The sequence below is a fragment of the Flavobacterium anhuiense genome, assembly GCF_001705175.1.
GTDB classification, from domain to species: domain Bacteria; phylum Bacteroidota; class Bacteroidia; order Flavobacteriales; family Flavobacteriaceae; genus Flavobacterium; species Flavobacterium anhuiense.
Genome location: NZ_CP016907.1, coordinates 4498373 through 4613715 on the forward strand (window position 1 = coordinate 4498373; position 115343 = coordinate 4613715).

The 115343-nt window shown below is 36.8% G+C and carries 83 protein-coding genes, 1 tRNA gene and 2 pseudogenes (1 of these 86 cut by a window edge); 47 read left to right on the plus strand and 39 right to left on the minus strand.

Translation table 11 applies throughout. From position 1 onward, the window contains the following. The 3 genes from recG to BB050_RS19005 all read left to right on the plus strand — a co-directional run. On the plus strand, positions 1–1259 hold the 3' portion of the coding sequence (gene recG, locus BB050_RS18995) for an ATP-dependent DNA helicase RecG (protein ID WP_066034691.1). Its footprint begins 850 nt before the window's first position; only the last 1259 of its 2109 coding nucleotides appear in the window; its start codon lies beyond the left edge, outside the window; its stop codon occupies positions 1257–1259. A gap of 134 nt (positions 1260–1393) precedes the next feature. Continuing rightward, positions 1394–3571: a T9SS type B sorting domain-containing protein gene (locus tag BB050_RS19000; protein WP_066034692.1), complete on the plus strand. Its 2178-nt coding sequence runs from the start codon at positions 1394–1396 to the stop codon at positions 3569–3571. Next, a complete protein-coding gene (locus tag BB050_RS19005) occupies positions 3564–4490 on the plus strand; it encodes a PorP/SprF family type IX secretion system membrane protein (protein ID WP_066034693.1) in 927 nt (308 codons plus the stop codon). The genes BB050_RS19000 and BB050_RS19005 overlap by 8 nt, the downstream gene beginning before the upstream one ends. Positions 4491–4621: 131 nt before the next feature. Here BB050_RS19005 and BB050_RS19010 read toward each other — a convergent pair whose 3' ends face one another. The 4 genes from BB050_RS19010 to BB050_RS19025 form a co-directional block, all read right to left on the minus strand. Continuing rightward, positions 4622–5227 (minus strand): PAS domain-containing protein, encoded by a 606-nt coding sequence (locus BB050_RS19010; protein WP_066034694.1) that lies wholly within the window; start codon positions 5225–5227, stop codon positions 4622–4624. Positions 5228–5289: 62 nt separating this feature from the next. Then, a complete protein-coding gene (locus BB050_RS19015; protein ID WP_008463993.1) occupies positions 5290–5634 on the minus strand; it encodes a hypothetical protein in 345 nt (114 codons plus the stop codon). A gap of 49 nt (positions 5635–5683) precedes the next feature. Continuing rightward, a complete protein-coding gene (locus tag BB050_RS19020; protein WP_066034695.1) occupies positions 5684–6538 on the minus strand; it encodes a histidine kinase in 855 nt (284 codons plus the stop codon). A gap of 32 nt (positions 6539–6570) precedes the next feature. Continuing rightward, positions 6571–7170 (minus strand): TlpA family protein disulfide reductase, encoded by a 600-nt coding sequence (locus tag BB050_RS19025; RefSeq protein WP_066034696.1) that lies wholly within the window; start codon positions 7168–7170, stop codon positions 6571–6573. A 473-nt stretch (positions 7171–7643) separates the two neighbouring features. Between BB050_RS19025 and BB050_RS19030 the strand changes: the two genes are divergently transcribed. The 5 genes from BB050_RS19030 (at position 7644) to BB050_RS19050 (ending at position 15385) form a co-directional block, all read left to right on the plus strand. Further along, positions 7644–8702, plus strand: a complete 1059-nt coding sequence (locus tag BB050_RS19030) for an efflux RND transporter periplasmic adaptor subunit (RefSeq protein WP_066034697.1) — start codon at positions 7644–7646, stop codon at positions 8700–8702. A gap of 119 nt (positions 8703–8821) precedes the next feature. Next, positions 8822–11920: an efflux RND transporter permease subunit gene (locus BB050_RS19035; RefSeq protein WP_066034698.1), complete on the plus strand. Its 3099-nt coding sequence runs from the start codon at positions 8822–8824 to the stop codon at positions 11918–11920. 36 nt (positions 11921–11956) lie between these two features. Beyond that, positions 11957–13267, plus strand: coding sequence for a TolC family protein (locus BB050_RS19040; RefSeq protein WP_008463984.1), 1311 nt, complete (start codon positions 11957–11959; stop codon positions 13265–13267). A 249-nt stretch (positions 13268–13516) separates the two neighbouring features. Continuing rightward, positions 13517–14380 carry a bestrophin family protein gene (locus tag BB050_RS19045; RefSeq protein WP_066034699.1) on the plus strand — a complete coding sequence of 288 codons (864 nt, stop codon included), beginning with the start codon at positions 13517–13519 and terminating at the stop codon, positions 14378–14380. 72 nt (positions 14381–14452) lie between these two features. Further along, on the plus strand, positions 14453–15385 hold the full coding sequence (locus tag BB050_RS19050) for an AraC family transcriptional regulator (RefSeq protein ID WP_066034700.1): 933 nt from the start codon (positions 14453–14455) through the stop codon (positions 15383–15385). Positions 15386–15470: 85 nt separating this feature from the next. Here the strand turns inward: BB050_RS19050 and BB050_RS19055 are convergent, their stop codons facing one another. Then, positions 15471–15845, minus strand: coding sequence for a DUF779 domain-containing protein (locus BB050_RS19055; protein WP_066034701.1), 375 nt, complete (start codon positions 15843–15845; stop codon positions 15471–15473). 225 nt (positions 15846–16070) lie between these two features. Beyond that, positions 16071–17576: an aldehyde dehydrogenase family protein gene (locus BB050_RS19060; RefSeq protein ID WP_066035225.1), complete on the minus strand. Its 1506-nt coding sequence runs from the start codon at positions 17574–17576 to the stop codon at positions 16071–16073. 274 nt (positions 17577–17850) lie between these two features. Here BB050_RS19060 and pheT point away from each other — a divergent pair, with 274 nt between their 5' ends. Beyond that, the gene (gene pheT / locus BB050_RS19065) at positions 17851–20271 is read left to right on the plus strand and encodes a phenylalanine--tRNA ligase subunit beta (RefSeq protein ID WP_066034702.1); all 2421 of its coding nucleotides are present in this window, start codon (positions 17851–17853) and stop codon (positions 20269–20271) included. Between the two features lie 180 nt (positions 20272–20451). On the opposite strand, the gene BB050_RS19070 is transcribed toward pheT, so the two are convergent. Continuing rightward, the gene (locus BB050_RS19070; RefSeq protein WP_066034703.1) at positions 20452–21273 is read right to left on the minus strand and encodes an N-acetylmuramidase domain-containing protein; all 822 of its coding nucleotides are present in this window, start codon (positions 21271–21273) and stop codon (positions 20452–20454) included. 438 nt (positions 21274–21711) lie between these two features. Here BB050_RS19070 and BB050_RS19075 point away from each other — a divergent pair, with 438 nt between their 5' ends. The 4 genes from BB050_RS19075 to BB050_RS19090 all read left to right on the plus strand — a co-directional run bounded on the left by BB050_RS19075 (position 21712) and on the right by BB050_RS19090 (position 24190). Then, positions 21712–22140 (plus strand): hypothetical protein, encoded by a 429-nt coding sequence (locus BB050_RS19075; protein ID WP_066034704.1) that lies wholly within the window; start codon positions 21712–21714, stop codon positions 22138–22140. Positions 22141–22147: 7 nt separating this feature from the next. Beyond that, a complete protein-coding gene (locus BB050_RS19080; RefSeq protein WP_066034705.1) occupies positions 22148–22795 on the plus strand; it encodes a hypothetical protein in 648 nt (215 codons plus the stop codon). An 86-nt stretch (positions 22796–22881) separates the two neighbouring features. After that, entirely contained in the window at positions 22882–23550 is a 669-nt protein-coding gene (locus BB050_RS19085; protein ID WP_236940366.1) for a sensor histidine kinase, read from the plus strand. Further along, positions 23540–24190: a response regulator transcription factor gene (locus BB050_RS19090; protein ID WP_008463961.1), complete on the plus strand. Its 651-nt coding sequence runs from the start codon at positions 23540–23542 to the stop codon at positions 24188–24190. The genes BB050_RS19085 and BB050_RS19090 overlap by 11 nt, the downstream gene beginning before the upstream one ends. Here BB050_RS19090 and BB050_RS19095 read toward each other — a convergent pair. Further along, positions 24187–24699 carry an adenine phosphoribosyltransferase gene (locus BB050_RS19095; protein WP_066034707.1) on the minus strand — a complete coding sequence of 171 codons (513 nt, stop codon included), beginning with the start codon at positions 24697–24699 and terminating at the stop codon, positions 24187–24189. The two genes, BB050_RS19090 and BB050_RS19095, sit on opposite strands and share 4 nt — an antisense overlap. A 114-nt stretch (positions 24700–24813) precedes the next feature. Between BB050_RS19095 and BB050_RS19100 the strand changes: the two genes are divergently transcribed. Next, positions 24814–24887 (plus strand) — tRNA-Arg (locus BB050_RS19100). Positions 24888–25109: 222 nt separating this feature from the next. Here BB050_RS19100 and BB050_RS19105 read toward each other — a convergent pair. Both BB050_RS19105 and BB050_RS19110 read right to left on the minus strand, forming a co-directional pair. Beyond that, entirely contained in the window at positions 25110–27614 is a 2505-nt protein-coding gene (locus tag BB050_RS19105) for a S8 family peptidase (protein WP_066034708.1), read from the minus strand. Positions 27615–27623: 9 nt separating this feature from the next. Next, complete coding sequence (locus tag BB050_RS19110) at positions 27624–28577, minus strand: AAA family ATPase (protein ID WP_066034709.1); 954 nt, start codon at positions 28575–28577, stop codon at positions 27624–27626. Between the two features lie 238 nt (positions 28578–28815). On the opposite strand from BB050_RS19110, the gene BB050_RS19115 reads away from it, so the two are divergent. Beyond that, positions 28816–31638, plus strand: a complete 2823-nt coding sequence (locus BB050_RS19115; protein WP_066034710.1) for a hypothetical protein — start codon at positions 28816–28818, stop codon at positions 31636–31638. Further along, on the plus strand, positions 31639–32673 hold the full coding sequence (locus tag BB050_RS19120; protein WP_066034711.1) for a hypothetical protein: 1035 nt from the start codon (positions 31639–31641) through the stop codon (positions 32671–32673). Between the two features lie 907 nt (positions 32674–33580). Here the strand turns inward: BB050_RS19120 and BB050_RS19125 are convergent. Beyond that, entirely contained in the window at positions 33581–35050 is a 1470-nt protein-coding gene (locus BB050_RS19125; protein WP_066034712.1) for a M28 family metallopeptidase, read from the minus strand. Between the two features lie 341 nt (positions 35051–35391). Between BB050_RS19125 and BB050_RS19130 the strand changes: the two genes are divergently transcribed. The 7 genes from BB050_RS19130 to BB050_RS19160 all read left to right on the plus strand — a co-directional run bounded on the left by BB050_RS19130 (position 35392) and on the right by BB050_RS19160 (position 48317). Continuing rightward, complete coding sequence (locus tag BB050_RS19130; RefSeq protein ID WP_066034713.1) at positions 35392–35979, plus strand: RNA polymerase sigma factor; 588 nt, start codon at positions 35392–35394, stop codon at positions 35977–35979. A 213-nt stretch (positions 35980–36192) separates the two neighbouring features. After that, on the plus strand, positions 36193–37242 hold the full coding sequence (locus tag BB050_RS19135; RefSeq protein ID WP_066034714.1) for a FecR family protein: 1050 nt from the start codon (positions 36193–36195) through the stop codon (positions 37240–37242). Positions 37243–37429: 187 nt separating this feature from the next. Beyond that, positions 37430–40822 (plus strand): TonB-dependent receptor, encoded by a 3393-nt coding sequence (locus BB050_RS19140; protein WP_083219874.1) that lies wholly within the window; start codon positions 37430–37432, stop codon positions 40820–40822. Between the two features lie 12 nt (positions 40823–40834). Further along, positions 40835–42202, plus strand: a complete 1368-nt coding sequence (locus BB050_RS19145) for a RagB/SusD family nutrient uptake outer membrane protein (RefSeq protein WP_066034715.1) — start codon at positions 40835–40837, stop codon at positions 42200–42202. Between the two features lie 61 nt (positions 42203–42263). Then, positions 42264–43214 (plus strand): ABC transporter ATP-binding protein, encoded by a 951-nt coding sequence (locus tag BB050_RS19150; protein ID WP_066034716.1) that lies wholly within the window; start codon positions 42264–42266, stop codon positions 43212–43214. Between the two features lie 15 nt (positions 43215–43229). Next, positions 43230–45491 carry a Gldg family protein gene (locus BB050_RS19155; RefSeq protein ID WP_066034717.1) on the plus strand — a complete coding sequence of 754 codons (2262 nt, stop codon included), beginning with the start codon at positions 43230–43232 and terminating at the stop codon, positions 45489–45491. 12 nt (positions 45492–45503) lie between these two features. After that, on the plus strand, positions 45504–48317 hold the full coding sequence (locus BB050_RS19160) for a M16 family metallopeptidase (RefSeq protein ID WP_066034718.1): 2814 nt from the start codon (positions 45504–45506) through the stop codon (positions 48315–48317). 949 nt (positions 48318–49266) lie between these two features. On the opposite strand, the gene BB050_RS19165 is transcribed toward BB050_RS19160, so the two are convergent. Next, a complete protein-coding gene (locus tag BB050_RS19165; RefSeq protein ID WP_066034719.1) occupies positions 49267–50364 on the minus strand; it encodes a tetratricopeptide repeat protein in 1098 nt (365 codons plus the stop codon). A gap of 497 nt (positions 50365–50861) precedes the next feature. On the opposite strand from BB050_RS19165, the gene BB050_RS19170 reads away from it, so the two are divergent. Further along, positions 50862–51647: a hypothetical protein gene (locus BB050_RS19170; RefSeq protein WP_066034720.1), complete on the plus strand. Its 786-nt coding sequence runs from the start codon at positions 50862–50864 to the stop codon at positions 51645–51647. 194 nt (positions 51648–51841) lie between these two features. On the opposite strand, the gene BB050_RS19175 is transcribed toward BB050_RS19170, so the two are convergent. Next, entirely contained in the window at positions 51842–52291 is a 450-nt protein-coding gene (locus tag BB050_RS19175; RefSeq protein ID WP_066034721.1) for a response regulator, read from the minus strand. 1002 nt (positions 52292–53293) lie between these two features. Here BB050_RS19175 and BB050_RS19190 point away from each other — a divergent pair. From BB050_RS19190 to BB050_RS21680, 6 genes are all read left to right on the plus strand, one after another. Continuing rightward, entirely contained in the window at positions 53294–53692 is a 399-nt protein-coding gene (locus BB050_RS19190; RefSeq protein WP_066035227.1) for a hypothetical protein, read from the plus strand. An 11-nt stretch (positions 53693–53703) separates the two neighbouring features. Next, the gene (locus BB050_RS19195; protein ID WP_066034724.1) at positions 53704–54393 is read left to right on the plus strand and encodes a VIT1/CCC1 transporter family protein; all 690 of its coding nucleotides are present in this window, start codon (positions 53704–53706) and stop codon (positions 54391–54393) included. A 111-nt stretch (positions 54394–54504) separates the two neighbouring features. Then, positions 54505–54939 carry a thioredoxin family protein gene (locus tag BB050_RS19200; RefSeq protein ID WP_066034725.1) on the plus strand — a complete coding sequence of 145 codons (435 nt, stop codon included), beginning with the start codon at positions 54505–54507 and terminating at the stop codon, positions 54937–54939. Next, a complete protein-coding gene (locus tag BB050_RS19205) occupies positions 54923–55873 on the plus strand; it encodes an FAD:protein FMN transferase (protein WP_236940367.1) in 951 nt (316 codons plus the stop codon). The genes BB050_RS19200 and BB050_RS19205 overlap by 17 nt, the downstream gene beginning before the upstream one ends. A 26-nt stretch (positions 55874–55899) precedes the next feature. Then, entirely contained in the window at positions 55900–56103 is a 204-nt protein-coding gene (locus BB050_RS19210; RefSeq protein ID WP_119793783.1) for a DUF4266 domain-containing protein, read from the plus strand. A gap of 16 nt (positions 56104–56119) precedes the next feature. Beyond that, the gene (locus tag BB050_RS21680; protein WP_083219876.1) at positions 56120–57304 is read left to right on the plus strand and encodes a DUF3570 domain-containing protein; all 1185 of its coding nucleotides are present in this window, start codon (positions 56120–56122) and stop codon (positions 57302–57304) included. A gap of 501 nt (positions 57305–57805) precedes the next feature. Here the strand turns inward: BB050_RS21680 and BB050_RS19220 are convergent. From BB050_RS19220 to BB050_RS21685, 4 genes are all read right to left on the minus strand, one after another. Next, on the minus strand, positions 57806–58186 hold the full coding sequence (locus BB050_RS19220) for a response regulator (RefSeq protein WP_066034729.1): 381 nt from the start codon (positions 58184–58186) through the stop codon (positions 57806–57808). Positions 58187–58472: 286 nt separating this feature from the next. After that, positions 58473–59777 (minus strand): glutamyl-tRNA reductase, encoded by a 1305-nt coding sequence (hemA, locus tag BB050_RS19225; RefSeq protein WP_066034730.1) that lies wholly within the window; start codon positions 59775–59777, stop codon positions 58473–58475. A gap of 274 nt (positions 59778–60051) precedes the next feature. Beyond that, the gene (locus tag BB050_RS19230; protein WP_066034731.1) at positions 60052–60639 is read right to left on the minus strand and encodes a globin family protein; all 588 of its coding nucleotides are present in this window, start codon (positions 60637–60639) and stop codon (positions 60052–60054) included. An 18-nt stretch (positions 60640–60657) separates the two neighbouring features. Next, positions 60658–61092, minus strand: coding sequence for a hypothetical protein (locus tag BB050_RS21685; RefSeq protein WP_083219877.1), 435 nt, complete (start codon positions 61090–61092; stop codon positions 60658–60660). A 333-nt stretch (positions 61093–61425) separates the two neighbouring features. Between BB050_RS21685 and BB050_RS19240 the strand changes: the two genes are divergently transcribed. Continuing rightward, the gene (locus BB050_RS19240; protein ID WP_066034733.1) at positions 61426–61794 is read left to right on the plus strand and encodes a hypothetical protein; all 369 of its coding nucleotides are present in this window, start codon (positions 61426–61428) and stop codon (positions 61792–61794) included. Between the two features lie 157 nt (positions 61795–61951). On the opposite strand, the gene BB050_RS19245 is transcribed toward BB050_RS19240, so the two are convergent. Then, positions 61952–62353 (minus strand): hypothetical protein, encoded by a 402-nt coding sequence (locus tag BB050_RS19245; protein WP_066034734.1) that lies wholly within the window; start codon positions 62351–62353, stop codon positions 61952–61954. Positions 62354–62717: 364 nt separating this feature from the next. On the opposite strand from BB050_RS19245, the gene BB050_RS19250 reads away from it, so the two are divergent. Together BB050_RS19250 and nhaA are read left to right on the plus strand one after the other, a co-directional pair. Next, positions 62718–63791 (plus strand): succinylglutamate desuccinylase/aspartoacylase family protein, encoded by a 1074-nt coding sequence (locus BB050_RS19250; protein ID WP_123907007.1) that lies wholly within the window; start codon positions 62718–62720, stop codon positions 63789–63791. Positions 63792–63890: 99 nt separating this feature from the next. Beyond that, positions 63891–65072: a Na+/H+ antiporter NhaA gene (gene nhaA / locus BB050_RS19255; protein ID WP_066034736.1), complete on the plus strand. Its 1182-nt coding sequence runs from the start codon at positions 63891–63893 to the stop codon at positions 65070–65072. Positions 65073–65230: 158 nt separating this feature from the next. Here nhaA and BB050_RS19260 read toward each other — a convergent pair whose 3' ends face one another. Then, positions 65231–66544, minus strand: coding sequence for a DUF389 domain-containing protein (locus BB050_RS19260; RefSeq protein WP_066035228.1), 1314 nt, complete (start codon positions 66542–66544; stop codon positions 65231–65233). Positions 66545–67028: 484 nt separating this feature from the next. Between BB050_RS19260 and BB050_RS19265 the strand changes: the two genes are divergently transcribed. From BB050_RS19265 to BB050_RS19305, 8 genes are all read left to right on the plus strand, one after another. Further along, positions 67029–68801 carry a chloride channel protein gene (locus BB050_RS19265; protein WP_066035229.1) on the plus strand — a complete coding sequence of 591 codons (1773 nt, stop codon included), beginning with the start codon at positions 67029–67031 and terminating at the stop codon, positions 68799–68801. A 202-nt stretch (positions 68802–69003) separates the two neighbouring features. Then, complete coding sequence (locus BB050_RS19270) at positions 69004–69393, plus strand: hypothetical protein (protein WP_066034737.1); 390 nt, start codon at positions 69004–69006, stop codon at positions 69391–69393. 161 nt (positions 69394–69554) lie between these two features. Further along, a complete protein-coding gene (locus BB050_RS19275) occupies positions 69555–70637 on the plus strand; it encodes an efflux RND transporter periplasmic adaptor subunit (RefSeq protein ID WP_066035230.1) in 1083 nt (360 codons plus the stop codon). A gap of 21 nt (positions 70638–70658) precedes the next feature. Then, positions 70659–73865: an efflux RND transporter permease subunit gene (locus tag BB050_RS19280; RefSeq protein ID WP_066034738.1), complete on the plus strand. Its 3207-nt coding sequence runs from the start codon at positions 70659–70661 to the stop codon at positions 73863–73865. Further along, positions 73855–75291 carry a TolC family protein gene (locus BB050_RS19285; RefSeq protein ID WP_066035231.1) on the plus strand — a complete coding sequence of 479 codons (1437 nt, stop codon included), beginning with the start codon at positions 73855–73857 and terminating at the stop codon, positions 75289–75291. The genes BB050_RS19280 and BB050_RS19285 overlap by 11 nt, the downstream gene beginning before the upstream one ends. Before the next feature lie 1405 nt (positions 75292–76696). Then, positions 76697–77638 carry a manganese catalase family protein gene (locus BB050_RS19295; RefSeq protein ID WP_066034740.1) on the plus strand — a complete coding sequence of 314 codons (942 nt, stop codon included), beginning with the start codon at positions 76697–76699 and terminating at the stop codon, positions 77636–77638. 936 nt (positions 77639–78574) lie between these two features. Beyond that, the gene (locus tag BB050_RS19300; RefSeq protein WP_026729722.1) at positions 78575–79150 is read left to right on the plus strand and encodes a Crp/Fnr family transcriptional regulator; all 576 of its coding nucleotides are present in this window, start codon (positions 78575–78577) and stop codon (positions 79148–79150) included. A 68-nt stretch (positions 79151–79218) separates the two neighbouring features. Continuing rightward, positions 79219–79671 (plus strand): carboxymuconolactone decarboxylase family protein, encoded by a 453-nt coding sequence (locus BB050_RS19305; RefSeq protein ID WP_066034741.1) that lies wholly within the window; start codon positions 79219–79221, stop codon positions 79669–79671. A 690-nt stretch (positions 79672–80361) separates the two neighbouring features. Here BB050_RS19305 and BB050_RS19310 read toward each other — a convergent pair. Both BB050_RS19310 and BB050_RS19315 read right to left on the minus strand, forming a co-directional pair. Beyond that, positions 80362–81468: a S41 family peptidase gene (locus BB050_RS19310; RefSeq protein WP_066034742.1), complete on the minus strand. Its 1107-nt coding sequence runs from the start codon at positions 81466–81468 to the stop codon at positions 80362–80364. A 717-nt stretch (positions 81469–82185) separates the two neighbouring features. Beyond that, positions 82186–82533, minus strand: a complete 348-nt coding sequence (locus tag BB050_RS19315) for a winged helix-turn-helix transcriptional regulator (RefSeq protein WP_066034743.1) — start codon at positions 82531–82533, stop codon at positions 82186–82188. 104 nt (positions 82534–82637) lie between these two features. Here BB050_RS19315 and BB050_RS19320 point away from each other — a divergent pair, with 104 nt between their 5' ends. The 6 genes from BB050_RS19320 to arsB all read left to right on the plus strand — a co-directional run bounded on the left by BB050_RS19320 (position 82638) and on the right by arsB (position 87047). After that, positions 82638–83381, plus strand: a complete 744-nt coding sequence (locus tag BB050_RS19320; protein WP_066034744.1) for an SDR family oxidoreductase — start codon at positions 82638–82640, stop codon at positions 83379–83381. 595 nt (positions 83382–83976) lie between these two features. Further along, entirely contained in the window at positions 83977–84309 is a 333-nt protein-coding gene (locus BB050_RS19325) for an ArsR/SmtB family transcription factor (protein ID WP_066034745.1), read from the plus strand. A gap of 10 nt (positions 84310–84319) precedes the next feature. Then, on the plus strand, positions 84320–84805 hold the full coding sequence (locus BB050_RS19330) for a GNAT family N-acetyltransferase (RefSeq protein WP_066035232.1): 486 nt from the start codon (positions 84320–84322) through the stop codon (positions 84803–84805). A 33-nt stretch (positions 84806–84838) separates the two neighbouring features. After that, on the plus strand, positions 84839–85312 hold the full coding sequence (locus tag BB050_RS19335; RefSeq protein WP_066034746.1) for a DUF6428 family protein: 474 nt from the start codon (positions 84839–84841) through the stop codon (positions 85310–85312). 42 nt (positions 85313–85354) lie between these two features. Further along, positions 85355–85969, plus strand: a complete 615-nt coding sequence (locus BB050_RS19340; protein ID WP_066034747.1) for an arsenate-mycothiol transferase ArsC — start codon at positions 85355–85357, stop codon at positions 85967–85969. Position 85970: 1 nt separating this feature from the next. After that, positions 85971–87047, plus strand: coding sequence for an ACR3 family arsenite efflux transporter (arsB, locus tag BB050_RS19345; protein ID WP_066034748.1), 1077 nt, complete (start codon positions 85971–85973; stop codon positions 87045–87047). Between the two features lie 42 nt (positions 87048–87089). Here arsB and BB050_RS19350 read toward each other — a convergent pair. From BB050_RS19350 to BB050_RS19430, 18 genes and pseudogenes are all read right to left on the minus strand, one after another. After that, positions 87090–88755: pseudogene (locus tag BB050_RS19350) on the minus strand (OmpA family protein); the annotation flags it as partial. A 185-nt stretch (positions 88756–88940) separates the two neighbouring features. Then, on the minus strand, positions 88941–92165 hold the full coding sequence (locus BB050_RS19355) for a serine hydrolase (protein ID WP_083219878.1): 3225 nt from the start codon (positions 92163–92165) through the stop codon (positions 88941–88943). Between the two features lie 92 nt (positions 92166–92257). Then, entirely contained in the window at positions 92258–92431 is a 174-nt protein-coding gene (locus BB050_RS21925) for a hypothetical protein (RefSeq protein ID WP_164085597.1), read from the minus strand. A 534-nt stretch (positions 92432–92965) separates the two neighbouring features. Beyond that, positions 92966–94093, minus strand: a complete 1128-nt coding sequence (locus BB050_RS19365) for a serine hydrolase (RefSeq protein ID WP_066034751.1) — start codon at positions 94091–94093, stop codon at positions 92966–92968. A 30-nt stretch (positions 94094–94123) separates the two neighbouring features. Continuing rightward, positions 94124–94930, minus strand: a complete 807-nt coding sequence (locus BB050_RS19370; RefSeq protein WP_236940446.1) for a substrate-binding domain-containing protein — start codon at positions 94928–94930, stop codon at positions 94124–94126. A gap of 108 nt (positions 94931–95038) precedes the next feature. Beyond that, positions 95039–95143 (minus strand): annotated as a pseudogene (locus BB050_RS22115) (LacI family DNA-binding transcriptional regulator); the annotation flags it as partial. 218 nt (positions 95144–95361) lie between these two features. Continuing rightward, positions 95362–96624, minus strand: coding sequence for an MFS transporter (locus BB050_RS19375; RefSeq protein WP_066034753.1), 1263 nt, complete (start codon positions 96622–96624; stop codon positions 95362–95364). A 45-nt stretch (positions 96625–96669) separates the two neighbouring features. After that, positions 96670–98055 (minus strand): sugar porter family MFS transporter, encoded by a 1386-nt coding sequence (locus BB050_RS19380; protein ID WP_066034754.1) that lies wholly within the window; start codon positions 98053–98055, stop codon positions 96670–96672. 39 nt (positions 98056–98094) lie between these two features. Continuing rightward, positions 98095–99195, minus strand: a complete 1101-nt coding sequence (locus BB050_RS19385; RefSeq protein WP_066034755.1) for a DUF4434 domain-containing protein — start codon at positions 99193–99195, stop codon at positions 98095–98097. A 33-nt stretch (positions 99196–99228) separates the two neighbouring features. Beyond that, the gene (locus BB050_RS19390; RefSeq protein ID WP_066034756.1) at positions 99229–100110 is read right to left on the minus strand and encodes a hypothetical protein; all 882 of its coding nucleotides are present in this window, start codon (positions 100108–100110) and stop codon (positions 99229–99231) included. 14 nt (positions 100111–100124) lie between these two features. Then, a complete protein-coding gene (locus BB050_RS19395; RefSeq protein ID WP_066034757.1) occupies positions 100125–102446 on the minus strand; it encodes a glycoside hydrolase family 20 protein in 2322 nt (773 codons plus the stop codon). 100 nt (positions 102447–102546) lie between these two features. Continuing rightward, positions 102547–104790, minus strand: a complete 2244-nt coding sequence (locus tag BB050_RS19400; protein WP_083219880.1) for a GH92 family glycosyl hydrolase — start codon at positions 104788–104790, stop codon at positions 102547–102549. Positions 104791–104792: 2 nt separating this feature from the next. Then, complete coding sequence (locus BB050_RS19405) at positions 104793–106022, minus strand: hypothetical protein (RefSeq protein ID WP_123907008.1); 1230 nt, start codon at positions 106020–106022, stop codon at positions 104793–104795. A 75-nt stretch (positions 106023–106097) separates the two neighbouring features. After that, positions 106098–107228 carry a glycoside hydrolase family 10-like protein gene (locus BB050_RS19410; RefSeq protein ID WP_066034760.1) on the minus strand — a complete coding sequence of 377 codons (1131 nt, stop codon included), beginning with the start codon at positions 107226–107228 and terminating at the stop codon, positions 106098–106100. A 54-nt stretch (positions 107229–107282) separates the two neighbouring features. After that, positions 107283–109124 carry a hypothetical protein gene (locus BB050_RS19415; protein WP_123907009.1) on the minus strand — a complete coding sequence of 614 codons (1842 nt, stop codon included), beginning with the start codon at positions 109122–109124 and terminating at the stop codon, positions 107283–107285. Positions 109125–109216: 92 nt separating this feature from the next. Continuing rightward, positions 109217–111061 carry a RagB/SusD family nutrient uptake outer membrane protein gene (locus tag BB050_RS19420; protein WP_066034762.1) on the minus strand — a complete coding sequence of 615 codons (1845 nt, stop codon included), beginning with the start codon at positions 111059–111061 and terminating at the stop codon, positions 109217–109219. A gap of 4 nt (positions 111062–111065) precedes the next feature. Then, on the minus strand, positions 111066–114086 hold the full coding sequence (locus tag BB050_RS19425) for a SusC/RagA family TonB-linked outer membrane protein (RefSeq protein WP_066034763.1): 3021 nt from the start codon (positions 114084–114086) through the stop codon (positions 111066–111068). A gap of 33 nt (positions 114087–114119) precedes the next feature. Beyond that, positions 114120–115322, minus strand: a complete 1203-nt coding sequence (locus BB050_RS19430) for a n-acyl-d-glucosamine 2-epimerase (protein ID WP_066034764.1) — start codon at positions 115320–115322, stop codon at positions 114120–114122. Positions 115323–115343: the final 21 nt, after the last annotated feature.

Genomic DNA, 115343 nt, shown 5'->3' on the forward strand with positions numbered 1-115343 from the left:
GGACTGATATGGGAAGTAACGCCCAAATGAATCGTTTACTTCAAGGTGACGTAGGTTCTGGAAAAACGATTGTGGCTTTTATGAGCATGCTTTTGGCTATCGACAATGGTTTTCAGGCTTGTTTGATGGCGCCGACAGAAATCTTGGCCAATCAGCATTTTTTGGGTTTGTCGGAATTTGCTAAAACATTAAATATCAATATTCGAATATTAACGGGTTCTACAAAAAACTCTGAAAGAAAAATTATTCATGACGAACTGGAAAGCGGAGAACTTAAAATTCTGATTGGAACACATGCTCTGTTAGAAGATAAAGTACAGTTTCAGAATTTAGGTTTGGCCGTGATTGATGAACAGCATCGTTTTGGTGTGGAGCAAAGATCGAAGTTGTGGAAGAAAAATGATATTCCTCCACATGTTTTGGTTATGACCGCCACTCCTATTCCGAGAACATTGGCAATGAGCTTATATGGTGATTTGGATATTTCGGTTATTGACGAATTACCGCCAGGAAGGAAACCAATTAAAACTGTACATCGATACGATACGAATCGCTTGAAAGTTTGGAAATTTCTTCGAGACGAAATTGCAAAAGGAAGACAGATTTATATCGTGTATCCGCTGATTCAGGAATCTGAAAAAATGGATTATAAAGATTTGATGGATGGTTACGAAAGCATTTCTCGTGATTTTCCATTGCCTCAATACTCTATTTCGATACTTCACGGAAAAATGAAGCCTGCAGATAAAGATGCAGAAATGAAGCGTTTCTCTGAAGGAAAAACCAATATTATGGTTGCTACAACCGTAATTGAAGTTGGTGTAAACGTGCCAAACGCCAGTGTAATGATTATAGAAAGTGCCGAAAGGTTTGGACTTTCGCAATTGCACCAGCTGCGCGGACGTGTCGGTCGTGGTGCGGAGCAAAGTTATTGCATCTTAATGACTGGCCATAAATTAAGTTCTGACAGTAAAACCAGAATGGAAACTATGGTGCAGACCAATGACGGCTTTGAAATTGCAGAAGTGGACTTAAAACTTCGTGGTCCAGGCGACATGATGGGAACACAGCAAAGCGGTGTATTAAATCTACAGATCGCGGATATTGTCAAGGATAGAGAAATTCTTTCTTTAGCTCGAAATTATGCCATGAAAATCCTAAAAGAAGATTCCGCTCTTCAAAAACCTGAGCATGCTGTTTTAAGAAACATCTTCATTGAGTTAACTAAGAAAAAGAATATTTGGAATTATATTAGTTAATCTTCCTTTTTATAAAAGATTTTTTTTTGTTTTTCATATTTTTTAACTTTTTGCTTAAAAAGATCATTTTTTTATTCCAAAATCTTACATTTGCTAAATTCCAAAAAGCAATTTTTTAATCAATACTACAATGAATGGTAAAAAATTACTATTTTTTATTTCTATTTTTCATCGCAAACCTTATAAATGCACAATCAGGTTGCTTTAATTCTGATTTTTCAAATGCAGACTTTGAAGGTTGGAGAGCTTCGTATGGTCCAAGAAGTAATCCAAATTTAAATAAGGGAGCTAATTTTAGCCATCATTTTATAACTAACACCGAGGTAGTAGATAGTGTTGCAACTTCGTGTGGCGGAGAATTGTTTATGGTTCCCCCTGGAGAAACACATGCTGCAAGGCTCGGTAATAATAGAGGCGGTACTGAAGCTGACAGATTAATTTACGATGTAGATGTTGTAACACCAGATAATAACTTGTTTATTTACAAATATGCAGTGGTGCTTCAGGATGGTGGACATGATAAAGAATCTCAACCTAATTTTAGCGTAAGGATTCTAAATGCACAAGGAAATGAAATTGATCCTTATTGCGGAGTATATAATGTAAGTTCAGGCGAACCTAACCAAAATGCAAATGTATGCGGTGATATTTACTGGACCCAATGGAATACTGTAGGTATTAATCTATCTAATTATCTTGGTCAAAAAATAGCGATCGAATTTACTACTAGAGATTGTAGTTTTGTACAGCATTTTGGATATGCGTACATTTCTGCAAAATGTAGCAAACTTAAAATTAATGTTGCTGTTTGTGATGGCGGAAATAACTTCACTTTGACCGCTCCTTCTGGTTTTATTGGATATTCATGGACTTACAATGGGCAAGTGGTCGGAACTCCTACTCAAAGTATAACACTACCATTAGCAGATTATCCTCCTGGTGCGACTTTCGAGTGTTTATTGACTTCATATAATAATGGCAACAAATGCGAATCTATAATTCAAGCAACATTAGCAAATCCGACTGTAATAACTCCTAGATTTTCTGCTTCCATTCCGTGTAAAACTGATCACACTACTTATAGCCCTATTACTTTCCAAAACAACACTTCTATTGTCAATGGAACAATTAACAAATGGGAATGGAACTTTGGCGACGGAACAACTTCTAATCTAAAAAATCCAAGTCATATTTTTGAAAATTCAGGTGATTACACTGTTTCTTTAACAGCCTATTCAGATGGAGGTTGTTCATCATCAATTTCAAAACCAATACACATCGAAACAAATCCTATTGCTAAACCTGCGATTCCAGAAATACAAACTTTCTGCCATTATCCAACCCCAACTTTAGCGAGCCTTGAGACAAATGGATTAACAGTGAAATGGTTTGATTCTCTTTTATCAACTGATGAAGTTAGTGAAATTACGAAAGTAATTTCCAACAGAGAAATTTATGCAGCTACCTATAAAGATGGTTGTTTAGGCCCTAGAACTAAAGTTTCAATAATACTAAATGCTTTAGGACCTCCAATTGGGAATTCAATACAAGAGTTTTGCTTAAGTTCTGCTCCTACTATTGCTAATTTTCAAATTAAAGGGCTTTCTGTAAGTTGGTACGATGCTCAAGATGGAGGGAATATTCTTAGTCCGGATACACCATTGCAAAACAACGTCATCTATTACTCTTCTGACTATGACAAAGCAACGGGTTGCTCAAGTTCACGATGGGGAGTCACTGCAATTTTAAAAGAAGGCACTGCTGTAATTTCTCCGGATTTTACTCAAGAATTTTGTTTAAAACAAGAATCAACATGGAGAATTAAAGATTTAAATCATTATAGCTCCTCAGTAAGATACTATAGCAGTATAAATAGTACCAATCAACTTTCTCACAATACCGAACTTGAAGATGGAACAACATATTTTGCCGCAATTATTGATTCCGAAACTAAATGTGAAAGCAACGTACGTACCGCAATTACTGTTAATATTGAACCTTGCGATGTCAACATTTATAATCTGATTACTCTTAATGATAATACATCAAATGATTATTTAAAAATTGAGTTTATTGAACTGTTTCCAAATAATTCAATTCAGATTTATAATAGATTTGGACAGCTAGTATATAAAATGTCAGGATATGGAATCGATCAAAATTATTTCTATGGCCGTGCAAATGCAGGAGAAATTTTCATGAGGGATGAAAAACTACCTACGGGAAATTATTTTTACATTTTAAATTACAAACGAAAAGACCAAACTGAGGCTACAAAAAAAGGTTTTTTATATATACACAATAATGGATAGAACTTTTACTAAGACTTTATTTTTTTTTATAATCGTTATATTTTCAATTCATAATATTCGCGCGCAGAATGATGCAAAATTATCTATCTTTAATTATAATCCATTATTTTACAATCCTGCCTTTGCAGGTTCTGCCGATGGTCTAAATATTGTTGGAATGTATTCCAGTCAGTGGGTTGGCTTCGATGGCGCACCAAAAACACAATATTTATCTGCGGACACAAAATCTTTGCAAAAAATTGGATATGGCTTGAGTCTGTATCATGATGTAATTGGAGCAAAACGTGAATATAATCTTGAAGGCAACTTTGCATATTACATTAAACTCAATAGAAAATACAAACTGGTTTTGGGTGTCAAATCTGGAATAAACTCTTACAACGTCAACAGAAACAATCTAGACATTTATGAACCAGGAGAAGAAATAAGTAATTTTAATCAAGAAAACAAAACCTCCCCTATTTTTGGTGCAGGTGCAAATTTCTATTCTGATAAATTTTTTATCGGGATTTCGAGCCCAAACTTATTGCAATCTACTTATAGCAACTCTTCAGGAACAACACTTTCCAATAGAAAAAATTACTATTATACAAATTTTGGATATCAATTCGAACTAAGACGTGATATCACATTAACTCCAGCTCTTTTAGCCCGCGTAACTCCTGGAGCACCAATTAGCATCTTAACTTCATTAAATTACAGTTATTTAAACAAATATTTGGCTTCTGTGAATTTTGATTACAATGCTAGTGCAGGAATCTTTTTAGGGATTCAGCTTATTGATGATCTAAAAGTTGGATATGCTTATGACATTTCTACAACAAAATTTAGCAATTACAACAACGGCTCACACACCTTTTTTCTAAGCTATACGCTTCTTAATGAAAATGCCGAAAAATGTACTTGTCATCTGTACTAATAATGATAAAAATAAAGAACTTCATTGCATCAGATTTGAACATTTTAATTTTTATTGAGGGGTTCATATTTGCTGGGGGAACAAATTTAAAGTCCAATGTCTTTAGCTGACACAATGAAGTATATAGTTCATTATTTCTTTTTAACATCACTCTTTTTTTCAAAAAGACCGCTAAATATGCCTTTGCTTATTTTGTTTTTATCATCTTTTCCAGTTGCAATCAAATGATCGATATATTCCATGTAGGTTTTCTTTCTTTCTTCAAGAAAACCCACCAAATACTCCTCTGAAGCGTGCATGCCACTCGTTTCTTCAATCTGCAAAAGTTTCTTGTACAAAGGCTCTATAAATTTTACAATGATATCGTTCGGAACCGATTTTCGGGTACAAAAGAAACCTACAATTTCACCATCGGTATCTGCTACGATTTTAAAATCGGTTACAACCCAGTAATAACGTCCCGTTTTGGCCATGTTCTTTATGATAACATGAATGTTTTCGCTGGATTTGATACTATCCCATAAGAATTTAAAAATAACCTTAGGCATATCTGGATGGCGAATTATATTATGTGGCTGGCCGACAAGTTCAAATTCATCGTAACCAGAAACATCTATAAAGTCTTCATTCGCGTATAAAATGGTTCCCTTTTTGTCAGTTTTACTAAGCAGTACTTTATTCTTATTCCAGTCCACTTCTCTATCAGAAGGTGTAGGACGGTGCAATCTGGTATCCATAAATTTTACATTTAAATTAATTTACAATTCAGTAAGTATAAAATGAATCCTTTAAACCATTTTCAATTTGACTCGATCTCCAAGACAAGGAGAATATTTCTGATTTTGCGAAAAACGGTTTCAAGTTCATTTTCAAGCCATTCAGGAATCTCATTATCAACCGCAAGATTAAGCTGGCGAATATCGTTCACGATCTGAATCAGCTTTTTATACTGAAAATCGAGATCATAAACATGAGAGCTAGTTTGGTAATTTTTAAAAATCTCTCTTACCTCTATTTCAAAATCAGATTGAATTTTAATTTTTTCGATCGAATCTAATGTTATGCTTTCATTCAAAAAATCTTCAATTATTTTTTTAAGATTATGCAGTGTAGGCACTGCAGTTGGTAAATCATACTTAAACATACAATTGGTTTAAAAAATATTAGTATTGTTTTGGGGCTTGGCTCGAGTTCTAATTCCTGCTGTTTGTCGATTTTACGTGGATATCATTAACTAAATCATCTATTTTTTTTGCGCTTTCTCTCATCATTTCAAGATAACTCAGTAATTTATCATTATCTGTATGTCCTTTCGAAACATCAATAAGCTTTAAAACAGAATTTACAGGCAACTTTAAATCTAAAGTTGTTCTATGAATAAAATCATTATAATCTTTTGTAGCAGACATTGAACTGTATTTCGCCGAAGCCAATTTCATGTTTTCTAACTCGTATTCGTCTGAAATTTTCGAAATGTGATTTTCGCTATGTTCTTTAAAATAATACGCCCAGTAACCGTTCATAAAAAATACAACAGCAGCCAAAACGGTATGGATAATCAAAGTTTCAAGATCAAAATTTACCTGAGAAAAGTAAACCTGAAATCCGTTAGCATCATTATAAATATAGTTTTGAAGATAAGCTAATCCAGCGTGATGTAGAACAACAAGTAAAGTAAGCGGAATTTGAAGTTTCCAGTTCTGATAAATAATCAAGATTGTACTTGCTATAAATACAGTGAAATGCATTTCGAACATACCATGCATCTGATAGATATATTGTGCCATAAAAATAGCTAAGACAACTGATAAAACATACTGGTAAAATTTAGAGTTTTTCATAAAAAATTTTGCCGAGTAGTACAACAAAAGATTTAGCGTTCCAACACCAACGCCAATTTCAAAAGTATCGTATTTAAAAGACAGTCCGATACCCAGCAGAAAATATACTGCAAGTACATAATTGATAATTGTATCTGATTTTTGTGTCATTGTAGACATAAAACTGTGCAGATAGTCTTGTTCGTTTAAGCTGGCTTTTGTTTTCATAGTTATTAGTTTTAGGTTTTTGGAAAAAATAGTTATTTAGTACATTTAGGTAATGAGCATCCGTAAGCTCTAAGAGCTAAGGCGTTAAAAGACGGATTTCCTTTTCTGCTAAGGAGCGAATCGATCGCCATTTGGGCATAATTGCTTCGAGTATCCGTACAATATCTGGTTTTATTGTAATTGCCTCTATAATACAAATTATGCGACTGATCTAGCAAAACAGCCTGAGGTGTTGAAATAACGCCACATTTTTCAGCAATTGATTCTTCAAAGTAAACAGGAATCTCAGCGTCAAACTTTTGCTGAATTTCATCAATAGTAAATTTTTTCTGTTTGTTCAACACAACAATTTTAAAATTGATCTGATCTCCATATTTTTTTATCAAATCACTCACATGTGGCACATTGAACCGAGAACATGGACATTCGGGGTTAAAGAAATGTATAAAGATGGGTTTATTATCAAATGCACAGCAGGGACCAAGTTCTATATTAGATCCTATCGCAATAGCCTTATAATTCTTTGGAATAGGAGTTGGAAGGCTGTACTTAAACTCGTTCTGCCAAAACAGATAGCCAATTGAAAGAAGTAAAAATGTAAACCATAAACCGAGAAGTAATTTTTTCCTCATAAATTATTTTTTTTATTATTAACAACAAAGCATAAACACTTGTTAATATAATTATTCATTATATATAATCAAAAACCAAAAAAAACAACTTCTGCATACATATTTTAACACAAAACACAAACGCAACCGTTAGTCTTTATGTTAAATTTTTTCATTTTGTTTAACATATCAATGTTACAAATAAAATCGATAAACTGCAAAAAAAATCAGACAAATTGCGCAAAATTTCTTCCGATGTAGAGACAGCCTGCCTTTGGACCGCATAACAAAACATACTTTTGACGAAGTTTCATTTATTTTTTCAAAAAAAAAATAATCTTTAATTAAACCTTTTACCCCGTATCTAGTCTAAATGCAAACCTTTGTACATACAAATGTTAAATAAAAGCTAACAGCTTCCGATTTCACATCAAAAAGTTAAATTTGTAAGCTTACCAAAACACATACCTAAAATCTATATTTACCTCAAGTTTATGAAATTAAAACACCTCATTTACACGCTTTTAATCATTACAATTGGAGGCTTTATTACCTACAGAATTATATCTAACAAGGGAAAAAATGAAGACTCAAAAAAGTTTAATGATAAAAAATCTCCAACAACTGTTAATGGAATCGTAATAAAAACGGCCACTTTTGACAATAATTTAGCATTATCAGGATCTATTGAAGCTAATGAACAAGTAGAAATTCATAGTGAGGTTTCAGGAATTGTTGAAGGAATATTTTTTAATGAAGGCACCAACGTTACTAAAGGACAGGTACTTTTAAAAGTAAATGATATTGAGTTAAAAGCGCAATTAAGACAAGCTTTAACCCGAGAAGATTTGGCCGCTGAAAACGCAAGAAGAGCAAAATTACTGTTGCAGAAAGAAGCCATCAGCCAAGAAGAAGCTGATGTTGCAAAAGCTGACCTTGCTTCTGCCCAAGCCCAATCTCAATTAATACGAGCACAAATTTCTAAAACATCTGTTAGAGCGCCATTTTCAGGGAAAATTGGTTTACGAAACATCTCTCCAGGAACTTATATCACTCCTACTGTTTTGGTGGCAAAACTGGTAAATACCAGCAAATTGAAAATTACTTTTTCAATTCCTGAAAAATATGCTGCAGAAGTAAAGTCAGGATCAGTAATCGATTTTAAAGTTTCTGGATCAGACAAAACGTATAATGCAAAAATTTATGCTATTGAACCAGAAGTAGCCGTAGCAACGCGTACACTTCAAATTCGTGCCCTTGCTGATAATGTTGACGGAAAACTTTTTCCTGGAACTTTTGCAGATATCAAATTGCCTTTAAATATCATTAAAGATGCCATAGTTGTTCCTTCTCAAGCAATTGTACCTATTCAGGACGGTAAAAAAGTATATGTCGCCAATAATGGCCAAGCAAAAGAAGTAATGGTTGACGCAACGACAAGAACAGATTCTTCAATTTTAATTTTAGCAGGATTAAAACCTGGAGATACTTTGATCACAAGCGGTGTTATGTCATTAAAAGACGAAGCTCCAATTAAGGTTAAAGTAAAATAGTTCTAAAGCCAAAAGTCTTAAAGTCAAAAGTCGCAAGACTTGAATATAGATTAAAGATAATAGCGATTTAACAATAAATCAGAAATCTAAAGTCTGAAATCTAAAATCCAAAATTACAAATGAGTTTATCAACTACAAGTATTAGAAGACCTGTTTTAACCATAGTACTGAATCTATTAATTATATTATTCGGTTTTATTGGTTATACTTTTTTAGGTGTTCGAGAATTCCCTTCTATTGACCCTGCACAGGTATCCATTCGTACCAATTATACGGGTGCCAATGCCGATATTATTGAATCGCAAATTACAGAACCTCTTGAAAAAGCTGTAAATGCAATTGACGGAATTAGAAATATTACGTCCTCAAGTAACCAAGGAAGCAGCAATATCACAATTGAATTTAATCTGGATAAAGATTTAGAAGAAGCCGCAAACGACGTTCGTGACAAAGTTTCGCAAGCCATTAGAAATCTTCCACAAGATATTGATGCTCCGCCAGTGGTATCGAAAGCAGATGCTGATAGCGACGCTATTATTTCGATGACCGTTCAGAGTGACTCAAGAAACTCTTTAGAATTAAGCGATTATGCAGAAAATGTTATTTCGCAACGTTTAGAAACAATTCCGGGAGTGAGTGGCGTGCAGATCTGGGGACAGAAACGTTACGCGATGCGTTTATGGATTGACCCTGCAAAACTTACCGCTTATGGCTGTACAGTAGCCGATGTGCGTACAGCTTTGAATGCGCAAAATGTTGAACTTCCATCAGGTAAATTAACGGGTAATAACACTGAACTTACTGTAAAAACAATTGGAAATCTTTCTAAAGCAGAAGAATTCAACAACATCATCATTAGAACTGACGGAGATAAAATTGTCCGATTAAGTGATATTGGAGGAGCAGAATTAGGTCCCGAAAATATCGAAACCAAATTAAGCCAGTCTGGTTTACCAATGATTGGTTTGGCAATTGTACCGATGCCAGGTGCAAACTACTTGGATATTTCGAAAGAGTTTTATAAAAAATATGAAGCCTTAAAAAAGGATCTTCCAAAGGATATCAAATTAAACATTGCTCTTGACAATACGATTTTCGTAAAGAAATCAGTATTAGAAGTTGCCGAAACATTGGGAATTTCTGTAATATTGGTAATCATTATCATCTATTTATTCTTTAGAGACTGGGCTATTGCTTTTAGACCTTTAATTGATATTCCGGTTTCGTTAATTGCTACATTCTTCATAATGTGGTTATTTGGATTCTCAATTAACGTATTAACTTTATTAGCAATTGTTTTAGCAACAGGTCTGGTTGTAGATGATGGTATTGTGGTAACCGAAAATATCTTCAAAAAAGTAGAAGAAGGAATGTCCCCAATTGAAGCAGCGATTAAAGGTTCTAACGAAATTTTTTATGCTGTAATTTCGATTTCGGTAACATTGGCTGCTGTATTTTTACCTGTAATTTTTTTAGAAGGTTTCGTAGGAAGGCTCTTTAGGGAATTTGGAGTGGTAATTGGTGCTGCTGTATTGATTTCAGCATTCGTTTCTCTTACTTTAACACCAATGTTAAACGCCTATTTAATGAAAGGCGGAGAACAGAAAAAATCGAAGTTTTATATTAAAACAGAACCATTTTTTGAAAAAATGAACAGCAGTTATGCTGAAGCGCTTTCAAAATTTATGGAAAAAAAATGGATCAGCTTCCCTATTCTTATTGCTTGTTTCGGATTGATTTATTTATTCTTTACTATTCTTCCGAAAGAAACAGCACCTTATGATGACAGAAGCTCTGTAACCATGCGTATGACTACTCCAGAAGGATCTTCATACGAATATACAGACCGTTTTATGCAGGAAATTTCAAAGCTAGTTGACGATTCGATTCCTGAGAAAAAAGTAAGCTTGGTTATTACCGCGCCTGGTTTTGGAGCTTCGGCAACTAACACGGGTTTTATTAGGCTTTCATTAAAAGAACCAGACGAAAGAACGGTTACTCAAAAAGAAATTGCAGATAAGTTAACAAAATGGACCAAACAATATCCTGATGCTAAAACGGCAGTAATCCAACAGCCTACAATTGCTGTTAACAGACGTGGAGGATTACCGATTCAATACATAATTCAGGCTCCTAATTTTGACAAACTGCGAGAAAAAATTCCTCTTTTTATGAATGAGGTAAACAAAAGCGATGTATTTTCGACGACAGACGTAAACCTGAAATTTAACAAACCTGAAATTAATGTTACTATTGACCGCGCAAAAGCAGAAAGTTTAGGAATTTCTATTCTTGATATTGCGCAAACTTTACAGCTTTCTTTAAGCGGACAGCGTTTTGGCTATTTCATTAAAAACGGAAAGCAATATCAGGTAATTGGTCAGTTTGATCAAAAAGACAGATCCAAACCTTTGGATTTGACTTCTATGTTTGTAAAAAACAAAAACGGCGAACTGATTCAGATGGATAACGTTGTAAAAGTATACGAACAAAGTAATCCGCCACAATTGTATCACAATAATAGATATATGTCTGCAACCGTTTCTGCTGGTTTAGCACCAGGAAAAAGTATGGGAGACGGAATTGAGGAAATGGACCGAATCAAAGCTAAAGTTTTAGATGAAAGTTTCACTACAGATTTAGCCGGGGAATCACGAGATTTCGTAGAAAGTAGCTCTAATACTTCTTTCGCATTCGGATTGGCTTTATTATTAATCTTTTTAATTCTAGCAGCACAATTTGAAAGTTTTATAGATCCGTTTATTATCATCCTGACGGTTCCTATGGCCGTTGCTGGAGCGCTATTCTCATTGTGGCTATTCAATCAGACATGGAATATTTTCAGCCAGATTGGTACGGTAATGTTGATTGGTCTGGTAACCAAAAACGGTATTTTGATTGTAGAATTTGCCAATCAGTTACGAGAACAAGGAAAGCCTAAATTAGAAGCTATTTTAGAAGCTTCAGAAGCACGTTTACGTCCAATTTTAATGACCAGTTTAGCCATTGCTTTAGGAGCACTTCCTATTGCATTGTCTCTTGGAGCTGCATCAACCAGCAGAATTGGTATGGGGGTTGTGATTGTGGGAGGAACTATTTTTTCATTGGCTTTAACGCTTTTTGTAATTCCTGCCATTTATTTAATGTGGTCTAAAGCTAGAAAACATTATCCTGAATTTGACCATATTGACGAATACGAAAGAGAAAGCATTAAATAGAAACCAAAACGCAATTTTTGGTTAAAGAAAACAAATATGAATATCAAAAAAACATACTGTACGGTACTTATTCTATTCTTTTGCTTTATTCAGGCAAAGGCACAGGAAGTTCTTACTATTGAACAAGCTATGACTATAGCTTTGGAAAATAATTTTGAAATTAAAATTGCTAAAAACAATTCCAAAATAAACGAAACAAACGTTACAATTGGAAATGCAGGAATGCTGCCAACAGCAACGGCAAACATTACAGATAACAATAGCATTACCAACTCTACACAAGTACGACAAGACGGTACATCTACCTCATTGGATAACGCCAAAAACAATAGTTTAAATTATGGTGTCAGTATAGGTTGGACTGTTTTTGACGGAATGAAAATGTTTGCCAAACTAGATCAGCTGAAAGAGCTTCAAAAATTGGGTGACGCAGAATTAAAAAGAACTATTTTAGTCAAAATTGCACAGGTAAATTCGGCTTATTATGATTTAGTGCAAATGCAGCAACAATTGGCGGCACTAGACACTACAATAGTAATTTCGAATCAGCGCTTAACTTTAGCAAAAAATCGCTTTAGTATCGGGAAAGCTTCAAAGCTGGAAGTTTTAAATGCTCAAGTTGATTTAAATTCAGATCAGGTTGCTTTGCTTAGACAAAAAGAAGCTTATGCCAATGGCAAAATCTTGCTGAATCAGCATTTAGCACGCGATCCAAAGATTGATTTCAAAGTTACAGATGAAGTCAAAGTAGACAACAAATTAGTATTGGCCGATTTGATGGATTTGGCCCAAAAACAAAATCCAGGTTTAGAGGCGCAAATTATCAATAAACGTATCGCCGAATTACAGCTCAAACAAGTAAAAGCAGACCGATACCCTACTTTAAGATTAACTTCAGGATACAACTTTTCTGAAAGTCAGTCTAGTTTGGGTTTTACCAGCGAAACGTCTTCAAGAGGTTTGAACTACGGTTTTAATGCTTCGATGAATATTTTTGACGGTTTTAATCAGCATCGCAACGAGAAAGTAGCCAAACTGCAGATTGAAAATTCTCAACTTGCAATCGAACAGCAGAATACGCTTTTGAATACGCAATTGAGCACTGCATTTCAAACGTATTTGACAAACTTAGAACTAATTGATTTAGAAGAAAATAATGAGAATATTGCTAGGCAGAATCTAGAAATCACGCTAGACAAATTTAAAATCGGTACCATTACAACACTTGATTTTAGAACTGCCCAGCTAAATTATGTCAATGCAAAAGTGCGTTACAGTAACGCACAATACGAAGCAAAATTATCTGAAATTGCTCTTAAAGAATTAGCAGGAAATATTAATTTTTAGCTTTCCTGATTAAAAAACCAAATACGATCTGCTAAATCTACTAAATCTCCGCGTTATTTTTTTCTCGCAGATTAGCAGATCTAGCAGATTTTTTTTTATTACCAAGAATCTCGAATTTCTAAAAGACTTATTTTTTGTATAAGTACATGAGTAAATTTCTGTGTCTATTCTAAATGAGCTAAAATATTTTCTTCCTTTTTACGTTCAAAAGTTGATTTTTAATTTAAATTTGTTTCAAAACCTACTTCAATGATTACATACAATACCAAAGACTGGTTTACATTTATTTTTCATTTTCATAAATCGGATACCGTTAGAAAACTATTTACGATTATGATTGCAATTGGAATATATGCTGCAATAATATGTTATCTTGAACTTCATTATTTTAAAGTAACTAAAAATGATTATATTCATAATATTCCAATTATGCATGGAATGTTAGGGTTTGTCATTTCGCTTTTGCTTGTTTTTAGAACCAATACCGCTTATGACAGATGGTGGGAAGGCCGCAAACTCTGGGGCGGACTTGTAAATAATAGCAGAAATCTTGCTATTAAGCTTTCGGCAATTTTAAAAGATGAAAATGATAGAAAGTTTTTCAGAAAATATATTCCCATGTATGCCGATATTCTTAATCAGCATTTAAAAGATGAAGACACCAGCAAACAGCTTTTTGAAGATGTTGATCTGGAAATTGACCATCACAAACACAAACCAAATCAGCTGAAAAGAATCATGTATCACAAAATCAACGATTTGTACGATGCAGGAAAAATATCTGGAGAACAACTTATTACTTTAAACGACGAATTAGTTGCTTTTACAGATATCTGCGGGGCATGCGAGCGTATCAAAAACACGCCTATTCCCTATTCTTACAGCGCTTTTATCAAGAAATTCATCTTCTTTTACACCATGACGCTACCTTTTGGATATTCTGTAAGTTTGGGGTATTTGGTAGCTCCTGTCGTAGTTTTTATATTTTATGTTTTGGCGAGTTTAGAGCTAATTGCAGAAGAGATTGAAGACCCATTTGGGAATGATGAAAATGATCTTCCTACAAGAAAAATATCCGAAAACATCAAAAAAAATGTTGAAGAACTGATTTAATAAAACGTTAAAGGTGCTCTTTATATTTTTATTTTCATTAAATTTAAGGTTTTCACCCAAAAATTAAATTTAATGAACAATCAACGATTTTTAGTCAATCCGCTTCAATTATCGCAAGAGAAATCATTAAAAACTCTTGTAGAAAACAGAACGATTTACAACCTTAATAATTGTGAATTAAATCTATTCGAAACCTACGAATCGACTCAAAAAGTCCCATTAAAATTTAATGATTTGGTGGTTACCAGTATGCTGAGAGGCAAAAAAATCATGCATCTTTTTGATGATCCTGAATTTGTTTATCTTCCAGGTGAAACGGTTATTGTTCCTTCAAATGTAGAAATGAAAATTGATTTTCCTGAGGCTTCAAAAAACAATCCTACACAATGTTTGGCATTAGCGATTGATCAGGATAAAATTGTTGAAATATTAAACTTCTTAAATGAACAATATCCGAAAGAAGGAACCAATATGTATTGGCAGTTGAATTACCAAAACTACTTCTTTTACAACAATGTAGAAATGGCGGCAACAATTAACAAACTCATAAAAGAATGTATGAGCACTTCAGTTGCGAAAGATATTTTTGCAGATTTAACTTTAAAAGAATTATTGATTAGAATTATTCAAACTCAAACGGTAAAATCTATAGACGAAGGAAAATTTTTGGACGCAAACAATCCCATAAAAGAAGTTACAGAATATATCAAACAGAATCTGAAAGAAAATATAAGCTTAAAATCTCTGAGCGAAAAAGCCTGCATGAGCACTACCTCTTTCTATCGTTTCTTTAAACGCGAACTCGGAATGAGTCCGATTGAATATATTTTGAATGAGAAAATAAAATGTGCTAAAAATCTTTTGAAGAATCCAACCCTTCAAATTAACGAAGTCTGTTATTTAGCCGGCTTTGAAGATGCCAATTATTTTATAAGATTATTTAAAAAATACGAAGGAATTACGCCAAAACAGTATCAGTTACTTTATATTAATCAAAGGTGCTAAGGCGCTAAGGTTCTAAGCTACTAAGATTCTAAGATTCTAAGTTTTTTTATCGGAGACTGAAAACTGTGACTGAGACTTAAAACTTTTACTCAATCCTTGTAACCGGCTCTAGATTTAACTCTTCTTCTGGAGTGAAAATTCTGTATTCAATTTGAAAGGTTTTCTTTAATGGAGTTTCTAATGAAAAACCACCGACTCCGAATGCATCAATTACCGTTAGAGTAAAATGCGCATGTTTCCAGTATTCAAATAAATCTTTATCTACCCAAAATTCGGCGCCTTCAACTGTACCAATGCAAACATCCCCTGTTCGCTGATAATAACCGCCTTTCTCGAAACACTGCGGCTGCGTGCCTTCACAGCATCCTCCTGCCTGATAAAACATTAGGTCGCCATGTTTTTCTTTTAAAACTTTAATCAGTTCTATCGCTTTTTCTGTGGCATCAATTCGTTTAATCATCGTTTTATCTACTAAAATTTAAAAGCAGCAAACTCTATAAAGAAATTTACTGCTTAACATAACCAACTATTTGTATTTACTTACATTCAAACTGTAATTTGATTGTATTGGATATTTGCAAATCAAAATTGCCTGGAGGAAGTTTGCTTAATGCCATTAAATTTTCATTTAACGCCCCATGCATGTCGCCAACCTAAATACTCCAGGATTTTGATTATCTTTTTCTTAGAAGAATCCTAATTTCTTTTTATCATAAGAAATCAGCATGTTTTTGGTCTGACGATATTGGCTTAGCATCATTTTATGATTTTCGCGACCAATTCCAGATTGTTTGTAACCTCCAAACGGAGCACCCGCAGGATAAGAATGGTATTGATTAATCCAGACACGACCAGACTGAATTGCTCTCGGAACCTGATAAATTTCGTGTGCATCACGTGTCCAAACTCCTGCACCTAATCCATACATGGTATCATTGGCAATTTCGATAGCTTCTTCGGTAGTTTTGAAAGTGGTAACAGCTAAAACAGGTCCGAAAATCTCTTCTTGGAAAATCCTCATTTTGTTATGGCCTTTAAACAATGTTGGCTTAATATAATAACCGCCTTCCAGTTCGCCTCCTAATTTATTTTCATCACCTCCTGTTAGCACTTCTGCTCCTTCTTCTTTTCCTAATTTGATATAAGACATGATTTTTTCTTTCTGAACAATTGAAGTCTGAGCTCCAATCATAGTTGATTTATCCAACGGATTTCCAGCTATAATAGCTTCAGTTCTTTCAATCACTTTTTTAATGAACTTGTCATAAATGTCTTCGTGAATTAATAATCTAGAAGGACAAGTACAAATTTCTCCCTGATTTAAAGCAAATAACACAGCACCTTCTACGGCTTTGTCAAAGAAATCATCATCGTGATCTGCTACCGAAGGGAAGAAAATATTTGGAGATTTACCACCCAATTCTAAAGTTACCGGAATAATGTTTTCTGTTGCATACTGCATCACCAAACGTCCTGTAGTGGTAGAACCTGTAAATGCTGCTTTTGATACTTTTTTATTGGTTACTAACGGACGTCCTAATTCAGCTCCAAATCCGTTTACAATATTTAAAACTCCAGGAGGAAGAATGTCGCCAATTAATTCCATCAAAACCATAATAGAAATTGGCGTGCTTTCAGCTGGTTTTAAGACGATTGTATTTCCTGCTGCAAGTGCTGGAGCAATTTTCCAAACTGCCATTAAAATCGGGAAATTCCACGGAATAATCTGCGCGACAACACCAAGAGGTTCGCTTAACGCAATAGAAACCGTTTGCGAATCTAGTTCTGAAATAGCACTTTCTTCTGCACGAATTACGCCCGCAAAATATCTAAAATGGTCAATTGCCAACGGAATATCAGCAGCAAGAGTTTCACGGATTGGTTTTCCATTATCTACCGTTTCAACTGCTGCAATATATTCTAAATTGTCTTCAATTTTCTGTGCAATCTTATTCAATAAAATACTTCTTTCCGTTACAGAAGTTTTTCCCCAAGTCTTAAATGCTTCATAAGCAGTATCTACAGCTAATTCTAGATCTTCTTTTCCAGAATGTGCTGCTTTTGTAAATACTTTTCCATCGATAGGAGAAACTACATCAAAGTATTCTCCTGTAATTGGCGCGGTAAATTTTCCACCAATATAGTTATCGTATTTTGCCTTAAATTCAGGTCTTTTTACTGCAGTACTCATAATATTCTTTTTTTGATTTACTCCAAATTTAGTTTCATAAAAAGAAACAGAATAGCACTTTTCATTCATCTTGTAGCACAAAAATTACACATTCAGTTTTTTTAGTGTTTTATAATAATCATTTAATAAAATTTTAGCCTATAAATTGCTAAATAATTATTAGGCAGCATTTTTCGGTCAATTAAAAACAACTAGAAAAAACTACTCAATTTTTTCCTACTCCAGCACGCAATCCTTATATTTGTAACCTCATACAAAGAATTAAAGAACTACAATGAAAATATCTTACAACTGGTTAAAACAATTTATTAAAACAGATTGGACATCTGAGCAGACTTCTGAATTACTAACAGATTTAGGTTTAGAAGTTGAAGTTGTCGAAAAATATGAATCTATTAAAGGAGGCTTGGCAGGCGTTGTTGTTGGACACGTTTTGACATGCGAAAAACATCCTGATGCGGATAGATTGAAAGTCACTACAGTTAATATTGGTTTAGAAGCTCCTGTACAAATTGTATGTGGCGCTGCAAACGTGGCTGCAGGACAAAAAGTGCCAGTTGCTACCATTGGAACCGTTTTATATGATAAAGAAGGTGCAGAATTTACCATTAAAAAAGGAAAAATCCGCGGACAGGAAAGTCACGGAATGATCTGTGCTGAAGATGAATTAGGCTTAGGAACTAGCCATGACGGAATTATGGTTTTGGCTGAAGATTTAGTTCCAGGAACTCCTGCGTCTGAAGTTTTCCAAATTGCAAATGATGAAGTTTTTGAAATCGGATTGACGCCAAACCGTGCCGATGCGATGAGCCATTTTGGAACTGCTCGTGATTTGAGAGCTGGAATGTTACAGCGTGGTGTAAACGTAGAATTGATTACGCCTTCTGTAAGCAATTTTAGAGTGGACATGCGTACGCTAAAAATCGACGTAAACGTTGAGGACAATCATTTAGCTCCAAGATATTGCGGTGTAACTATCTCTGGAATTTCTGTTCACGAATCTCCAAGCTGGTTACAAGACCGTTTAAAAGCTATCGGATTAACGCCAAAAAATAATATTGTTGACGTTACTAATTATGTTTTACACGAATTAGGACAGCCTTTACATGCTTTTGACGCTGCAAAAATCAACGGAAAAATAATTGTAAAAACAGTTGAAGAGGGAACTAAATTTGTAACTCTTGACGATGTTGAAAGAACGCTTCACAAAGAAGATTTAATGATTTGCGACGAAAAAGGTCCGCTATGTATTGCTGGGGTATTTGGAGGTAAAAAATCTGGAGTTTCTGAAGGAACAACCTCTATTTTCTTAGAAAGTGCTTATTTTGATCCAGTAAGCATTCGTAAAACGGCAAAAAGGCATCAATTGAGCACAGATGCTTCTTTCAGATTTGAAAGAGGTATTGACCCAACGATTACAGAATATGCATTGAAACGTGCAGCACTTTTAATTCAAGAAGTAGCTGGCGGAAAAATCACTTCTGATGTTGTGGAAGTGTATCCTAAAAAAGTGGAAGATTTCTCTGTTTTATTGAATTTCAGCCATGTTTCTAAAATCATCGGACAAGAAATTCCAAAAGATACCATCAAAAAAATCTTGGTTTCTTTAGACATAAAAGTAAACAGCGTTTCTGATACCGGTTTAGGTTTAACTATTCCTGCATATCGTGTAGACGTTCAGCGTGAAATTGACGTAATCGAAGAAATTCTGAGAGTTTACGGTTATAACAACATTAATTTCTCTAAGAAATTTAATGCTACGGTAGCCAATTCGCCAAGAACAGAAGATTATAAAGTACAAAACGTAATTGCTTCTCAATTGAATTCTCAAGGCTTCCACGAAATGATGGCCAATTCGTTGACAACTGCCTCTTACGCCAAATTATCTGCTTCATTAAAAGAAGAACATAATGTATCAATGCTGAATCCGTTGAGCAGTGATTTAGCGACACTTCGCCAGTCTTTATTATTTTCTGGTTTAGAAGCGGTTTCATACAACATTAATAGAAAAAATTCGGATTTAAAATTATTTGAATTCGGAAAAACTTATCATAAGTATTTAAACGGATACGAAGAGCACAAACACCTTTCTTTACTGATTTCCGGAAACAGAAACAAAGAAAGCTGGACAAATCCGCAGAAAACAACAGATTTCTTCTTGTTGAAAGGATATGTAAAAGCAATCTTATCACGTTTGGGAATTGAAAAAATTTCAAATGCGCCAGTTCAATCTGATGTTTATTCTGAAGGAACTGCGATTACTTACAACAATGATATTTTGGTTGAAATGGGTGTTATTAAAAAGCCTATTTTGAAGCATTTTGGCATCAAGCAAGATGTTTACTATGCAGATTTCAACTGGGATTTAGTTCTAAAAATAATTACAGGAAAAATTAAGTATTCTGAGATCCCTAAATACCCAGAAGTTCGTAGAGATTTGGCTTTATTAATTGACCAAAACACTACTTATGAAAGCATTTTCAACTTAGCAAAACAAACTGAGAAAGCGCTTTTAAAAGACATTAATTTATTTGATGTTTATCAAGGAGACAAATTGCCAGAAGGAAAAAAATCTTACGCCTTGAGTTTTACTATTCAAGACAACACGAAAACCTTAACTGACGCTCAGATCGATAAAATTATGTCTAAATTACAGCAGACATTTGAAACTGAACTTGGTGCGAGTTTAAGATAAAATCTCGTTATATTAATATACAAACCCGACTCGTTTTTAAAAGAACTAGTCGGGTTTTGTTTTTTGTTTCAAGTTTCAAGTTTCAGGTTTCAAGTGATATACTTTGAGTATAGTTTTACCGCAAAGAACGCTAAGATTTACGCAAAGTTTCGCAAAGGCTAAATTTTTAATTTTTAATTCTCACGTATATTTATGATACGCTTTAATCAGCTTTTCATCATATTTATTGGTTTTATAGGCTGGTCCGTTGTATTTTAAAGCAAACGATGCCCAATTCTTATTTCGCAGCAATCCAATCAAATTATTCTTTTCAAGAAATCGTCCGAAGGCTTTTAGATGCTCTCCTTCGTTCTGATTCATTTTATCTACAAATTCATCTATATTACTATATCCGATAGAGACCGCATTAAAGCCCATAATTTGAAAAAGTCCCCAAGAAGCTGAACAATTTGCCGCATCGGCTATTTTTTTGTCTGAGCCGAGCTTTTTTGCCTTTTCTAAGCGTACATATTCTGCTGTTCCACCAACATAATACTTCTTAGTATATTTTTCGAATAAAATGTCCTGTGTATTGGCATTCACATACGTTTTCGGATCGATATTTCTTTTCTTCAATTCATTCCAAAAAACATGTCCTTCAAACAAAATCTTCGGACGTCCGTCAATTAAAAAACCTTTTCCATTGCTTTCAACTTCGTTTACCGCTTTTACAACTGCCAGTTCTAATTTAAACTGATTCGAAAAATCAATTAAATCCTGCTCAGACAATAATTTATTGTTTGTCTGAAAACCATTCTTACTTTTTTCCAAAAGTGTCGACCACGTTTTAAGTCCTACTACTCCATCAACCACAAGATTGTTTTTTAACTGAAAATCTTTGATTGCATTATCTGTTTCTTTTCCGAAATAATCGGAAACAATTACACTGTATTTTAATTTTGCCAAAAGCTCGTTTAAGTAATAAACTTCGGGAGATTTTGTTCCTGCTTTAATAGTTCTCATTAGGTTTGTTTTTGGTGAAAATTGATGTTTGAAGAAATAAAAACATCTTTTTACAGTTGACGTACTGTAAAATAAGAGCAGTATTGTTCGTGATACTTTTATGGAAACTGAACAATATAAGGGTCGAGAATTGAGATATAGATTGCAAAACAGCCAACTAAACTCAGAACTAATATCGGTTGCAATATGTTCTCAAAAAACAAGCACTAACAGCCAACATTTTTGAATGCCTGTTTTATCTCAAAACTGGCGATGTAAAATTATATTTTTACAAAATACTAAACAACAACACTTTAACCCGATTTTTTAAATAATTTTACCTAAACAAAAAAGGGTATATTTCCCCTTGCCGGAATTTTCTGTTTCAGATAATTTTGCCCTGTAAACAACTCAAAAATCTGTTAACTAAACATTTAAACCAATTAACAATAAAAAACTATGAAAAATCCACCCGCACAGCCTAGCCAATTAATTACAAAAGAATTTGCTAGACAATTAAATTCAAATTACAACAATAAAAGAGCTTCTCTTGTTGCTGGGAAAGAAGAAAAAGAAGATGCCAATGCTATTTGGTATTCTTTAGAAGAATTGGAAAACTATATTCATTATATAAAAACTAACGGCGCAAAAGACGGCTACAATGTTGACGGAATCCGTTTTTATTTTGGAGTTTATCCCGATGATGAAAAGCATGGAGAAAAAGCAGGTTTAACTACCTTGTTTTTAGTTCCTACAGGCAAAAAGACAGAAAACAATACACAAGTTCAAAGTTTTGCTTTAATGAAAGAAGCTGCGTCTTCAGACATAGAAAGCCTAGATCCAATGAATTACGGAAACATCGGAAGACCGCCAAGCTTAATTTACTAAAAAAAATATGTTCGAATTTTTAAGATCTTATATCATTTATATGGCTTTATTGTCAGGAACGATTGGTTTGTTTGCACTGCCAAAACTTCCTAGCAATAAAGCTAAATTTTTAGTACTTTTAATCTGGTTTTCTATCGTAATCGAAATTATAGGCTATTATTTCACCGAATGGACAGGTTTGCTGAATTTTTACGTTTATAATTTCTACATGCTTGCCAGCCTTTCTGCCTATATTTTACTTCTAAGAGCCTTATTGACTAAAAAAGATCATAGAATTTCGGCTATTCTTTTTTTAATTCTATTTATTGTTTCTTTCTTTTTAAATATTTTATATTTCAAAGAAGACATAAACCGTTCTTATACCTATAGTTTTGCAATTGGTGTATTAGTAGTTTTAATATTATCCTGTCTGTACCTGATCGAGATATTCAATTCAGAAAAAATATTGAATTTTAAAAAATCGGTTTTTTTCTGGTATATACTCGGCATACTTGTTTTTCATGTTCCTTTTACCCCCTTTATGCTGGCTATCAATTGGTTTCTAATCAAGCAGGACGATTCTATCTTTAGTTTGGTTTTGTTTATTTTAAATTTTCTGGCGCATAGCTGCTTTATAATTGGATTTATATGGAGCGAAAAGAAATACAACTATTAGTTATTTCCCTGGGTATTGTTTTCTTTACCCTAATCGTTATTTTGCTTGTAATTTTCTTCTATTTTTTAAAGAAAAAAAATAAGTTTTTGGTAGAAAAAATGGAAGCCGATTTGTATTTCCAATCTGAATTGGTGAAAACAAGAATTGAAATAAAAGATCAGACTTTATCTGAAATCAGCAAAGAACTGCATGATAATATTGGACAAATTATTTCGGTTGCTATTATGCAGCTGAATATCTGCATTAACAGCAAAGATGTCCAAATCAACGAACTTAAAGATTTAAAAACTCTTCTAGCGAAATCTTTAGACGAACTAAGAATTCTTTCGAGAATTATAAACAAAGACAACTTACTTCAAAACAACTTTCTCGAAGCCATTCAGCAGGATTTAGAGAGAATTAAAAAGCTCAAAAAGATTAAATTCAATTTTAAGCAAATTGGAGCAATTCCTACAATAAATAAAGAGCACGAACTCATTATTTACCGAATTTTCCAAGAAGCGCTTCACAACAGCTTAAAACATTCCAGAAGCGATTTATTTGACGTTCATATCGAAACCACTGATTCTCTTTTTATATTAAAACTAAAAGACTTTGGAATTGGTTATGACCTAGAAAAGTCAAATTCAGGAATCGGACTAAACAATATGAAATTAAGAGCCAAGCTTATTGGCGCAGAATTAATTCTAAATTCAGACAGCACCGGAACCAGTGTTACTATCGAATATCCTTTAACCCAAGACCATGAAGACTAACCTTAAAAGAAAATTAATAATTGTAGACGATCATTTGCTTTTTTCCCAGTCACTTGAACTACTGATTAAAAGTTTTGGCGATTATGAAGTTATAGAACGTTTTGAAAACGGAAAAGTTTTTATAGACTATCTGGAAGAAAATAATTCTACTGAAATCGATCTTATTTTATTGGATGTTAATATGCCAGTTCTTGATGGATTAAGTACTATGCAATGGCTTAAAGACAATAGGCCTGACCTAAAAGTAATTGCTTTGTCTGTTAATGATGACGAAGAAATTATAATCAAAATGATTACAAACGGAGCAAAAGGCTATCTGCTAAAAGATACCTCGCCTGAAATTTTTAAAGAAGCAATTGAATGTGTCATCGAAAAGGGTTTCTATTTTACCGAGCTTGTTTCTGGAATGCTGATTAATAAAGTCAACAGTGATAACAAAAAGATCTGTTTAAAAGAAAAAGAGATTGTTTTTATCAAACATGCGTGTACCGAAATGACGTATAAAGAAATCGCATCAGAAATGTGTCTAAGCCCCAAAACCATTGACGGCTATAGAGAATCGCTTTTTGATAAATTGGAAATAAAAACCCGAATCGGACTAGTGCTTTATGCTATTAAGCATAAAATTGTTTTTGTTTAATATGTCAACGCTGCAAAAACAGGGTATGCCGCAATTTTTTCTCTTCCGTTAAGAAAAGTCAGTTCCATCAAGAAATTGCATTGCACGATTTCGCCTCCTAGTTTTTCAACTAATTCGCAAACTGCTTTTGCGGTTCCTCCAGTTGCCAATACATCGTCATGTATTAAAACTCGGTCGCCTTTTTTTATGGCATCGGTATGCATTTCAAGACTGTCAGTTCCATATTCTAATTCATAAGAAGCTGAAATGGTATCAAACGGAAGTTTTTTGGGTTTCCTTACGGGAACAAATCCAGCATTTAATTCTTGAGCAAGCAGCATTCCGAAGAAGAAACCACGTGATTCTGCACCAACAACCTTGTCTATTTTTTGATTTTCTAAAGAGTTCACCAAAATTCTTAAGCAATTTGTTCGCGCTTCAGGGTCAATTAGCAAAGGAGTTATATCTTTAAACAAAATTCCTTCTTTTGGAAATCCCTGAATATCACGTATATAATTTTCAATCTTCATTTTTTTTTATTTTTCTGTTATTTTTCGCTTGTATATCTCACTTTTATGTCTATCTTTGCACCCGCAATAAGCAATCAACAAAGCTACAAAAAAATAGCTAATTGATAACAAAAAGGCCTCGTGGCGCAACTGAATAGCGCATCTGATTACGGCTCAGAAGGTTACAGGTTTGAATCCTGTCGAGGTCACTCAGCCAGATGGCGCCAATTGAAGACAATTGGCGCCATTTTTTAATATACCCCTATAATAAATGAGTTTTACTAGTTTTTGATGTATTTATCTTTTTTCAATCATATTGAAATAAAGTGGAAAATAACCTTTGTTATTTATTAATTAGTTTTAGAATTAAAAGACGACAAAAGGAAAATATAGCTCCAGATGCAACAGAGCCTAAATTCTTTTTAAATCATTTATATCTTGACAAGATTCTCCAGGGTTATTCTTGTTGCAATAGGGGTATAAATATCCTGTGTATTTTCAGGGGTCTCAATCGAGACTATTAGGGAATATCTAATAGTGCTGTTATACTTTGCCTGTCGTTTGAGTTGTTTCCACCAGCCTGAAGCTTGAGGATAGATAGCCAGCTTGTTGCAAGAAGCTATTTCCGCAGCAGTTCCGGTCCAATAATTACTGTGTATTGATCCCTTGAAAACATTATCTGCCCCTAGCGCCCATCTTTCACTGCCTTTTTCTTTTTCCATAGTTGCAGAGTCAAGTGATTCCTTAGGATCCATACCTAGCTCAGTTTTAAGAGTATCTTGATTGATTTTGTTGGTACGCAGCTTAAAATTGTCAAAGTCCTCCCCTGGATTAATGAGTACAAAACGAAGCGCAGTTGACTGATAGGAGTATTTTGTCGAATAACCTTTATCCCCCGGATTGGGTTCAATAAAATAAGAAAGAGTTATTCTAAGTGTTGTGGCGGCGTCCCCTAAATTTTCTAGAATTTCTTTTGGCCATGGAAATTCATAATAATGAATGTCTTTTGTTTTTATATTACTGCCTGTTTTTTCATAAGGCTGCAGTACTTCTTCAGAAATAAAAGTAAGATAATTGGATTGGCAACTTAATGCTCTTTGCAAATTAGGTACACCATAGCCATAAATCCTCAACATTTCCAGAGCTTCAGAGCTTTTTTTTCCGGCTTCAAATCCAAACTGGTCATACATGGCCTGGGTCCATCGTGCCGAATGGATCAGCAATGCCCTGCAGGTTTCAGGCCACGCATCAGGATAGGAATCCCTTAGTTTTGCCAAAAAATTAGACGCTAGCGCTGTAGCGGAACTGGTGGCATTAATAGTAGTGAAATTATTGGTTACCGCATTACGTGAGGTGGTTAGCATTTCAAGGTCATCATGCTGGGCAACGTTGGCATTGGCCAATCCTTCAATATTCCCCCCCTCAAATACGACATCGGGCTTGATGGGCCATGAATTTTCCCATGAAATTGAGGTTCTGCTGAAAGGAGAAAGTTCTGAGTGGCCCGCCAGAGTTGGCCTGTCAGGAAAAATCTTTTCTGTAAAGGCTCCTATTCCTATAGAGTTCCAAGATTGCGCAGGGCTTTCCACTGCCAGATTCAGATTACTTTGGGGATAATTTTTCCAATCCTCCTCTTCCCTTACATTGCCTACACTTACGACAAATATTTTTTTATCCTCAGGGTCATCTCCAAAAATAATATTATCAAGAACCGCTGACCATGTGGAAGGCTTACCAAAATCATTTTGGTACTCACTTGTAACAGCCATGCAATAAATCCTTCTGTAATGAGGATTTACAATCTGTACAGTGCTGATGGCATCCGACATTACGAATGGATACTGGTAAAAATGATTCCCGTTAACCGGAAGTATCTTTACGGATTCAATCTGATGGTTGACATAATTCGCATAAGGGTTTTCTAAAAAGGAATTTAGATTGCCATATCCTACTACTCCCGCCATCATTGTACCATGTCCATTATTATCGGTAATTCCCCAGGAGGCATCAGCAGCATGCCTGTCTTTATCGGCTAAAATGGGTTGCAATAGCTTGTGGCCGTTATTGATACCGCTATCGAGAATTGTTACAAAATTATTATCATTTGTAAAATCAGTATTTTGAAGTGCATCTGTTATCCAGTCTTCTCTTGCAACTGTGATCTCATTAAGCCAAAAGCTGTTAGGCTCCTCTGCTTTTCTTATTTCAGCAATCAGTGGAAATGATTTTATAAGTTCGACTAACTGTATATAATTTGCCCTTACAATAACAATCGTTCTCTGCGGAAAAGTAAAAAACTGGCCAGTTGATTCGATTCCAAATATCTTATTTACCCTACCTAATGTGGTAAGCATTTTTTCTGGAGACACTTCCTCCGTGTCAAGCCAAAGCTCACACCATACTTGTTGATCCCTTGGCAGAAATTCAACAGAACTGCTCCAAAGATTTTCTATTGTAGCTCTTCGTACGCTATCAATAGTATCTATAAGTGCCTGATTTTTGGGTTTTCCCGTATCCTCTCCCTTATATCTAAAATTTTTTGTAAGATATTCCTCAACATTTTTAACAAGACCTCCAATCTTATCCTCGGGAATGAAAATTGTGGCAATTTGCTCATGAGTTTCACTGTCACGCTTCACATTCAAAAGCTTTGCTCCTTTGGAGTCAAGAGATTCCAATTTAAGATTATCATTTGCCGAGCTCTTGAAAGTAAGATACTCCCCTTCTGCACTTGGCAGTTCTTTTTCTTTTCTATCTGCGCTTTCAAAGATATGCTGATCCCAGATCTCATTTATGGCTGAGAGAAGATTGTTTCCGTGATTTGCACGATCACGCTCTGGAAGAGCTTTACTTGAATTGCCTTTTTGGGTAGTGGTAAATTTTTGAGATGTAAAGACATCTTTTACAAACAGGTGTGGTTTATGGTCATCACTCATGGGCAGGAATTAAAGATTGAAATTTATCTTTCTGTCTTTTATCATCTCAATGAGGAGTTTTTGTGTTACTGTATTTTTGTCGGTAAGGATGATTTCTTTCAGGGCATCATGACAGGCATTGGTTATTTCTGCATGGCTGAGTCCCGAGGCAGCTGCAATAACATTCTCTAATGAGAAATTGCCAAGGTATTTGCTTAATTTTAATTTAATGAGTTCTTCTATATCATTCTTATCCGGTAAGTTATAGTTGATTATATCATCAAATCTTCTAAAAAGTGCAGAATCTAAGATGCGAATATTGTTGGTAGCTCCAAATATAATGCTCTCAGAGGAATCCTGCTCGATGAATTGAAGGAAAGAATTTAGCACTCTTCGCATTTCTCCAACCTCATTGTCTCTTCCTCTCTCAGCGCCGATGGCATCAAATTCGTCAAAAAGATAAACGCCTCGATTGGAAATCATCATATCAAAAATCTGGCGTAATTTTGATGCAGTTTCGCCCATATACTTAGTCATAAGCTTATCCATCATAATTACATACAGTGGAATTTTTAATTCCCCTGAAATTGCAGACGCAGTGGCCGTCTTTCCAGTACCTGGAAGCCCGGACAAAAGTATTTTTCTTCTATTCTGAAGACCAAATTTTTGGATTTTATCACGTTGTTTGTACTCTTTGATTATTCTTTGCAATTTACCATTGACATCATTGGAAAGTATTAGTTCGCTCAGCTTATTTTCTGGATAGTATACCAGAACTAAGTCACTCAAATCGGGGTTGATCCTAATTACTTTAAATCCGTCAGTCTTTGATCTGTCAACAAGGGCCTTAATATCTTTTGCAATGGTAAGATGTCCCTGCCTTGCCTCATGGGCAGCTAACTGCAGAGCAATGGAAGTAAATCTCTCATTGTCATTTTTATAGTGAGATTGTAAAAGTGATTTTATTTGTTCAGCTGTTGCCATGAAACAAATGTAATAAAAAATTATACTTTACTGTTACTTATAGCACTATCTTCTTTAAAATTTCAACTAGCCTGAAAAATTCATTAAACTGAATATATTCTAGCTGTTACCAAAGTCAAACAAAAAAGACTGTATAAGCAGAATTATCTGAAAAATAAGTAATAGTAAGACAAGAAAAAAAAATAAAAATAAAGTATCTTGCTAGGAAAAAATTGCTTTGCATTACTAATAATAGGTTATGAAATTTTTAAACTCATTTTCGGCAGAAACCAAATTAAATTCCTTAAGCATTCGTATTGCGAGTTTAGCCCACGGAAATAATGCTTATAAATCTTATGTCGATCAAAAGATTATAGGGGACAATCTCAAATATAACCTCTCGCTTATAATTAGTAAGATCATTTTGAACCTTCAATATACCGACAGGACTAAAAGTACTTTTATTGCTATAATCGAAAAATATAATCAAACCAATAAAACTGCCTTAACCTATGAAGATTTTGAGAAGTCCCATTTGATAAGAACCAGCATGGGGGATATAGTTTTGCCATCTGTTGTACGTTATTTTTTTTGGAATATAGATGATGAAAAAAGCAATGGAAAAGGAATTAAAACCCCTAAACAATTTTATGATCTGATTGCCTGCCTAAGAATCTATTATGACAAATGTTTTAAAAATGTCTCACTTAGTATTGATGCAAAAAAATTTAAAGGTATTGTTGAGGGAAACTCAAATAAAAAGCTAACCATCAAATACTTTATTCAAAGAGGCCTTTTGTTCCAAAAAGATGCAGCAACATTTTCATGGAAAAGCAGCGAACTACTCCGCCATCTCAGAAATGAAATTGCGTCAACACTTTGGATTCTGCTTAAGGAAAATGATCCTGACTATAGGGAAAAATATTTCAAGTTGCTCATAATGACCGGCGTTTGGGCAGACAATCTAAATCGGTTTCTTACACCGCAAGACGGTAAAGAGCTCCGCGACTTGGCTCTGAATATTTTACAAACTGAACGTGATTTCGAAAAATCAGAAACTGAATTCACAAAAATATGGTTTGATAGCGAGAGTTATAGAGGAAAGAAAATAGGACAAAAGATACCAGCAGTTCACTTCAATTATGATAGTGTGCACAATTTTGTAGAAAGTACTTCTTTGTTGGGGCGATTCTTCCAAGAAATTAACGATCATCAGAAGACCAGAAGCTACTCCAGTCTTCTTTTGCAAATCATTATGGATTTTGACAAGCATCCTAAACCATACGAAAATGCCCTTAGATTATTGACAGATATGGAAAAACCTGCTCTTATTTGGACATTTTATAGCGAAATCCCGCGTGCTTTTCCAATGTTAATTCCTTACCTTTTGACACACCAGGATTTAGCGGCTTTAGCTTTCTCACTTATAGACAAGATTGAATTGGACCCGGAACTATTGGAGAACTCCTACAAACATGATGACAGGACTAAAGCTGTATGGGATGCCAAAAATCATTTATGGCTCGAAATGTTTGATATGATGCTTGAACACTACTCAGCTTTACATTCAATAGACCAAAAACAGGCAGAAGTACTTTCAATAATTATGAAAGATTGCTCCAACAAACTTTTCGCTAATAATACTACAGGTACAAATGAAGCAATAGTACATTCTATGTATCGTGTAAGATATGAGAAAGCATTGGGAAAACTCTCTTCAAAAAGAATAACATCATTCCGCAGTTATCCACAACCGTTAGTTTTACCCAGGATGATGTTTTATATAATTCCGCAGATGAGGCAATTTTTCATTATTGAACTGGGAGAAACTATACAGACACAGTCTCCATATGTATGTTTCAAATCTGGCGTATTTGATTTATGCATTGAGCTTGTAAGATTAATGAACAGCCGCGTTTCCGAAATTGAAATCAAGGCAGAACAAACAGCTATCTTGGAGGAGTCATCCAAAGATTTAATTAAAGCTTTATATGCTCATTTGACATGGTTCTATACAGCTAAGGAAATCGAAAGACAAGATTTCGATCAGCCGGAAACTGTTAAAATCACAGCCCATCGTCAGGACAATCCGTTTGCTTTTGAAATAATTGATTGGGGCTATCTTTTTCTGCAATTTGAGAAGCAAGACCTGCTTGATTTGTTTAAAGAAAATTTTGAAAATGCATTAACGTTAAATCCTCAAAAGGAATATTATGAGGATGAAAATCGCGAAGAAAAAATTAAAATAAGGATTTTCTTAACTTCAGTGACCATCGCCTACATGGCCATTAATAACAAAAAAAATCAATTTGAACTCGAAGGTCTTCCTGTTAGTGAAGTCCTTAGGAAATTAAAAGAATACATAAATGTATATTTTCTACGCTTTAGCACCAACGATATTGCAAATGGCAGGATTGATGTATTAGATGACACATTTATTTTCTTCAAATATAATCAGTACCAACATGATCTTCACGACCTGCTTCATCAATCGTTAAATCATTTTGAAGCTAGCGAAAGAGAAGATTTCATCAAGCAACTTTATCGTAATAGCGTTGAGTTAGGAAAAATGCTTTCCGCAATAAATAGCATAGAGTCAAATCATACTCGTACTATTATCTCGGAATTGATAGACAATATCAATATAGATAATTTTATTGATAGCCGTAGAACGGTTACAGAATATGAAAATGCATTAATTGAAGCAATAAATTCCGATACCCATTGGGAATTAGCAAAGCCCCTCATAGAAAAGATAAAGGTTCATTTTGAAAAGAAAAGGCATCTCCCTGCGGAAACAGAAAAATTCATCTTTAGAATTAATCTGCTACTCGCCTTCAAAGAAAAAGATTTTGCGGAATTATGCAAACTGGAGATTCCTAAAAACAAATATGCGATCCACCCTGTAGATAAGAACTTACAACTGGAGAAGAAATTTTACCAAGCCCTGTTCAAGCTTTATAATGACAAAGATTATGATAATGCCGCAGCTTTGTTTAGGGGACTTCTCTCAGAAGATCCCAAAAACGTTACTTATGCCTATTACCTCTATCATGCCGAAACATTAAAATCCATAAAGTAAATGAATATACAATCATTAAATAAAGCCAACAAAGAATGGGAGGATTTCTTAAAAAGTCTTTCCGATGAGGAAAAAAGTGCTCTTCAAAAAATAGATGAACAAATATCAAGTACCAATATATATCATTTTGTAGCCAACAAAGATGCTTCAAGATTTGACCAGACCTTAAATACACTCTCAAACCCTTATAAATTTAATCAGGAACTCATTCCTGTTATCTATAACTACTACCTCGAAAGAGAACTTCATGAAATGGCATTCGGCTACAGTGTTGCTGCCAAAAATTATCTTATTGAAAATGGTGAAGTAATAAAACCTGAGGTCGAAAAGATCATGAATGAGGCAACACATGACAAAACCCTTACCTCTATCAAGCTAAGTCTTAACAACCTTAAATCCCTTATCCCTCAAGACTTAGCAAAAGTTACACCTGATAATGTAAATAATAAAAGAAATTTAAGCGAGTTCGTGCTACATGAGATTATTGAAGCAGGTAAAATTATGCTTGAAAAAATTGATGCTATCCGCAATATTCCTCATGAAGATAAATATAATGACTTACTTATTGCAACTTTGCGACTGCGGTTCCAGATTTGGGGATGGAGCTGCCACGATCAGGGACGCTCAGGCAAATCTGCATCAGGAAAAGGTTCCGGAGAAACAGATGTGATGTTTCAATCCAATGGGTCTAATATAGCATTATGTGAGGCATTCGTTCTTACAGGTCGTGACAAAGCCTTAACTGAAAAACACATAAACAAATGTTTTACATATAATACGTATCTTGAAAGTTACTATATGATTGTGTATTACAAAGGGCCTTCGCCTAATTTTGATTCTACCTGGACCTCATATCAGAATGACATTATTAACTGCCCCTATGATGCACGCTGGCAAATTGACCAGACAAGAGGTTTGGAAGACATTTCCGCAAAATTTAGTAATGTTACTGCCTTTTACTTAGCCAAAAGTTCTCATGGCAAACAAAAAAGCGTCTATCATCTAATGATAGATTTAAGTGATTACACAAATTGAAAAAGAAAGTAGTAATTTACTATTTAATAGGGAAAATCCAGTGCGTCCAAAAAACTATCTGTTTTTTTAATCTTGGGAAAGCTCCTAAAAATCATTAATATAAATTCCAAGACAGTAGTCCTAATAAGCCAAAGAAAGCCAATTCTACCATAACAAAAACAACCTTTTCAAATCCTCTATAATATTTGAAGAATTGTATATTATTGTGATGGCATAAACCAATTGAGTTTGTATAATTTTTGCATCAATCCCCAACAGGACATCCAAACCAAAAATACAAAGTCAATGGAAGACAGACACTACATATAGAAAGCCAATTTCTTCAAATCGTCCAAAAATGATGTTGTAATTTGTCCTGTCCCCGTCACTCTTAAAAAAACGTTAAAACTTAGGTTTTAGCGTTTTTTTTATACCTTTTTTATAGCATTTAACCCACTTTAACTTATAAATATGAGTGATTTGTAAATCCTGTACAGTTAACTTAATAATACACAAACCTTACTAAAAGTCCCACAAACATTAAGATTAAATAAATTCCATTATTATTACATTATCAATAATCAATTTTCGTAGAAAACTGATTTGAATTTAGGTGCAGAATTGGTGCATTAAGTTTTAATACTAAATTAAAACATTGTAACAAAACAATTTATAGAATTAAGTTCGAAACATTACTACATCAAAATATTTTTTAGAAGTATTGATACAAGATTTTCGGCAGAATCGTGGCACATCGAACTCTGAAACAGGAACATCTTAGTAAAACCAATATGTGCAATATATAGGTTCGAGTATTTTAAAGAATTTAAAAGGCAAAGATAAAACCTAGCTTAAATGCGACAGAACCATGACAAACCTATCTAAAAGTAAAAAGATGTCTGACAAAGCAGACATCTTTGTGATATAACTAGTGATCTTTTTTTTGTGGAATCACTTTTGGCCGTTCAGTTTGATTGGATAAAATCCAGCCCGTTCTATAGATCCAGTCTGTCATTTTATGCAGTTTGGCAAAATCTATATTTTCAGATTCGTCCATTGGCGTGTGATACTGGCTGTGCAATACGCTTGTAAAGAAAACAGCCGGAATATTCCTTCTGGCATAAGGCAAATGATCTGATCTAAAATAAAAGAATTCAGGATGTTCCGGTCTGTCCCAAAGTTTATCCAACTCGAATTTTGGTCCTTCATCATTGGCTTTTTTTGCCGCAGCTACCAGATCGGGAGAATTTTGATGCGGATCGCTTGAACCTAAAAGCGCTGCCTGATTGATATCATTTCTTCCTATCATATCACCATTTAAAACAGCAATTATATCTTTTTCCGGTACTGTTGTATGTGAAGCGTACCAACTTGAACCTAACAATCCGCGTTCTTCTGAACCATGAAATACAAACAACGCCGATCTTTTTGCCGGTTGTTTTTTGTATGCCCTTGCAATAGCCAGCATAGCCACACAAGTACTTGCGTTATCATCGGCTCCGTTGTAGATCGAATCTTGTCCGTATTTCTGTCTTACGCCATCATGATCCTGATGTCCACTAAAAAGTACATATTCATTTTTTAACTTAGCATCCGTACCTTCGACTTTTCCCACAATATTTACAGATGGATATTTGTAAGTTTCTGAAACTACTTCGGCAGATAAAAGCTCTTTTGTGTTTTTAAGAAATTCTAATTGATCATTGTGCACCCAAAAAGCGGGCATTCTAGGCGGAACAGGCATTTTATCACGGTATCCTTCAATTCCGTAAACACCTCGTTTCATTTGAGGTTCCACCTCAGACCAGCTTTTTTCGCCCAGTTCATCTGCAACGATAATAAGAGCTGCGGCACCTCTATAAGCTAAATCTTCATAATATTTTTGTTTTACGAATCCAGGATAACGTCTCTCGAAAAGCGAAATATTATCTGAAATTCCCTCTTTAGAGGCCAATACTACAACAGCTTTTCCTTTTACATCTGCTTTTCTGATTTCCTCGGCAGAAGCGTTAACTAAAAATAAAATGGGAGCTTCGACTTTCTTTGTTGTCGTTTCGGCAATAAGAACCTCATTCCATAATTTAAATTCTTTTTGTCCGATTTTAAATTTGGTATTATTGGTAACCTTATGTCGGTATAAATCAAAAAACTGAAAGAAAGTACCATCGTCTCCCGCTGGTGACATTCCGGCTTCTTTGGCTTTTTCAGCCAGCCACATGGATACTTTTAATTCATCTAGAGTACCGGCTTCCCGACCGTTAAAATGATCGCCGGCCATCTGGTACATATCTGTTTTAAGGTCCTTTAAAGTAATCGCACCAATCAAAGGTTTTTTGATTGTTTGCGAAAAAATAATGTTACAGCTTAAGCTGAGTATTAAAAACAACTTTTTTTTCATAATTAAAAATCAAATTAAAGATTGAATAATTTTCTGATAAAAAAAGAAGGGTCTGAAAAAAAGACAAATCTATACTTTTTATAAATATACTTCAAAAAAGAATCAAATTTTAATTCTATTCTGCTCAATTTTTAATTAAAACAAGACTTAACCTACAATACATCAAACATCAAAACAAAACACTATTGAATTTTATGCAAAAGAGCATTACTTATTTTTACGATAATTTATTATTTTAATGATAAAATGGTAAAATAACATTTTTCGAGGCTTGTTATCGATAAATAATCTTCATTTCAAAAAAAATAAATAATATTGCTGAATTGATTGTTACCAAAAACATGGCTCAAAATTCGAATATAGACGAAAAAAAACTTCTTCTTGAATTGTCTCAAGGAAGTGAGCCTGCGTTTACCAATATGTACAATCAATATAAAAATAATGTGTATTCTACTGCTTTACGAATTACAAAATCGAAAATTCAAGCAGAAGAAGCCGTTCAGGACATCTTTTTAAAAATATGGCAGAATCGCGAGAATTTAGCAGAAGTAACTCATTTTGAAAATTACCTCTATATAATCTCACGCAATCATTTGTTCAATTCGATTAAAAAAATCGCCCGAGAAACGAGTCAAATAGCCGAATTCAATCAGAAAGAAGCTGGAATTATTGATACTGACAGCAATATCAAAGACGAACAGTACAATACCATTTTAAATCAAATTGTAGAACAGCTGCCGCCTCAACAGCAAAAAGTTTATCAAATGGCTAAAAGAGACGGACTAAGCCATCAAAAAATTGGTGAAGATTTAGGCATCTCAACAGAGACGGTTAAAAAACATATGGCTCAGGCTTTGAAGTTTATACGTCTTAAAATTTCTCCTTACATGAATATGTTCATGTCATTGCTGCTTTTTTCCAAACTTTAGTCTAAAGGTTTTTCTTTCAAAAAAGACCTTATTCCATTTTTTTACATTTTTTTTACATTTTTTTCACTTTCGACTACTCCCTCCCCTTTTTTAAATGGTCTTTATATAAAAGGAACATTCAAAACGTGTTCTATCCCTGAAATTAGAAGGGCTGAAAAAAAAAAACTCCAAACTATCATTTACAAACAAGTACTAATTTAATTAACGAAACAAATGCAGCAAAAAAAGTTCGAAGAGTTATTTGAAGGCTATCTGCAGAATAATCTATCTGATGCAGAACAGCAGCAAATGATGGAAATAATGCATCAAGGCGAGCATGACGATTTTCTGAAGGAAAAAATTCACGAGATGCTGAAAGGAGATTACGTTACAGATGTAATGGATAAAAAACAGAGTGACGATATTCTGAATTATATTTTATCTAAACCACAAAATGAACCTAAGGTTGTGGATTTAAATCCAAAACGAAAAAGAAAAATCCTTTTACAATCGCTTTTTGCAGCGGCAAGTATTGCTTTATTAATTGCTTTAGGAAATTCATTCTTCTTTAAGCAAAAAGCAACAATGCCAACTGTTACACCTGAAACACCAGCTGTTGTAGCGCAAAATACTTTAATTGACTTTAGCGGTAAACAATTGGTTCATCTTCCTGACGGTAGTACAGTGCTGTTAAACGATAACAGTACACTGAAATACGATCAGAATTCTTTTGACTCAAAAACTCGTGAAGTTACCTTAACTGGAGAAGCTTTTTTTGATATTAAACACAATCCAGAAAAACCATTTATCGTACACACTGGTAAAATTCAGACTAGAGTTTTAGGAACTGCTTTTAATATTAATGCTCAAAATTCTTCTAACAGCATTGAAGTTACAGTTGCTCGCGGTAAAGTTCAGGTTGGAGATACCGAAAAAATATTTGGCGTAATCACTCCTAATCAGCAGATTAAAGTCAACAAAAGCACTTTAAATTTTGAACAGAATAACGTAAGCGCGGCCATTGTAACCGAATGGAAAAGCAATTACTTAATTCTGGATGATATTAATATGGCAGAAGCCACTTCTTTAATTTCTCAAAAATACAAGGTGCAGATTTTGATCTCGAATGATAAAATTAAGAATTGCCGAATAACAGCAAGTTTCTTAAACGAAGAAGATTTAGATCATGTATTGAAAGTAATAAGCAGTGTTATAGAAACTGAATATCATTACAACAAAGCTGGAGCTGTTATTTTGGACGGAAAAGGCTGTGAAAAAGAGTAAAGAAAAAAGAGTAAAGAAGATCAAAGCTGACTAACCTCCTACTTAGAAAGCTTTCGAAAATAAATATTAACCTTAAAAACAAAGACCAATTAACCAAAACTAAATTAAAAAAGCCATCTAGCTCCTACACCAGATGGCCTAGATTTTTAACAATTAATCCAGTAACCATTAAAAAACAAGCAAATTTATGAAATTACGCTGTAAAACAACCATGTTTGACAGTGAAAAGAATTCGTCTTTTTTTCACTTGTCAAAAAAAACCATTATGATTATGCGAATTAGTTTATTCCACATTTTCTTGCTGACCTGCGGCACTCATATGATCTTCGCAACTGAAATGAGTGGTCAGAATTTAGAATCCATTTCTGTTGACATTGAACTGCATAATCAGGATATTAAAACGCTTTTTAAAACTATAGAAAACAGAACGGGATTACTGTTTGCGTATCAGCCGCAGATCATAAAAGATTTTCCAAAAGTAACTACTCAGCGCGGACGCAGAACTGTTAGTGATATTTTAAACACTGTATTTCAAGGCACCAATTTGGTCTATAAACAAGTAGATAAAAATGTTGTGATTTATAAAAAAGAGATTGTCAAAACTGCTTCCAATACTGAAAAAACAGACAATGATAAAGAGGTAAACTTTATGCTGAATGGAAAAGTGCTGGATGAAAACGGACAACCTCTTCCTGGTGTTTCTGTTGCAGTTGTAGGAGGCAATAAGCAAGGAATATCTGATTTTGATGGGCAATTTTTTATTGAACTTCCAAAAGGAAAACATGTCTTAAAAATATCTTATTTAGGATATAAAACACAGGACGTTACAGTTGAAAACCAAACTTCGATCACAATCAAAATGCAGCCTGATTTGGCAAAATTAGACGAGGTTGTAATTATTGGATACGGTACAACCACTAGAAGAACTTCAACTGGATCTGTAGTTAAAATTACTGCCGAAGATATTGAAAAACAGCCCATAACTAATATTCTGCAAAGCTTACAGGGAAGAACTCCTGGTGTATTTGTGACACAAACTTCCGGATATGCAGGAAGTAACATGAATATCAGTATTCGCGGAACAAATTCTATTGCGGGCGATAATCTTCCTTTGTATGTAATTGATGGTGTTCCTTACATTGGCGATGATATTAAAGAGCAAGTACAATCCGATCGAGTAATTAGAGGTGCTCAAAAATCAACTAGTCCATTAAATGTTATAAATCCAAATGACATTCAAAGCATTGAAATTCTTAAAGACGCCGATGCAACTGCAATCTACGGATCAAGAGGTGCAAATGGTGTAGTTCTCATTACTACTAAAAAAGGTGAAAACGGGAAAACAACATTTACTGTAAACACTAATTCTGGAATTTCCGAAGTAGCACACATGGTTAAGACTTTAGATACTCCAACTTACTTGAATATGCTTCGCACGGCACTAACCAATGCTAATGCACAGCCAAGTAATTTCAGTACTGGAATTGCTTTAACCGATTTTGATCAAAATGCTTATACGAACTGGCAGGAAAAATTAATTGGAGGAGCTGCCAATTTTCATAACTTCTCTGCAAGTTTAAAAGGCGGAAATGATACAACCAATTTCTTATTAAGCAGTGCTTATCATAAAGAATCAACTGTACTCCCTGGTGATTTTGGATACAATAAATTTTCTACAAACTTTAATGTAAACCATTATACTTTTAACAAAAAACTAAAAATAGGTGCTTCGATTATCTTTTCAGCAGATAAAAATGAACTTCCTTTTTATGACATAACCACTTATGCTGTAAATACAGCTCCTAACCATACGATTTATAATCCTGATGGAACGTACTACTGGTCACCAACCTACTCTAGTGATGTCAATCCGTTAGCAGCTTTAAATCGTAGAGTTGAGGATAAAGGAAATAATTTAATTACAAGTTTCAGTATTCAGTACGAACTTGCAACAGGATTATCTTTTAAAACAGATTTAGGTTACGGAAGAGCTCAAATGGTTTCTAAACAATTTCTGCCAGCTTCTGGAATGAATCATGTCTATTATACAGCAAATAATATTTCGTTAAACGCTTCAAGGTCTTATACTGTTGGAACTAATTATACCAACAACTTTACAATTGATCCACAGTTAAATTACAACACCACTTTATGGAAAGGTAATTTTACAGCTCTAGTTGGAGGTTCTTGGCAAAATAGAAAATCGGAAATGCCGTCTTATGTAAGTTCTTCTGGATATAGCTCTGACAACCTTCTTGGAATTACAGGAACTGCTGCAACTGTGACTTCTTACAATGGTACTTCTGAATATAAATATGCTTCATTTTTTAGTAGAATCAATTATAACTTCTTGAACAAATACATTTTCAATGTCAACTTTAGAAGAGACGGTTCTTCTCGTTTTGGAGCGAATAACCGCTACGGAAACTTTGGTTCTGTTGGAGCTGCATGGGTATTTACAGAAGAGAGTTTCTTATCTGAAAGTTCATGGCTGAGCTTTGGTAAACTTCGTTCAAGTTATGGTGAAATCGGTAGTGACTCTATCGGAGATTACGGTTATGCGAATACTTATTCTACAGGAACTTACGGAGTTGGAAATGCATCTATGGCTTCAACTAGAATCGCAAATCCTAACTATCAGTGGGAAGTAACGAAAAAATTCGAAGCGGCTTTAGATCTTGGTTTCTTAAATGATCGTATTTCGGTTACAGCAGCTTACTACAGAAACGTTTCTGGAAATCAGTTGGTAAATGCAACATTGAGTCCGCAGGCTGGTTTTACAAGTTTTCAGGCAAATTTAGGTGCTGAAGTTGAGAATAAAGGAATTGAGTTTACATTGACTACAACTAATATCCATACTAAAAACTTAAACTGGACTACATCTTTCAATATTTCTAAAAACGAGAACAAATTATTATCATTTCCTGGTATAGAAACTTCAAGCTACTACACTACTTATGTGGTTGGAAACCCTTTAAGCAGCAGATATTTATACAATTTCACAGGTGTAAATGCAAGTGGCATTGCACAGTTTGAAGACACTAATGGAGATGGCAGAATCACTACTGGTTTTGCAGACACAGGAAGAGGAGACAGAAAATATTATGGTCCTTCTTACCCAGATTATTACGGAGGGGTATCAAACTCAATTAGTTACAAAAACTTTTCATTAGACTTTTTATTTCAATTTGTTAAACAAGAAGGAAGAAGCATGCTGTCTTCTATCGCAGTACAGCCAGGATATCCGTACGGACTTGCTAATTACCAAGTTGATGAATACAACGAATATCTAGCTCAAGGCAATGTTTTAAGTTCAAACTACCAAGCAAGTTTCTTTAATTATGCAGGTTCATCGGCTACTTTGGTAGATGCTTCTTACATCAAATTAAAAAATGTAAGTGCTTCTTATAACATTCCTTTAGATCAGAAAGCACAGAAATTTATACAAAATATTCGTGTTTCATTACAAGGACAAAACCTAGTAACTTTTACGAAGTACAAAGGATTTGATCCAGAAACTCAAGGATTAGCATTGCCTCCATTGCGTACTATCACTTTAGGAACTCAGTTTACATTTTAAAGCTAAAAAGACATGAAAAATATTTCTACAAAATATACCTATATAGCATCGTTTTTCCTTTTAATTGGACTAACTGGCTGCGAAGAGATGCTTGATGTTGATCTTCCGAGCAATGAATTATCTGCTAAAACCATCTATGCATCAGACCAAACTGCTGAAGCGGCCGTAAATGGAATTTACAACAGTATGAATGTGGGCACTTATTATAATTCATTACATGCCGTTCTTGGACAAACTTCAGATGAATTAATTTTAAGAACACAGCTTCAAAATGTCTACACTTCAAATGAAATGATCGAAACAGATACCAGTGTAGGAGCAATGTGGACAGAATTTTATAAAACGATCTACAATGCCAACAGTGTTATAGAAGGAATTAATGGAAGTACTACACTAAGCGCCGCTAAAAGCAAAAACTGGATTGCCGAAGCTAAATTTTTAAGAGCTTATGTATATTTCTATATGACCAATATTTGGGGTGATGTACCTTTGGTTTTAACTACCAATGTAGATCAATCTGCTCTAGCACCGCGTGCTTCACAGACTGAAATTTACAATCAGATTCTTAAAGATTTAACAGAAGCTACAGCTGATCTTCCTGTAAATTATACTTCTTATAATTCGCAGCGTATTAGAGCTACAAAATGGGCAGCCGAAGCTTTGTTAGCTAGAGTTAATCTTTATCTAGGAAACTGGAACGAAGCAGCTGCACATGCAAGCAATGTAATTGCTCAAAATGCAACCTATAAAATGATTACTGGTTTAACAGCAGCTAACAGTCCTTTTATCGCTGATAATACAGAAGCAATCTTACAGATTCCTTATTTCAACGTCGCTTATACCTATGAGGGTGCAGCGTTATTTGGTACTGGTGCCACTTATTTGTTAAGAAAAGGAAATACCATGTTTGAAACTGGCGATGCCAGAAAAACAAACTGGACAATCAGTGCTGCTGCAAGTGATGGAACAACTTATTTAGCACCAAGAAAATACAAAAATGCTTATGTAGCAACTCCTGTTGAACGTTCAACAGTTTTAAGATTAGCAGAGCTTTATTTAATTAGAGCTGAGGCTAGATTAAAAGCGAATGACGTGACTGGTGCACAACAAGATATTAATGTGATTCGCAGCCGAGCATTATTAACTTCAACTACTTTAACCGATCCTACTCAATTGGCTGCTTTGATTAGTGCAGAAAACGAACGTGAATTTTTTGCTGAGTGTGGCCACAGATGGTTCGATCTTAAAAGAAGCGGTAGTATCGATCAAGTTCTTGGAGCTACAAGCGGGAAAATCTGGTCGTCTACAGACAGTCTTTTCCCAATCCCAGAAATGGCTATTCGTTCTAATCCCTTCTTAACCCAAAATTCAGGATACTAAATATTAAAAGTCACGCAGGAATGAATGTGTAATATTCACTCCTGCGATTTTAAAAAACACTATGGAAACAACAACTATTGTAAGAGTTGAGGACTTGTCGCATCAATACAGTAAGGATTGGGCAATTCAAAATATCAATTTCGAAATTAAAGAAAACAGGATTTTAGGCCTTTTAGGATCTAACGGAGCCGGAAAATCGACTACTATGAATATTCTTTGCGGCGTTTTAAACCAAACCAAAGGAAATATTTATATCGACGGAATCAACCTGAAAGAAAACCCGGTTGAAGCCAAAAAACTAATTGGTTTTTTACCACAGACACCGCCACTCCATTTGGATTTAACGGTTGATGAATACTTGATTCACTGTGCGCAGTTACGATTAGTCCCAAAAGAAAATCTAAGAAATGCGGTAGAAAAGGCAAAAGAAAAATGCGGGATTTCGCATTTCAGCCACCGTTTGATTAAAAACTTATCGGGAGGTTACAGACAGCGTGTGGGTATTGCACAGGCTATTATTCACGAGCCAAAATTGGTAGTCTTAGATGAACCAACCAACGGATTAGACCCCAACCAGATTCTGGAAGTTCGAAATTTAATTAAGAAAATAGCACAGGATAAAGCCGTCATCTTTTCTTCTCACATTCTTTCTGAAGTTCAGGCGACCTGCCAGGATATCAAAATGATTGAAAACGGACACATGGTTTTTTCTGATACGCTGGAAGCTTTCAACAATTATATTGAAGCGGATAAATTAACAGCTAGTTTTGAAAACCCACCAGCTGTAGAGGCATTCAAAGAAATTTCTGAGGTTACAGATGCGGTTTACCTGACTCCTAAAAAAGTTCAGATTACCTTCACAGGGACACAAGAAGTTGCTGAAAAAATCGTCTCATTAAGCGTTCAGAAAAATTGGAAACTTCGTGAAATTCAATTTGAAAAAGTTTCACTAGACGAAATCTTTGCTCAGTTATCTAAAAAAGCCCCATCTAAAAACGCTATTCTTTCTTAAATAAAAAATATACAAATGAAAACAATATATAGAATTGCTAAAACAGAACTCAACACGATGTTCTACTCGCCTGTTGCCTGGGTGGTTTTAGTAATATTTTCAATCCAGTCAAGCTGGAAATTTTTCAATACCATCGAACGTTTCGAAAAAGCGCAGAAAATTGGACAAAGCATGGACAATTTATCACAGGTTGTTTTTTCTGGTTTCAGCGGATTATATACTGAAATGCAGAATTATCTTTATCTGTATGTACCGCTTTTGACGATGGGATTAGTAAGCCGTGAGATTAACAGCGGTTCAATCAAATTACTACTTTCTTCTCCTATTAGAATTAAAGACATTGTATTAGGTAAATACCTGGCTATTGCTGCTTATTGTCTTTTATTCATTGCAATTTTAGGCCTGCAGGTTGCTATTGCTTATTTTTCTATCGAAAATTTAGACCTTAAGTTTGCCATTTCAGGTTTAATCGGACTTTATTTATTGGTTTGTACTTATGCTGCGATCGGACTTTTTATGTCGTGTCTGACTTCTTATCAGGTTGTAGCAGCCATCAGCACTTTGGTGGTTTTGGCAGGTCTAAATTTTATTGGAAAACTTTGGCAGGATGTCGAAATCGTAAAAGATATTACCTATTTCCTTTCCATCGCTGGACGTGCCAACGAAATGCTGGAAGGATTAATCATCAGTAAAGACGTATTCTACTTTGTCTTAGTAAGCAGTCTTTTTATTGTATTGAGTATCTACAAATTGCAAACGGGAAGAGATGCGCAGACGGTATCAAAAAGAGCTTTAAAATACACCCTTTTAATCACTATCGTTTTATCTCTTGGATACATTACCTCAAGAGCGCCGCTTACGCTGTACACTGATATGTCGCGCACCAAAAGCAGAACGCTGACCAAAAACAGTTTAGATATTGTTCAGAAAATTGAAGGACCAATTAAGTTAACCACCTACGTAAACTTATTGGATATCAATTATTTCATGGTATTACCCGTTTCACAAAATTCAGATATTGCTAGTTTCGAAAAATATACCCGTTTTTTGCCCCAAATGGAAATGGAATATGTCTATTATTATGCGAAATCAAACAATGAAGCTTTATATGCTCAAAACCCTGGATTGAATGATAAACAGCTGGCAGAGAAATTGGTAGAAACGCAGAATATGAAACTGAAAAAGTTATATTCTCCCGAAGAAATGAAAAAAATCATCGATTTAGAACCAGAACAAAACCGCGTTGTCAGAACAGTTGAATATAATGGAAAAAAGACTTTCCTAAGATTCTTTGACGATTTATTTAAAGTTCCGATGGAGAAGGAAATTTCAGCTTCATTAAAAAGATTGGTTGTTCCTGCTCCAAAAATTGTTTTTGCCACTGGAAATATGGAAAGAAGTGTGGATAAAAACGGAGACAAAAATTACAAAACAGGTTTTAATGAAGTTTCGTTCCGATACTCTCTTATCAATCAAGGTTTTGATGTTGCTTCTGTAGATATCAATGCACAGGATATTCCGTCAGAAACCAGCATTCTAATCATTGCCGATCCTAAAACACAGTTAAGCCAAGGTGCTGTTGACCGTATCAATAAATATATTGATCAGGGAAAAAACCTAATGCTTTTAGCAGAACCTGAAACCAATTCGGCTTTAGCTGCAATTACCGATAAATTGGGAGTAAGTTTTACCAAGCAAACTTTAGTTCAGGAAAGCGAAACCAACTCACCCGATTTCTTAGTAACCGAACTTCAAAAAGATATTGATTCTACTGTAATAAAATTAAGCAAAATCAATAACGTTATTCCTCTTTTAGGAAGCAGCGGTATTAAAACATCAAAAGATGCCGGATTTAAAGTGACCCCTTTATTAAAAACCAATAAGCAGCCAGCATGGGAATCTCAGGCAGGAATTACTTCTATTTCAGAAGATTTGAAGAAACAGCCTTCTACAAAAGAGATTCCGTTAGTAGCAGCATTAACTAGAAACATCAATGGAAAAACACAAAAAATAATTGTGGCCGGAGATGCTGATTTTATGGGCAATGCCGAATTAAGCCGCGGCGGGTCTGGAACTTTCCAATTTGTAACAGACATTTTCAGCTGGTTCAGTAATTCTCAATTCCCAATTGACACAACTCGTCCAGAGAATACCGATAAGAAAATTACAATCAATTCTAATCAGGTTTTCATCAACAAAATTGTATTTATTGGTCTGTTTCCATTGCTGATTATCTTAAGTGGTGCTTTCTTATTGATTCGACGAAATAGAAGATAAAATTCAAAAAAAATGAATACTAAAAAAAATATCATCATTGCGATTATGGCCTTGTCTTTTCAAGGCGCATTTTCGCAGTTCAAAACTCCAATTCCGCTAAATAAAAACGTGACGACCGGGAAATTAAAAAACGGTCTTACTTATTATATTCTGCATAACGAAGAGCCAAAAGACAGAGCGAGTTTTTACTTTGTTCAGAATGTCGGCGCTATTTTAGAAGATGACAATCAAAACGGATTGGCGCATTTCCTAGAACATATGGCCTTTAACGGAACCGAACATTTTAAAGGAAAAGGCATCATTAAAATGCTGGAAAAAAATGGTGTGAGTTTTGGAAAAGACATTAATGCGTATACGGCTCAGGACGAAACAGTATACAACATCAGCACGGTTCCGGTTACCAACGAAAAACTAATCGATTCTACACTTTGGGTTTTACACGATTGGTCGGGCTCTCTTTCTTTAACTAACGAAGAAATTGATGCCGAAAGAGGTGTTATCCGAGAAGAATGGAGAACACGACGTACAAGTGATTTTCGTTTAAAAATGCAGACGGATCCAGTTTTGTACAAAGGTTCAAAATACAGTAAAAGAGACGTTATTGGTGATTTAAATATCATCAATAACTTCAAATATCCTGAATTGAGAAACTATTACAAAAAATGGTACAGACCTGATCTGCAAGCGGTAATTATCGTGGGAGATATTGATGTAAAAGCAATGGAACAAAAGGTAAAAGCTATTTTTTCTGGAATTCCGTTAGCTAAAAAACCAGCACCTCGCACCTATTTTGAGATTCCAAAACATGATGAATTGTATTTTGGTACAGCGTCTGATAAAGAAGCTTCTTCTACCACAATTACGTTACAGTATGTTTTGGACGAACCGTTGGTAAAAGACAGTATTTTGAGCCGTAAAAATGTGATGAATTCTTTTTACACCAATATTCTAAACAACCGTTTCAAAGAATTGATTTTGAAAAACCAAAGTGCTGCCTTAGGTCTACAAACCTATTTTCAGCCTATTTCGAGATTAAATACTTCTTTTAATATTACGGCTGCAGCCAAAAAAGGAAAAACACTTGAAGCTTTTGAAGATGCTTATACAGAAGCGGAACGTTTAAAACGTTTTGGAATTGCACAGGCTGAATTGGACAGAACTAAAAAGCTGTTTATTAGTTCGTATGATGATTTTTTAAGTAATAAAGATAAGGTAGCCAACGACACTTGGTCGGAAAAACTGACGAATTATTTCTTGAAAGCAAAACCTTTTTTATCTCCCGAAGACGATTATAAATTGATTGTCGGCATTATCAAAAGCATTACGTTAGAAGAAATAAATGCTTATATCAAAACCATTCAGCAGCCAACAAACCAAGTGGTATTGGTAACGGGTTCTGAGGAGGATAAAGTCAATTTCCCAACTAAAGAAGCGGTGGTTCAGATAATGAAAAAAGTCGAAAACAAGACTTTGGAACCTTATACCAAAAAGGAAAACAAGGAACCTTTGATTGCAAAAGAATTAAAGCCTGCTGCGATCAAAAAAACATTTGAAGTACCTAGGATTACAACTGCAAAAGGATATACGTTAGAAAATGGCGCTAATGTAATTGTACTGCCAACCACTTATTCTCAGGATCAAGTTGTATTGACCGCATTTTCTAAAGGCGGTAAATCTTTAATTAAAACTGAAGATCTGGCTTCTGCCGAAATTGCAACCACAATGGCAAGATCATCTGGTTTAGGCAATTTTGATAATATCGCTTTAAAAGAAAAACTAACGGGTAAAGTAGCACAGTCTGCCCCTTTTATTGGCGAAAATACGCAGGGATTCCAAGGAAGTTCCAACAAAGCCGATTTCGAAACGATGCTGCAACTGTTGTACCTTTCTTTTGAGGCACCGCGCTTTGATCCAAATATTTTCAATATTCTAAAAGAACAGTATAAAAGCCGTTTAGAAACTATCAAAAAAGACAACGCAAATACGTTTAAGGATTCTGTTGCTTTAGCCAACTCCAATCACAATCCAAGGACTTTTATTTTTGATGAAAAGTTTTTGCAGAACATTGATTTGCAGAAAGCCGAAAGTATATACAGAGACCGAATCAAAAATGCTTCAGATTTTACTTTTGTATTTGTTGGTAATATTCCAGACGGTGCTTTAGAAATGATTCAGAAATACATCGGAAATTTAAAATCAAATCCTGCTGTAAAAGAAACTTTTACAGATCATAATATTGGTCCTAAAAAAGGAAAAACAGTGGTGCATTTCAAACGTCCTATGGAAGTGGCAAAAAGCACTGTCTACCTGAATCTTTCAGGAAAAACAGAGTACAGTAAAAAAAATGCGATGACAATGTATATTATCGGCGAATTGCTTGCAAAACGATATCTGCAGACCATTAGAGAAGAAGAAGGCGGCAGCTACGGCGTAAATGTTGGCGGTAATTTGGAAATCATTCCAAAACCATCCTTCAGCCTTGCCCTTACTTTTGACTGCAACCCTGAGAAACAGGAAAAATTAATGCAGATTGTCTGGAAAGAAATCAATGATTTAAAAACCAATCCGGTCAATGCAGATGATCTGGAAGACATTAAAAAAGCGTTGCTGAAAAACCGTGAGGAATCGCTTAAAACAAATGCTTTCTGGGCTACAGCCTTGTACAATTACAGCTTAAATCAGATTCCGTTTTCAACAGATGAAGAATATAAAAATCTAATTTCTAAAATTAACCCAAAAACTATTCAGCAGTTTAGTAAGCACGTTTTGGATAGTTCGAGCAGTGTCGAAGTTATTATGAGCCCTGAAAGCCAATCAGGAAAATAGCTTCAGAATATTTTTTTTATTTTATTAGTGAAGGGAGGCTGTCTTTGCCAGACAGCCTTTTTAAAAGTATGTTCATCCAGTTACTATATTAAGACTAAGTAATTCTTAAAATTCAAAACAGAAAGTAAATTAATCAGATTATGCTGACAATGTTAAGCGAACGATCAAACATATGCTGTCAAGCAAGGAAAACGTACTACAGCAAACATAATGCTAAATCTAAAACTAAAACAAAGAGCTTACCTTATGGCTGCTGTTAAAAATCACTACTCTTTTAATTATCTGATGTAATTGGAATTAAAATGCAATCATAAAAGTACTTTGGTTTTTCATTATTTCCCAGTATTTTGAATTAGTAAGCTTATACTTCTAACTTGAAAAACCTAATTAGAGCTGTCTTAAAAAAACAGCTCTTTATTTTTCTACAAATTAATAAATGGAGTTTCTTACAAATTTGCCACTTGAGTTTTTATAATTTTTGCATCAATCCCCAACAGGACATCTAAACCAAATTTACAAAGCCAATGGAAGACAGACCACTACATATAGAAAGCCAATTTCTTCAAATCATCCAAAAATGATGTTGTAATTTGTCTAGTCGAGGTCACTCAGCCAGATGGTGCCAATTGAAGACAATTGGCGCCATTTTTTTATTTATGCTATTAAACACGCTAAATTTGAGTCATTTTTGCTATCATTTTGTTTCTTTAAAATAATAGCAAAATTGCTTGAGTGTATATATTTATATAAAAAGCAGCACAGGTAGTTGATTTACCATTCGATAACTTAACAGATTCGAACACCAATAATGAAGAAAAAAATTAATTTTGTTACCGGTTATTACTCCTTAAAAAACGAATAAAAGTAAAGACCCTTAGAAAAAATCTTAAGTTATGCTAAACATTGACTCAATTTGGAATTCATATTTCAATTTTTAATCAATAAGGATCTAAGGGATTTCCCTGCAAACTTCATTTTTCAAGAAACATTCAAAATGATTCTCTGCTTTCTTCCTTTTAAAGAACGGATCGTGTAAAAGTTTTAATCCGTCACTCTGAACTTTCAAAGCTTCTGCAAAATTCCCTTGAAGAGCATAAAGACATGCTTTTGCATCGTAAAAATTCAAGTTCTTTTCCAGAGAAATCGCTTTATCAATGTAGACCATCATTTTTTTATCTTTGAAACTATCATCCAGCTCTGGACTCATTATATGAAGCCATACATAATTATTAAGGGTCGAAGGTCTATCGCCATCAAGTTCTATCGACAACTCATAAAACTCTTTCGCACGGTTCAAATCCACGGGATTCCTAAAATGGAAATTCATACCGATCAAAAACAGATAATACCCTAAAATATTATTTTCCTGAAAGTTAAAAAGATAATGACTCCTGTTACTGTCTGTCAGCTTATAGTAACATTCCATCTTATTTTCAGCATACACTTTACCGTCATTTCCATTCCAGACAATATACCCTCCATCCGCAAATAACCATCTAATGTAATTATGACTTGGAATCTCAACCATTTTCAACGGAAGTCCCGCCATCTGCCCTATTCCAATGTAAATTTCACAATAGAGGTCACAATCAATAAATCTGCATAATTTTTCCTTTCTGTTAAGCCAATATTTCTCTCTATATTCATTTTGCCTCAGACCGGCACTTTCAAAACTAAACTGCTCTCTCATAGCACCAGTCAAAAAGTCAAAATTCCTTTTCTGACCTGTCTTGAAAAGAAAATTTTCTTCTGTCAATGTACTGTCGATAATTTTAAGTATGCTGACAGCTACCAGAGAATCTGCATTTTTTATTTCATGATATGAAAATTTACCTTTTATCCTCTCTATTGCTTTATTAAACATTTTTTTATAGGAATCTATTTCAATGCTGTTATTTCCATAAAAAACAGTGTCCATCTTGAGCAGTTTATAAGTAGTTGTAGTTTCAAAACTTACTTCATTTCCTGCCATATTATTTGCTCCAGTACTCTTGACACTGGCAAACATAAAAAGGAAAAATATAAAAGGAAATTTTAGCACTTTCATTAATCTATTTTTTCAAATATAGTCACTTTCACAATAAGTAAAAAATATCATATAGCTTATAGAGGTGCTTCGTAGCATTTTTTTTTCTTTTTTTTAATAAAATTGTCTCCATTTTTCAAAATGAGGAATCCCGTAAATTAACATATTTCTTACATTTAAATCATTTTAACAAGTGTTTAATTGACATTTAATTTTAAAAAAAATAACAAAAAGACATCTAAATACATAATTTATCAAAAATTAAAGCATTAATAAAAATAATAGTCCAATATTATAGATTTGTCATACAATTAACTTAAAAAAAACAAAATTGAAATTTAAATACTTTTCAGTGCGAGCTGTAAAACTGTTTTTAACCATCTTTCTGTTAAACATTAGAGGAAAAATGTGAAATTATTGCTGGAAGCTTTCCTATATGGAACGAACAGGATATTCCATACAGTCCATGGATAATTTATAGTGCCGATTAATTAACAAAATATAAAATAAATATAATTATGAAATTCAAATATTCAATTCTGTTAAAATTATTCTTTTTTCTGCCATTAGTTTTATGTGCACAAAATCAGAATAATAAAAAAACTAAAACTTATGAAAAATTAGAGCATTTAACAATAGATAAAATCATTTATTACCAGACACCGTATTACATATATGCTCATAAACCAGTAGAAACAGATTACAAGCCTTCATGGTACTGGGGATATTGCGCAAAAAATTATCCTCCCGCATTTAAAGACTATGCTAAGGAAGCAAACTCATTCATTCTTCCTCCTAAATCTTTCTCTGAAAAACAGCTGAAAGATTATGAGGCCAAATTTAAAAGCATCAAGCCTCAAGACTACCCCAGTCCTAATGTTTATTGTTATTCTGAAATATATTTTACATATAAAAAGACAAAAAAACAATATCTGATGGTATTGTCTTATGAATTGGAAAAGGAAATTCCGAATATGCAGTTAAACAAAGTGGACACACTCAAATTTAAAATTCCTAAAGATCAGAGAATGAAATCGGCTAAGAATAGCAATGATGCATATGCTTCGTTGTATGATGCCCCTACTCATATTAATTATTACGTTTTGGATTCAGATGGAATTTATAAAGAAGGTGATAATGGTGAAATTTACTTAAATATAATAAAAGACGGAAATTCTAATTTTGAGCTTGCAGGGAATAGATTCGATCATTTATTAAGAACACTAAAAAAATCATCCAGCTATATTCGCAGCTATATAACAGATGGAACTCGTTACTTTGAAACTGATAAACCTAAAGGATAGAAGCGGAAATCCTTCTGCACCGGGTTTCGGCGCAGAAGATTGGAGCGCATAGCGGGAAGAAGCTCCTTAAAAAACCAAACCTAAAAACAAACCTAAAAACAGACCTGAAAACAGACCTGAAAACAGACCTGAAAAAAGCCTAAAACTATTGCCTCCCAGAACTGCGCATCAAACCGGCTTTCTCGTGTTTGTGCTCACAATCTCCCAATATGGAATATCCTCTGCCCAGACTCCAGATCCTCCCAGCAAGCCTGCATGACCCTCTGGACAAGGCTTCTCAGATCCCCATAGCTGCTTGGCTTCACGGCATAAAAATCCGCGCCGAGGGAAAATGCCTTCTGCATTGTTTCCCTGGAAGAATCAATGGAATAGACAATTAATTTTGCATTGCTGCCCGCCATAGCAGTGCTTCTAAGCCTTTCGATGCACTCAAAGCCGTCCATGCCCGGCATATACAGGTCCAGGAATATAAAATCCGCCGGCTTTTGCCCGGGTTTGGAAAAGTGATCGATGAGCTGCTGCGCGCTGCAGAGCTCCAATATGCTGAGCGGCTCTGCGAGCTCCAGAAGCGCTTCATGGAGCAGCATGCGGTCGTCCTCGTCGTCATCGGCAAGGCAGATGATTTTTTTTGGATCTTCCCCCATAATATGTTGGTTTGTCGCCGGCATAAAACCTTCATCCAAGAATCCCCGAAGCCGGCTTGCCCGCCATAGCCGCCGGCAGATCCCTAAAATCAGATTATTTCCCCTGCTGGTTTATAATTTCTCAAGGTAGGGATTGGCAGTCCCCAAAACAAGCCAACGGCGAAATTTTACATAATTACCACCTCAAACATGGGAATTATGTAAAACCAGCATAGGAATTTGGCTTCAAATTAAAATCAGCAAGGCATGTTTTTGGCACCCCATCGAGATCTCCGCATTTGTCAATGCTGTTTTCCGCAGCGGCTGGAGCCCGGCCCAGCAGTTTTCAAAAAGAGGCCGGTTTTCAACAATGAAGGCTATTTTTACAGGTCCCTCCGAGCTGAGAGCAGCATCCCCCTTATATCTCCCTGTAGATCTCGATCCTGCCCGCCGCCTGAAAATCCAGCTCATAGGGCACTGCACCCTGCGGGCTTTGATCCAGAAGAACAGCGTGGCGGCAGGGCTCATCATCCTTGGCAGCGGCTGCGTGTGGGTCTTTGGATAAAATCAAATAATGGGGCGCTCCTGCTTTTTGCCCAATGCACGCCAAGAGGGATTTCAAAATCTTCCCCTGTGCAAAGCACCTGGAAATGCGGTCCCGGGAAATGCAGGGGATTGGCCCTGGCAAAAGCCATGAACTGCTCCATCTGGTCTTTGGTAAAACAGACTGCCCTGTTCCCTTGCGGCTCATACCTGTACCAGGTACTATTGACCAGCATATTCCCCCACTGGGGATTGCAGGCAAAATGGGCAAACAGGGTATTGAGACGATACATCATATGGCTAATGCATCTGCTGAAAGGCAGCATATCGGTAAAAAATTCTCTTTGATTTTAAGGCTAACATACTGCAAAAAATGCATAAATAGGATTTGCCGCAAAATTTAGAACCATTCTAATGATAATATCGGGATATCCAAAGATGATTTATCTTAATTTTAATATGAATTTCAAGCCGCCTAAAATGAGCATTGTTGATAAAGACCGACTTCAGAGCGTCCTTGCAGGCATAGATAAAAAAATCCACAGGCTCAACAGCCAGAAGATAGCTGCCCTGTTTGATGCTATGGGATTAAGTGAAAGAGAAGATATCCCCAAAGATTTCCTGGACTGGGAAAGCATCCTTGTAGTTGTCCCAAGCCGGGCCGTGATCAATGAAGTGAAAAAGTTCAGGGATTCAATCTCCCGGATCTCCTTTGCGGTCAACCCCCATGCCCGGCAGATCCATATCTATGACCTTAATGAGTGGAAAAGCAGCACCCGCAACAAGACGCAGTTTCAGATAAGAGAAATGATGAAAACCAATTTTGGAGGCGTTCCCAAAAAAGAAGAAAACCGCGACTGGACCAAATTATTCAAATAAAAGAGTTATGTATGAAGGATGAAAACCACTACATCAACAGAAGCGGCTGGCTGAGAGCCGCCGTTCTGGGAGCCAATGACGGGATATTGTCCACAGCAAGCCTGGTGATCGGCATCGCGGCGGCCAGCGCCTCAAGGGAGCCCATTATCCTGGCCGCTGCGGCAGGGGTCACCGCCGGGGCGCTTTCCATGGCGGCAGGCGAATATGTATCGGTGAGTTCCCAGGAGGATATCGAGAAATCAGATCTGAAGCGCGAGAAAATGGAGCTTGAATCTGATCCGGATATCGAGCTTGAAGAGCTCATTGGGATCTATGAGAAGCGCGGACTCAAGACTGGTCTTGCCCGTGAGGTCGCCCTCGCCCTTACCGCCCACAATGCCCTTGAAACCCATGCACGCGATGAGCTGGGCATCAATGAGATGACCCAGGCAAATCCCTTCATGGCCGCGCTTGCCTCGGCGCTCTCTTTCATTATAGGCGGGCTGCTGCCGCTGCTGACCGCACTTTTTGCTCCCGTCAGCCAGATGGTGGCCTATCAGTATGCCTTTTCCATCCTCTTTTTAGCCCTTTCGGGAACCATGGCCGCTAAAGCGGGCGGGTCCAATGTTCCAAAAGCCGTAATGCGGATCTGCATCTGGGGCACTTTTGCCATGGCGGCATCGGCCCTGGTAGGCTGGCTCTTTGGGGTGCAGGCCCCTTGATGGAGATGCGTCGGCGCATCTGTAAAAAATTAATCCAATCTTAAGGATCCGGCAAAAATATCAAACCGAACTTTGCGTTATTTCGTATATACCTAAAAACAGAACTGCCAAATGAAACTCCTCTCCCTATTTATCGTCTTTGCCCTGCTTCCCATCAACTGGGAGCCAGATTTCAATAATGCAAAAAAGACTGCAGAAAAAGACCATAAGCTGATCCTTCTGAACTTCTCAGGCTCGGACTGGTGCGGCCCCTGCATCGTGCTTCGAAGGGATTATCTCGAAAGCCCGGCATTCACGGATATGGCAAATGAAAACCTAGTGCTTGTCAATGCCGATTTCCCCAGAAAAAAGAAAAACATGGGACCGCCCGAGCAGATCAAACGCAACGAGGCGCTGGCCGAAACATACAATAAGGAAGGAAGCTTCCCTTTGACCCTTCTTTTGGATGCCCAGGGAAAGGTGCTCAAAACCTGGCACGGAAAACCCGAATCCTCGCCCGAGCAGTGGACAGCCGAAATAAAAGCGATCTGTGAGAGCCGAAAATAACATATCAGAGCATCAAAAATATTCCAGGTCCCTGAAACTCATGGGCAACAGCTTCACCATTACAGTTGTGGCCGAGAGTGAAGAAAAAGCAAATGGGCATATCAATCTGGCTGTTGGGGAAATCAGCCGCATTGAAAGGCTTCTGTCTACCTATAAAGAGGACAGCCAGACCAACCTGATTAATGGCAATGCAGGAATCCGGCCCGTTGAAGTGGATCCGGAAGTATTCAATCTGATTGAAAGGTCCATCGGGATTTCAAGGATCACCCAGGGCGCCTTTGACATCTCCTATGGAAGCATAGACAAAAGCCTGTGGAATTTTGACAGGTCCATGACCAAATTGCCCGATGCGCAGACTGCAAAAAAAATGGTGCACCTGATCGATTACCGAAACATCATCCTTGACAGGGAAAATACTACGGTATTTCTAAGGGAAAAAGGGATGCGGATCGGTTTTGGAGGAATCGGAAAAGGATATGCCGCCGAAATGGCCAAACAGGTCCTGCTTCAGAGGGGCGTTAAAAGCGGCATCATCAATGCCAGCGGCGACCTTTCTGCCTGGGGGCTGCAGCCCGACGGCCGCAAGTGGACAATAGGCGTGGCCGATCCCAACTCCCCAAACGCCGCGTTCTCCTACATGGAGATATCCGGCAAAGCGGTGGCGACCTCCGGAAATTATGAAAAGTACATCACCATAGGCGGCAAAAAATATTCCCATACCATAGACCCGAAAACAGGCCTTCCCATAACCGGAATCAAAAGCGTCACCATCATAGCCCCAAACGCGGAGTTTGCTGATGCAATGGCCACCCCCATTGCCGTTATGGGCATCAGGGCAGGCCTTTATCTGATAGATCAGATCCCCGATCTGTACTGCATAATAATTGACGACAACAATAAAATCTACACATCCAAAAACATTAATCTGAAATGAAAAAGCCAATGCAAAAAATTCCCGCAATGCTATGCAGCGCCGCCCTTGCAGGGCTGCTGTCCGCCTCCTGCACGCCTGTGAAGGAATACCAGAAGGGAAAGCTCAACGATTCTGAAATGGTGCTTTCCAACAGGAAAATAGAAAAAACGGAACTCAGTTTCCAGTCCTACCGTGAGGGAGCTTCCGGAGCCAATGCAGGGAAAAGCGGCGGAGGCTGCGGCTGCAACTAACCATATGCCTTAAGAAATGAAAAGAGTATTTATTACGGGAGCGGCCCTTCTGGCGCTCTTCCAATCAAGGGCGCAGGATATCCCGGCGGATTCCACAGGCTATAAAAGCAGAAAGCTCAAAGTCGAGGAAATAAATCTGGTATCGAGCTACTACACCCAGAATGGGGATCATGCTGCGGTAACCGGCGGCATCGGAACCCAGAAGCTTACCGATATCGCCAACACAATTGACGTGAAACTGGTCAAATACGGACAGACGGGCATCAAACATACCTTTGACATCGAGGCGGGAATCGACCACTACAGCTCAGCCTCATCGGACATGATCGATTTGAGCGCAAATTCATCTGCCTCCTCATCAGACAACAGGTTTTACCCTTCGCTGACCTATATTAGGGAAAATGAGGAAAAAGGCAGAACCTACGCTGTTGGGCTATCCTCTTCAACCGAATTTGATTATCAGTCCTTTGGAGGAAATATTGCCTTTTCACAGAAAACCAAAAACAAAAACGGAGAATTTACCGCAAAATTCCAGACTTTCATCGACCAGCTCAAGCTGATACAGCCCATAGAGCTCCGCGACCCAAACAGCGAAGGCTATGGCAGCGCGGGCAGGAACACCTTTGCCGGAACCCTGGGCTACTCCCAGGTCATAAACCAGAGGCTTCAGGTGATGCTTGTCGGAGATGTGATCAGCCAGAACGGCTATCTGAGCCTTCCATTCCATAGGGTTTATTTTGCGGACGGCTCGGTGCATCAGGAAAAGATGCCCGATACGCGTCTGAAGATCCCTATCGGGATCAGGGCAAGCTATTTTATGGGGGACAATATCATCATAAGGGCCTATTACCGCTATTATACCGATGACTGGAACCTGAAAGCGCATACGGCGGATCTTGAAGTCCCTGTAAAACTGACCCAGGCTTTCTCGCTCAGCCCGTTCTACAGGTATTATTCCCAGAGTGCGGCCAGGTATTTCAAGCCATACGGGGAGCATACTGCCGCTGATCAGTATTACACGAGCAATTACGACTTATCGAAATTCAACAGCAGTTTTCTGGGAATGGGGCTGAAATTTACGCCGCCCGACGGCATATTCGGACTCAAGCACTGGAACACCCTGGAGATCCGCTACGGCCACTACACCAGGTCCAATGACCTGACATCGGATATCGTAAGCATCAATATCAAATACAGGTAATCAGGCCTGCGGCACATAAAAACACCTATATTCTGATATCCCAAAAAAGGCAGTGGGGAGCCTTTATTGCACTGATTCCGGCAGTTTTCTGCTGCTGGTTTTCAGCTGCACTGCACAGGCATTTTTGAAATCCTTTGGACTGCAGGCAAAATCAGGTAAAGATGCCTGTGGTGACGGGAATTCCTTTTACTAGCATTCAGCCTGAAATCCAGCAGCCCCATTCGATGGGAATCCGGCACATTTTCGCATTCTTTAGATGAAAAACAATTTCTCAATACTTTCAAAAACATGCAAATAGGCTTTATCGGTCTTGGCGCTCTCGGCCATGAGCTGGCACGAAGGTCTGTGCTGGCAGACTGCGATATCCTTATCAGCAATCCGATGGGGGACAGTATTATAAAAGATTCCGTTTTCACGAGCCCCTCACCTTGCGATCCTGGAATATTAATTGCTTAGATAACGCCCTGAACTGCCTGAAGAAAAGAGCTGCAACAAATCAAGCTACAACATAGCGCTGAATAAGGTCTTAAGCTCTTCAAATGTATCGGGTTTTGATATATATTTCACAGATATGCCATTTTTGGCAAGCCAGGGAAGCATCACATTTTCTTCAGGAGTTGAAAACATAACAACCTCAATGCCCTCAAGACCGGGATAAGCCCGCAATCTTCGCAGAAATTCCATTCCATTGAGATAGGGCATATTGTAGTCCAGAAGTATTAAATCAGGCATTTTTTTAGAATCAGCGAGTTCTTCAAGAGCTTTCAGAGGACTGCGCAGGGTATGGCAGCTCACATTTTTATTGAGGGATCCGATTGCATCGATAAAATTGTCAAGATCATCCTGGTCATCATCTATAAGCAGTATTTCTTTTAGCGGCATTGCATTTTCAAATATGCTTTTTTTAAGCAGTTAAACATTTTTGAAATATAAGGTTATTTCTGCTGATGCGGCAAAACGGATGCAAAAAAATCATGCATTGGAAAACTCAAAAACCTCTGATTAAATTTTAGGGCATGTGCTGGTTTCCATCAAAAGAAAATAGCCTGCGCATTTGGGCATTGCCGGATATATCTGAAATAATGATGATGCTGAAGTATGAACACGGTAATAAGCATTTTCCGTGGACAATGCGCCTGTATGGCTGCAGTAAAAAAATTACGGGTTCTCAGGAAAGATTGATTCTGTACTGCTCCTTGAGAATTGAAAGGCCCTCTGCCGGTTCATGCCGCCCTGTCTTAAATACTTCCTCTATAAGCCGAATAGTCTGGTCAGCCTCGCAATGCCCACTTTTGAAGTGGCTAGCGAAATGGCTGGTTATTTTATTGATGATTCTTGAACTTATCTCATCGGCCTGGGCCTGGTCAAAATTAATGGATTTCTTTTTCTGGAAGGCCATTTCGGATGCCGCAATATCGTGCAGCTTTGCCTTTAGGGCATGTAGGGCAGGCGCATATTTCCTTGCCTGCATCCAGGCATTGAATTCCAGTTTCGTGTCTTCGATTATGGCTTCGGCGGCGGGAATATGCTGCTTTCTTTTTTCCAGGGTCTCATCTTTGATCTGAGACAGGTAATCCATATGAATCAGCGTCACCCCCGGTATCTGCTGCACATCGGGATCTACATTTCTTGGAATGGACAGATCCAGTATCAGCAAGGGTTTCTTTAAGCTAAGAAGCCTGCTGCATACAGTGGGATGGTCTGCACCTGTTGCCACCACCAATACATCGCACTGCTGCAGTTCATCCTGCAGCTCGCTGTAATCCTTTACAGTGACATGGAGTTTTCCTGCCAGTGCCTGAGCTTTCGTTTTTGTCCTGTTAATAAGGGTGATATGTCCGTTTTTAGTATGCTTGACCAAGTTTTCACAGGTATTTCTTCCAATGCTGCCTGTTCCGAGCAATACGATTTTTTTGCTGCCGACATCCGGCAGATTCTCAATAATATACCGCACTGCTGAAAAGGAAACAGACGCTGCCCCGGAAGAAATCCCGGTGTCTGTTTTGACCTTCTTGCTGGCCTGGATCACGGCGCCTGCCAAACGGTCCAAAAACGTATTTGCCAGCCCTTGGGATCTGCTGCTGTTGAAAGCTGTCTTGATCTGGCTGATGATTTCAAAATCGCCCAGGATCTGGCTGTCCAAACCGGTCCCCACACGAAAGAAATGATCAACCGCATCTTTATTTTTATAGATGTAGCCTGTCTGCTGAAATTCCTCCACGCTGCCTTTTGAATGGCCGCAAAGCAGTTTTATCAGCTCATAGGGATGGGAAGCCCAGCCGTAGATTTCAGTCCTGTTGCAGGTGGAAATTACAATCAACGACTCTATTCCCTCGGTCTTGGCCTGCGCCAGCAGATCAGACTGCGCTTTGGCATCCAGGCTGAATTTTCCCCTGATCAGAGCATCTGCTTTCTTATAGCTTAATCCTAAGGCGTAGAAAGTGGTGTTTTGGGACAGCTTGAAATTTTCCATGGGATTACTTTGATTAAAGATTCAAAAAATAGGGAGTTCTGCTTTGGAAAATCATTCCGCAATCGTATTTGCAGCCATGAGGATAAACGCCTTCAAGGCAAAGGCGGCGCCAATCATTAAAGCCATTGCATGCTATACGGCCAAGATGCCATGCCGGAAAGTTGCAGTTGCAAAGGTATTCCTTCAGCCGGACCTGCATATTTTGCAATAGGACAATGTTTTGCAAATAAAACGCCGCCCGCAGAAAAAGGCGGCGTTTTTTTTGGAAGATTACTTATTTTTGGACGATAGGCGTTCTCAATGATTCCAAAACTGCCACAATATCGGTATAGAGTTCAGTGTTTGAAGCAACGCCGTTCGCATTGGCCGCCGCTCCCACATAACCTTCGAATTTTGTATAGTCCGCGCTGCTTGATTTTGTTCCCATTCTAGGATTTGTCGCAGGGTTGTGGGCCGCTGCCATGCTCAGGCCCGAATACGTATTTACTGCATTTGTCCCTCCAGTGTTGAATGAAAAGAAATCAGTCAGGTTATCGGATAATTTTGCAATATTTGTAGCCTGGGTCGTTCCGGTTTCGGCCAGAAGGGGCGCAAAATGCGCCTGCAGGTTTCCTGATGCATTGGATTGGATATCGGCAACTATAAGTCCGATGGTTGAATTGACCACCTTGCGGAAGCTCAGGCGCCCCTGCTCGATCATCTGTCCTGAATTATCGGGATCCGCGACCATTTTAGTGCCTCCCAATCGCTCATATATGGATGCTTTTACAGGAGCCGGAGTCTCATCATCATTGCTGCAGGATGTAAAAACAGCTGCTGAAAGGAATAACACGCTTAGGGCAATTTTAGAATAATTTTTCATAACAATTATATTAAAGGGTTAATTAAAAAAATGATTGATTTTCTGGGACAGCTTATAGCCCATACTGTTTTGGTCCATAGGACAGACTTCTTTGGAAGCCAGATTTTCAGGCAGCACATAAGGCTGGGCATCATAATGCCTTTTGGCCATCAGCTGGGCATAGACTTTCTTCGAGTTTGTGATTCTGTTATTATGGAAATAAACCACCACGTTTCTCTTGATAATGATGGAATCCGAGGTCAGCCCTTTAATGGATCTCAGATCAGCGCAGATTTGCCTGGCCTGGGCAGAATCGATATCTGCCTTGAAATCAATGCGGCTTACCTGCAGATTCGGAGTATCATATACTGCAGGCTTGGCAGTAATAATGTGGAAAAGAAGAATCGCCGAAAACAAGATTGTAATTCCCATTGCGATCCAAAGCCCTTTTTTGATGTACCTGTTGATTTTCATATGTGATTTTTAAAGAGGTTAGATTTAAGATCATATACGGAAACTTTTTTAGCATGGTTTTAACAAGTAAAAAGAAAACATCAGTTTAGAATTGTTTTAAATAATTCTAATCTTTTCCCTCAGCATCAGCTATGGATAAAAACAGCATCCCGCATTATTTTTTCGTACTGCCCATGTTTTTTTGAAAATATCGCCAGTAAAAGCCTTAATCTGAATTTGAATGGATAAAAAAAGCACTTCTGAAAATCTGTAAGATAAATTTTGACGTATATAGGCTAAAAGCATTCCCAGAGATAAAAATCATGCCTGCTTTATAAACTAAAAAAAGACAATATGAAACTACAAAAAGCATTTGCCCTTTTATCAGCTACCATATTCCTTGCAGGCTGCTCCAATGATGATTCCTCCACTCCAATGAACAGCACCGCCCCTGTCGGATCAGTGACTTACAATAAGGATGTGAAATCAATTATTGACAATAACTGCATTGTCTGCCATGCAGCGGTTCCCACAAACGGTGCGCCCATATCCCTTGTCACATATGCCCAGGTCAAAGAGGCCGTTTTAAAGCGAAGCCTCATTATCCGCATTTCCCTTGAAAACGGCAATAGCGTGCTGATGCCCAAAGGAGGCCCGAGGATGCCGCAGGAAACTATAGATATAGTCAAACAGTGGGAAAAGGACGGATTATTTGAAAAATGATTTTAATATCGGCGGCAGGTTCATACTCAGGCGCAATCGGTTTAATAATCCCGCCGCAGGCAGATTTAATGCAGGAACCTGCCCTGCTGCTGCAGCTGGTTTCTACATGTATAGCGATGAAATATGCCGCTTAAAAACCTCTAGCCAGCATTCAATTTCAGAAAATGAAATCCTGTTTAAAGTCGATTTGATATTTAATAATTACCTCATAAGCATAATAAGAGCTATATTTGCCGTTTGGTATATCAAAAAGAAATAAAATCATTTCATCTCTCCTAATGCCTGCTTGTAAGAACATACTGATATTCCTGCTTACCGCCCTGCGTCTTCTCCACGGTAGTGAGCCTGAAAAACTTTCATCGGCTGTATTCTCTGGTCCGGCCATGGAAATCCTTACAGGCTCAGATGGAATAACTTCAGTTTTCAGTGCACCAGGCGCTAAAAAGAAAGTGAGGATAAACAGTTCATCCAATGAACGGAAAACCAAACTCAAGCCGTCTGTTTGTGTTTTGAAAAATGAAAAATTCTGCTTTGATGCTGTTTTGGCGGCTTGCGCCATAGACAGCTCGCTTTTCAAGAACAGAATAGCCTGCCGGCTGGACAGCAGCAGCCTGCTGCACCTATTTCACCTTTTCTAGCAATTCCTTAAACAGCGTACCGTATATTCGGCCTTCGAGGGCCGGCTTTTTGGTTCGCTAAATTTCCTTAATCTTTTTAAGACTCGCTGCATCTGCGCCATTTTTTTAACGCATAGGCCGTTAAATCCCTTGAATTATATATCGGTTCAACTTTTTCGCCAAACATCTGTTGGATATCATTTTAAGGCGTTTCCTATTGCAGAACCAATGGTGTTTTATCTATGCAGGTCTAATTGATTTTAATCATTTATTAATGAGGATACCTGTATCCGCTCCCAAAATTCCATGAAACATTTACTCTTGCTTTTCATATCCTTGCTTATATGCCAGACGGCGGCCCCCCAAAAAAAATCGCTGAAATTCTACCTTGAACAGCATCAGGGCAAAAAAATTGACACCATATTCCGCATCGGCACTTCTGACAGCATCAAGGCCGGGCTCCCGGCAACATTGGTATGCGGAAGATTTAAGGGACCGACCTTTACCATCGTGTCAGGAGCTCGGGCCTCAGAACAATCGGCAGTACAATCACTTCTAAAACTGCGCCGCGAAATAAACCCTGAAAAACTGGCCGGGAGCCTGATCATAATTCCGATAATGAATCTAGATTCCTTTTTTTCTTCCTGCCCAAATAATGGCCTGAATACTGATTTAAATCTGGATCAGTATTTTCCAGAAACCCAAAAAAGCATCGTCAATGGGCTTGCCGCCGATTTTATAACTACCCAGATTTTTGATGCAACCGATATTTTTCTGGATATTAGATCAGCGGGCAGCAATGAAGACCTTATATCATATGCCGGTTACTATCATAACAGTGAACTTCCCCAGCAGGCCCTTTTGTGCTCGCGCCTGTGCGAAATCAGCGGTTTGGGAACCATAGTTTCCAGGCCTTATCTTCAGCCTTCCGGGCAGCCTTCCAAGCAGATTTCCAGACAGGCAGTGCGCCTTGGCATCCCAGCCCTGAGCATAACGGCGGCAAAGCGGGCCGCCGGCGCCAAATCTGAAATAGGCCCGGCCATGAATGCTGTGTATAATATGCTGGCCCTGCTCAAAATGTACCAGCATAAATTAACTCCGCAGGCAGCCCTTCCAAAAAGATTCTTTAATGACCAGCTGCTTGTCGCCTCACCTGCAGAAGGCCTGTTCTACAGCAGCGCAAAAGCCGGAAGCAGCATCATCAAAGGTGAGGAAATAGGTTATATAACCGATGTTTTCGGCAGGAACGTAAAAATAATAACCGCGCCGGCAGACGGTACAATCCTTAAAAAGAGGACCGGACTTGCCGCCAGCACATCTGCCCCTCTCTTCTGGATAGGCTGCAGCAAAAGCAGCAATGAAAAAAAACATGAAAAATAAGACTGCTGCCTGCATTTTCCTTAAGGACAAACATTTTGGATTCTTCTAATAATTAATCCCGATTTGTTTTTTCTGCCCTTACCGGCTAAATTTGCAGATATGACAAAACTGATAAACCTAAATATTTTCAAACGATTTTTCTCTTCCTCCTCAGCCGGAGGCGTTATCCTGCTGCTCTGCGTAGCTATATCGCTCACTATAGCCAACATCGGGTGGGCAGACCCGTTTAATGGTCTGCTGCAGATGAAACTTGGCAGGGATTTTGGGGCCATACATCTGGAATATCCCATGATTACCTGGATTAATGACGGTCTTATGGCTGTATTTTTCCTTTTGGTCGGCCTGGAAATCAAAAGGGAAATCATAGAAGGGGAACTTTCTTCCTTCAGACAGGCTTCCCTGCCGGTGCTTGCAGCTATCGGCGGTGTTGCAGTGCCGGCCCTGCTCTATGCCTCGCTGAATGCCTCAGATCCGCAGACGGCCGCAGGCTGGGGAATTCCCATGGCAACCGATATTGCATTTGCACTCGGCATTATTTCACTTTTGGGCAGCAGGGTCCCAAACGGGCTTAAAATTTTTCTGGCCGCACTTGCCATCGTTGACGATCTGATTGCCATACTGGTAATCGCCATATTCTATTCCAGCGAAATCCATCTTATCTACCTTGCCTATGCAGCAGGCATCATGTCGCTTCTGATCATTTTTAACAGATGCGGGGTAAAAAATATATTCTGCTATATCCTTCCCGGGGCAGCAATGTGGTATCTGGTGCATCATTCAGGCATCCACGCCACCATTGCAGGAGTACTGACGGCGCTCGCCCTTCCCACCAATGAGGATGACACCGAATCCCCGTTGGAAAAACTTGAGCACAGCCTTACCGTTCCGGTAAACTTTTTCATAATGCCACTGTTTGCCATAGCCAATACGTGCATCACTTTTGAGAGCGGAATGATCGAAGGGCTTGCCGGAAGCATCGGGATGGGTATCATACTGGGATTATTTCTCGGCAAGCCCGCCGGTATTTTTTTAATGTCCTGGATAGCAGTTAAGCTCAAAATTTCAGAACTGCCTGACCAGACATCATGGCCTCATGTACTTGGGCTCGGCATTCTGGGCGGTATCGGCTTTACTATGTCTATCTTTATTGCCCTTTTGTCCTTTAGGCAGCCTGAATTACAGGTGCAGGCAAAATTTGCCGTTCTTACAGCTTCCCTGCTGGCCGGCGCGCTGGGCTATGCTATTTTATATCTCTATGACAGAAGATCCAAAAAATCATAACAAATTTTCACTGCAGTCGCTATTTTGAGCCCGTGCAGCTTGAAATGCTTTTTTTTGCTTTATTCGAAAAAGGGTTTTATTTGCAAAAATAAGGCCCTTTTTTATGCCATCCTTATAATCGGATGCCGGAAGCCGCAGCTTGATTTATCGCCATAAGACTACTTCTCGCGGCGGTAGAGCACCACGTTTTTGACGCCCAGCCTTTCATTGAGCCAGGTCCTGAACTTCTCCTTATCGGCCTGTCTGATCGGTTTTGCCGCGTCATATGCCACAGCAGTCACCTCGGCAAGCGAATCGTTTTTTAATGCTGCCTGCTGGCGCACAATGGCCAGGGAACTTACTTCGGGAAACAATATTCGGGTTTCCCTCAGAAATGAGGCATTATCGAACTCATGGCGCGAGAGCTGCTTCTGGAGCTGCATGATCTTCACATCCTTTGCATTGAGCTCATTCTCGCTGCTTTTGATCTGGCTCAGGATATCGCCCTTCAGCGCACTGAAACGGTCGGTGCTGTCCTGCCTGATGATCAGATTGGTTCCCTTTAGAAACCGGTTTTCACTGATTTTTTTCTTTAGGGCGGCTATTTCCGGATCTGAAAACCTCTTGGAAAGAAAGGCCAGCTCCAGCACTTTTCCCTTTGGGGCGTAGGAGCTCTTCTTATAGACCATCGTGTAGCCTTTTGCGGTAAACTCCTTATCTGTGAAAAGGTCTGCATTTTTGACAAACTGCTGCTTCTCATACAGGGTACAGGCAAGGTACGCGCTGGGAATGATCATCACGGTAATGAGTATTGAAATAAATATTCTGACTTTTCTCTGCTGGCCCTTATCCACAGCCTTTTTGGCCGGGTACTTAAGGTATTTGACAATCAAAAAGGTGGATATGCCGATAAATACGCAGTTGATGCAGTACAGATAAAAGGCGCCCAGAAAAAAAGCCCACTGTCCCGTGGCAATGCCGTATCCTGCCGTACAGAGCGGCGGCATGAGCGCCGTGGCGATGGCGACCCCCGGAATGGGATTTCCCTTTTCTGTCCTTGTAACGGCAATCACCCCGACCAGGCCCCCAAAAAATGCTATCAGTATGTCATAGATATTGGGCGAAGTGCGGGCTAACAGTTCGGACTGCACTTCCTTGAAGGGGCTCAGGTAGAAATAGACCGTAGAAAACACAAGACTGACCAGAGTGGCATTAAGCAGGTTGCGCAGCGACTTCTTTAAAAGGGAAAAGTCATAGATCCCAAGGGCAAAACCGGCTCCCACTATCGGCCCCATCAGCGAGGAAATCAGCATCGCGCCGATGATCACCGCCGTAGAGTTCACATTGAGCCCCACAGAGGCAATAATGATCGCACAGGCCAGTATCCAAAGATTGGCGCCTTTGAAATCAATATTTTTCTTGACACTCTCAAGGGTCTTCCCCTTGTCGTCTTCATCCTCATGGAGGCTGAAAAATCCTGAAAATTTTTCCATAATCCGCTTCTTGATAAAATTTCTGTATTTTGAATTTAAAAAAAATATGCATATCATCCAAAACAATTGTGAAATTGCCCTGCAGGCCATCTCAACAAGACCGGATGCAGGTACAGTGTTGCGGCATGTATATTTGGACTCTAAAACGACAGCTGAATCCCATGAAATAAGCCAGAAGAAGCAGACATTATGCATTTTGCGCCCCAATAGTCTTTTTTTGGCTTAGAAAATCAGCATGGCTTTTAAATTCGTTACTCCCAAAAGGAAGAAGAGGAAAAAATAGAACCCTGTCACGGATAAGGAATTATCGGCTCCGGATACCTCATGGAAGCTAAAAGCAGTGCCATTAATAAATTGTTTGTTAAAATCTGACGCTGAAACAAAGCTGTGGCGTATCTTTGAAAAAATTGCCCCTATAATCCCGCAGCGCTTAATGCCTCATTTAAAATCAATGCACGAGCGCGCGTTCACAGTTTTCACTTTCATGTTTAAAAAAAAGCTTTTACAGATTGAGGCCCTTCTTATTGTAGGAAGAAAAAAAATGTCTCCCAAACAGTTTATATTTCTGTCCAGCGTCCTTGTCGGGATCACTTCCGCCTTGGCCGTAATACTCCTAAAATCATTTGCCCATTCGGTTTATCAGGCCGCGGCATACGTCAACAGCATACTAAAGCTGAGCTTTATCAACTCCGTGCTTCCCGTTATAGGGATCCTGCTCACCGTGATGGCCACCAGAAGGCTCCTTGGGGGGACCATTGAAAAAGGCACTTCCCAAATCCTGTATCTGGTGGCCCGCAAAGCCAGTATTGTTCCCAAAAAACAGCTTTACGCGCAGATTCTCACAAGTTCCCTGACAGTGGGGCTTGGAGGCTCGGCCGGGCTTGAAAGCCCAATTGTGGTTACAGGAGCCGCTTTCGGTTCCAATTTTGCCCAGCAGTTCCGATTAAGCTATAAAGACAGGACGCTCCTTCTGGGCTGCGGGGTCGCGGCCGGAATCGCCGCTGCCTTCAATGCGCCCATAGCCGGGGTGCTGTTTGCCGTTGAAGTGCTTCTGGTGGATGTGACCATAGCCGCCTTTACCCCGATTATGATCGCCGCCGCAACCGGCGCCCTGGTTTCAGCAATCCTGCTTAATGAAAATATACTGCTGAGCTTCCGCCAAAAGCAGACCTTTGATTACCACAACATCCCGCTTTATATCCTTTTGGGCCTGTTTACAGCTTTTCTTTCTGTCTATTATTCAAGGAATTTTCTCAAAACCGAGCATTATTTTGCGAACCTAAGGCTCGGTGCATATAAAAAAGCGCTTTTCGGCGCTCTGGTCCTCGGACTTCTCATTTTTGCATTTCCCGTCCTGTTCGGTGAAGGATACGAAAGCATCAAATCCCTGGCCGACCGCAATCCGGGCGAACTTCTGGAAAATACCCTCTTCAAGGACTTCAGTTCCAATCAATGGGTTCTCCTGGCCTTTGTGGGGGCATCAATGATGCTCAAGGCTTTCGCATCAGGCATTACCCTTGGCTGCGGAGGCAACGGAGGAAATTTTGCGCCATCGCTTTTTCTGGGCTCATATGCCGGATATTTTTTTTCCAAATTCCTTAACCTTACCGGACTAACCGACCTTCCGGTAAGCAATTTCGCCATAGTGGGCATGGCGGGAATACTCAGCGGACTCTTTCATGCCCCTCTTACAGCCATATTTCTTATTGCAGAAATCACAGGCGGATACGATCTGATCATCCCGCTGATGATTGTCGCCTCGTTAAGCTTTGCAATCTCAAAACGTTTTGAAAAGCATTCCCTGGACGTAAAAGGGCTGGTTAAGAAAGGGAATGTCTTTACCAGCAACAAGGACACCAATATCCTCTGGACCCTTAAAATGGACGCCATACTGCAGAATGATCCCAAGACGCTTGCTCCTGAGGATGACATCCACATGGTCCGCAGTGTGATAAAAGCTTCCGATCAGGGAATGTTTGCCGTGGCCTCTGGGGAAAAACTGCTCGGCGTGGTCTATTTCAGCGATATAAAGGAATTTATATTCAATGATACCGATATCAGGGCGAAACACCTGATGGCCGCCACGATGGAAATCGTTTCTTATAATGACAGTATGGAGACCGTTATGCGGAAGCTGGAAAAAAGCAGCAGGTCCTATCTTCCGGTTCTCAAGGACGATCTCTATTGCGGTTATATAGACAAGGGCGCTGCACTGGAGGCCTACCGCAATCAGCTTAAATCCATGATTTTTGAATAATTTCCCACAGCAGAAATACAGCAGAAATACAGCAGAAATACAGCAGATAAAACTCAAAACATAAAAATTCAATCTCTTGCCGCTGGCAAAAAAATCAATCTGCGAAATAAATGAATCTTAAAATCCGAAATCAGCATTTCTTTGAATATTTAGGCATCAGGCATTGTTTTTAAGGAATCCTTTCAGTAAATTTGCGGCTCTTATGAAGAATTGGTGCACTAAATTATTCATTTCTATTGTCATTCTTTTGAACGGATATGGCAGCACTTACGCACACAATAATATTGTTATCTATAAAAAGTTTTCTTTTTGCACTGTTATTAATAATATTCAAAATGAAGCCAGTTTAAATCGTGGACGTTCATTTGAATCTTTTAAAAGAAAAATGTGCCTTTTTGACAACGAAGAAAATGAAGAGAACTTTTCTTCGGTTCAAAAGCAGCTTGTAAAAAGCAATTACTTTTCAATTTTTCACATCAGCAGTCATTTTGCCGTTTCTGCGACTGCTTTTACCCAGAAAGTAAATGGCTGCAAGATCTTTAGCTTGCTTTATAACAAAGTATATCTCCTGTTTCAGGTTTTCAGAATTTGATTTTTATTATCGCTATTTTCTAAATAGCTGATTTCATTATTGTTTTATCCTCTAATCTTCTACTTGTTAGAAAATAGGCGGATATGAACTTCTATGGTCTGTTCCCAAAGGCCTCTTATTTAAAAATCAAAAATAAATTACATTTTAATGCTGAAATAATTATGAAGAGAATTTTCATGATCATGACTTTATGCGCCTTAACTTTCGCAGGCTGCAACTCTAAAAAAGAAGAAGAAAAAAAGGAAAAAACCAAATTTGTGGTTACTACTCCAATCGAAAGAGATACTACAATTACAAAAGATTATGTATCTCAGATACATTCCATCCAACATATTGAAATAAGAGCGCAAGAGCGCGGTTACCTTGAAAAAATTTATGTTGACGAAGGACAAATGGTTAAAAAAGGACAGCTGTTATTTAAAATCATGCCTGCACTTTACGAGGCTGAAATGAAAAAATCTAAAGCAGAAGTAAGTTTCAGCGCGATTGAATACCAAAATGCAAAAAAACTGGCAGATGAAAAAGTGGTTTCTCCAAACGAACTGGCAATGGCAAAAGCAAAACTGGAAAAAGCAGATGCGGAACTGGCTTTAAGCAAAGTTCATCTTCAGTTTACAGAAATCAGAGCGCCTTTTGACGGCATTATAGACAAATTTCATGTTCGTCAGGGAAGTTTAGTTGATGAAGGAGAATTGCTAACTGAATTGGCTGACAACAGTTCGATGTGGGTGTATTATAATGTTCCTGAATCTGAATACTTAGACTATCAGGAAAAGGCTGAAAAAAGCGGCAAGATGAAAGTCAGCCTTTTGATGGCCAATAACAAAAAATTCCCTTATTCCGGAGTGGTCGAAACTATCGAAGCCGATTTTGACAATGAAACAGGAAACATTCCATTCAGAGCTGTTTTCCCTAATCCAAAAAGATTATTAAGACATGGAGAAACAGGAAGCATACAGATGCCAATAGAACTAAAAAACGCCATGCTAATACCTCAGAAAGCGACTTTCGAGGTTTTAGATAAAAAATATGTTTACGTAATTGACAAAAACGGTACTGTAAAATCCAGAGAAGTGGTTATTGCTGCCGAAATGCCACATTTATTTGTTATCAAAGAAGGCTTGTCAATCAATGACAAAATACTTTTAGAGGGACTTCGTCTTGTGAAAGAAAATGACAAAATAGACTACGAAGTGGTAAAACCCCAATCGGTTATGTCCAATTTAGAGCTATATGCAGAATAACCGAACCTAAAAAAAGAAGCAATGTTTAATAAATTTATACATAGACCCGTGTTTGCAATTATAATTTCGATTATAATTGTCTTTCTAGGTACGCTGTCCATCAAACAGCTTCCTATATCGCAATTTCCACAAATTGCGCCCACCACAGTAAATATCTTTATTGCCTATCCCGGAGCAAGTGCCGATGTATTGGTGAAATCGACCTTAATTACCCTGGAGAATTCTCTTAACGGTACAGAAGGTGTCCGCTATATGGCAACAGACGCTACAAGCGCCGGAGAAGCAACGCTCAGAATAATATTTGAACCGGGAACCGATCCTAATGAAGCCGTAATCAGGGTTAAAACAAGAGTCGATCAGGTAATGCCATTACTGCCTGAACTGGTTCAGCGTGAAGGGGTTGTTATTACTCCTATTCAGCCGAGCATGTTGATGTACGTGAATCTTTATTCCAAAAGCAAAAGCATGGATGAGAAGTTTCTCTACAACTATGCCGACGTAAAAATGATTCCCGAAATCAGCCGCGTAAAAGGGGTTGCCAGAACCCAGATCTTAGGCAGCCGTAAATATGCTATGCGTGTTTGGCTGAATCCGGACAGAATGAGAGCTTATAAAATTTCTGTCGAAGAAGTTATGGAAGCGCTTCAGGAACAAAGTATTATTGGCCGTCCTGGGCGATTAGGGCAAAGTTCCGGTATTGCCGCGCAATCCTTAGAATATGTACTGACTTATAAAGGAAGATATGACGAACCAAAACAATATGAAAATGTCATTGTACGTGCCAATTCAGAAGGAGAAAGCATTCGCCTGAAAGATATAGCTAAAGTAGAACTGGGAAGCGAATTCTTTGATATTTACTCGAATCTGGACGGACATCCTTCTGCTGCTATTGTATTGAAACAAAATTACGGAAGCAATGCCAGTGATGTAATTAATGCCGTTAAAGCGAAACTGGAAGAAATGAAAGGCAGTTTTCCTCCTGGAATGGATTACAAAATCAGTTATGACGTTTCGCAGTTCTTAGATGCTTCTATAGATCAGGTGGTGCATACTTTGAGAGATGCGTTCATCTTAGTTGCCTTAGTGGTATTTATATTTTTAGGAGACTGGCGTTCGACTTTAATTCCAATTATTGCCGTTCCGGTCTCTTTGATTGGAGCATTCTTTGTGATTCAGTTGTTTGGAATGTCTATCAATTTAGTAACTCTATTTTCACTGGTATTAGCAATCGGAATTGTAGTAGACAACGCTATTGTCGTCGTCGAGGCTGTTCATGCCAAGTTTGAAGAATTTCCACACATTACACCTTATGCTGCAGTGAAATTAGTTTTGGGCGAAATTGGAGGTGCCATTATTGCTATTACTGCCGTTATGGTATCTGTATTTATTCCGGTTTCGTTTATGTCGGGACCAGTTGGAACTTTCTATAGACAATTCTCGGTTACGATGTCAAGTTCGATTATCATTTCGGCAATCGTAGCTTTAACCCTTACTCCTGTTCTCTGCGCTATTCTTCTGAAAAATAATCATGGAAAAGAGAAAAAAGGAAATATATTGACGAAATCTCTAGACGCTTTTAATGCCTGGTTTGAAAGACTTACCGGAAGATATGTTACCGTTTTAAAATCTATAGTAAGCAGAAGAGTATTGACTTTCGGAATCCTTATTGCTTTCTGCGCATTCATTTTTGTAGAAAATCAGGTACTTCCTTCAGGATTTATTCCTAGTGAAGATCAGGGAACTATTTACGGAATCATTCAAACTCCGCCCGGAGCTACTTTAGAAAGAACCAATCAGGTAGCACAAAAATTACAGAAAATTTGTGAAAGTGTTGAAGGAGTAGAATCAGTTTCTTCTTTAGCCGGTTATGAAATCATGACAGAAGGACGTGGATCGAATGCCGGTACTTGTTTGATTAACTTAAAATCATGGTCTGACAGAAAACATTCTGTAACAGAAATCATGGAAGAACTGGAAAAAAAATCTAAAGATCTGGGAGCTGTTGTAGAGTTTTTTGAACCACCTGCAATTCCGGGATTCGGATCTTCAGGAGGTTTTTCTATGCGTTTATTAGACAAAACTACTAGTACCAATTATCAGGAATTTGATAAAATCAACAAACAGTTTATGGCTGAATTAGGTAAACGTAAAGAACTTTCAGGCCTATTTACGTTCTTCGCTGCCAATTATCCACAATATGAACTGGAAATCAATAATGACTTGGCGATGCAAAAAGGCGTTTCTATTGGAAAAGCAATGGAAAACCTTAATATTTTAATCGGAAGTACTTACGAACAAGGATTCATCAAATTCGGGCGTTTCTTTAAATTGTATGTACAGTCTGACCCTAAATTCAGAAGACTTCCATCCGATATCCTTAATCTTTATGTGAAAAATGATCATGGAGAAATGGTGCCTTATTCTGCGTTTATGACACTGAGAAAAACACAGGGGCCAAACGAGGTTACACGATACAACATGTATAATTCTGCTGCCATTCAGGGACAGCCTGCTAAAGGATATACAACCGCAGATGCAATTAAAGCTGTACAGGAAACTGCCCTTAAAACGCTGCCAAAAGGTTACGATATTGCCTGGGAAGGACTTTCTTATGACGAAGCTGCAAGAGGAAACGAATCGCTTTACATCTTTTTAGTGGTACTGGCTTTCGTATATTTTGTTCTTGCCGCACAGTACGAGAGTTTTATTATTCCGTTGTCTGTAATTTTATCTATTCCGGTCGGAATTTTAGGTTCTTTTGTGATTCTGCAAATGATGGGCTTACAAAACGATATTTACGCACAAATCGGATTGATCATGCTCGTCGGTCTTCTCGGTAAAAACGCCGTACTGATAGTCGAATTTGCCGTGCTCAAGCATCAGCAGGGAGCAACTATACTTGAAGCCGCTATAGAAGGAGCAAAAGTACGTTTCAGACCTATTCTGATGACTTCATTTGCTTTTATTGCCGGATTAATTCCTTTGATTTTTGCTTCGGGCGCCGGTGCTATCGGAAACAGAACTATCGGTGGATCTGCTCTTGGCGGAATGCTTTTCGGAACCATTTTCGGTGTCATTATCGTTCCGGGACTTTACTACATCTTTGGCTCAATGGCCCAAGGCAGAAAACTAATTAAAGGTGAAGAAGAAAGTTCATTGTCTGATGAATTTATGCATCATGTAGATGATTTTTCTAAAAACAATCAAACAGATGAAAATGAAGAATAACAAAAATATAAAATACGCAGGTATAGCCTGCGTATTGCTCTCTATTGCTGGCTGTAAAACTCCTTCCATTGTAGAGAAAAATGAAAATAAAGCCGTTCCTGAAACCTATTCCAATAATGTTTTAGACACACTCAATACAGGAAAAGTAAAATGGAGAAGTTATTTTACAGATGAAAATTTAGAAAACCTGATTGATATCGCACTAAAAAATAATCAGGAATTGAATATTACGCTGCAGGAAATCGAAATTGCAAAAAGCGAAGTAAAAGCAAGAAAAGGTGAATATCTTCCTTTTGTAGGTTTTACTGCCGGTGCCGATTTAACCAAATCCGGTAGATACACAAGTACTGGTTCTGGTGAAGCTACAACAGAAATTATGCCTGGCAAAGAAACTCCGGATCCGCTTCCCAATTATCGTTTTGCACTGACATCGAGCTGGGAAATAGACATTTGGAATAAATTGCATAATGCCAAAAAAGCAGCTTTAAACCGTTATTTAGATTCTATTGAAGGAAAGAATTTTGTCGTTACTAATTTGATTGCTGAAATAGCAGATTCCTATTATGAACTTTTAGCATTAGATAATCAATTGGAAATCATCAAACAAAACATTGATATTCAGACCAATGCTTTAAAAATTGTAAAAATCCAAAAAGAAGCGGCAAGAGTGAACGAACTGGCAGTACGAAGATTTGAAGCACAAATACTTAGTACACAAAGTCTGCAATTTGATATTCAGCAACAGATTACTGAAACGGAGAATAAAATCAATTTCCTATTAGGACGTTTTCCTCAGAAAATTACAAGAAACAGCAATACTTTCAGTACTTTAACTCCCGCAGACGTTCATGTCGGAATACCGTCTCAGCTTCTGGAAAATCGTCCAGATATCAAAAAAGCAGAAATGGAATTAATAGCAGCAAAACTGGATATAAAATCGGCCAAAGCAAGATTTTATCCTTCACTTGGTATTTCTGCCGGAATTGGGTACGAGGCTTTCAATACTAAATATCTGCTAACCTCTCCAGAATCTTTATTGTATTCTATAGCAGGAGATTTGGTAGCTCCTTTAATTAACAGAAATGCCATAAAAGCAAGTTATCTTACTGCAAGCGCCAAACAGATTCAGGCTGTTTACAATTATGAAAGAACATTAGTAAACGCTTATGTTGAAGTTGCGAATCAATTGTCTAAAATAGAGAACACAAAACAAAGTTACGATCTAAAGTCCAAACAGGTTGATGCATTAAACGAATCTGTTCAGATATCCAACAACTTGTTTAGTTCTGCCAGAGCAGATTATATGGAAGTTTTATTGACCCAGAAAGATGCCTTAGAATCTAAATTTGAACTTATTGAAACCAAAAAACAGCAGATGAACGCCTTTGTTAATGTTTACAGAGCACTCGGGGGCGGCTGGAATTAGCAGTTTTCATTTTTATTCTTTGAAAAGGAGATTGGCTGAAGAGCTGATCTCCTTTTTTAATCAGCGCCTTATCTTTTGAGTAAATAGCTATTATGCCTATAATGCAATGGGAAGGCCTGCAGCATGAATTTACCATAGGGCATCCATGGCTGTTGATAATATAATACCCTGCTCTTCGTGGAAAGGGATTAGTTTTGTGCCACAAAACCTAAAATCGCATAAAGTAATTCATAGAGCCAAAGAAAGACAATTCTGCCTTAACTTAAACATTCTTTTAAAATCCTCATTAAATTTTGTACATTTATGTATCAGTTTAATGCGATGAATCTATTGAGTTTTTACAATTTTTGCATCAATCCCCAACAGGGCATCCAAGCCAAATTTACAAAGCCAATGGAAGACAGACACTACATATAGAGAGCCAATCTCTTCAAATCATCCAAAAATGATGTTGTAATTTGTCCTGTCCCCGTCACCACAGCCAAATGGCGCCAATTGAAGACAATTGGCGCCATTTTTTATTTATGCTAGTAAACACGGCTGAATTTTAATCATTTTTGATTTTATTTTCTTTCTTTAAAATAATAGCAAAATTGCTTCAGTGTATATATTTATATAAAAAACAGCACAGATAGTTAATTTATAATTCGATAAGTTAACAGGATTCCAACACCAAGAATGAAGCGAAAATATGAGTTAATAATATCTTATTTTTTTAGATGTATTCAATTTCAGAAAATGAAATCTCATTCTATAATGGCTCAATATTTCAAAATTATTTGAATTTCTCGCTCTCATTTTTTTCAATTGTAATTCTTGCTAGACTGAAGCGAAAAAAATGGTCTACTCCCCACCCGCGAAAACCAGAAATAAAGAAGCCTGAGAAAAAGAAGACAATCCTAACTAACTAACTAACTAACTAACTAACTAACTAACTAACTAACTAACTAACTAACTAACTAACTAACTAACTAACTAACTAACTAACTAACTAACTAACTAACTAACTAACTAACTAACTAACTAACTAACTAACTAACTAACTCATTTCCGATAATTAAATATTTTCCTAATAGTACTAAGTCGAAGATGTAAAAATGTAATAAAAGGCGATAATTGTATAAAAAGCACTTGCATCATTTGGCGTCATTTGCTGAAAACTAAAATGGATTGAAGTCAGACCAATAGTTTCGGCTTCTCTCAGAGATGTATCTTTCGCCCGCTTCAAATCAGCGTCAGGATACCAGTTGACCAGCACTACTTCGCCATGAATAGCAAAGGCGTCATGTAGAGGTAAGACCCCAGCGCAAGGCACTGTGCATAATATCCAATCTCTTATGGATTATCCGTAAAGCGCCGGCTGGATTTTAATTCCATAAAATTATCAATTTCTAAAATCAAAATTATGTTCCATCATTCTAAAGACTTACAATTCAATGCGAGGGTATCGAAACCCGACCCGGCATTCGCCAACATTCTGCTTGAGCAGTTTGGCGGCGAGAATGGCGAATTGGCCGCCGCAATGCAGTATTTTACGCAGGCTTTTAATGCCAAGCAGCCGCATCCTGACAAATATGACATGCTGATGGATATCGCCACAGAAGAATTTTCACATCTTGAAATCGTGGGGGCAACTATCCAAATGCTCCTGAAGGGCGTAAACGGAGAGCTGAAGGATGCCGCCGACTCCTCAGAAATCATGCAGGTGCTTGACGGGAAGGCCGCAAAGGAAACCATCATCCATGCTGCGCTTACTGCAAATCCGCAATTTCCGATCATTGCCGGAGGCGGTCCAGCACTTAAAAACAGCCAAGGCATTCCGTGGTGCGCCTCTTACATCCACTCCAACGGCGATCTTACGGTGGATTTGAGGAGCAATCTCGCATCTGAATCGCGCGCAAAGCTCGTATACGAGCATCTGATGAAATTCACCACCGACCCTTATGTCAAAGAGACGCTGTCTTTCTTGATGACCCGTGAGGTGGCGCATTACAAAATGTTTGAAGCCGCACTCGATTCGATCCAGCCTAATTTCCCTCCTGGAGTGCTTCAGGCTGATCCACGCTTTACCCAACAGTATTTTAATTTTTCACCTGAAAAAAGCGTTCAGGCCCCTTGGAACACAGGCGAGATGCCCGATATGTCCAAAGAATGGCAGTATATCCCAGATCCGCAGACGTATGTCAAAGAGACCCAAGGTCTGACCGACAATGAGGACACCTACAATGCTGAACTGGAGCAGATGGATAAAGTGAACCAGCAGATGAGCCAGATGCGCAGCGAAGAAATGAAAATGGCAGAACCGGAAGGCACCGCCTTCTGGAGTGATTATGACACTGGCCTGTAGTGCCATTAGAATAAGCTAATTTCTTTAAATTCTGAATGAAATTTGTGTGAATTTATATCATAGAGGTCACACTGCCAGATGGCGCCAATTGAAGATAATTGGCGCCATTTTTTTCTACTCTCACTAAAATTGAGGACTTTAAACCATTCTTGCTTTCTTTAAAATAATGCTTTAGTAAGTAACCTAATATGATGATTCGAGATAATTTGTGCAAGTGCTACTTGCACAAATCAATTTTATCACTATGCGGGCGGACTAATTGAGAACAAGAGATGATAATTCACGAATAATAGTTTGTAGCAGTGTCAGAAAGTATACAAGGACACTTTCTCTGACTGCAATAATTGGTAAATCATAAAATATTGCAGAATTGTATATTAGTGTACTGCCATAAGACAATTGAGTTTTTATAATTTTTGTATCAATCCCCAACAGGACATCTAAACCAAATTTACAAAGCCAATGGAAGACAGACCCTAAATATAGTAAGCCAATCTCTTCAAATCATCCAAAAATGATGTTGTAATTTGTCCTGTCGAGGTCACAAAGCCAAATGGCGCCAATTGAAGACAATTGGCGCCATTTTTTCATTTACACTAATAAATACGGTGGCTTTGAGTCATTTTTGCTTTTATTTTCTTTCTCTAAAATAATAGAAAAATTGCTTCAGCGTGTATATTTAGATGAAAAATAATACAAATAGTTAATTTATCATTCGATAACTTAACAGGATTCGAACCCCCAGAATATTATAGAAATTGACTCTATATAATCTCCAAATTGCTTTCAATTACTATTTAATGACAAATAATGAAATCTGATTTCAAAACGTATTTAAGTATATTATTGCTATATTTGCTTAAGAGCCTGCCAGCGATGCCATTCCGATTAAAAAAGCTGGCCGAACAGTCAAAACCAATATGTCATTTACTCCAGATGTCCAATATACTCAAAAACCATATAGCCAAATTTGCACAGGTATCAGACAATGACTTTGAGCAAATCAAAAAATTCTTCGACATAAAACAAACGTGTAAAAAAGAGAACCTGCTAAAGGAGGGACAGATCTGCCGTCATCATTATTTTGTTTTGGACGGCCTGCTTAGAAAGTTTTATATTAACGAGAAAGGTACCGAACAAACCACGGAATTTGCCATAGAAACATGGTGGCTTACCGATAACTTTGCCTACGAGAACCAGCTCGCGACAGAATTTTATATTCAGGCAGTAGAGAAATCAACATTGCTTTACATCACTTTGGAGAAGCAGCAGAAGCTGCTGGAAGAGTTTCCGGTAATGGAGCGCTATTTCCGTTTTGTCTACCAGAGGGCTTATGCAGCCGCACAGAAACGCATCAAATTTCTTTTCTCGTTCTCTAAGGAAGAGTTTTATTTCCAGGCAGTCAGAAACCACCCCGAATTCATCCAGCGTGTTCCCCAATACCTCATCGCTTCCTATCTAGGATTCACGCCCGAATACTTGAGCGAAATACGCAAAAGGCTTCTTTCTTAAACCAGTTTAAGTTTTTTCCTTTCCCTATTATTGAATTTTGCATTGAACAATTTTAAAAGAATAATACAATGCAAAAACGACTTAACATTAAGCAGGCCGCTCCGGATGCACTAAAAGCGATGATAGGACTTGAAAGCTACCTTTCAAAAATTTCCATATCCAAGACAGCCAAAGAACTCATAAAGATACGTGCCTCGCAGATCAACGGCTGTGCCTACTGCATCAACATCCACACTCAGGACGCCGTTAAAAACGGCGAGTCAAACCAGCGCATTTTTCTCTTGAGTGCTTGGAGAGAAGCTGGGGACATTTTTACAGAAGAGGAAAAAGTGGTGCTCGCGGTAACTGAAGAGATAACATTAATTCATGAGAACGGATTAACGGATGAAACCTATACAAAGGCCTTACAGTATTTCAGTGAAAGCCAGATAGCAGATATAATAACGGCCGTCATAACAATCAATCTTTGGAACAGGGTTGTTCTCAGTACCCATCTCCGAATAGGAGAAAGTCTTGCATAACTTGCAAAAAACTAGTTTAATTACGATGCATCCAAAAGTTTAGAATTATAATTAAATTTGAAGACAATAAGCCCGATTTGTTTCGGGCTTATTGCTTTTACGAAAAACTCATTTAAAAGCACCAATTAGGATAGAAATGCTCCAGTGGAACAACAATCAAATAATTCATACAGCCAAAGAAAGACAATCCTGCCTTAACTTAAACAATCTTTTAAAATCCTGCATAAATTTTGTAAATTTATATATCAGTTTAATGCGATGGATCAATTGAGTTTTTACAATTTTTGCATCAATCCTACTCAGGACATCCGAACCAATTTTTTAACGCCAATGAAAGACAGACATTACATATAGAAAGCCAATCTCTTCAAATCATCCAAAAATGATGTTGAAATTTGTCCTGTCCCCGTCACTTAAGGAGACAACTAGTAAATAGTTGTCTCTTTTTTTATGCCCAAACATATAGATTTTTCAAGCCTTCACAGTATAATATTTGTGGTTCAATTTTTTCACAAGAAATTCTTAGTCTGTTTGAAATAAACAGTCTTAAAGTGGCGCTATCAGAGAATTAATCGAAGCTGAACGATGGTTCGAAATCTTGTTAAGAATATAGTTTTCTCTCTCTTTTGGTTTATCGTAATTTTTTTTATATTAAATATTATTGTTCAATTGCGGTTAAAAATTGATTTATCACGGTTTTAATAGTTCTTTGATAGCCACATCTAATACAGGGTCATTCATGTTTAGCAAATCATTTTGGGTATTTAGAACATGAATGTCAACAGGTGCGCCGATTCCTTCATAACAAATCATTTTGTTGTCGTAGTAACGCTCATTAGAGAGTGAAATAAGCCAACCATTTGGAAGTGTAAAGCCATACATATTTGAGTAAATGCCACGTGTGTTTGATCCAACAATTTTTACATTGGGCAATTCTCTCATTATCGAAGCAAATAAATCTCCAGCGCTTACTGTTTTATCATTCGTTAAGACTACTACAGGTTTTGTAAATTGAAAAACACCTTTAGGCTCAGTGTACCATGTTTCAAGTTGACCAAAATCTTCATATCCTCCCTTTCTTATTCTTGTTTTTTTATGCATCCCAATTACTTTACTAGTTGTAAATCTGCCAGCAACTTCATAAGCAAATTCATCATTACCACCAATATTATCTCTCGTATCTACAATAATTGATTTTACATCTTTAAAACTTGCAAACAGTGTATCTAATAGTTTACCTGCAACTACTGCATCAGGCACATTATCGGAATCTTGATCAACGAAGCATCTGTTGAAACGCAAATATCCAATACCATTTGAAGTCGAATAAGCAAACAGATGTACATTATTAAATTCAGGACCTGCATATTGCAGCGCTGTAAAATGTTTTTGCGATAAGGAAGAATTTACCATTTGCCAAAACTTATTACGTATACTATCCGTTGGGAACTCTTTTACGAACTGGGAAGGTTTTACGGATTTGAATTGCTTTATTCCCGGAACGATAACATTGATATGATTATCATTAAAAGGAGCCAGCATCTGAGAAAAAACCGTATATAAAGAATCATCAGAAGTATTGGCGTTTATCAGTGGTCTATATTTTTTATAGGTGGCATGCCAGTCAATATTCCTTAACTTAAAGAAGGCATAGTTGTCTTCGAAAGTATGCCATAACACTTCAAAATTTAATTCCGGTTTTGAAATAGCAGTGTCTTTAGGATAAGAAACTGGATTTTGAGCGTTAGTTATATTTACGGTGAAAATTAACAAAATCAAATAGCTAAAAATTTTCATGTTTTTTCAATGATTAAATTTAATATGTTGTTGATTCAAATTACTTCTAACATTCTGTCGCTAAACGAGTTTTGAGATTAAAGATGCGAGATTTTTCCGTTATCCACAAATTTTCCAAGTATAAAACCAAAAAATAAGTCAATTTTGAACCTTAATGGAAATTCTAATATCCTTACCAAATTTTAATCTGAATGATCTTCGATTTATTGCATAATTTTACTAAAAACCAACTTGTTTTCTTTAGTCAATACTAAATTTTCTTTTTCAAGAATTTATAAAATATTACAACTTAAATAAATTTAAGCACCCCTCTGTTTTAACACTTTTTAACTTTTAACCTCTACAGGACATACAAACCGCTTCTAAATAAAAAATTAAAATAATTATCTTACAAATTCACTTGAAAATAAGCTAATTTCTTTAAATCATTCATAAAATGATGTTGTAATTTGTCCTGTCGAGGTCACAAATTTAAATCCCATTTCTCTCAAAATGGGATTTTTTTTTTGCTTTCCTATATAGATTATAACAGATCTCCATTTGTTTTATTTTGATCTATTGACTACTATGAAGCACCATAACAATAAATTAATAGCCCCTGACTATATTTACCCGATAACTCCTAAGATAATTTTTCCTTCACGAAGTTCTCCAGTTCTTTCATTGATATAGAAATAGTCATTAAGTCAAATCCCTTTATAAAAAATAATATACCTGTTAACCATCAATAATGACTTTTCGGTGTTTTATTCCCCATTCTGCAAGATCATTTATTATCGTTTTCAGTGTTAATCCATACTCAGTCAGCTGATAATGAATTGTAACAGGCTGAGTATCTAGAACTGTGCGTTTAATCAATTTATTTATTTCCAAATCCCTCAATTCCTTACTTAACATTTTATTAGAAATACCATTTACATCATTTAAAATATCGGTAAATCTTCTCTTATTATGATAACAGATCGATGAAATTATAGAAATTTTCCATTTTCCATTCAATATATCCATTGTATCATGGACAGCCATTATCTCTTTTTTGTGCTCAACCTGACATTCGTTACTCATAAGTTACTTTGTTTCTCAAACGTTACTGTTACTTTTGGTTACAAAGTAACAAAAATAAACTCAACTGAATTAACTTTGCTCATATAAATTTAAAATATAAAAAAATGAATTTCACGAATAAAAATGTTCTTATAACAGGAGGAACTACAGGAATTGGATTAGCAACAGCAAAAGAATTCATAAAATCAGGCGCTAACGTCTGGATCACTGGAAGAAACAGGGAAAATCTTGAGAATGCAAGTAAAGAAATTAACAGTCTTAATTTAAAAACAATCGTTGCTGACACTGCAAATTTATCTGATCTATCGCTACTGGAAAAAGCTTTTGCAGAAAGCGGAAATAAATTGGATACTCTTTTTTTAAATGCCGGAATAGCAACCTTTAGTTCAATAGAAGAAGTAACAGAGGCTGATTTTGATGCGCAGTTTAACACCAATGTCAAAGGCCATTTCTTTACGCTTCAGAAAATGCTTCCTTACCTGGCAGAAGGTTCGTCGGTAATTTTTACATCTTCAACTGTTGCAACAGCTGCAAATTTAGGAAGCAGCATCTATTCGGCTACAAAAGGGGCATTAAATAAAATTGCTCAAATCGCTGCAAACGAATTAGCAGGAAGAAAAATCCGTGTCAATATTGTGAGTCCAGGACCAGTTTCTACGCCAGGACTTCATAAAGCTGTACCAGAAGACGCTAAAAAATTTCTGTCGAACGCTACTGCAATGCAGAGATTAGGCGATCCAGCAGAAATTGCAAAAACAGTATTATTTCTTGCTTCAGATAATGCAAGTTTTATTACTGGAACGGAGCTGTTAGCAGATGGTGGCTATATAAATTATGCTCTAAAATAATTTATTAGAAATCATTAAATGACTCGATCGTCGGATTATGACACGCACCGTAAATTTTACAATAACATATTTAAAAACCAGTTTTATTAATATTAGGAACGGATACGGAATATTTTCCGAACGGTCGGGTAAAAATCACAAATGCTTGAAGCCCTTACATCAAATTAAAATTAGAATCGACTTCGCATCAATCCCCAGCAGGACATCTAAAACAAACTTACATCGCCATTGGAATCAGATATAACATATAGGAAACTAATATCTTGAAATCATCCATAAATTTTATAGAATTTGTCTTGTTGCTGTCACTTAAAAAACGTTAAAACATTAGTTTTAGCGTTTTTTTTGCGTTTTAGTATTGTTTATCACTTTTACACAGACATCAGTAATTTGCGGACCTGGTAAAGTTAACTATTTAGGATTCAAACCACAGACATGTCGCATAAATACTAGGATTGGACTGTTTACCTTAATAATATTTTATAGACTTTCCTAAAAAAAGTTAGTCTCCAAAAACTAACGAATTAAAAATTTAAGCATAAAACAATTGTCTATTAAATTTTATATCGTAATATTGCAATATAAATATAATACAATGGGAGCAACAAAAACAGATTATTTTACTGAAAGCCAGAACGAGCTGGCTGTTTTAGCCAAAGCGCTAGGCCATCCTGCGCGTATTGCTATTATGGAATATTTATTAAAAGTGGATGCATGCATCTGCGGGGATATCGTAAACGAACTTCCTCTTTCACAGCCCACAGTTTCACAACATTTGAAAGAATTGAAAAATGCAAGTTTGATTAAAGGAAGTATTGAAGGAAATTCTATCTGCTACTGTATCAATGAACCTGGACTTGAAAAGTTAAAAGGTTTCTTTGAGCATATTTCAGATCACCTTGCTAAAAAGAAAAACGAATGCTGTTAATTTAAAAGATATGGAAATAAGAAAACTTTTAGCCGAAGACTGGGATCAGGTTAAGTTAATCTACCAAAAAGGGATTGATACTGGTAATGCCACGTTTCAAACTAGCGCTCCATCATGGGAAGACTGGGACCAGTCACATCTCGCATCTTGTAGAATTGCAATGCAGGAAGATAGTAAAGTAATTGGATGGGCTGCCCTTACCCCTGTTTCCTCTCGCTGTGTTTATGCAGGTGTTGCAGAAGTAAGTGTATATGTTGATCCTGCACATTCAGGAAAAGGAATCGGGCTTAACCTTTTAAATGAACTTGTACGACAGAGTGAAGCAGAAGGAATCTGGACCCTCCAGGCAGGAATATTTCCTGAAAATGCAGCAAGTCTTAGTATCCATGAAAAAGCAGGCTTCAAGATACTTGGAACAAGGGAGAAAATCGGAAAACAAAATGGCATATGGAGAGATACTATTCTTCTTGAAAGAAGAAGCGCTGTTATTATTTAATAAAAAATATAGTTTAACTAAATATAAAAAATTATGAAACTTTCAGAAATTAAAGAAGTGCTTAAAACTGTGGAAGCAGTAAATTTTGAGCTGCCTGACGGGACATTTGTACCAGAATATTTTCACGTAACTGAAGTAGGATTGGTTACCAAAAACTTCATCGACTGTGGTGGAACAGTGAGAAAGGAAACTGTTGTGAACTTTCAGCTTTGGGATGCTAACGATTACGAACACAGGCTTAAACCGCAGAAGCTGATCCACATCATTGAGCTTTCAGAAAAAGTACTAGGAATTGAAGATCATGAAATTGAAGTTGAATACCAGAATACTACTATTGGCAAATATGATTTGGATTTTAACGGCAGAAACTTCACTTTACTCAATAAAAAGACAGCCTGTCTAGCTCAGGAACAGTGCGGTACTCCGTCAGATAAACCTAAAGTGAAATTATCACAGTTAAATATTGACAACGGTTCTTCATGTACTCCAGGCGGAGGATGTTGTTAATATCTTAATTGATAATTGATAAACCATTACAGCCAAAAAACTATGTTATATCCAGAAGTTGAGAATACGGTTAAATCATTTGATTTTAAACAGATCTCCGAAGAACGCAAAGCGATCCTGCAGCCACTAATTGACTTTATTCAGACTAAAGCAGACAGTAATCTGGGAATCAGACTAAATCTAATCTGCACGCACAATTCAAGAAGAAGTCATCTGTCACAGGTATGGGCGCAGACTGCAGCTGCCTATTACGATATAAAAAATGTCTCATGCTATTCAGGAGGAACCGAAGCTACTGCCCTATTCCCGATGGTGGCCCAAACTTTAGGTGATTTAGGATTTAAGATCAAAACTCTTTCAGAGGATACAAACCCTATCTATTCAATAAAATATTCAGCTAATGAACTTCCTGTTATCGGTTTTTCTAAAACTTATGATGATGATTTCAATCCTGAAAGTGGATTTGTCGCAATAATGACCTGTTCGCAGGCTGACGGTGGATGCCCGTTTATAGCAGGCGCTGAGAAAAGAATCCCGATTACCTTCGAAGATCCAAAAATTTCTGACGGTACACATCAGCAGAAAGAAACTTATCTGAAGCGCAGCCTTCAGATTGGAACTGAAATGTTTTACGTATTCTCACAAATAAAAAAATAAAATGTCAGCAAATAAATGTGCTCCAGCCGTCGAACGTAAAAAACTAGGCGTCCTAGACCGCTTCTTAACCCTTTGGATTTTCCTTGCTATGGCAATAGGCGTGGCAATAGGATACTTTATTCCTTCAAGCGGAGACTTCATTAATTCTTTTTCCAGCGGCACTACAAACATTCCATTGGCAATAGGGCTTATCCTGATGATGTATCCGCCTTTGGCTAAAGTTAAGTATGAGCAGATGGGAGAGGTTTTCAAAAACACAAAAATCTTAGGAGCCTCTTTATTCTTAAACTGGATTGTAGGACCTGTATTGATGTTTTTATTAGCCCTGCTCTTTTTAAATGGATATCCCGAATATATGATCGGGGTAATTCTTATCGGCTTGGCACGCTGTATTGCAATGGTTGTGGTATGGAACGATCTGGCAGACGGAAACCGTGAATATGCAGCAGGGCTTATTGCGCTTAACAGTATTTTTCAAGTGTTGCTCTACAGTGTATATGCTTACATTTTTATCACCATTCTCCCTCCCTATTTTGGATATGATGGTTTTGAGGTGAATATCAGCATTGCTCAGATTGCCGAGAGTGTGGGCATTTATTTGGGTATTCCATTTGCTCTGGGAATCATAAGCCGTTATACTTTGATAGCTTTGAAAGGTTCTGAATGGTTTAACACTAAATACGTGCCTTTTATATCGCCGATTACACTTATTTCACTACTCTTTACAATAATTGTAATGTTCAGTCTTAAAGGAGAACTGATTGTTCAGATTCCGATGGATGTTGTACGTATTGCCATTCCGCTTGTGGTTTACTTCACTTTAATGTTTATCGTCAGCTTTTTCATCGGTAAATATTTTGGAGCTGACTATTCAAAGACAACCTCTATAGCTTTTACGGCAACCGGCAATAATTTTGAACTAGCTATTGCTGTGGCAATCGGCGTATTTGGTATAAACAGCGGCCAGGCTTTTGCAGGCGTTATAGGTCCTTTGGTAGAAGTCCCTGCTCTTATAGCGTTAGTTAACTTAGCATTTTGGTTCAGAAAGAAGCACTTCACAAAACAGACACTATCATAGTATTAATTAAGCCAAGCTAATATAAAATTTATCTTAGAAAAATCAGATCCCTGTAATTATAAATTCGCTTCGTCTATTAGCTTGATGCTCTTCTTCTGTACACGGAACATTGTCGACGCATTTATTTATAAGGTCTGTTTCGCCATATCCTTTTGCTGTTAAACGATTAGGAGCGACTCCGTTTTTGATCAGCCAGTTTAAAGTAGCTTTTGCTCTTTGATCAGATAATCTCAGATTGTATTGGTGTGAAGCTCTACTGTCTGTATGAGAACGGATGTCTAGTTTCATATTCGGATGCTGGTTTAATACATCTAATATTTTTTCTAAATCGATCGCAGCTTCAGTACGGATATTATATTTATCCAAATCAAAGTAAATCATTTTAATGCCAAAACATTTCCCTAAATCATCTCCAACTGTAACCTTGCAAACTGATTTGTCAAGCGCGATGGGAAGACTGGTTTTTCCAGATACTTTTCCAATGGTTACCAGTTCCTCTTTTGTTTCGTATTCTATCTTTTGAGCTCTCACCATATAATTTTTTCCGCATTCTACGGCAAACGTATATTCTCCACTACTATTGGAAATGGTTGATTTTATAATTTTTTGATTTTCATATAAGGTAAGTTCGGTTCCCGGAAGCACAACACCACTTTGAGAATCTGTTATTACGCCATTTAGTTCCTGCAGGCATTTCAATTGGCGTATTTCTGTAAATTTATAGATATCATCAGAACCCTGTCCGCCGTCTTTATTGGAACTGAAGTAGCCTTGTCTGGAAAGCGGATCAATACTATACGCAAAATCATCTTTTGGCGAATTTACATCGTTTCCAAGGTTCTGGATGTTGCTGATGGTTCCGTTATTTTCAATCTGTCCGACAAAAACGTCTAAACCTCCAAGTCCAGGATGGCCGTCTGAAGCAAAATAAATTTCATTTTCGCTAGTTACGTATGGAAAGGTCTCTTTGCCCTCCGTATTAATTGATGCTCCAAGGTTTTCAGGACTTCCAAAGCTGCCGTTGCCCTTAACGCTTACTTTGTAAATATCAGATTGTCCGATTGTACCAGGCATATCTGATGTAAAGTATAAAGTTTTCTCGTCGGGACTTAACGCAGGATGGGCTGTAGTGTAATTGTCACTGGTAAACGGAAGGGCGATAATGTTGCTGAATTTTTCATTATCAAAATCGGCTTTATAAATTTTTATGAGCGTAAATTTATTGTCATCCTTTCCTTTTTTGCCATCGATAAAATTATTTCGAGTAAAATATGCCGTTTTTCCGTCTTTAGTAAATACAATGGTCGATTCGTGGAAACGGCTGTTTAGCAATGACTTGATTCTATGCGCTTTTGATGGAGCTCCTGTTGCTACATCAATACTGGCATTATAGATATTGGTAAAATATTCCCCTGTCCATTTATGTTTTCTCTTGCTAAAAATTTCCTGTATCCCTGGCAGATGCAAAATAGATTTTATTATTGCAAACAAAACTTCCATAATCTGAATACTTTGAATTAATTCCAGCATCTTCAATTTTATAACGGCCAGAATTGGCTTTAATCTGGTCGAGATAGCTGGTATTTTCAGCATATAGTTTTGCCCTTGAGTCGTTTTTATATTTAATGCTGAATTCATTTAAGATTGCATTTGCCTTATCAGTCTGTCCAGCTGACTTTAAAGACTGGGCATATCTGTAATAATATTCATAGTAAGGTGTTTAAAAAATAAATTGGGGGCACAAAGTGAGATTAGTATTCATTTTTTAATGATTTTTAAAATTTTATTTTCAAATGCAACAAAATCAATTAAAATGCACTTTAAATTTTAGTAAAAAAAAACTGCCCAAACCTCTTTTACGGGTTTGGGCAGCTAAAAAATATCGAGTTAAAACTATTTATTTAAAATAATCTTTCTGGTTATCGTCTTGCCATCTGCAACAACCTGAAGGAGATAGATCCCTCTTCCAAAGCCATTCAGATCAAGCTGCTGTTCAGCCCCTTCAAAAGTGGTGTTCAGCAATTGCTGGCCTGAAGCATTATATAATCGGACATCAGATTTTGTATTGTTTTCCAAACTCAAATTCAAGATTCCGTCTGTCGGATTCGGATATGCTACTAATCCATCGCCAGTTTTTACCTCTGCAGCATCATCAGCTATATCCAGCATTTTTCTGGTTCCGGAGCATCCAGAAATATAATTGTGCTGGATATCATCGATCCAAACTGTCATTGTGTTGGCCGTATTGCCCTGTCTGATCACAATCGCATCTAAAGTTACAGAAGCGCCGTTAACGGTTCCGTTTCCTGTCGTGATTGTTGTTCCTGCCGCAGTTGGCAAAAACCATTCGTAATAATTCCAAGCTCCGTTGTTTATAATGGCTTGCGGAGGCAGCTCTTCCAATCCATCTGTATCATCAATCCAAGCCGTAACAGTCGCTCCGGCATTTGCGGTGCTGGTTTTCATCCAAAAGCCGAAAGAGCCCTGATTGCCGACAAACGCCTGATTGTTTGCAGGGGTTCCTCCGCCTGAAAGCAGACGCACCAGCCAATCCGTGGCAACAGAAGTGTTGTCATATAAAACTGCTTTTAGGCTCGCTGTTCCATTTTTAAAGCTGTCTGTCGCTCTTGCCAAGGTAGAGGCCGCTGCAATACCCACCGTAGAGCCTGAAGTAGTTGGAGCTTGCGTGAATCTTCCGGCAGAAGCTTCAAAAGTTTCCAAAGCTGTTGTAGTATTTGACCCCACGCAAAATGTCATGGTGTAGGCATTGCTTCCGCAGGCGTTTGAAGCCACTAAGGTAACAGTCTTCGAACCTGCAGCTGTAAAGCTTACTGATGGATTTGCAGCTGTACTTGCCGAAGGAGATCCGTTAGGGAAAGTCCAAGCGTAAGCAGTTGCCCCTGTAGAAGTATTTGTCAGCGTTATGCTCTCTCCAATTGCCAATTCTGTCAAAGGTGCTGTGAATCCAGCTACGACAGTTGCTGCAGGATTTACAGTCACCAATCCTGTTATTGTTTTAGTGTCAGAGCCTATTGCATTTGTAGCAGTCAAGCTTGCATCATAAGTTCCTGCCGTGCTGTAAGTGACTACTGGATTTGCGGCAGTGCTTGTGCTTGGCGTTCCTCCCGGAAACGACCAGCTGTATGAAGTTGCGTTTGCAGAAGTGCTGGTATAGGCTACCGTTTGCCCTTCGCAAACTGCGGCAGCTGTTGGCGTAAAACTGGCTGTTGGAGCCGTATTTTCAGGCAGGCAGTCAATAAAGGTGAATTTAAAGGCATCTGCAATGACCACTCCTGTCGTGCCTGCTGTGCGGATTACAGCTTTGCCCGCAGAACCGGCGCTGAAATTGTATCGTCCTAGTGAAACCCAAGTTCCATTATTGATCTGCTGGTTTACCGTAACTGTAGCTGTTCCGTTTTCATGAATGATATCAACCGGAACGTTTGTAGGGCGGTTTGTGCCAGCAGTAAAGTTGATGAATACCTCATACTTCCCTCTTTGAGGAATTGAAGGAGTGAAACTCGCCGATTTTGTCCCTTTTCCAGTATCGCCATCATGAATATAATCCGTACCTATATAACCCGCAGTTGCTGAAGTGGAGGTCCAAGCCCCTGCCAAAGTCGCCGCTAGATTGTCAACCGTAATCGAAGTTGAGCCCGGCAATGTGCAGCCTGCGCTTTTTGGCGTAAAACTTACGGGAGCCGAATATTTTGAAGTGCCCGTTGCTGCGCTATAGCTTCTGATTGTGTAATAGTAAACCGTTCCTCCTACCGGAGATTCGGCAACTGCTGTGCTTGTGGTATTCCAGGAATACGTTTTTACCGTATTTACAACATCATTTACGACTACAGTACTATTTGGGGTAGTTGCCGATGTAAAACCATCCGTATCATTCCATCCCGAATTCGATTTGGAAACCTGAATGCGGTAATCGGCATTTGAAACTGCAGAATCCCATGTAAAATTTACCGGTGTGCTCACGTAAACCTGGCCTGCAGTAGGTGCTGTTGGCACAGGAACATTAGCATTAAAACAATTATTTGTTGCACAATAACTTAGATATTCTTGCTCAACAACATTGTAAACTGCTGTTTTAATATTATCCCATAATGAAGAAGGACTCGCATACGCATTGGTAGTAATTCCGACAGAAACATTTAGTGATGGAATATAATACATAAAAGAATTATATCCCAGGATTGTTCCTGTATGACCATGATATTTTACATTGTTTGAAGAAGTATAAAGCCGCGTTCCTAAACCATATGCAGAATTAAGCGCAGAAGGCAAAATCATTGCATTTATAGAACTTTGTGTCAAATAATTCCCTCCAAATATCGCTTTACAATATTTTGCTAAATCGCCAGGATTTGCTACAATGGCTCCCGCGCCTTTTACCGATGTTGGCGAATAATTGTAAGCTCTTGTTCCTTCTGCTAAATTTGGAATTTTATTGGTCGTTGTACTTGTAAAATCCATAAAGGTATTCGTTAATTCAAGTGGTGTAGTAATCCATTCCTGAATTGCTACATCTAATGTTTTTCCTAATTTTTTTTCGATCAACATTCCAAGCAAATAAAAGCCTCCATTAGAATATTCATAAGAACTACCGGGAGTGAATGATGCTCCCATATTATTAATGTAACCCACTATTTCGGCATCTGTAAAAATTTTGTCGGGAACAGCCGCATTTATAAAAGCCGAGCTTCCATTTAAATAATCCCCTACACCAGCAGTATGTTGCAATAATTGTTTAATAGTAATTGTGCTTCCATTCGGTAAACCGGGAATTGCTAAGTGTTGAGATAATTTATCATTTATGTTAAAATAACCAGCATCTTGCAATCGCATAATTAATGTTGCCGTAAAGTTTTTGGTAGCGCTTGCAATTCTATATTGAGTATTCGATAAAATTGGCGATTGCGTGTATACATTTCCGATACCTGCGGAAGCATATACCATTCCTAAATTGGGAGTGGATACCGCCACAGAAACTCCTGGAAGACCACTGCCGGACCATGAGTTTGTAACAGCAGTTTGCAATTTTTGCTGAAATGTTTGTGCCTTTACAAACATTATGCTGCATAACAATAGTAATAAAGTGTATTTTTTTTTCATTGCATAAAATTTTCGATGAATTATTTAAAAATCAAACTATGAAAGCAAACAAATAATAGTATATGAGTTTAAGCACGCGGTGCACACTGAGTTCATGTCAGCCAATACGACCAAGGCTCTATTGATGAGTTATAAAGAGCATAGCATTCCGGTCTAACCTGAAAATAAACTATATTGATTCCTGTAAGAACCAATTTATCCACAATTGTAATTAGCTCGGCTTGCTGAACTGCAGGAGTTGCAGTCCTATTGCTTGTCCAGTCCAAATTATAGATTAAATAAGTCCCCTTAAGTCTGTTTTGGGGCTTGCACTTATTTCTGGTTCGATATTAGAACAGTCTAGCGGGATATTAATTCCCTGACCTAAAATAAAGCCGTTTATAGCTATTAAAAAGAATAGATTGAGTAGTTTATGATCCATAAGTTTGGCAGTTTTTTGGTTAATAACCGTAAATATATTACAAATAAAAACGCAAAAACATGCAAACATGCTTAAAATTTCAACTTAAAAACGCAAAATAATTCACTATTAATCACAAAATAATGTGTTTACTCTAGCAAATACAAAGCTTTTTCTTTTCGAAAAGACTTCAACAATTGTTAATAAAATATTTACGAAGCAAATTTAATAGAGAACAATTTTAAAGAAAATTACTATATTTTAATCTTAAATAGAATGTAAAAAAGAGAATTAGGATGAAATTTGTAGACACATTATCCAAAACAAAATGAATTTTCAATTTGAAAATCCCTAAATATCAAAAAAACCAAACATGCAAAATAACGCAAGGTAAAAAAAACTAAAGTTTCTCTAAATTTAGCCTATAAAAAGCCCTTCCTAATTCTGCCAGAAAAGGCAATCCGATTTCATCATAATCATAATTATCGTCATTGAAAATCTGATCTTCGTTAACCAGCAAAGTTGCGCTGATGATGAACTCAATTCTATTAATTTCATCTACTATATAAGCACAATCTATCAGTGTGCCATATGCATCTCCTACTTTATTATATATTTTTATATTGTCAGGAATTGTTTCTTTCGTGTCGCCAAACATAAAAAACTTGCAATATCCGTCATAGTATTCTTTAGGATCATATCCTGCATTTCTAGGCAAATTCTGCATATTATACAAAAGAAGCTCTCTGTTTTCTGCCGACAGATCGAAACGCTTTTTTCTTGGAAAATTATCTGGGAAAACAACTCTTTTCATCGTGCCGTGCAATGTTTCCAAAGACAGATAATTCTTTCTGCTGAAATCCATAGGAGAATTAATCAATTTACCGTTTTCGTAATATCCTTTGCCTTTCAATATTTTATTTAGTTTTAAAGGTACGATTGCGCTATCTCTAACGCTAGGAATGAGTACTTCCTCACCATTATTATAGAAAGCTATTTTTTTGGTTTGGGATGCTCCTGAATTTGCGGCCGATAAACGATGGGAAATTCGAACCTGTTTCAGCCCCTTTTCCTTCATTTTTCTGTTAATATAGTCACGCCCCATAAATTCATAAAAGTCATTGCTAGCTTCATTTGAGCTTACGGCAAAAATTTTACGCAAATCATCCGCGAAGGAAAATTTCGTCTCGCCATCACCAACAGCAAAAACTGTATTTGCATCAGCATTTTTCATCCCATTGAGCTTCTCTAAAGCTAAAACTGCAATCGGAAGTTTAACCGTACTTGCCGGATAATAATAATTTGAAGCGTCGACATTATATTTATAATCTGTTAAAATAACTTTTCCGTTGTTTTTTCTTTTTACAGCAGTGTATATAATTTGGAGTTCAAAGTGCTTCGGTTGATCGGCAACCTTTTTTATGGCATCATTATTACTGCTAAGAACCTTTTTTATCGGATCATTTTTTACAGATTTACAGCCTGAAAAAAAACATAGAACACACGCTAATAAGAAGAATCTTTTCATAAGGTTTATTTTTAGAAGGAACCACCAAAATCATTTAGATAAAGATGAATCCCGAATAATCAATTCAGTTTTTAATATGGTTTTTTGAAATGATTTAACCTCATTCCTATTCTCTAGAAGAGACAACATTGCTTCCATCAGCTTGGCAGAAATCTCAGAAAGCGGCAGAGAAACGCAACTAATAGAAGTTGGGCACAATCTAAACATATCATGATCCTCAAAAGAAATAATGCCGAGTTTTTTCAATAAAACATAATCATTTTCTTTAAAAACTTCCAATCCGCTTTGTGCAAGATAATTAGTTGAAAAAAAAACAGAATCCAAATAAGTATTTTTAACAAAAAAATCCCGTATATATTCTTTTGCTTCTGCAATTTCATTTTCTGGAATTTGAAGGATGTTTGGTTTAAGCCCACATTCAAAAATTGCCTTATCATAGCCATTCAGACGATCTCTCATTTGAGACTGGTTTGAAGTTGTTGTAATAAAACCAATATTTTTAAAACTGTTATTAGTTAAATGCAAAACTGCATCATTTGATGCTCTAACATTATCAATACCAACATAATTGCATTGCAAATCTTCAAAAAATCTGTCCATCAAAACAACTGGAATATTATAATTTATAAGATCTTCAACCGTATCTTTTATACCTGGAGAAGGAACAATTATAAACCCATCAACCTGTCGAAAATTAAACAAATCTATAAGTTCTCTCGACTTCTGATCATTATTTTCATTACTGCAAAATATAACCTTATATCCTTTCTTATAAATCATGTCTTCAAAAATCCTAGCGAGCTTTGAAAAAAAACTGCTTGAAATATCTTCAACCATGAAGACTAAAATTTTTGATCTTCCTGTTCTAAGGCTCTGTGCAATTTGATTTGGCTTATAGCCTATCAATTTTGCGTACTCCAATACCTTTTGCGTCAATTTTTTCGAAATATGTTTCTCTTCCGCCTTGCCATTTAGCACGAAAGAAACCGTTGATATTGAAATATTCAATTGATCGGCAATGTCTTTTATAGAAACTGGTTTACTTTTCATTTAAAATCAGTTAAATCTTTTAGTATAAGCAATATTAAAAAGGAAGGCATTCCTACCTTCCTTTTTCATTAAATTATCACAAAAACAATCTTCATCGATAATCTACAAGCAAACTGAATTTACTAAAAAACGCTTTATCGAATCCAACTAGTGCATTGGTAACCAAACCCTTAAATCACTCAAATTGGTTAGTGAAATAATTTAACATCAAATTTTTATTATGCTTTTTCAGAATAATCTAAGTCTACATAAAAAGTTTCTTTCAACTGCGATAATGCCAATAATGAAATCAATGACAACAAAGTACCCACTACCATTCCAGCACAAATAATATCGCCGTCAAAGATGTAATCTCTAAAGTATGAGTAAACCAATATGATTAAAGGCAATGAACCACGGACAAAATTTGGTGCAGTAGTTGTAACCGTTGCACGAATATTGGTGCCAAATTGTTCTGCCGCAATTGTAACAAACAAAACCCAATAGCCTACAGATGCCCCCATTACTAAACAAAGTGAATAAAATACTGTTGTTGAAATCCCGTCAGCGAGGAGATATACAAAAATCATTGCAAGATTAAATATAAGAAACCAATACATTACTTTTTTTCTGCTTTTTAGCCATTGGCTTAAAAGTCCGCTGGCAATGTCTCCAAAAACCAAACCAGCATAACAGAAAGCAATCGCTTTTCCAGCTTCAATAGTCTCGGCTTGCGGTATATTTAATGCTTTCGCAAATTCAGGAGAAAACGTTATTAATACACCAACTAAAAACCACAAAGGCATCCCGATAAGAATACAATTGATATATTTAAAAAACCTTTTCTTATTGGTAAAAAGCGACAAAAAATCGCCTTTTGCTTCGTTTTTTTCTTGAACTCTTTTAAAAATTCCTGATTCAGTAATACTGATTCTTAAAAACAATAACAAAATTCCTAAAATTCCTCCTGCATAATAACATAAACGCCAGTCCTGAAAAATTTCATAAATAAGATAAGCAGCAACAGCGCCAGAAACTCCTACAGAAGCTACAATCATAGTTCCATAGCCACGTTTTTCTTTCGGAAGAGATTCAGCCACAAGTGTAATCCCTGCTCCAAGTTCTCCTGCAAGACCAATTCCTGCAATGAGTCTCCAAAAAGCATATGCCCCAATTGTGTCGACCATTCCGTTTGCAATATTGGCAACTGAGTAAATCAAAATGGAACCGAATAAAACCGAGATTCTTCCTTTTTTATCTCCTAAAATTCCCCATAAAATACCGCCAAAGAGCATTCCGAACATCTGCATGCTAATTAAATATTCTCCTTGATCTCTAATGGCATCACCAATTAATCCTAAATCTTTTAAACTATCTGTTCGGACAATTCCGAATAGCAAAAGATCATATATATCAACAAAATAACCTAAAGCAGCCACAATAACGGCAGCATTTAAAATTGACTTTGGTTCTTTTGTCTGAAGCTTTGAAAAGAGTTTCATATAGTTATGAGTTTGATAGTTTTATAGTAAGTGTGTACAGATTTTTTAATGTGCAATCCAGATATCTTCAATTTCTTCTAAGGATTTTCCTGTCGTTTCAGGAACATAGAAACGAGTTATTAATAAATACGGAATACACATTACGGCAAAAATCCAAAACGAAATTGCAGGACTTAACGATTCTAATAATACTGGCGTTAATTGTCCGATAAGATAAGAACCTATCCAAAGAGAGAAACCTGCCATTGACATTGCCAATCCACGCACTTTTACCGGATACATTTCTGATATTAATACCCAAATTACCACACAGATTGAAATCGCGCAGAAGAAAATATAACCAATAATTAAATAAAGCAGAACATTTGGATTATTGAATCCTAAATAAAAATAAGCTCCAATGGCAATAAGCATGGCAAACATTCCTGTTACACCTACATATACCAATTGTTTTCTTCCGATTTTATCCACCAAATACATTCCTAAAACGGTAGATAAAACGTTTACAACACCTATTACAATCTGGAAATCTAAAGATCCCTGAGATGCCATTCCTGCTTCTTTAAAGATAATTGGTCCATAATAGAAAATCACATTCACTCCCATGAATTGTCCTAAAATGGCAAGACTCATCCCGATAAACAAAGCGGTTCTGTAACCCGGTTGGAACAGAATTCTCCAGTCTGATTTTTCTTTATTTGAAATGCTTTTTTGAGTATTCTCTATCTGTTCTTTCGCTTCTTGAGAACCAAATAATTGCGTTAATGTTTTTTCGGCTGCCTCCAGATTATTTTTAGAAATCTGCCATCTCGGACTTTCTGGAATAAAAAATATAATCAGGAAAAACAGGAAAGAAGGTACGCCACACAATCCCAACATCCCTCTCCAATATTCGGTCTGAAAAATAACCTTTGCCCATTGTGCATCAAACTGCCCCGAGGTAGACCAGCTTAAAACTTTTGCATTGGCAAAATAAGAGGCAACGATACCAACTGTAATAGCCAATTGATAAAGTGTTACCAATGTTCCTCTGAAACGCGCCGGAGAAACCTCAGAAATATATAACGGAGATACAACAGAAGCTACCCCAATTCCCATTCCGCCAAGTATTCTAGCCCAAATAAGAGCTTCAAAACTATTTACAAACATACAGCCTACGGCCGAAATTGTGAATAAAGTTGCTGCCAGAAGCATCGTCCATTTACGACCTAAAACGTCTGATATTTTTCCTGCAAAAGCAACCCCTATAATAGATCCTATTAATGCACAGCCCACATACCAGCCAGTTGAGACATTATCTAACGCAAATTGTTTGGACACCTGCTCAATAGTTCCGGATATAACTGCGACATCATAACCGAAAAGAAATCCGCCAATGGCACCTATTATGGAAAGGAAGATTATATATTTAAAATTTTCTTTTTGATTCATTTTTTTTGTGGTTGCTTTGGTTAATTAAAACTATAATCTTTATTTAATTCCGAAATATTCTTTATAACGATCGTACAAATGTCCCGCTTGCAAATAAGCTGATTGCGGACTCATAAAGTGCGAAAACTCAAAAGTAATTCCTTTTTGATATCCTGCTCTCTGTGCCGCTTCAAGCTTTAATCTTAGTTTTTCAAATTTAATTGGGAAGAATTTAATTGGCATATCTCTATCAAAAGTTTCTGCATTGGTCCAGCATTCTAAGCCATATTTATCTCCCAGTTTCTTGTTGACCGAGAAAAAAGCATCTAATTCATCATAATCAATATGGCCATCTTGAAATGCACAAGCATCAACCGCACCTTTTATTCCGTCAAAAATTTCACCCCATTCTTTTTCGTGTTCTTGAACCGAAACTGCATCTTCTTTTGATAATTTACCTGATGCTGCCATTACGGCTTTTTTACCATCAATCCAAGGTGACATAAATGTTGGCAATCCTCCAGAAACATCTTTACATAATTGACCTAAAGTTCTGAATGACTCTATTGCTCCTTTGGTCTTACGACTGATTTCTCCGCTTAAATACCAGCCAGCAAAACTTTTGTAATGACCATATTTTTTCCATACCTCTTCAATAACAAATTTATTGGCTTCGATTTCGGTCGTCATGTCGCCTGTATCCCAATAAACTCCAGAATCGTATAATCCGAAATAAAATTTCATTTGATGTTTGTCAGCCAAACGCAAATACATATCTAAAAGATCGACGCCTGGTTTGTAGCAGCCTCTTTTATTGATTAAATAATCTGAATTATAGGTAATGAATTTTCTATAGCCTGAACGAATCATGATAACGGTATCGATGCCAATAGCTTTCATGTGGGCGAAATCTCTATCCCACTCTTTTTCTCCCCAGTTTTGATGCGGGATATCATGTGAAATTTCATCTAAAAAAGTCCCTGTAATACGTAATGCATTTCCCTGCGTAACTAATAATTCCGGGCGCTCTTCTGTAATTATTTCTGGTTTTTCAACCTCTTTTATAGACGAATCACTCTCAAAAGAACTCAATAATGGAATACTCACTGCAGATGCTGCTCCTAATCCCAATTGACTCAAAAAATCTCTTCTGGTTTTCATTTTTATGTTTTTTATATCTTAGTAGTTATTTTTTTATTTAGAACCAAAAATATCAATTGATTCTCCGCTTTCACCAAAAGTTTTCAAATTAAAATAACTTTTTGCCGGACATTGCATATCTGTAAAGCGTTTCGCATGCATTGGTGCTTTTACAACATTTCCATTTACAGAACGATACAAAAAGGTTTCAGTCCACTTTGCTCCTGTCACTTTTGCTGTAGTCGGCTGGGCTGGTTTTCCTTCATTTGCTACCTGATCGATTGCATTTACACGTTTATATTGTGCCATAAATGTTGGCTCGTAACCATCTACATCAAAGATTTGCTCGTATTTTTTGCCAGCGCCTTCAACAATAAATTTTAGTTTTTTCGATTCTATCAATTGAATGCTAATGGTAACCGTTTCTCCAGGATACCAATAATAAGCATGTTCTGCAGGTGCATTCATGTATAATGCTGTTTGTCCAGATTTATAACCTGTACGGCGCAAAAATGGACGAAAGGCTTTATGCTCTTTACTAACAGAACCATCGGCTTCGCGAATTACTTCCCAAGTCAATCCGATATCTGTTTCCTGATCATCTGAGTTTCCTCCTAGATATACTGATGCATTGTCTAAATATGCTCCCGGCTTATTAGGATTTATTCTTGAGAGATCGTATGTCAAAACTGGAAGCGTGACTGTCCCTCCAATTCCTAGCCAAAAATCTTTGCTCGAATATGCTTTTCTATAATAAGCTCCTGCAAAACAAGGACTTGAAGGAGCAGGCAAAATTTCTTTTTCAAATTTGGTTTTTACTTGCTCTTCTATGCTCGCTTTTACAACCGGTTTTGACTGCGAATTGCTTTCTGTACAGCTAGCCAGAAAAATCATGGACGAAAGTGCATATATTTGAATTAAATGGCTCGTTTTCATGCTTTTTTATGGTGTTAGTTTATTGTAATTTCATCTACAAATAGAAATGTCGGCTGTCCTGCTGAATAATGCCATTCTGGAATTTTCTCAAAAATTGGAGCTTTAATTTTTACATATTTTGCTTCCTGCTCAACAAAAACGGCTTTTAAGTTTGTAATCTTTGGACCGTCGCCTTTCTCTGCAATTTTTAAATCTTCGCTATGAACAGGAGTAAAATTTATTCCGTCTTTTGAAATTAAAACCTGAAACTGTTTAGGCCCAAAAATCCAGTCATTTGGAGAGGTAAACGTGTTCATGCTGACTTCTTTTATCTGCTGTAAAAATTTCAAATCTATAGTGGCTTCAAAATCGTCTTTGTACAGCGCAATCCAGTCTCCTGTGCTAAAAGCCGTTGTTCCTGTTCTTCCGTCAACCAATGTTTTTCCGCCATTAAAGCGATAACGATCAACAGGCTCATTTTCTAAAACAATAGGCTTTGCCGTAGCTTTGTTGAATTCGAACTTTTTGGTAAAAATTTTACTCTTGTAATTTTCAGAAATAACTGCTGCTTTTACAGTTACAGCGCTATTAATAATTAGGCTTTCACTATACTTTTTGCTTTGCAAAGTTGGTTCTGAGCCATCTATAGTATAATAAATAGGAGATTTACTTGAAGTTTTTAAGCTCAGAATCAATTGACCATTTTCTGTATCTACTTTGTATTCTGGGGAAACTTCTAAAATATGTTTCGCATAATTGCACTTCAGCTTATCATAGATTTTCAAAAAATCTGATAATCTATTTAAAAAATTCCCGTAATTCTTTTTATCTGCATTTGTCCAAACTACTTCACTTAAAGCAGCAAGTCTTGGCAAAACCATATATTCTGTTTGTGCATCGCTCTTAATATATTCTCTCCAAACATTTGCCTGTGCCCCAATAACCAATTTTCTTTCATCTTCAGTCAATCCGTTTGGAATTGGTTCGAAAGAATAAACTCGTTCAAGATTTGTGAAACCTCCAATTGCTAAAGGTTCAGAAGCTGCATCTGTACTTTGGTAATAATCAAAATAAACATGGGAACTTGGGGTCATAATCGCTTTATGACCTTGTTTAACTGCTTCTATACCTGCCTGAGTACTTCTCCAAGACATTATCGTAGCATTGGGAGCAATACCGCCTTCCAATATTTCGTCCCAACCTATTACTTGTTTTCCTTTTGCATTTAAGAATTTTTCAATTCTAGACATGCAATAACTCTGTAATTTTTCTTCAGCCGAATGTTTGCTGTCTTTTTTCAATCCCAATTCAGCAATTTTTGTTTGACATTTAGGACATTTTTCCCATCTCTTTTTCGGGCATTCATCGCCTCCGATATGAAAATATTTTGCAGGAAAAAGCGGAATCAGTTCGGTAAAAACGCCTTCTAAAAAAGTAAAAGTCTTTTCATTTCCCAAACAAAGAACATCATCTGAAACTCCCCATTTTTTATACACTTCATAGCCTTCTCCAACACAACCCAATTCTGGATAAGATGACAATGCCGCAACCATATGACCCGGCAAATCAATTTCGGGAATAGTCGTTATAAAACGTTTCTGCGCATAAGCTACAACTTCTTTTATCTGTTCTTGCGTATAAAATCCGCCATGAGGTTTTCCGTCATAAACCCCTACTTGTTTTCCTACTTGAGTTTCGTTCCTAAATGCCCCAATCTGAGTTAATTTTGGATATTTTTTAATTTCTACTCGCCATCCCTGGTCATCGGTCAAATGCCAATGAAAAGTATTGATGTTGTGCAAAGCCAATAAATCGATATACTTTTTTACAAATTCAACAGATGCAAAATGACGCGCAACATCTAAATGCATGCCACGGTAAGCAAATCTTGGATAATCTGTAATTTCAACAGCCGGAAGTTCAATCTGTGATTTAGTTTCATTCTCCAGCAATACTTTGCGCAAAAGCTGCACACCATAAAAAGTACCTGCGCTTGTTGCCCCGTTTATTACAACTTGATTTTGATTGGCTGTAAAATTATAGGCTTCTGAATTCTTGTCTTTAAAATTATTTTCTAAAACAATGGCATTCTCCTTAACAGGCGAATTAGTTATTTGAAGTTTTATTCCGTTTGCTATTTCAATATATTCTGAAAGAAAAACAGCGATTTGCTTTAAGCCAGCATTATTTTTAGGCGAATAAATTTTTGTTATTGACGAAAGGACAAATGGCTTTCCTGAAACTGAATTTATATTTTGTGCTAATGGAATTGTCTTGTAAAAATCATCTTTTGAGGTTTGTCCCAAAACTGAAAAGCATAAAAATAAAAAGACTAAACTACTGATATGTTTTTTCATGAGTTGATTTTGTTTGTGTTTTTCTAAAAATAATTCGATTGATTTTTTGAGAGACCTAACAGGTTTTTAAAACCTGTTAGGTCTTATCTCCATAGCAAAACTATTTTTTACTGATTTTGTCTGTCATTTTAAAAACCAATTCTCCACCAGAAGCAATTTGATCGTGTTTAAAAAACAATGAGTTCAAAGTCTTTCCGTTCAAAGTCACAGATTCTACATATTTATTTTCTGGAGCATTATTTATAGTCTTAATAGTCATTTTTTTTCCATTTTCCAAATCAATACTTACTTTATCAAACAATGGCCTAGAAATAGTATAAGTAGGATCTGCCGGAGCAACTTGATAAAAACCTATTGCATTCAAAATATACCAAGAAGACATTTGTCCGCAGTCTTCATTGCCACTTAAACCATCTGGGGCATTTCTGTATTGCTCTTTCATGATTTTATCGGCTAGTTCTTGTGTTTTGAAAGGCTTATTGATATAATTATAAAAATAAATAATGTGGTGGCTTGGCTCATTTCCATGTGCATATTGCCCAATTAATCCCGAAATATCTGCAGAGGCTTCTGAACCTTCCACTTTTGCAGTGGTATTAAAAAGAGCATCAAGATTTTTCTCAAAAGTTTGTTTACCGCCCATTAAATCTATTAATCCCGGAACATCCTGAGGTGCAAACCACGTCCACTGCCAAGCATTTCCTTCGCAGTAGGGACTGTTCATATGGTCTGAAAATGAAGGATTAAATGGCCCTATAAATTTTGCATTACTGTCTAAAGCTCGCATGAAACCAGTTTCTTTGTCGAAATACTTTTTGTATCGCATTCCACGCTCTGAAAGCCACTTATAATCTTCCGTTTTTCCCATATCTTTGGCAACCTGTGCCAATGCCCAGTCATTATAGGCATATTCTAAACCTCTTGATGTAGCAAAAATCACATCTTTATCTGCCGGAATAAAGCCCATTTCCTGATTGTATAATTTTCCTTTTGTCATCAGCCATTCCCAAATCGCAGGATGATTTACTTTAACTCCCGTTGTATCATAAGGTATCGAACGCATCATGGCTTTATAGGCCAATTCTGTATCATAACCCCGTATGTTTTTGGTATACGCATCTGCAATTACAGATGTAGCGTGCGCGCCAATCATTGTTCCTGTATAATTGGCCGCTAAATCCCACATGGGCAGTAAACCTCCCTGTTGGTATTTTAGCAGAAGCGAATTGATAAATTCGTTCGTTTTTGATGGACTGACTAAATCAATCAAAGGCATTTGTGCCCTATAGGTATCCCAAAGTGAAAATACTGTATAATAAGTTCCAGTTTCTAATTTGTGAATATTAAGATCCTGCCCACGATATCTTTTGTCTACATCTGAATACGTTGACGGATGGATAAAAGCGTGATACAAACCAGTGTAAAAAATGGTTTTCTGCTCTTCGCTTCTGCCTTCGATTTTAATTTTCTCTAGTTGTTTTTTCCATAATTCCTCTGCTTGCTGTTTCGTTTTATTAAAATCCCAGTCCTTAATTTCGGCATTAAGATTCTGGAATGCTCCTTTTTCATCTACTGATGAGATTCCGACTTTTACTCTTACTTCGTCAGGATTTTCAAAATAAAGAACCACTTTAATATGATTAGCCTTTAATTCTCTTCCTGATATTGCTTTATTGTCTTTATACAATTGAGCTTTAAAAGATTTATTGAATTTTGCATGAAAATAAACATAATCTCTTTTAGACCATCCTTCAGTCAGTCGCATTCCTCTAATTTCAGTATCACTAATAATTTCTATAGAAGATTCTAAAACTTTTTGATTATGAAGATTATGATGCAAATCAACAATAATTCCTGCTTCCTTTGATGGGAATTTGTACTCGTGAAATCCAGCGCGTGTAGAAGCTGTCATTGAAGCTTTTATGCCGTTATCAAAATTTACAGTATAGAAACCTGCTGAGGCTTTTTCATTTTTATGCGAAAAGTTTAACGGATAATATTCTTTCAGGCTTCCATTTTCCAACTGCATTTTACCCGAAAAAGGCGTAAAAAGGACATCGGCAAAATCAGTCATTCCAGTACCGCTTAAGTGTCTGTGCGAAAATCCTAAAATACTCGTGTCGTCTGTATAATAACCGCTGCAGGCATCCCAACCCTGAGTTCTCGTATCTGGACTTAACTGCACCATTCCAAAAGGAACCACTGCTCCAGGAAATGTATGTCCATGGCCTCCAGTACCAATAAACGGATTTACATACTGCGTTATATTTTTTGCTTTTTGAGCTGCTATTTTTATTGAAGAGCTCAATAGAAAAAGCAGCAGTATTGGAACAATTTTTTTCATTTTTATAATACTATATTTATATTTTTTTCAAACACTTTCCAGTCAGATTCATCTAGTTCTAAAACATAAGCATAACCATTCTCTGTTTTAGTTTTTTGCCACATATTTACAATTTTCTGCTGATCACTTTCTTTTAAATTACCTTCTTCATCCCAAATTTCTTTTGCACATAAACAGCCCATAGAAGGAGTTTGTCCGTAGAAAATCTGTTTTTTGTATATTTCCTGATCGATGGTTGTTCCATGAAAATGAATCTCACCCCGTCCTGCTTTTCCTGCCCAAAATGCCTGTTGTACACTTAAATTCGATTGCAGTTTTTTTGGAAAAAATTGTAAATAATCTTCTAATAGAAAATCCTTTTTATCATTATTGTAAAAAACCGAAGCGTCACATTCAAAAGGTAAAAATGTAACAAAACTCAAAGTTGGTCCAATAAAAACATTTTCAGATTTGGCAAGACTTTCAATTTTAAACAAACCTGGCGGCGTGTTGCCGTTTGTAATATACATTGGCAAATTGGTTGCGCTTCTTGCCAATTGATCCACTAAAACAATTTTTCCGTTTTCTTTTACTAAAAATCCATTTTCATCCTGAATAAAAACTTTGCCTGGCAAATCTCTGTTTTTATGCTGAATAGAGTATAAAAACTTTGTTTTTTTGGTGGCATTGTATCGTATTAATTGAATCAAATCAGAAATAGAGACTGATTTATATTCAGGTTTTAATTCATTACGCAATGCCTGAATTACAGGACTATCATTATCAATAAATTTTGTTTTTATAAGCTGTTCGACCTCTTTTTTATTTTGAACCAAATAATGTATTGATGTTGCAAAGATTGAAGCATTTTCAGTTTCATTTTCTGCAATATCAGTCATCTCTAAAACAAAATCATTTGGAAAACAAGCATATACCGATTCAAAAACTCTTTTTAAATCGTGTTTTGATAATTGTCTGTAGTTTGACAGCGCTTTTTTTAAAACTTTAAAATTCTGTTCTGAATTATCCATCAAGAAAGAAGTTGCCCAAGCGTAACTGTTCCAATTTATAGCTTTATTAAAATTTAGATAAGCTTCGGCTTCCTTATTGATTATAGAGTCTTGCAATTTGATAAGCAGATTTTCTCTTGATTTTTTTGAAGAAAAAGCAAAAGGTTGTTTTTGTGCAAAACCAGTAAAGCCCATTATAAAAATGAGTGCAAAAAGTAGTTGTATCTTTTTTATCTGGTGCATAATGATGTTTTTCTGCTAACTGTTTAGATAAAAACTACTGCCAAAAATAGATTTTGGCAGTAATATTTTTAATATTTATTTAGAAGCGTATTTTGTCGTAAAGTACTCTGAATTGTATTTTAATCCTTCAAAAAAGAAAAATACTTCACCGCTTACATAATTGTTTCGGTTCTCGTTTACCATTTGCTCTAAAAACTGATTTGAAGCATTGTAAGTTCCAGATTGAATTAAAACTCCAGCATACAATTTTGAGCGGTCTGCACTATTCTTAACATAAGAAACCTGTGATTTTAATGTTTGCGAATAGGCCGAAAAATCGTAGCGGTAAATCTGCGGAATTACGTAATCGCAATATTTTTTATCCAACCAAGTTGGCCAATCTTGCAAATAATTATCCTTCGCCCACGGATGCACACTTGGGGCCATAGAAACTATAACGTTAGGCTTAGTAGCTTTTACTGCTTTGTATAAATCTCCTAAAAATTCTGTCAGTTTATTAGCTCTCCAATCTTGCCATGCTGGGTCTTTTTCATTTGTTGGCGGATTAACCCCTTTTTCTGTTTTATAAAGCTGCACAGTATAATCATCATAACCTCCTGCAATTGGCATTGCTGGAAGTCTGTCGTCACCTTGAATGCCGTCAACATCGTATTTTTTTACCACTTCTAAAATTAGAGATTTCATAAAATTCTGAACATCCGGATTGATACCATTCATCCATTCAAAACCACTGGAAGAAACCAATAAGTTTTTGTTTACATCTTTAGCCGCCCATTGTGGATATTTTTGTAGAATCACACCACCTTGTTGACCATTTGAAGCAGCAAAACCATATTCAAACCAAGCATGAACTTTCAGTTTTTCTTTATGTGCTTCGGTAATCATTTCCAGCAACGGATCTCTACCTGCGTAACTTTCCATAATTGGAATACCGAATTCTTTATTCATAATTTCACTTGGGTAAAGTGTCCTTCCTTTATTCCAAACTACTACATAAATATCTGTAATGTTCGATTTTTTACAGGTCTGTACCGTTTCTTTAATCGCGTTTAAAGAACTTAATGCCGTTGAAGCAACGTTGGTGACCCAAACGCCCTTTATACCTTTTGTGGTTTGAACAGGATTGTTTGGATATATTTTTGGCGGTTCTTCACTATTGCAGGCAAAAAATAATATGGCAATAGATAAGATTAATATTTTCTTCATTTTTTTTATTTTTAAAAGGAGATTTTCTTTTCTCAAAGAAAATCTCCCAAATCTTTATTGTTCTAATTTGTAAACTGCTAATTTATCATTTGTACCATAATACAATACATGCAGTTTGCCATTTATTACTGCAAAATCAGCATCTACAGTGATATTTGCGTTTGCAACGGCTGGTCCCGTAATTTCCATTATTGGTGAATCTAAGGCAACTGTACTTGCTGTTGTATAGTCAACTATACGGAATACGTGTTTTCCACCAACTTGTGCAACATAAGCCAAGTATTTTCTGCTTTTATAGGTAATAGTTTTACAATCTGAAGTGGCACTTCCAGAAGAAGATTTAGCAATTTCTGTAAAAGAACTTCCTAGAAGAGCCAAACCATTGTGTCCTGTTCCTGCTGTAGCAGCAACAAATCCTGTTTCATCAGGTTGAACACTGCAGTAGTTTGCTGGAACTCCTGAATAAGCTAAGGCCTGTTTTGTTGGGGTTGGGTTCAACACACCGTTAGTTACTGTCCACACCAATACATCCATTTTCCCCGCTATAGGCACAGTAATTACGGCATTACCATCTAATGAACCTTTTATGTTGATACCAGCACTACGCGCAGGGTAAGCTAGTCCTAAACTAGTTTGAGAAAAGGTAATATAATTGGTTGGAGCCGTATCGTTGATCGAATTCCATTTCACTATGTTTAAGTTTGTTGTTGCTCCAGCACCAGCACCTAATTGTACCCCAAGAATTTTACCATTATCATCGGTAGCCAATTTACGAATTCCCGTTACGGCTCCTCCATCAAATAATGGGGTAGCCCCTTTGTCTAAGCTCTTAATTAAATTCCCCGCAAAATCATAGGCATAAATTCCGAATAAACCGGTAGTCCCAGGCAAAGCTGCAGGTAATTGGTGTGCAGCTACTACGATAGCATTGCCACTAAATCCAGCCGAAGAACCCGCATTTGCAGAAAAACCAAAATCAGCATGCGATTTTTCTAAAATTGGAGAATTTTTAATCAAAGGATTTTTAACTGTAAATTCACGCTCGATTCCATCTGTTCCTGTAATTTTTACTTTAAATCCTGCTAATGTATTCACATTTGTTCCTTTAAAAGCTGGATCTATGGTGTTTCCAAATGGAACATTAATCACAACAGTTGCATCAGCAAAATTAGTAAGGTACGGCACTACTGGCTGTACGATGTTTTTAGTTGCATCGACTATAATAATTTCAGAAGTAGTATCTCCATTGATTACCATACTGCTAATTTTTGCAGGACCTACTTGCTCAGAGGTAAATACCACATCGTACTTGTAGATTGTAGTTCCGTCAACACCTAAAACTTCTAACTTAAATGGCGCTTTACTTGGCGGATTAAACGAGTAATCTTTTACTGTGCCATTAACATAATTATTTAAAGTTCCATTATTAAATTCATATGAAACAGCCAACTTAGTAATATCAGTACCTACAGGAACCTGAACGATTATAGATGTTTTTCCAAAATGAATATTTTCTTTCGGAATTGGCAATCCTACCACGGTCAGGCTTGTTAAACTTGGAGGTGACTGCACAATTAGTTTCCAAACACTGCTTTGTCCATCTTGTCCATAAATGTTTACATCTATTGGTTTTGTCAAATCGCGGTTGACATTATTCGCTGGACTAACAACGCTTCCATTTGACACTAGAATCTCTGTCTTAACATCTTTAAGGTTTGTACCAGCTGGCAAAATAACCTTTGCCTCATTCATATCATTCTGCGCAATGTTGTATAAAACATTATTCAATTTAACGGCTACAATTTTGGCCGATTGATAGCTGCGATCGTCTTTAAAACTATCATCACATGAGGACAATAGAATAAGACTCATAAGCAAATAAAATATTTTTCTCATTTCTCTATGTTTATATTTTTTACTTCGATTAACCAGTAAAAGTCAATCTTCGCTTAATTTATTTGACAATAATTTAATTTCTAAGGAAATAATTATTGACTGTAACCATCATTTTGCGTAAGCTGAGGCGCTTTATTTCTTTCAACCTGAGGAATCGGCCATAAATAGAATTTATCATTCCAGTTATTTGGCCTGTCCGCATCTCTCTGGCGCAGTTTGCTTCCATAAGCAGCATATAATGCTAAGTCATTCAAATCTCTTTCAGAGCCTGCTGTACCATAAGTTGGAACCATATCTGGAGTTACTTGACTATAACCGTCAGGATACGTATTTGTACCCGCATTTACTCCCGTTGCAATTGGGAAACCGTATGTTTTTTCAGCATTTTCCAATGCTCCTGTTCTCCATCTTCTCATATCAAAGAAGTGTAAACCTGCTTCTCTGATAAGCTCAACTTTGCGTTCTCTGCGAACCAATTGTCTTAATTTTGCCTGATCTGTAAGTGTCGTAGCTGGCATGTTAACTCTCGCTCTTACTTCGTTGATTGCGCCTGTTACAGTCGCGTCAATTTGATTCAATTCGATTTTTGCTTCCGCATACATTAATAAAATCTCTGCATAACGCATCATTAAGATATTATATGAAGGCTCAGAAACAATCTCGTCATTAAAATAATTGTATTTTCTCCATAAATATCCAACACCACTTTGTATGTAACCGTATTGTGCCACAGATCCTGTATAATCTAAATTTGTAATTGATGTAGAATTATTTGCGGCATCAAATGACAAAGTAGTCGGCTTATATAGTTCCATAATAATATTTAGCTTTACACCTCCATTATTGGCAATGATATTTGATTTATGTGTGTAAATAGACATTTTTAAACGCGGATCTCTATTTGCAAAAGGATTTTTAGGATCGTAGCCCGAACCTGGCTCATCGATTCTTTTTCCATTTGACATCTCAAAAGTATCCACCAATAATTGCGTTGGGAATCTTCCTGACTGCCCTCCCACCGTTCTCGCCATCTCACCAAATGACTGGTAATGCGTCTTTTTTGATGCTTGGTCTGAATAAGAAAGCGCGAAAATATTTTCTTTTTTCGCTGCACCCGTAAGCTGTCCAGATCTCGTAAACAAATCATCAAAATTTGGCGCCAATGCTCTTCCAGATTCCTGAATAATTCTTCTTGAAGTCTGTGCCACTATATCAAAATAGTATGCTGCTTTAGCCGCATCTTTTGTTCCTTTTTGACCGAAACCTTCTTTACACCAAGATCCTGCATATAAAGCCATTCTAGCTTTTAGACCTAATGCATAAGATTTATCCATACGTCCAAATTCTGTAGCTTGCCAAGGAAGTTGTGTACTAGCCTCTTCAAGATCATTCAATAAATAGTCAACAATTTCCATCCAAGGTTTTCTTGTTGCGTTTTTTTGCTCTTCTGGCGTAACAGACTTAGTAAAAAAAGGCACATCTCCATACAAAGAAACCAAGTAATGATAGTGTGTTGCTCTAATTACTTTATTTTCTGCAACATATTGTTTTGCTTTATCGCTTAAACCATCAACATAAGGCGCAGAACCTTCAATAACCGTATTTGCTCTTGCCACTCCTTTATAAAAATTAGCCCATTGCGCCTCTACTATAAAGTTATTTTCTAGGTTCACATTATTTACCCCAATAGAATTATTATCGGCTCTTTCAATTCCCATCGGTGTATACATATCATACAGCGTAAAAAACGGCAACTGGCTGCTCTCCATGTATAAACTTTGGTAGGACCCATTTGTTCCTTGTTTAATTGCTGCTTCATTGTTGTAAAAGTTTGAGGATAAATAATCACTCAAAGGCTCTTTATCTATATAATCATCACAAGATCCTAACCCAATAATAAGGCTTAATCCTATAACTGTTTTTTTAATTAAATTCATCTCGTTAAAATTTTAAGTTAGCACCTACTGTTACCGTCTGCATGATTGGATAAAACTCTCCTCCTAAATTTCCTCCGTAGCTTACTTCTGGATCATAACCTGGGAAGAAATGACTCAATGTCCATAAGTTTTGTCCACTTACATAAAGACGAAGACCGTCAATATGTGCTTTTTCTAAAAATGTTTTTGGAAGACTATATCCTAAAACAACATTTTTCAATCTTAAGTAAGCTCCGTTTTTAACCCATTTATCTGAAGCCACAAAGTTGTCAGCTGAATTTGCTTCAGGCACTAAAATTGGATAAGCCGCATCCTGGTTTTCTGGTGTCCAAGAATCTACCTGATGCGCAAATAAATTTGAACCGTTAAAGAATGGCCTTACTCCAATACCGCTCATTAAAACTTTACGTTCTCCGACTCCTTGGAAAAAGCACGTAAGATCAAAATTTTTATAATTCGCTGTTAGGTTAACACTATATTCATAGTGAGGGAACGGATCTCCTAAATACACTTTATCATTTTCTGTAATAAGTGTTGGATTTGCACCCGTTGGATCCATTTTTACATACTTCACATAACCTGGTTTTGCTGAGTTGGATAATTTAGGAGAATTGGCCACATCGGTAGCATCTACATAATATCCGTCTGTTTTGTAACCCCAGATTCCACCGTTTGGATATCCCACAGTAACTGACCTATCAGAATTCGGCCCGTATAGTTTTGTGATCTCATTTTCATTGTTGCTTAAATTTCCGGTGATACTATAATTAAAATCACCAATGTGATCTTTATAAGTTAAACTAACCTCCCAACCTTTATTTTGCATATCTCCTGCATTGGTGTAAGTTGCATTAAGACCTGTGTAATAAGTAACAGGATAAACTAAAAGCATATCATAAACATCTTTTATATAGTAGTCTAAAGTGGCAGAAAGTTTTCTGTTGAAAAAAGTTGCATCAAGACCAAAATTGATTTGTTTTGATTTTTCCCATGTAATATTAGGATTAGATAATGTAGTTTGTGCTACACCTTGAGCCAATTGTTTATCAAGCCAATAACTGTATCCAGGCTGTATGGTCGATGCATAGGGATAATTACCAATATCCTGATTTCCTAAAGTTCCAATTGATGCTCTGAGCTTAAAGTCGCTTACATAATCTAAGATCGGTTCCATAAATTTCTCTTTACTAACCATCCATCCTGCAGAAAATGATGGAAAAAATCCCCAACGCTTCCCTTCTACAAATCGAGAAGATCCATCATAACGTCCTGTAGCTTCAAACAGATACTTTCCTGCAAAATCATAATTAAATCTTCCATAAAAAGACGACATTGCCCATTCTGTTGCTCCACCTGTCGCAGAAGCAGTAGCTCCATCACCATTTATTAAATAATATCTTTCCAGTTCAAAACCATTTTTACTAGCACTGATGTCTTTCAAAATATTATTTTCACTTTGAGTTCCTGCCATTATTTTAAAATCATGTTCTCCAAACTTTTTAGAGTAGGAAGCCTGCGCTCTAAAATAGTTGCGCACATTGGCACTATAAGCTTCTGTAACACCATCTCTGGCAGGATAATAACCTTGAACTACACCTTTTAATGAAGTCAGATAAGGAGTGGTAATAAATGTACCTCTGTTTTCTGTTTTTCTATAACTATACTGCGCTAATAATTCTAATCCGTCTTTTGGAGTTGCTATTAAAGTCGCATTTAACAAAATCTCAGGTCTTTCAATAGTTTGGCTTCCTGAAGCTTCCGCATTAGCTACAGGGTTGTCACCATTTTTACCATATCCCCAATTTCCATCAATTTCTTTAACCGCAGAAAGTGTCGGAAGCATGTATAGTGCTTTATTTATAATTCCTTTTGGAGTTGAAATCCCAGGTGTAACTTGAGTAGAAGTTCTATATGATATCTCATTATTTAATTTTAACCACTCATTGATTTTTGCATCAGTATTTAGTCTGACATTGATTCTCTTAAAATTATTATTTTCAATTAAACCATCTTGTTTAAGAGACGTTAAGGCTCCAAAATATTTAATATCTTTTCCTCCCCCAGATAAGGAAATATTATTGTTAGTCATGATAGCACTCTTTTTTATAGTGGCATCTTTCCAATCTGTGTCATATCTGTTCCAATTATCTGGTTTGTAAGCTCTTTGATCTGCAATCATTTGTTCTCTTGCAGCTCTTTGGTCTGCAGGAATAGTAATTCCAGCATTATCAAAAGAGTTCAATTCAGCTTGAAGATAATCTGCCGCTTTTAGCACAACTGGCATATTTGTAGGTGACTGGATAGAAGTATAAGCATCTAGATTTACCTTCATTTTTCCATCTTTTCCTCTTTTTGTTGTAATAAGTATAACACCATTTGAAGCTCTTGATCCATAAATAGAAGCAGAAGCAGCATCTTTCAGAACAGAAACGTTTTCAACCGTATTCATGTCTACCTGGTTTATATCCATTTCAATACCATCTACCAAAACTAATGGAAATGTGCTTGAATTTACAGAGCCAATACCTCTAATTCTGATATTAGAACCATCATTTCCAGGTTCTCCTGAACTTTGTTGTACAGTAACTCCGGCGATTGTTCCCTGCAAAGCTGTTGACATAGAAGCAATTGTTCGTTTGTTTAGTTCAGTTCCTTTTATAGTCCCAATCGCACCAGTAAGAGTTCCTTTTTTCTGAGTGCCATATCCTACTACAACAACTTCTTGCATTTGGTTTGTAACAGATTGCATTTGTATTTTTACAGAAGTCTTACCTGTAACATCTACCGTCATATCTTTAAATCCGATATAACTTGCGACCAATAATGTTTTTTGGTTGGGTACATCTAACTGAAAACTTCCGTTAAAATCTGTCGAAGCTCCTATTTTCGACCCTTGGATCAAAACATTGGCTCCTACCAGCGGCATGCCGTCAGAATCTGTAATCACCCCTTTTAACTGTCTTGTCTGTGCCTCAGCCAACAGCGAGAGCAAACAAAACATGAAGAATAATATTCCTTTTTTCATAGTTAATAATAATTTGGTTTTTGATTAATTAGTTTATTTTAAAGTTGTCCATAATTCGTAAAGCCCGCGCGGAACATGAAAACATCCTTTCCATTTTCCTCCTTTTGCTTCAAGAAGTGGCTGGCCTTCTCTGGTTAGATACCCAAACCATTCTCCTTTGTATTTTTCATCTCTAAAGTGATTCCATGTATAATCGTGAAGCTTTATAAACCATTCTTTGCTTTTTTCACTGCCTGTCATTTTATAAGCCTTCGCAAAAGAAATCATGGTTTCGATATGAACCCACCATAACTTTTGATTCCATTGTAGTTCTTGTGTCGGGTGGCCTTTTATATCTAAGAAATAATAAATTCCTCCAAACTCTTTATCCCAGCCAAATTCTGTCGTTTTTATTAAAATCTCTTCACACTGCTTAACCAATTCGGGTTTATTGTATCTAGCAGCAATATCCATCAAGAACCACATTGATTCATTTCCGTGGCCAGGATTGATGATTCTTCCTTCAAAGCTGTCACTAAAAGCGCCATTTGCTCCAACATTTTCCATGATGATGCCATGCTCTTTGTTTAAGAAATTAGTCATAATGTCTTCAATAAGAGGCGGAATCATCTTATCTACCACTTCTTTTCCAATTGCTTCTTCCAACAGTAGAGACAGATTGCATAAAATCATAGGAAGGGAAAAGTTTTTTAATTCTCTTGTTCCGCCATATGATTTACTCCATTTTCCCTTCGGATTATTTTGTCTCGCCAGAATATTATTATAGGTATCAACTGCAACTTTTTTATGTAAAGAATCATTCGTAGCTTTATATAATTCGCCAAAAGCCATTGCTGCAAAACAGTCTGAAAATATGTTGTACGGAACTACTAAAGGCTCTCCTTTTTGGTTTAAAGAAAAATACCAGTTCCCTTCTGTATCTCTTCCGTTTTTCAACAAAAATTTTGCTCCATGAAGCGCTATATCAAGCCATTCCTGTTTTTTCTCCACTTTATTATATAGCATAGAAAAAGTCCAGACTTGCCTACCTTGCAACCAGATAAATTTATCAGTATCGTAAACGTTACCTTGCCTGTCCAAACAAGTAAAATATCCGCCGTACTGATTATCAATAGAATATTTTTCCCAAAACGGAATCACTTCTTTTAATAATTCATCTTTGTATAAGTCTGCGTATTGAGCCAAATCGGTATGCTGGATCTGGTCAAATTTGATATCATTATTAGTTTCTAACATTTACACTATATTTTAAAAGTT

What these genes read in the sequence shown, in the direction of transcription:
- BB050_RS19320 (WP_066034744.1), top strand. Translation starts at nt 82,638, where the DNA reads ATGAATTTCACGAATAAAAATGTTCTTATAACAGGAGGAACTACAGGA.
- BB050_RS19060 (WP_066035225.1), bottom strand. Translation starts at nt 17,576, where the DNA reads ATGAGTACTGCAGTAAAAAGACCTGAATTTAAGGCAAAATACGATAAC.
- BB050_RS19245 (WP_066034734.1), bottom strand. Translation starts at nt 62,353, where the DNA reads ATGGCGCAAGCCGCCAAAACAGCATCAAAGCAGAATTTTTCATTTTTC.
- BB050_RS19110 (WP_066034709.1), bottom strand. Translation starts at nt 28,577, where the DNA reads ATGGCAACAGCTGAACAAATAAAATCACTTTTACAATCTCACTATAAA.
- arsB (WP_066034748.1), top strand. Translation starts at nt 85,971, where the DNA reads ATGTCAGCAAATAAATGTGCTCCAGCCGTCGAACGTAAAAAACTAGGC.
- BB050_RS19105 (WP_066034708.1), bottom strand. Translation starts at nt 27,614, where the DNA reads ATGAGTGATGACCATAAACCACACCTGTTTGTAAAAGATGTCTTTACA.
- BB050_RS19230 (WP_066034731.1), bottom strand. Translation starts at nt 60,639, where the DNA reads ATGAAAAATTATTCTAAAATTGCCCTAAGCGTGTTATTCCTTTCAGCA.
- BB050_RS19150 (WP_066034716.1), top strand. Translation starts at nt 42,264, where the DNA reads ATGGAAACAACAACTATTGTAAGAGTTGAGGACTTGTCGCATCAATAC.
- BB050_RS19000 (WP_066034692.1), top strand. Translation starts at nt 1,394, where the DNA reads ATGGTAAAAAATTACTATTTTTTATTTCTATTTTTCATCGCAAACCTT.
- BB050_RS19045 (WP_066034699.1), top strand. Translation starts at nt 13,517, where the DNA reads ATGATTACATACAATACCAAAGACTGGTTTACATTTATTTTTCATTTT.
- BB050_RS19385 (WP_066034755.1), bottom strand. Translation starts at nt 99,195, where the DNA reads ATGAAAACCAGAAGAGATTTTTTGAGTCAATTGGGATTAGGAGCAGCA.
- BB050_RS19380 (WP_066034754.1), bottom strand. Translation starts at nt 98,055, where the DNA reads ATGAATCAAAAAGAAAATTTTAAATATATAATCTTCCTTTCCATAATA.
- BB050_RS19410 (WP_066034760.1), bottom strand. Translation starts at nt 107,228, where the DNA reads ATGAAGAAAATATTAATCTTATCTATTGCCATATTATTTTTTGCCTGC.
- BB050_RS19115 (WP_066034710.1), top strand. Translation starts at nt 28,816, where the DNA reads ATGAAATTTTTAAACTCATTTTCGGCAGAAACCAAATTAAATTCCTTA.
- BB050_RS19240 (WP_066034733.1), top strand. Translation starts at nt 61,426, where the DNA reads ATGAAACTACAAAAAGCATTTGCCCTTTTATCAGCTACCATATTCCTT.
- BB050_RS19315 (WP_066034743.1), bottom strand. Translation starts at nt 82,533, where the DNA reads ATGAGTAACGAATGTCAGGTTGAGCACAAAAAAGAGATAATGGCTGTC.
- BB050_RS19340 (WP_066034747.1), top strand. Translation starts at nt 85,355, where the DNA reads ATGTTATATCCAGAAGTTGAGAATACGGTTAAATCATTTGATTTTAAA.
- BB050_RS19265 (WP_066035229.1), top strand. Translation starts at nt 67,029, where the DNA reads ATGTTTAAAAAAAAGCTTTTACAGATTGAGGCCCTTCTTATTGTAGGA.
- BB050_RS19095 (WP_066034707.1), bottom strand. Translation starts at nt 24,699, where the DNA reads ATGAAGATTGAAAATTATATACGTGATATTCAGGGATTTCCAAAAGAA.
- BB050_RS19370 (WP_236940446.1), bottom strand. Translation starts at nt 94,930, where the DNA reads ATGGTTGAAGATATTTCAAGCAGTTTTTTTTCAAAGCTCGCTAGGATT.
- BB050_RS21680 (WP_083219876.1), top strand. Translation starts at nt 56,120, where the DNA reads ATGAAAAGAGTATTTATTACGGGAGCGGCCCTTCTGGCGCTCTTCCAA.
- BB050_RS19040 (WP_008463984.1), top strand. Translation starts at nt 11,957, where the DNA reads ATGAATATCAAAAAAACATACTGTACGGTACTTATTCTATTCTTTTGC.
- BB050_RS19055 (WP_066034701.1), bottom strand. Translation starts at nt 15,845, where the DNA reads ATGATTAAACGAATTGATGCCACAGAAAAAGCGATAGAACTGATTAAA.
- BB050_RS21685 (WP_083219877.1), bottom strand. Translation starts at nt 61,092, where the DNA reads ATGAAAATCAACAGGTACATCAAAAAAGGGCTTTGGATCGCAATGGGA.
- BB050_RS19305 (WP_066034741.1), top strand. Translation starts at nt 79,219, where the DNA reads ATGCAAAAACGACTTAACATTAAGCAGGCCGCTCCGGATGCACTAAAA.
- BB050_RS19200 (WP_066034725.1), top strand. Translation starts at nt 54,505, where the DNA reads ATGAAACTCCTCTCCCTATTTATCGTCTTTGCCCTGCTTCCCATCAAC.
- BB050_RS19005 (WP_066034693.1), top strand. Translation starts at nt 3,564, where the DNA reads ATGGATAGAACTTTTACTAAGACTTTATTTTTTTTTATAATCGTTATA.
- BB050_RS19190 (WP_066035227.1), top strand. Translation starts at nt 53,294, where the DNA reads ATGAGCATTGTTGATAAAGACCGACTTCAGAGCGTCCTTGCAGGCATA.
- hemA (WP_066034730.1), bottom strand. Translation starts at nt 59,777, where the DNA reads ATGGAAAATTTCAAGCTGTCCCAAAACACCACTTTCTACGCCTTAGGA.
- BB050_RS19430 (WP_066034764.1), bottom strand. Translation starts at nt 115,322, where the DNA reads ATGTTAGAAACTAATAATGATATCAAATTTGACCAGATCCAGCATACC.
- BB050_RS19145 (WP_066034715.1), top strand. Translation starts at nt 40,835, where the DNA reads ATGAAAAATATTTCTACAAAATATACCTATATAGCATCGTTTTTCCTT.
- BB050_RS19375 (WP_066034753.1), bottom strand. Translation starts at nt 96,624, where the DNA reads ATGAAACTCTTTTCAAAGCTTCAGACAAAAGAACCAAAGTCAATTTTA.
- BB050_RS19035 (WP_066034698.1), top strand. Translation starts at nt 8,822, where the DNA reads ATGAGTTTATCAACTACAAGTATTAGAAGACCTGTTTTAACCATAGTA.
- BB050_RS19120 (WP_066034711.1), top strand. Translation starts at nt 31,639, where the DNA reads ATGAATATACAATCATTAAATAAAGCCAACAAAGAATGGGAGGATTTC.
- BB050_RS19300 (WP_026729722.1), top strand. Translation starts at nt 78,575, where the DNA reads ATGTCCAATATACTCAAAAACCATATAGCCAAATTTGCACAGGTATCA.
- pheT (WP_066034702.1), top strand. Translation starts at nt 17,851, where the DNA reads ATGAAAATATCTTACAACTGGTTAAAACAATTTATTAAAACAGATTGG.
- BB050_RS19025 (WP_066034696.1), bottom strand. Translation starts at nt 7,170, where the DNA reads ATGAGGAAAAAATTACTTCTCGGTTTATGGTTTACATTTTTACTTCTT.
- BB050_RS19275 (WP_066035230.1), top strand. Translation starts at nt 69,555, where the DNA reads ATGAAGAGAATTTTCATGATCATGACTTTATGCGCCTTAACTTTCGCA.
- BB050_RS19030 (WP_066034697.1), top strand. Translation starts at nt 7,644, where the DNA reads ATGAAATTAAAACACCTCATTTACACGCTTTTAATCATTACAATTGGA.
- BB050_RS19295 (WP_066034740.1), top strand. Translation starts at nt 76,697, where the DNA reads ATGTTCCATCATTCTAAAGACTTACAATTCAATGCGAGGGTATCGAAA.
- BB050_RS19135 (WP_066034714.1), top strand. Translation starts at nt 36,193, where the DNA reads ATGCAGCAAAAAAAGTTCGAAGAGTTATTTGAAGGCTATCTGCAGAAT.
- BB050_RS19395 (WP_066034757.1), bottom strand. Translation starts at nt 102,446, where the DNA reads ATGAAAAAACATATCAGTAGTTTAGTCTTTTTATTTTTATGCTTTTCA.
- BB050_RS19420 (WP_066034762.1), bottom strand. Translation starts at nt 111,061, where the DNA reads ATGAATTTAATTAAAAAAACAGTTATAGGATTAAGCCTTATTATTGGG.
- BB050_RS19210 (WP_119793783.1), top strand. Translation starts at nt 55,900, where the DNA reads ATGCTATGCAGCGCCGCCCTTGCAGGGCTGCTGTCCGCCTCCTGCACG.
- BB050_RS19270 (WP_066034737.1), top strand. Translation starts at nt 69,004, where the DNA reads ATGAAGAATTGGTGCACTAAATTATTCATTTCTATTGTCATTCTTTTG.
- BB050_RS19070 (WP_066034703.1), bottom strand. Translation starts at nt 21,273, where the DNA reads ATGAGAACTATTAAAGCAGGAACAAAATCTCCCGAAGTTTATTACTTA.
- BB050_RS19335 (WP_066034746.1), top strand. Translation starts at nt 84,839, where the DNA reads ATGAAACTTTCAGAAATTAAAGAAGTGCTTAAAACTGTGGAAGCAGTA.
- BB050_RS19405 (WP_123907008.1), bottom strand. Translation starts at nt 106,022, where the DNA reads ATGCACCAGATAAAAAAGATACAACTACTTTTTGCACTCATTTTTATA.
- BB050_RS19400 (WP_083219880.1), bottom strand. Translation starts at nt 104,790, where the DNA reads ATGAAAAAAATTGTTCCAATACTGCTGCTTTTTCTATTGAGCTCTTCA.
- BB050_RS19425 (WP_066034763.1), bottom strand. Translation starts at nt 114,086, where the DNA reads ATGAAAAAAGGAATATTATTCTTCATGTTTTGTTTGCTCTCGCTGTTG.
- BB050_RS19250 (WP_123907007.1), top strand. Translation starts at nt 62,718, where the DNA reads ATGAAACATTTACTCTTGCTTTTCATATCCTTGCTTATATGCCAGACG.
- BB050_RS19365 (WP_066034751.1), bottom strand. Translation starts at nt 94,093, where the DNA reads ATGAAAAGATTCTTCTTATTAGCGTGTGTTCTATGTTTTTTTTCAGGC.
- BB050_RS19220 (WP_066034729.1), bottom strand. Translation starts at nt 58,186, where the DNA reads ATGCCGCTAAAAGAAATACTGCTTATAGATGATGACCAGGATGATCTT.
- BB050_RS19170 (WP_066034720.1), top strand. Translation starts at nt 50,862, where the DNA reads ATGAAATTCAAATATTCAATTCTGTTAAAATTATTCTTTTTTCTGCCA.
- BB050_RS19355 (WP_083219878.1), bottom strand. Translation starts at nt 92,165, where the DNA reads ATGAAAAAAAAATACACTTTATTACTATTGTTATGCAGCATAATGTTT.
- BB050_RS19390 (WP_066034756.1), bottom strand. Translation starts at nt 100,110, where the DNA reads ATGAAAACGAGCCATTTAATTCAAATATATGCACTTTCGTCCATGATT.
- BB050_RS19155 (WP_066034717.1), top strand. Translation starts at nt 43,230, where the DNA reads ATGAAAACAATATATAGAATTGCTAAAACAGAACTCAACACGATGTTC.
- BB050_RS19260 (WP_066035228.1), bottom strand. Translation starts at nt 66,544, where the DNA reads ATGGAAAAATTTTCAGGATTTTTCAGCCTCCATGAGGATGAAGACGAC.
- BB050_RS19280 (WP_066034738.1), top strand. Translation starts at nt 70,659, where the DNA reads ATGTTTAATAAATTTATACATAGACCCGTGTTTGCAATTATAATTTCG.
- BB050_RS19285 (WP_066035231.1), top strand. Translation starts at nt 73,855, where the DNA reads ATGAAGAATAACAAAAATATAAAATACGCAGGTATAGCCTGCGTATTG.
- BB050_RS19015 (WP_008463993.1), bottom strand. Translation starts at nt 5,634, where the DNA reads ATGTTTAAGTATGATTTACCAACTGCAGTGCCTACACTGCATAATCTT.
- BB050_RS19415 (WP_123907009.1), bottom strand. Translation starts at nt 109,124, where the DNA reads ATGAGAAAAATATTTTATTTGCTTATGAGTCTTATTCTATTGTCCTCA.
- nhaA (WP_066034736.1), top strand. Translation starts at nt 63,891, where the DNA reads ATGACAAAACTGATAAACCTAAATATTTTCAAACGATTTTTCTCTTCC.
- BB050_RS19175 (WP_066034721.1), bottom strand. Translation starts at nt 52,291, where the DNA reads ATGGGGGAAGATCCAAAAAAAATCATCTGCCTTGCCGATGACGACGAG.
- BB050_RS19020 (WP_066034695.1), bottom strand. Translation starts at nt 6,538, where the DNA reads ATGAAAACAAAAGCCAGCTTAAACGAACAAGACTATCTGCACAGTTTT.
- BB050_RS19140 (WP_083219874.1), top strand. Translation starts at nt 37,430, where the DNA reads ATGAAATTACGCTGTAAAACAACCATGTTTGACAGTGAAAAGAATTCG.
- BB050_RS19125 (WP_066034712.1), bottom strand. Translation starts at nt 35,050, where the DNA reads ATGAAAAAAAAGTTGTTTTTAATACTCAGCTTAAGCTGTAACATTATT.
- BB050_RS19325 (WP_066034745.1), top strand. Translation starts at nt 83,977, where the DNA reads ATGGGAGCAACAAAAACAGATTATTTTACTGAAAGCCAGAACGAGCTG.
- BB050_RS19130 (WP_066034713.1), top strand. Translation starts at nt 35,392, where the DNA reads ATGGCTCAAAATTCGAATATAGACGAAAAAAAACTTCTTCTTGAATTG.
- BB050_RS19195 (WP_066034724.1), top strand. Translation starts at nt 53,704, where the DNA reads ATGAAGGATGAAAACCACTACATCAACAGAAGCGGCTGGCTGAGAGCC.
- BB050_RS19010 (WP_066034694.1), bottom strand. Translation starts at nt 5,227, where the DNA reads ATGGATACCAGATTGCACCGTCCTACACCTTCTGATAGAGAAGTGGAC.
- BB050_RS19165 (WP_066034719.1), bottom strand. Translation starts at nt 50,364, where the DNA reads ATGAAAGTGCTAAAATTTCCTTTTATATTTTTCCTTTTTATGTTTGCC.
- BB050_RS19310 (WP_066034742.1), bottom strand. Translation starts at nt 81,468, where the DNA reads ATGAAAATTTTTAGCTATTTGATTTTGTTAATTTTCACCGTAAATATA.
- BB050_RS19075 (WP_066034704.1), top strand. Translation starts at nt 21,712, where the DNA reads ATGAAAAATCCACCCGCACAGCCTAGCCAATTAATTACAAAAGAATTT.
- BB050_RS19050 (WP_066034700.1), top strand. Translation starts at nt 14,453, where the DNA reads ATGAACAATCAACGATTTTTAGTCAATCCGCTTCAATTATCGCAAGAG.
- BB050_RS19160 (WP_066034718.1), top strand. Translation starts at nt 45,504, where the DNA reads ATGAATACTAAAAAAAATATCATCATTGCGATTATGGCCTTGTCTTTT.
- BB050_RS19330 (WP_066035232.1), top strand. Translation starts at nt 84,320, where the DNA reads ATGGAAATAAGAAAACTTTTAGCCGAAGACTGGGATCAGGTTAAGTTA.
- BB050_RS19090 (WP_008463961.1), top strand. Translation starts at nt 23,540, where the DNA reads ATGAAGACTAACCTTAAAAGAAAATTAATAATTGTAGACGATCATTTG.
- BB050_RS19080 (WP_066034705.1), top strand. Translation starts at nt 22,148, where the DNA reads ATGTTCGAATTTTTAAGATCTTATATCATTTATATGGCTTTATTGTCA.